Raw genomic sequence first — 114,054 nt, forward strand, 5'->3', positions numbered from 1 at the left:
ACTGCCAGCAAACCGATAGCGACCAGAGCGAAAATGTTGATATCGCCCGTACGTGCAGACTCGAAAGACTGCCCGATTGCTCTCGGAAGACCGGCGACGATACCTGCGAAAATCAACATCGAGATACCGTTGCCTACACCGCGCTCCGTGATTTGCTCACCCAGCCACATCATGAACATCGCACCCGCCACAAACGTGGAGACAGCGACGAAATGGAAGCCAAAGTCAGCAGAAAACGCTACACCCTGACCGGCCAGGCCGATGGACATGCCAACAGCCTGGACCAGCGCCAGGATAACGGTGCCGTAGCGGGTGTACTGGCTGATCTTGCGACGGCCAGCTTCACCTTCCTTCTTCAACTGCTCCAGCTGCGGGCTGACGGCGGTCATCAGCTGCATGATGATCGATGCCGAAATGTACGGCATGATCCCCAGTGCAAAGATGCTCATCCGTTCCAGCGCGCCGCCGGAAAACATGTTGAACAAGCTAAGAATGGTCCCCTCATTCTGTCGAAACAGTTCCGCCAGCCGGTCCGGGTTGATGCCTGGAACTGGGATGTGTGCGCCTATCCGATAGACGATGATCGCCAGAAACAGAAAACGCAGACGAGCCCAAAGTTCAGACATCCCGCCTTTACCGAGCGAAGAGAGAGCACCTTGCTTAGCCATTTATTCCTCGAACTTGCCGCCAGCTGCTTCGATAGCCGCACGCGCACCTTTGGTGGCTGCGATACCCTTGATGGTGACCGCGCGAGTAACTTCGCCGGACAGCATGATTTTCACACGCTGTACGTTTTGGTTAATCACGTTGGCATCCTTCAAGGATTGCACGGTGACAACGTCGCCTTCCACTTTGGCCAGCTCGGACAGACGCACTTCTGCGCGGTCCATGGCTTTCAGGGAAACGAAGCCGAATTTCGGCAGACGACGGTGCAGCGGCTGTTGACCGCCTTCAAAGCCTGGAGCGATGGTGCCACCGGAGCGGGAGGTCTGACCTTTGTGGCCACGGCCACCGGTCTTGCCCAAACCACTACCGATACCACGACCCGGACGATGCTTCTCGCGACGGGAACCCGGCGCTGGACTCAGATCATTGAGTTTCATCGATTAACCCTCGACGCGCAGCATGTAGTAAGCCTTGTTGATCATCCCGCGATTCTCGGGAGTATCCAGGACTTCTACAGTGTGACCGATGCGGCGCAGACCCAGACCCTTAACACACAGTTTGTGGTTAGGGAGACGGCCGGCGGTGCTTTTGATCAGCGTTACTTTGACGGTAGCCATGATCAGCGGATCTCCTCGACGCTCTTGCCGCGCTTGGCAGCAATGGATTCAGGAGATTGCATAGCCTTCAGACCCTTGAAAGTGGCATGAACCACGTTCACTGGGTTGGTCGAGCCGTAGCACTTGGCCAGGACGTTCTGAACGCCAGCAACTTCCAGGACAGCACGCATCGCGCCACCGGCGATGATACCGGTACCGTCGGAAGCAGGCTGCATGTACACCTTCGAAGCGCCATGGGCGGACTTGGTGGCGTACTGCAGAGTGGTGCCGTTCAGGTCTACCTGAATCATGTTGCGACGGGCAGCTTCCATGGCTTTCTGGATCGCAGCAGGTACTTCGCGCGATTTGCCACGGCCGAAACCAACGCGACCCTTGCCATCACCTACCACGGTCAACGCGGTGAAGGTGAAGATACGGCCGCCTTTTACGGTTTTGGCTACGCGGTTAACTTGAACCAGCTTCTCGATGTAGCCTTCGTCGCGCTTTTGATCGTTATTTGACATAACTTAGAACTCCAGTCCGCCTTCACGAGCACCATCTGCCAGCGCTTTAACGCGGCCGTGGTACTTGAAGCCAGAACGGTCAAAGGCAACTTGAGATACACCGGCGGCTTTCGCGCGCTCAGCTACCAGCTTGCCAACCTTAGTGGCCGCGTCGATGTTGCCAGTGGCGCCATCACGCAGGTCTTTGTCCAAAGTCGAGGCGCTGGCCAGGACTTTGCTGCCGTCGGCCGAAATGACCTGGGCATAGATGTGCTGCGAGGAGCGGAACACGCAGAGACGCACGACTTCGAGTTCGTGCATTTTCAGGCGTGCTTTGCGAGCGCGACGCAGTCGAGTAACTTTTTTGTCGGTCATTTGCTATGCCCTACTTCTTCTTGGCTTCTTTACGACGGACGACTTCGTCCGCGTAACGCACACCCTTGCCTTTGTACGGCTCTGGTGGACGGAAGTCGCGGATTTCAGCGGCCACCTGACCTACCAGCTGCTTGTCGATACCCTTGATCAGGATGTCGGTCTGGCTAGGGGTCTCAGCGGTGATGCCCTCAGGCAGTTCATAATCCACTGGGTGCGAGAAGCCGAGCGCCAGGTTCAGCACGGTGCCCTTGGCTTGCGCCTTGTAACCAACACCGACCAGCTGGAGCTTGCGCTCGAAGCCTTGGCTTACGCCCTGGACCATGTTGTTCACGAGTGCACGGGTAGTGCCGGCCATTGCGCGAGTTTGTTGGTCGCCGTTGCGAGCAGCGAAACGCAGCTCACCAGCTTCTTCAACAACTTCAACGGACGAGTGAACGTTCAGTTCGAGAGTGCCCTTGGCACCCTTCACCGAAAGCTGTTGGCCGACGAATTTGACTTCGACACCGGCTGGCAGCTTAACGGGGTTCTTAGCGACGCGAGACATGCTTATCCCCCCTTAGAACACTGTGCAGAGTACTTCGCCGCCGACACCGGCAGCGCGCGCAGCACGATCAGTCATCACACCTTTGTTGGTGGAGACGATAGACACGCCCAGACCGCCACGTACTTTCGGCAGTTCTTCGACGGACTTGTACTGACGCAGGCCTGGACGACTTACGCGCTTGACTTCCTCGATGACCGGACGGCCTTCGAAGTATTTCAGCTCGATGGACAGCGAAGGTTTGACTTCACTGCTGACCTGATAACCCGCGATGTAACCTTCGTCTTTCAGAACTTTGGCTACAGCCACCTTCAGGGTCGAGGACGGCATGCTTACGACGGACTTTTCAGCCATCTGGGCATTACGGATTCGAGTTAGCATGTCCGCTAACGGGTCCTGCATACTCATGGGCTAGACGCTCCTGATACAAGAAAAATTAGCCTTTCGGCTACTACAGTCACCTGAACACAACGGGCAAAAAACCCGGGCTCAGGTGAGCCGGTCATTCTAGACACATCCCAGAAACGAAACAAGCCCCATAAGGGGCTTGTTTCGTTGCAAGATCACCGGCGGTCGGAAGATCACTCCCCCGCCGCCAGGGCCCTGCCGGTACGTCTTACCAGCTGGCTTTGACCAGACCTGGAACGTCACCGCGCATTGCTGCTTCACGCAGCTTGTTACGGCCGAGGCCGAACTTGCGGTAAACGCCGTGTGGACGACCGGTGATGCGGCAGCGGTTACGCATGCGCGAGGCGCTTGCGTCACGTGGCTGCTTCTGCAGAGCGATCGAGGCTGCCCAACGTTCTTCTGGAGTTGCATTCAGATTAACGATGGTAGCTTTGAGCTCAGCACGCTTCTTGGCGTATTTAGCAACCGTGAGCTGACGCTTCAGCTCGCGGTTTTTCATGCTCTTCTTGGCCATTTTCCTACTCCAATCAGTTGCGGAACGGGAATTTGAAAGCGCGCAGCAGAGCGCGACCTTCGTCATCCGTACGAGCAGTGGTGGTCAGGGTAATGTCCAGACCGCGCAGAGCATCGATCTTGTCGTAGTCGATTTCCGGGAAGATGATCTGCTCTTTCACGCCCATGCTGTAGTTGCCACGACCGTCGAAGGACTTGGCATTCAGGCCGCGGAAGTCGCGAACCCGAGGCAGGGAGATCGCCAGCAGGCGGTCCAGGAATTCGTACATACGATCACGGCGCAGAGTGACTTTGACGCCGATCGGCCAGCCCTCACGGACTTTGAAGCCCGCGATGGATTTCCGAGCGAAAGTCACAACGGCTTTTTGACCGGTGATCTTCTCGAGGTCAGCTACAGCGTGCTCGATGACTTTCTTGTCGCCGACAGCTTCGCCCAGACCCATGTTCAGGGTGATCTTGGTAACGCGCGGAACTTCCATCACGTTCGCCAGCTTAAGTTCTTCCTTAAGCTTGGGAGCAATTTCCTTCCGGTAAATCTCTTTCAGTCGTGCCATGGTCTTCTACCTAGCAGTGTTCAAGCATCAACCGCTTTTTGGGTCGACTTGAAGACACGAATTTTTTTGCCTTCTTCTACTTTGAAACCAACGCGGTCAGCCTTGTTGGTTTCGCCGTTGAAGATGGCGACGTTGGAAGCGTGCAGTGGCGCTTCTTTCTCGACGATACCGCCTTGTACGCCCGACATAGGGTTAGGCTTGGTATGACGCTTCACCAGGTTGATCCCACCAACGACCAGACGGTCGTCAGCGAGAACCTTGAGCACCTTACCGCGCTTACCTTTGTCTTTGCCGGCGATCACGATGATCTCGTCGTCACGACGAATCTTTTGCATGTCGGATCTCCTTACAGCACTTCTGGGGCGAGCGAGACGATCTTCATGAACTTCTCAGTACGAAGTTCACGGGTCACTGGCCCAAAGATACGGGTGCCGATCGGCTCTTGCTTGTTGTTCAGCAGAACAGCAGCATTGCCATCAAAGCGGATGATGGAGCCGTCAGCACGACGGACACCGTGGCGAGTGCGGACTACAACAGCAGTCATCACCTGGCCTTTCTTCACTTTACCGCGAGGAATTGCTTCCTTGACGGTTACCTTGATGATGTCACCGATACCGGCGTAGCGACGGTGCGAACCGCCGAGCACCTTGATGCACATGACGCGACGAGCGCCGCTGTTATCGGCCACATCGAGCATGGATTGAGTCTGAATCATAAAATTTCTCCGACCCCTAGCCCTTAGACTTCAACAGCGCGTTCGAGAACTTCAACCAGTGCCCAGGACTTGGTCTTGGCCAGCGGACGAGTCTCGCGGATGGAGACCTTGTCGCCGATGTGGCACTGGTTGGTTTCGTCGTGCGCGTGCAGCTTAGTCGAACGCTTAACGTATTTACCGTAGATCGGGTGCTTTACGCGACGCTCGATCAGTACGGTGATGGTTTTGTCCATCTTGTCGCTGACGACACGGCCAGTCAGCGTACGGACGGTTTTTTCAGCTTCAGCCATGATCACTTACCTGCCTGCTGGTTGAGCACAGTTTTCACGCGAGCGATGTCACGCTTAACTTGCGAGAGCAGGTGCGACTGCCCCAACTGGCCAGTTGCCTTCTGCATACGCAGATTGAACTGGTCGCGCAGCAAGCCGAGCAGTTGCTCGTTCAGCTGCTGTGCTGATTTTTCACGAAGTTCATTCGCTTTCATCACATCACCGTCCGCTTAACAAAGGAGGTGGCGAGAGGCAGCTTTGCAGCCGCCAAGGCGAATGCCTCACGCGCCAGCTCTTCAGAAACACCCTCGATCTCGTACAGGACCTTGCCTGGCTGGATCTGGGCAACCCAGTACTCCACGGAACCCTTACCTTTACCCATCCGCACTTCGAGAGGCTTCTTGGAGATCGGCTTGTCCGGGAATACACGGATCCAGATCTTGCCGCCACGTTTTACGTGACGGGTCAGGGCACGACGTGCCGATTCGATCTGGCGAGCGGTGAGACGACCGCGAGCAACAGCTTTCAGAGCAAACTCGCCGAAGCTGACTTTGCTACCGCGCAGTGCCAGACCACGGTTGTGGCCAGTCATCTGCTTGCGGAATTTTGTACGCTTTGGTTGCAACATTTGGCGTACCCCTTACTTAGCAGCTTTTTTACGAGGCGCTGGTGCTTGTGGTTTCAGTTCTTCTTGGCGACCACCAATAACTTCGCCTTTGAAAATCCAAACCTTCACACCGATCACACCGTAAGTGGTGTGAGCTTCGTAAGTGGCATAGTCGATGTCGGCACGCAGGGTGTGCAGTGGCACACGACCTTCGCGATACCATTCAGTACGTGCGATTTCAGCACCGCCGAGACGACCGCTCACCTGGATCTTGATGCCCTTGGCACCAATACGCATGGCGTTCTGTACGGCGCGCTTCATGGCGCGACGGAACATCACACGACGCTCCAGCTGCTGAGCTACGCTCTGAGCTACCAGCATACCGTCGAGTTCCGGCTTGCGGATCTCTTCGATATTGATGTGCACAGGCACACCCATTTGCTTGGTCAGGTCCTGACGCAGTTTCTCAACATCTTCACCTTTCTTCCCGATAACGATACCTGGACGAGCGGTGTGGATGGTGATGCGTGCAGTTTGAGCCGGACGATGGATATCGATACGGCTAACGGACGCGCTTTTTAGTTTGTCTTGGAGGTACTCACGCACATTCAGATCTGCGAGCAAATAGTCCGCATAAGTCCGACCGTCTGCGTACCAGACGGAGGTGTGCTCCTTGACGATTCCCAGGCGAATGCCAGTGGGATGTACTTTCTGACCCATCTGATCGACTCCGTTACTTGTCCGCAACCTTGACAGTGATATGGCAAGACCGCTTGACGATGCGATCAGCGCGGCCTTTGGCACGCGGCATGATGCGCTTCAGCGAACGCCCTTCGTTGACGAAAACGGTGGAGACCTTCAGGTCATCAACGTCTGCGCCTTCGTTATGCTCGGCGTTGGCTACGGCCGACTCGAGGACTTTCTTCATGATTTCAGCGGCTTTTTTGCTGCTGAAGGCCAACAGGTTGAGCGCTTCGCCCACCTTCTTCCCGCGGATCTGGTCGGCGACCAAGCGGGCTTTCTGGGCGGAGATGCGAGCGCCCGACAACTTAGCGGCTACTTCCATTTCCTTACCCCTTAACGCTTGGCTTTCTTGTCAGCCACGTGCCCGCGGTAGGTGCGGGTACCGGCGAACTCGCCCAGTTTATGGCCGACCATGTCTTCGTTCACGAGAACTGGGACGTGTTGGCGACCGTTGTGTACCGCGATGGTCAGACCGACCATTTGTGGCAGGATCATCGAACGGCGCGACCAGGTCTTAACTGGTTTGCGATCGTTCTTTTCCGCCGCCACTTCGATCTTCTTCAGTAGGTGAAGATCGATAAAAGGACCTTTTTTCAGAGAACGTGGCACTGTCGTATCCCTCTATTTACTTGCGACGACGGACGATCATTTTGTCGGTACGCTTATTACCACGAGTCTTCGCGCCCTTAGTCGGGAAGCCCCATGGCGATACCGGATGACGACCACCGGAGGTACGACCTTCACCACCACCATGTGGGTGGTCAACCGGGTTCATGGCAACACCACGAACGGTTGGGCGAACGCCACGCCAGCGTTTGGCACCAGCTTTACCCAGCGAACGCAGGCTGTGCTCGGAGTTCGAGACTTCGCCCAGGGTCGCACGGCACTCAGCCAGGACTTTACGCATTTCACCAGAGCGCAGACGCAGGGTCACATAGACACCTTCGCGAGCGATCAGCTGAGCCGAAGCACCAGCGGAACGAGCGATCTGTGCACCTTTGCCCGGCTTCAGTTCGATGCCGTGAATGGTGCTACCCACTGGAATGTTGCGCAGTTGCAGGGAGTTGCCTGGCTTGATTGGAGCCAGAGCACCTGCGATCAGCTGGTCGCCAGCACTCACGCCTTTAGGGGCGATGATGTAGCGGCGCTCGCCGTCTGCGTAGCAGAGCAGTGCGATGTGAGCAGTACGGTTCGGGTCGTATTCGATACGCTCGACAGTGGCGACGATGCCGTCCTTGTCGTTGCGACGGAAGTCGACCATACGGTAATGCTGCTTATGACCACCACCTACGTGACGCGTAGTGATGCGGCCATTGTTGTTACGACCACCAGACTTCGATTTCTTCTCGAGCAGCGGTGCGTGAGGAGCGCCTTTATGCAGCTCCTTGTTGACCACCTTGACCACGAAACGGCGGCCAGGGGAAGTCGGTTTGCATTTAACGATTGCCATGATGCACCCCTTCCTTACTCAGCACTGCTGCTGAAATCGAGATCTTGGCCGGGTTGAAGGGAGATGATCGCCTTCTTCCAGTCATTACGCTTGCCCAGACCGCGAGCGGTACGCTTGGTCTTACCCAGAACGTTCAGGGTAGTCACGCTTTCCACTTTCACGCTGAACAGGCTTTCGACGGCCTTCTTGATTTCCAGCTTGGTTGCGTCGGTAGCAACCTTGAAAACGAACTGGCCTTTCTTGTCAGCCAGAACCGTGGCCTTCTCGGAAACGTGCGGGCCAAGTAGAACTTTAAATACGCGTTCCTGGTTCATCCCAGCAGCTCCTCGAATTTCTTCACGGCCGACACGGTGATCAACACCTTGTCGTATGCGATCAGACTGACCGGATCGGAACCCTGTACGTCACGTACGTCGACGTGCGGCAGGTTGCGAGCAGCCAGGTACAGATTCTGATCAACAGCATCAGAAACGATCAGTACGTCGCTCAGACCCATGCCGTTCAGTTTGTTCAGCAGGTCTTTGGTTTTCGGTGCTTCAACAGCGAAGTCCTGAACCACGACCAGACGGTCGGTACGCACCAGCTCGGCGAGGATGGAACGCATTGCTGCGCGGTACATCTTCTTGTTGAGCTTCTGCGAGTGGTCTTGAGGACGAGCTGCGAAAGTGGTACCGCCGCCACGCCAGATTGGGCTACGGATAGTACCGGCACGAGCGCGGCCAGTGCCTTTCTGACGCCATGGGCGCTTGCCGCCACCAGCAACGTCGGAACGGGTTTTCTGCTGCTTGGTGCCCTGACGGCCGCCGGCCATGTAGGCCACGACTGCTTGGTGTACCAGCGTCTCGTTGAATTCGCCGCCGAAAGTCAGTTCGGAAACTTCGATCGCTTGAGCGTCATTTACATTTAGTTGCATGTCAGCTTCCCCTTAACCGCGAGCCTTGGCAGCCGGACGCACAACCAGATTGCCGCCAGTAGCGCCAGGAACGGCACCCTTGACCAGCAACAGATTGCGTTCAGCGTCGACGCGCACTACTTCGAGGGACTGAACGGTCACGCGCTCGGCGCCCATGTGACCGGACATTTTTTTGCCCTTGAATACACGACCAGGAGTCTGGCACTGGCCGATAGAGCCCGGGACGCGGTGGGAAACGGAGTTACCGTGGGTATTGTCTTGACCGCGGAAATTCCAACGCTTGATGGTACCGGCAAAGCCTTTACCTTTCGACTGACCGGTAACGTCTACCATTTGGCCAGCAGCGAAGATTTCTGCATTGATCAAGTCGCCAGCCTGGTACTCGCCTTCTTCAAGACGGAATTCCCAGACACCGCGACCAGCGGCAACGTTCGCTTTAGCGAAGTGACCTGCTTGAGCAGCAGTCACACGCGAAGCGCGACGCTCGCCAACAGTGACTTGCACTGCGCGATAGCCATCAGTTTCTTCGGTTTTGAACTGGGTGACGCGATTCGGCTCGATCTCAATGACCGTGACCGGAATGGAGACACCTTCTTCGGTGAAAATACGGGTCATACCGCATTTACGACCGACTACACCAATAGTCATGTTGTAAACCTCATGAGTGTACGGGGCTTTCACCCGCTATGGCCGCCCATTTCAGAGCGTTACACGACTAAGACCCGAGTCTTAGCCGAGGCTGATCTGCACTTCCACGCCTGCCGCAAGATCGAGCTTCATAAGAGCATCAACGGTTTTATCCGTTGGCTGGACGATGTCCAGTACGCGCTTATGAGTACGGATCTCGTACTGGTCACGCGCGTCTTTGTTGACGTGCGGGGAGACCAGAACGGTGAACCGCTCTTTACGGGTAGGCAGTGGAATTGGACCACGCACTTGAGCACCAGTACGTTTCGCGGTTTCCACGATTTCCTGGGTGGATTGGTCGATCAGGCGATGGTCAAAAGCCTTCAACCTGATACGGATTTGCTGATTTTGCATTGGATTTCAGACTCCAGGCTGCTATTCCCACCGGGCGCACTACGCCCGTTAAAAGGAGGCGTGATTCTATAGACACCCCCACTGAGTGTCAACCCAATAAAAAAGCCCCCGCAAAAGCGGGGGCCTTTCTAAACGATCAACGATTACTCGATGATTTTGGCTACGACGCCGGCGCCGACGGTACGACCGCCTTCACGGATAGCGAAGCGCAGACCGTCTTCCATCGCGATGGTCTTGATCAGAGTGACAGTCATCTGGATGTTGTCACCTGGCATTACCATTTCAACGCCTTCTGGCAGCTCGCAGTTACCAGTCACGTCAGTAGTACGGAAGTAGAACTGTGGACGGTAGCCTTTGAAGAACGGAGTGTGACGGCCGCCTTCTTCCTTGCTCAGAACATAGACTTCTGCGGTGAACTTGGTGTGCGGCTTGACCGAACCTGGCTTGACCAGAACCTGGCCACGCTCAACGTCGTCACGCTTGGTGCCGCGCAGCAGCACGCCGCAGTTCTCGCCAGCACGACCTTCGTCCAGCAGCTTGCGGAACATCTCAACACCGGTGCAGGTAGTGGTGGTGGTGTCACGCAGACCAACGATTTCCAGGGCGTCTTGAACGCGGACGATGCCACGCTCGATACGACCGGTAACAACGGTACCACGACCCGAGATCGAGAATACGTCTTCGATTGGCATCAGGAACGGCTTGTCGATAGCGCGCTCAGGCTCTGGGATGTAGGTATCCAGAGTCTCAACCAGCTTCTTGACAGCGGTGGTGCCCATTTCGTTGTCGTCTTTGCCTTCCAGCGCCATACGAGCCGAACCGATGATGATCGGGGTATCGTCGCCTGGGAAGTCGTAGGTGGACAGCAGGTCGCGAACTTCCATCTCGACCAGCTCCAGCAGCTCAGCGTCGTCTACCAGGTCAGCCTTGTTCAGGAAGACCACGATGTACGGAACGCCAACCTGACGGGACAGCAGGATGTGCTCACGGGTTTGTGGCATCGGACCATCGGCAGCCGAGCAAACCAGGATCGCGCCGTCCATCTGGGCAGCACCGGTGATCATGTTCTTCACGTAGTCAGCGTGACCTGGGCAGTCGACGTGAGCGTAGTGACGAATGGTCGAGTTGTACTCAACGTGAGCGGTGTTGATGGTGATACCGCGAGCTTTCTCTTCTGGAGCGCTGTCGATCTTGTCGAATTCAACGACTGCGGAACCGAAAACTTCGGAGCAGACGCGAGTCAGAGCTGCGGTCAGAGTGGTTTTACCGTGGTCAACGTGACCGATGGTGCCAACGTTGACGTGCGGAAGGGAACGATCAAATTTTTCTTTAGCCACGACAATTAACTCCTAGCCTAAAGGACTGAATCAGCCTTGTTTTTTAACGAGCGCTTCGACGATGTTCGACGGAGCCTCAGCGTATTTGGAGAATTCCATGGAGTAGCTCGCGCGACCCTGGGACATGGAACGAACGTCGGTCGCATAACCGAACATCTCTCCGAGCGGAACTTCAGCACGGACAACCTTGCCGGACACCGAATCTTCCATACCCTGGATCAGACCACGACGACGGTTCAGGTCACCCATCACGTCACCCATGTAGTCCTCAGGGGTCACAACTTCTACCTTCATGATCGGCTCAAGCACCTTACCGCCGCCTTTGGCTGCGAGTTGCTTGGTCGCCATGGAGGCCGCCACCTTGAACGCCATCTCGTTAGAGTCGACGTCGTGGTAGGAACCATCAAACACGGTTGCCTTCAGGCCGATCAGCGGATAGCCGGCAACGATGCCGTTCTTCATCTGCTCTTCGATACCCTTCTGGATCGCCGGGATGTATTCCTTCGGAACCACACCACCCACAACCTCGTTGGTGAAAACCAGGCCTTCGGTGATGTTGCCGTGTGCGTCCACGTCTGGCTGCGAGAAGCGGATCCAGCAGTGACCGAACTGACCGCGACCACCGGACTGACGAACGAACTTGCCTTCGATTTCGACGTTGTCTTTGGTGATCTGCTCGCGATAGGAAACCTGCGGCTTACCGATGTTGGCTTCGACGTTGAATTCGCGCTTCATGCGGTCAACGAGGATGTCCAGGTGAAGCTCGCCCATACCCGAGATGATGGTCTGGCCGGTTTCTTCGTCGGTCTTGACGCGGAACGACGGGTCTTCCTGAGCCAGCTTGCCCAGTGCGATACCCATCTTTTCCTGGTCCTGCTTGGTTTTCGGCTCGACAGCTACCGAAATCACAGGCTCAGGGAAGTCCATACGCTCGAGGATGATCGGCTTGTCGGCGTTGCACAGGGTGTCACCAGTGGTGACGTCCTTCATGCCGATCAGAGCAGCGATGTCGCCGGCCAGTACTTCCTTGATTTCTTCACGCTGGTTGGCGTGCATCTGCACCATACGACCAACGCGCTCTTTCTTGCCCTTGACCGAGTTGATCACGGAGTCGCCGGACTGCAGCATACCCGAGTAAACACGGACAAAAGTCAGAGTACCAACGAACGGGTCGGTGGCAATCTTGAACGCCAGAGCCGAGAACGGCTCGTTGTCGTCGGCATGACGCTCGTCGTAGTCGGCGTCGACCAGCTCTTCCTTTGGCTTCTCGATCAGGTCAGGGTGGATACCCTTGATCGCAGGAATCTCGGTAGGAGCAGGCAGGAAGTCGATAACGGCGTCGAGAACCAGGGGAACGCCCTTGTTCTTGAACGACGAACCACAGACAGCCGGAACGATCTCGCTGGCCAGGGTACGCGCGCGCAGACCGGCCTTGATTTCTTCGACGGTCAGCTCTTCGCCTTCCAGGTACTTGTTCATCAGCTCTTCGCTGGACTCGGCAGCCGCTTCAACCATGTTGGAGCGCCACTCTTGAGCCAGCTCCAGCATATCGGCAGGAATTTCTTCCTCGCGATAGGTGGTGCCTTTGTCGTCTTCGTTCCAGTAGATAGCCTTCATCTTGATCAGATCGACCTGACCCTGGAAGTTCTCTTCCGAACCGATGGCCAGCTGAACAGGAACCGGGGTGTGACCCAGACGGTTCTTGATCTGACCTACGACGCGCAGGAAGTTGGCACCGGCACGGTCCATCTTGTTCACGTATACAACACGTGGAACGCCGTACTTGTTGGCTTGACGCCATACGGTTTCGGACTGTGGCTCAACGCCGGAGGTACCGCAGAACACAACGACAGCGCCGTCGAGTACACGCAGCGAACGCTCAACTTCAATGGTGAAGTCAACGTGGCCGGGGGTATCGATGACGTTTACGCGGTAGTTGTCATACTGACCCTTGGAGCCTTTCCAGAAGGTAGTGACAGCAGCGGAGGTAATGGTGATACCCCGCTCCTGCTCCTGCACCATCCAGTCGGTGGTCGCGGCGCCATCATGCACCTCGCCCAGTTTGTGGCTCAGGCCTGTGTAGAACAGGATCCGCTCGGTAGTAGTGGTCTTGCCCGCGTCAACGTGCGCGCAAATACCAATGTTACGGTAGCGGTTGATTGGTGTAGTACGAGCCATAGAGCCCTCGCAAAAATAGTGATGCCTGAATTAGAAGCGGTAGTGCGAGAACGCTTTGTTGGCTTCGGCCATACGGTGTACGTCTTCACGCTTCTTGACTGCAGCACCTTTGCCTTCAGCAGCATCCAGCAATTCGCCGGCCAGGCGCAGGGCCATAGACTTCTCGCCGCGCTTGCGCGCGTAGTCTACCAACCAGCGCATTGCCAGGGCGTTACGACGGGACGGACGAACTTCGACCGGAACCTGGTAAGTAGCACCGCCAACACGGCGCGACTTCACTTCGACCAGCGGAGCGATGGCGTCGAGAGCTTTCTCGAAGATTTCCAGGGGATCGCTGTTCTTGCGTTCTTTGACCTTGTCCAGCGCACCGTAAACGATACGCTCGGCAACGGCCTTCTTGCCGCTTTCCATCACGTGGTTCATGAACTTGGCGAGAATCTGCGATCCGTATTTTGGATCGTCCAGAATCTCACGCTTGGCTGCTACACGACGTCTTGGCATTGATAAGCCCTCAAACGGTCTTCAGGTTAGCTCGGGACAGGGAACCCAGAGGTTGCGTGCCCGACCTTACTCTTATCGACTCAATAAAATTGATAACTGCAAATTGCTGCAAACGGCCGATTACTTCGGACGCTTGGTACCGTACTTCGAACGACCTTGGTTACGACCTTTGACGCCGGAGGTATCCAGGGAGCCGCGAACGGTGTGGTAACGAACACCTGGCAAGTCTTTTACACGACCGCCGCGGATCAGTACCACGCTGTGCTCTTGCAGGTTGTGGCCTTCACCACCGATGTACGAGGAAACCTCGAAACCGTTGGTCAGACGCACACGGCATACTTTACGCAGTGCCGAGTTAGGTTTTTTCGGCGTGGTGGTGTACACACGGGTGCACACGCCACGACGTTGCGGGCAGTTCTGCAGCGCAGGAACGTCGGATTTCTCGACGATACGCTTACGCGGCTGACGTACCAGCTGGTTGATAGTTGCCATCTACTAGCTCCACTGTTGTCTTGCGACGCTATTGTCTTGCAAGAAAAGCAAAATGGCAGGACGAAGTCCCACCAAATTTAGGGGTACAAGAGTCTAAAGAGGATCTTGCCCCTCGTCAAGGCAAGGCCCCGACATCCCCCACCCTCCCCTTCGCAACAGATTATGTCGCGAAGGTCGGGTGAGGGCCGCCAGGGCCCTACGCTTTAGTTGCCGCTGGAGTTCAGCGCTTCGGTCAGTGCAGCTTCCACTTCACTGGCGCTAACACGCAACGGCTTGTCGGCATCACGGCGACGCTTGCGCTCGCTGTGGTAGGCCAGACCGGTACCGGCCGGGATCAGACGACCCACGACCACGTTTTCTTTCAGGCCGCGCAGGTAGTCGCGCTTGCCGGTTACCGCCGCTTCGGTCAGTACGCGGGTGGTTTCCTGGAAGGAAGCCGCCGAGATGAACGATTCGGTGGACAGCGAGGCCTTGGTGATACCCAGCAGTACACGAGTGAACTTGGAGACAAACTTGTCTTCCGCGCCAAGGCGCTCGTTCTCTACCAGTACCTGGGTCAGTTCCATCTGGTCGCCCTTGATGAAGCTGGAGTCACCCGACTCGGCAATCTCGACCTTACGCAGCATCTGACGCAGGATGGTCTCGATGTGCTTGTCGTTGATCTTCACGCCTTGCAGACGGTAAACGTCCTGGATCTCGTTGACGATGTACTTGGCCAGCGCGCTAACACCCAGCAGACGCAGAATGTCGTGCGGATCGCTAGGACCGTCCGAGATCACTTCGCCGCGGTTCACTTGTTCGCCTTCGAAGACGTTCAGGTGACGCCACTTCGGAATCAGCTCTTCGTACGGATCGCTGCCATCGTTCGGGGTGATGACCAGACGGCGCTTGCCCTTGGTCTCTTTACCGAAGGCGATGGTACCGCTGACTTCAGCCAGAATCGAGGCTTCTTTCGGACGGCGCGCTTCGAACAGGTCGGCAACGCGCGGCAGACCACCGGTGATGTCACGGGTCTTGGACGTTTCTTGCGGGATACGCGCGATAACGTCACCAACACCGATCTGTGCACCGTCAGCCACACCGACCAGGGCGTTGGCTGGCAGGAAGTACTGAGCCGGTACGTCGGTACCTGGCAACAGCAGATCCTTGCCGCTGGCGTCGACCATCTTGATTGCAGGACGGATTTCCTTGCCTGCAGCCGGACGGTCTTTGACGTCCAGAACCTCGATGTTGGTCAGGCCGGTCAATTCGTCGGTCTGACGCTTGATCGTGATGCCTTCTTCCATGCCCACGAAGGTCACGGTACCTTTCATTTCGGTAACGATCGGGTGGGTGTGCGGGTCCCACTTGGCGACGATGGCGCCAGCGTCGACCTTGTCGCCTTCCTTCACCGAAATCACGGCGCCGTAAGGCAGCTTGTAACGCTCGCGCTCACGACCGAACTCGTCGGCAATCGCCAACTCGCCGGAACGCGATACGGCAACCAGGTTGCCGTCGGCACGCTCAACCTGCTTGAGGTTGTGCAGACGAACCATACCGCCGTTCTTCACCTGGACGCTGTCGGCAGCCGAGGTACGGCTTGCAGCACCACCGATGTGGAACGTACGCATGGTCAGCTGGGTACCCGGCTCACCGATCGACTGTGCAGCGATAACGCCGACAGCTTCACCGATGTTCACCTGGTGACCGCGAGCCAGGTCGCGACCGTAGCACTTGGCGCAGATGCCGTAGCGGGTTTCGCAGCTGATCGGCGAACGCACGATCACTTCGTCGATGCTGTTCAGCTCGATGAACTCGACCCACTTCTCGTCGACCAGGGTACCGGCCGGAACGATGACGTCGTCGGTGCCAGGCTTGAACACGTCACGGGCGATTACACGACCCAGTACGCGCTCACCCAGCGGCTCTACAACGTCGCCGCCTTCGATGTGCGGGGTCATGACCAGACCCTGCTCGGTGCCACAGTCGATCTCGGTAACCACCAGATCCTGCGCCACGTCTACCAGACGACGGGTCAGGTAACCGGAGTTCGCGGTTTTCAACGCGGTATCCGCAAGACCCTTACGCGCACCGTGAGTCGAGATGAAGTACTGCAGTACGCTCAGACCTTCGCGGAAGTTCGCGGTGATCGGCGTCTCGATGATCGAGCCGTCCGGCTTGGCCATCAGACCACGCATACCGGCCAACTGACGAATCTGAGCTGCCGAACCCCGGGCACCGGAGTCAGCCATCATGTACATCGAGTTGAAGGACTCCTGCTCGACTTCGTTGCCTTCGCGGTCGATGACCTTCTCTTTCGAGAGGTTGGCCATCATCGCCTTGGACACTTCGTCGTTCGCCTTGGACCACAGGTCGATGACCTTGTTGTACTTCTCGCCCTGGGTTACCAGGCCGGAGGCGTACTGGCTCTCGATCTCTTTCACTTCGTCGGTGGCAGCACCGATGATGCGGGCTTTTTCATCCGGGATAACGAAGTCGTTAACACCGATGGAAACGCCGGAGATGGTCGAGTAGGCAAAACCGGTGTACATCAGCTGGTCAGCGAAGATGACGGTCTCTTTCAGACCAACCACGCGGTAGCACTGGTTGATCAGCTTGGAGATCGCCTTTTTCTTCATCGGCTGGTTGACCACGTCGTACGACAGACCTGGCGGTACAACCTGGAACAGCAGCGCACGGCCGACAGTGGTGTCGACGATGCGGGTGTTCTTGACGCTGCCGCCATCACGATCGTTCACGGTTTCGTTGATACGAACCTTGATCTTGGCGTGCAGGGCCGCTTCGCCGGCGCGGAATACGCGGTCGACTTCCTGCAGGTCGGCGAATACGCGACCTTCGCCCTTGGCATTGATGGCTTCGCGGGTCATGTAGTACAGACCCAGTACAACGTCCTGCGAAGGAACGATGATCGGCTCACCGTTGGCTGGCGACAGGATGTTGTTGGTCGACATCATCAGCGCGCGCGCTTCGAGCTGGGCTTCCAGCGTCAGCGGCACGTGCACGGCCATCTGGTCACCGTCGAAGTCGGCGTTGTACGCGGCACAGACCAGCGGGTGCAGCTGGATGGCCTTGCCTTCGATCAGTACCGGCTCGAACGCCTGGATACCCAGACGGTGAAGGGTCGGTGCACGGTTGAGCAGTACGGGGTGTTCGCGAATCACTTCGGCAAGAACATCCCACACCTCTGGCAACTCGCGCTCGACCATCTTCTTGGCAGCCTTGATGGTGGTCGCCAGACCACGCATTTCCAGCTTGCCGAAAATGAACGGCTTGAACAGCTCGAGGGCCATTTTCTTCGGCAGACCGCACTGGTGCAGACGCAGGGTCGGACCTACGGTAATTACCGAACGACCCGAGTAGTCAACGCGCTTACCGAGCAGGTTCTGACGGAAACGACCTTGCTTACCCTTGATCATGTCGGCCAGGGATTTCAGAGGACGCTTGTTCGATCCGGTGATGGCGCGGCCGCGACGGCCGTTGTCGAGCAGTGCGTCGACCGCTTCCTGCAGCATGCGCTTTTCGTTGCGCACGATGATGTCAGGCGCAGACAGGTCGAGCAGGCGCTTCAGACGGTTGTTACGGTTGATCACCCGACGGTAAAGGTCGTTCAGGTCGGAGGTCGCGAAACGACCGCCATCCAGCGGAACCAGTGGACGCAGGTCTGGCGGCAGAACCGGCAGAACGGTCAGGACCATCCACTCAGGCAGGTTGCCCGAGCCCTGGAAGGCCTCCATCAGCTTCAGTCGCTTGGACAGCTTCTTGATCTTGGTTTCCGAGTTGGTCTGCGGAATCTCTTCGCGCAGGCGGCCAATCTCGTGTTCCAGGTCGATAGCGTGCAGCAGTTCGCGGACGGCCTCGGCACCCATGCGGGCGTCGAAGTCATCGCCGAACTCTTCCAGCGCTTCGAAGTACTGCTCGTCGTTCAGCAGCTGGCCTTTTTCCAGGGTGGTCATGCCCGGGTCGATAACGACATAGCTCTCGAAATAGAGAACGCGCTCGATATCACGCAGGGTCATGTCCATCAGCAGGCCGATACGCGACGGCAGCGACTTCAGGAACCAGATGTGGGCAACAGGCGAGGCCAGCTCGATGTGCGCCATGCGCTCACGACGAACTTTTGCCAGCGCGACTTCAACACCGCACTTCTCGCAGATCACGCCACGGTGCTTCAGGCGCTTGTACTTTCCGCACAGGCACTCGTAGTCCTTGACTGGGCCAAAGATCTTGGCGCAGAACAGGCCGTCACGCTCAGGCTTGAACGTACGGTAGTTGATGGTTTCCGGCTTTTTTACTTCACCGAACGACCACGAACGGATCATCTCAGGCGAGGCCAATCCGATACGGATGGCGTCGAACTCTTCGACTTGACCCTGGTTTTTCAGCAAATTCAGTAGGTCTTTCAAGGCCTTTCCTCCTGGCGGAGCAGGGAGCGGGCTTTTCAGCCGCGCTCCCGATTCGCGTCACGTGTTATTCGGTTTCCAGATCGATATCGATACCGAGCGAACGAATCTCTTTGATCAACACGTTGAAGGACTCGGGCATGCCCGGCTCCATACGGTGATCGCCGTCCACGATGTTCTTGTACATCTTGGTCCGACCGTTCACATCGTCCGACTTCACTGTGAGCATTTCTTGCAGGGTGTATGCCGCGCCGTATGCTTCCAGCGCCCACACTTCCATCTCCCCGAAACGCTGACCACCGAACTGCGCCTTACCACCCAGCGGCTGCTGGGTAACCAGGCTGTAAGAACCAGTGGAACGCGCGTGCATCTTGTCGTCCACCAAGTGGTTCAGCTTGAGCATGTACATGTAACCAACGGTCACTGGACGCTCGAACTTGTTGCCGGTACGACCGTCGAACAGCTGCATCTGACCGCTTTCCGGCATATCTGCCAGTTTCAGCATGGCCTTGATTTCGCTTTCCTTGGCACCGTCGAAGACTGGAGTGGCCATTGGCACACCGCCTTTGAGGTTCTTCGCCAGGTCGAGGATTTCCTGGTCGGAGAAGTCTTCCAGGCTTTCCTGACGACCACCGATCTCGTTGTAGATCTCGGTGAGGAACTTGCGCAGCTCGATGACCTTGCGCTGCTCTTCGAGCATGCGGTTGATCTTCTCGCCCAGGCCCTTGGCCGCCAGGCCCAGGTGGGTTTCGAGGATCTGACCGACGTTCATACGCGAAGGTACACCCAACGGGTTGAGTACCACGTCCACCGGCGTACCGTTGGCGTCGTGCGGCATGTCTTCGACCGGCATGATCACGGAGACCACACCCTTGTTACCGTGACGACCGGCCATCTTGTCGCCCGGCTGGATGCGACGACGGATTGCCAGGTAGACCTTGACGATCTTCAGTACGCCCGGTGCCAGGTCATCGCCCTGCTGCAGCTTGCGCTTCTTGTCTTCGAACTTGTCGTCCAGCAGACGGCGACGATCAACGATGTAGGCCTGGGCCTTCTCGAGTTGCTCGTTCAGCGCGTCTTCGGCCATGCGCAGTTTGAACCACTGGCCGTGCTCCAGACCGTCCAGCACTTCGTTGGAGATGACCGAACCTTTCTTCAGGCCGGCACCACCTTCGACGACCTGACCGTTCAGGGCGCTGCGCAGACGTTCGAAGGTTGCGCCTTCAACGATGCGGAACTCTTCGTTCAGGTCCTTGCGGATCTCGTCCAGCTGCATCTTCTCGATGGACAGCGCACGGCTGTCGCGCTCGACGCCATCGCGAGTGAAGACCTGTACGTCGATGACAGTACCCTTGGTGCCGGTCGGCACACGCAGGGAGGTGTCTTTGACGTCGCTGGCCTTCTCGCCGAAGATCGCACGCAGCAGTTTTTCTTCTGGCGTCAGCTGGGTCTCGCCTTTTGGCGTGACCTTGCCGACCAGAATGTCGCCAGCGCCGACTTCAGCACCCACGTAGACGATACCGGCTTCGTCCAGCTTGTTCAGCGCAGCCTCACCCACGTTCGGGATGTCCGCGGTGATTTCCTCTGGGCCAAGCTTGGTGTCACGGGCCACACAGGTCAGTTCCTGGATGTGGATCGTGGTGAAGCGATCTTCCTGAACCACACGCTCGGACAGGCAGATGGAGTCTTCGAAGTTGAAGCCGTTCCACGCCATGAACGCGATGCGCATGTTCTGACCCAGAGCCAGCTCACCCATGTCGGTGGACGGGCCGTCGGCCATGATGTCGCTACGCTGAACCACATCACCCTTGCTCACCAGCGGACGCTGGTTGATGCAGGTGTTCTGGTTCGAGCGGGTGTACTTGGTCAGGTTGTAGATGTCGACACCAGCTTCGCCGGTTTCAACTTCGTCATCTGCAACACGCACCACGATACGGCTGGCGTCGACGGAATCGATCACACCACCACGACGAGCCACGACGCAAACGCCGGAGTCACGCGCAACGTTGCGCTCCATGCCGGTACCTACCAGCGGCTTGTCGGCACGCAGAGTCGGTACAGCCTGACGCTGCATGTTCGAACCCATCAACGCACGGTTGGCGTCGTCGTGCTCGAGGAACGGAATCAGCGACGCGGCAACAGAAACTACCTGCTTTGGCGAGACGTCCATCAGGGTGACGTCTTCCGGCGCCTTGACGGTGAATTCGTTCAGGTGACGGACCGCTACCAGCTCGTCGATCAGCTGCTTCTTCGCATCCATCGTGGCCGAAGCCTGTGCGATGACGTGATCAGCTTCTTCGATCGCCGACAGGAACACGATGTCGTCGGTAACCACACCCTCTTTCACCACGCGGTACGGGCTCTCGAGGAAGCCGTACTGGTTGGTGCGGGCATAGGCCGCCAGGGAGTTGATCAGACCGATGTTCGGACCTTCAGGGGTCTCGATCGGGCACACACGGCCGTAGTGGGTCGGGTGTACGTCACGGACTTCGAAGCCTGCGCGCTCACGGGTCAGACCACCAGGGCCGAGTGCCGAGACACGACGCTTGTGGGTGATCTCGGACAGCGGGTTGTTCTGGTCCATGAACTGGGACAGCTGGCTCGAACCGAAGAACTCCTTCACCGCCGCCGCTACCGGCTTGGCGTTGATCAGGTCTTGCGGCATCAGGCCTTCGCTTTCAGCCATCGACAGACGTTCTTTGACCGCGCGCTCTACACGCACCAGGCCAACGCGGAACTGGTTCTCGGCCATTTCGCCGACACAGCGCACGCGACGGTTACCCAGGTGGTCGATGTCGTCGACGATGCCTTTGCCGTTACGGATGTCGACCAGGGTCTTGAGGACCTCGACGATATCTTCCTTGCTCAGCACGCCCGAACCTTCGATCTCGGTACGACCGATACGACGGTTGAACTTCATGCGACCAACGGCCGACAGGTCGTAACGCTCGGCGCTGAAGAACAGGTTGTTGAACAGGGTCTCTGCGGCATCCTTGGTTGGCGGCTCGCCAGGACGCATCATGCGATAGATCTCGACCAGCGCTTCCAGTTGGTTGCTGGTGGAGTCGATCTTCAGGGTATCCGAGATGAACGGACCGCAGTCGATGTCGTTCGTGTACAGGGTCTCGATGCGAACGACCTGAGCCTTGGCGATCTTCACCAGTGCTTCGGTGGTCAGCTCGGTGTTGCATTCGGCCAGGATTTCACCGGTAGCCGGGTGCACGATCGCCTTGGCGGTGGTGCGGCCCAGAACGTATTCCAGCGGCACGTCCAGGGATTTGACACCAGCCTTTTCCAGCTGGTTGATGTGGCGAGCGGTAATACGACGACCCTGCTCGACAATCACCTTGCCGCTGTCGTCATGGATGTCCATGACCGCGATTTCACCACGCAGGCGCTGTGGCACCAGTTCCAGGCTGAGCTTTTCGCCCGCCACGTGGAATACGTTGGTGGTGTAGAACGCGTTCAGCACTTCTTCGGTGGTGTAGCCCAGCGCGCGCAGCAGTACGGAAGCCGGCAGCTTGCGACGACGGTCGATACGGACGAATACACAGTCTTTCGGATCGAATTCGAAGTCCAGCCACGAGCCGCGGTAAGGAATGATCCGCGCCGAGTACAGCAGCTTGCCCGAGCTGTGCGTCTTGCCACGGTCGTGGTCGAAGAACACGCCTGGCGAGCGGTGCAGCTGGGAAACGATAACACGCTCGGTACCGTTGATTACGAAGGTACCGTTTTCAGTCATCAGGGGGATTTCACCCATGTAGACTTCTTGCTCTTTGATGTCCTTGATCGCTTTGTTCGACGATTCTTTGTCGAAAATGATCAGGCGGACTTTCACGCGCAGCGGTACCGCGTAGGTTACCCCACGCAGTACGCATTCTTTGACATCAAAGGCCGGTTCGCCCAGACGATAGCCAACGTACTCCAGGGCAGCATTGCCGGAGTAGCTGATGATCGGGAAAACCGATTTGAAGGCCGCATGCAGGCCCACGTCGCGGAACTGATCTTTAGTCGCTCCCGCCTGCAAGAATTCACGATACGAATCCAGCTGGATGGCCAGGAGGTAAGGCACATCCATGACGTCCGGCAACTTGCTAAAGTCCTTGCGGATACGTTTTTTCTCAGTGTATGAGTAAGCCATCAGCGTTCCCCAGCTTGGTCACCTGCTTGTTTGGCTTCTCCCGACGGGAGCAGCCAGAAAATCGTGCAAACCCCATGGTTTGCGCCACCGTCATCGGTGGTTACCGCTCGTCATCGGCGCCGACCTGATCGGCTGCCAATAACGGAAAAAGGCCGGTGGCAAAAGCCACCAGCCATCAGCCTTTCGCTTGTCGCTCGGGCTGGAGACGCACAGTCGAAATTACTTCAGTTCGACGGTAGCGCCTGCTGCTTCCAGGTCAGCCTTGGCTTTGTCAGCGGCTTCTTTCGAAACGCCTTCAGCAACGACTTGAGGAGCGGTATCAACCTTTTCCTTGGCTTCTTTCAGGCCCAGGCCGGTCAGTTCACGAACAGCCTTGATCACGTTTACTTTCTTGTCGCCAGCGGCAACCAGAACAACGTTGAACTCGGTTTGTTCTTCAACAACGGCAGCGGCAGCAGCTGGGCCAGCAGCGGCAACAGCAGCGGTAACACCGAAGGTTTCTTCCATTGCTTTGATCAGCTCAACAACTTCCAGAACGGTTTTCTGGCCGATTGCTTCGATGATTTGCTCGTTAGTCAGAGACATGACTTAAATCCTGTATTGGGGTGACAGCCTACGCAGCCATCAAATTAAACGTATGATTTCGAAAGGGCTTGCGGTGCCTTAGGCAGCAGCAGCTTCTTTCTGGTCGCGAACGGCTGCCAGAGTACGAGCCAGCTTGCTGGTCGCGCCTTGGATCACGCTCATCAGCTTCGCAATGGCCTCGTCGCGGGTCGGCAGGGAAGCCAACACGTCGATCTGGTTTGCGGCAAGGAACTTGCCGTCGAACGCAGCTGCCTTGATCTCGAACTTGCTCTGACCCTTGGCGAACTCAGCGAACAGACGAGCAGCAGCGCCCGGGTGTTCGTTGGAGAACGCGATCAGGGTAGGGCCGGTGAACACGTCGTTGAGGACACTGAATTCAGTGTCGGCAACAGCGCGCTTGAGCAGGGTGTTACGTACAACACGTACGTAAACGCCAGCTTCACGAGCCTCTTTACGGAGTCCGGTCATTGCGCCTACAGTCACACCACGGGCATCAGCCACGACAGCGGACAGAGCGACTTTGGCAGCCTCGTTGACTTCAGCGACGATGGCCTTCTTGTCTTCGAGTTTAATTGCCACGGGTAAAACTCCTGCTTGTTACCGTTTCATCCAGCCGAAGCCGAATGTCGTTTTGGTGTCTGACTCGGTAAGGAATCAGGGGCACCATCTGCGTAGGCTTGAGGTTTAAGGCTTGCGCCGCCTACGGTCTTGGATAGCCCCCGCCAGGCAGGGACCCCAATTTTTGCTGACGGGCGCAACTGCTCGCGCCCATCGCGGTCTTACGCGTTCAGGGAACCTTGATCGATTACCAGACCTGGGCCCATGGTGGTGCTCAGGGTAACGCGCTTGACGTAGATACCTTTCGAGGAAGCTGGCTTGATACGCTTCAGATCAGCGATCAGGGCTTCAACGTTTTCCTTCAGCTTGACGGCTTCAAAGCCGATCTTGCCAACGGAAGTGTGGATGATGCCGTTTTTGTCGGTACGGTAGCGAACCTGACCAGCCTTGGCGTTTTTGACCGCGGTGGCTACGTCTGGAGTTACGGTGCCAACTTTAGGGTTAGGCATCAGGCCGCGAGGACCCAGAACCTGACCCAGCTGACCTACAACACGCATTGCGTCCGGGGAGGCAATAACGACGTCATAGTTCAGGTCGCCGCCTTTCATTTCGGCAGCCAGATCGTCCATGCCTACACGGTCAGCGCCGGCAGCCAGAGCGGCCTCGGCAGCTGGACCCTGGGTGAACACGGCAACACGTACGGTCTTGCCAGTGCCGTGTGGCAGCACGGTAGCGCTACGAACGACCTGGTCGGATTTACGTGGGTCAACGCCCAGGTTAACGGCTACGTCGAAGGACTCGCTGAACTTCACGGTAGACAGTTCGGCCAGCAGCACTGCTGCTTCTTCGAAGTTGTAGACTTTGCCCGCTTCGATTTTCGAAGCGATAGCCTTTTGGCGCTTGGTCAGCTTAGCCATTACACACCCTCCACGTTGAGGCCCATGCTGCGAGCGGAACCGGCGATGGTACGCACGGCCGCTTCCATGTCAGCAGCGGTCAGATCAGCATTTTTGGTTTTTGCGATCTCTTCCAGCTGAGCACGGGTCACAGTACCGACTTTGACGGTGTTCGGACGCGCAGAACCGCTGGTCAGGCCAGCTGCTTTCTTCAGCAGAACCGAAGCAGGGGTGCTTTTGGTTTCGAAAGTGAAGCTACGGTCACTGTATACAGTGATGATCACAGGAGTCGGCAGGCCGGCTTCTTGACCCTGGGTACGGGCGTTGAAGGCCTTGCAGAATTCCATGATGTTCACACCGTGTTGACCCAGTGCTGGGCCGACGGGTGGACTTGGGTTGGCCTGGCCGGCCTTTACTTGCAGCTTGATGTAAGCCTGAATCTTCTTAGCCATGAGCTACTCCAATATCGGGTACAAGCGCCAGAAGGCTCCCCGGATTACTTGCGTTTTATCCCAGTGACGACAAAACCCCGCAGCACATAGGGCTGCGGGGTATGGGATGCGTCGTTCTGCTAGACCTTTTCGACCTGGCTGAACTCAAGCTCCACCGGAGTAGAGCGACCGAAGATGAGCACCGCTACCTGGAGCCGGCTCTTCTCGTAGTTAACCTCTTCGACCGTGCCGTTGAAATCAGCAAACGGACCGTCTACAACACGAACCACTTCACCTGGCTCGAACAGCGTTTTCGGCTTCGGCTTGTCGCTGCCATCGGCAACGCGACGCAGAATGGCCTCGGCTTCTTTATCGGTGATGGGTGCAGGCTTGTCTGCGGTACCACCAATGAAGCCCATGACACGAGGGGTGTCCTTGACCAAGTGCCAAGTCCCTTCGTTCATGTCCATCTGAACCAGCACGTAGCCCGGGAAGAACTTACGCTCGCTTTTGCGCTTCTGGCCATTGCGCATTTCAACCACTTCTTCAGTGGGGACCAGAATCTCGCCGAAGCCATCTTCCATGCCAGCCAGCTTTACGCGCTCGATGAGCGAGCGCATCACATGCTTCTCGTAACCCGAGTAAGCATGCACAACATACCAACGCTTAGCCACAGGACACCCTTAGCCAACAATCAAGGAAATCAACCAGCCGAGCAGGGAATCGAGCCCCCACAACAGCAGCGCCATGACCAGGACAACAGCCACCACAATAAGGGTGGTCTGCATGGTCTCTTGGCGGGTTGGCCATACGACTTTACGAATCTCGGTGCGAGCTTCCTTTGCCAGCGCAAAGAACGACCTGCCCTTTGCAGTCTGCAAGGCAACAAAGCCAGCAACAGCAGCAAGAGCGAGGAGTGCAATAACGCGATACAGAATCGGCGAAGCGGAGTAATATTGATTTCCGACCACGCCTACCACCACCAAAGCGACAACAGCCAGCCACTTGAGCAGATCAAAACGAGAGTCTTGGGCTTCAGACTTGGGAGTCATCTAGGAGGATCCTGTGAAAAGAAAGCCAGACACACAAGGTGAATCTGGCAGGTCAGGAGGGAATCGAACCCCCAACCTACGGTTTTGGAGACCGTCGCTCTGCCAATTGAGCTACTGACCTAAAAGCTTATCAGGCCGACCATTATGCCGGCCTGATCGAGAGAAATCAACTACTTATTCAATAACCTTTGCCACTACACCCGCACCGACGGTACGACCGCCCTCACGGATAGCGAAGCGCAGACCGTCTTCCATCGCGATGGTCTTGATCAGAGTGACAGTCATCTGGATGTTGTCACCTGGCATTACCATTTCAACGCCTTCTGGCAGCTCGCAGCTACCAGTCACGTCAGTAGTACGGAAGTAGAACTGTGGACGGTAGCCTTTGAAGAACGGAGTGTGACGGCCGCCTTCTTCCTTGCTCAGAACATAGACTTCTGCGGTGAACTTGGTGTGCGGCTTGACCGAACCTGGCTTGACCAGAACCTGGCCACGCTCAACGTCGTCACGCTTGGTGCCGCGCAGCAGCACGCCGCAGTTCTCGCCAGCACGACCTTCGTCCAGCAGCTTGCGGAACATCTCAACACCGGTGCAGGTAGTGGTGGTGGTGTCACGCAGACCAACGATTTCCAGGGCGTCTTGAACGCGGACGATGCCACGCTCGATACGACCGGTAACAACGGTACCACGACCCGAGATCGAGAATACGTCTTCGATTGGCATCAGGAACGGCTTGTCGATAGCGCGCTCAGGCTCTGGGATGTAGGTATCCAGAGTCTCAACCAGCTTCTTGACAGCGGTGGTGCCCATTTCGTTGTCGTCTTTGCCTTCCAGCGCCATACGAGCCGAACCGATGATGATCGGGGTATCGTCGCCTGGGAAGTCGTAGGTGGACAGCAGGTCGCGAACTTCCATCTCGACCAGCTCCAGCAGCTCAGCGTCGTCTACCAGGTCAGCCTTGTTCAGGAAGACCACGATGTACGGAACGCCAACCTGACGGGACAGCAGGATGTGCTCACGGGTTTGCGGCATCGGACCATCAGCGGCCGAGCAAACCAGGATAGCGCCATCCATCTGAGCAGCACCGGTAATCATGTTTTTTACATAGTCGGCGTGACCCGGGCAGTCAACGTGCGCATAGTGACGAATGTTCGAGTCATACTCGACGTGCGCAGTATTGATGGTGATGCCACGTGCTTTTTCTTCCGGGGCGCTGTCGATCTTGTCGAAGTCAACCTTGGCAGAACCGAAAACCTCGGAGCAAACGCGAGTCAGCGCGGCGGTCAACGTCGTCTTACCATGGTCAACGTGACCAATGGTGCCGACGTTCACGTGCGGCTTGTTACGTTCGAACTTTTCCTTAGCCATCGAGACTGTCCCCCGGTAGAAGTAATAAGCAGATCAAACCGACCATTAAAACAAAGGCAGATATTTTCATATCTGCCTTGTCATATGGAGCTCTTGAGCGGATTTGAACCGCTGACCTCACCCTTACCAAGGGTGTGCTCTACCAACTGAGCTACAAGAGCGTAACACTGTGCAACAACAGCAAACCTGGAGCGGGTAGCGGGAATCGAACCCGCATCATCAGCTTGGAAGGCTGAGGTTCTACCACTAAACTATACCCGCGGAGCTTGCAGCTCTCGCTAAACTGGTGGAGGGAGAAGGATTCGAACCTTCGAAGTCGTAGACGTCAGATTTACAGTCTGATCCCTTTGGCCGCTCGGGAACCCCTCCAATGTGGCCGGCATTTTCTACTCTTGCCGTCCTGCTGTCAAGCTTTTTCTCATTAAAATCTTGAGGTTAGCTACTTTGACAACTGCTTCACTGCGTTACCACCTAGTGGTCATCGCTGTGGAGCGGGCGCCATTCTATGCAAACTATTCGATAGTTGCAACGCCTTCGCACAACATTATTTTATCTTTTAAGTCTTTGAAATCATGGGAAAGTCCGGCGAGCACCGTTGCGTCCAGCAAGCGACGGCTTTCAGGCGCTATCTGCAGCCACCACCCCTGACTGTCGGGCAGCCTCCCCACTACCTTGCGCGCCCGGATATCCAGGCTGATCAGACGCTGACGAAGGCTATCCAGTAGCTCGGGGCTAGCCAATGCCCCAAGGTAGAGACACTCATCGTCCTTCTGCGATGGCGCCTCGCGAGACTCGCTGAGTAGACGAATACCCTGCTGACTTCCCTTGTAGAGCGACAGCGATGTCACCTCTTTCGCCCTCAACGGTGCCTCCTGCTGGTGCCAGACGTAGTAGACGACATTGAGGACCAGCAATAACAGAAACAACCAGCGCATACACACCTCACTCCAGCGGACAGGCCATCGCCAGGCCTACGAACACCAGGTCGGGAACGATTCGGGCTTGCGGTACCACCTGGTGCAACAGGCCTGCGTCGCCACCGGTAATGAACAGGGTAAAATCCTCACCCCACAATGAGCGCGCCTGCTCGAGCTGAGTCAACACAAATCCATGCAGCATGAGCGTACAGCCGCGCTCTACCGCCTCGACGGTAGAGCGCCCAGGCTGCAGACTCGACAATGCACGCTCGGCGGACTCGTCGTCATAGCGGATACGCCGGGTATGGGTACGCAATTGATTGCGCATCAATGGCATCCCAGGGCAGATGAAACCTCCCAGGTGTTCCCCCTGCGCCGATACGAAATCCGATGTGACAGCAGTCCCCAGATCGATGACCACGCATGCCCTTCTGGCCAGATGGTACCCGCCAAGCAAAGCCAGCCACCGATCGAGCCCAAGACGCTCGTAATCGTCATAGCCATTGGTAACCCCGGCCAATGCAGTTGCCGAGCGCGCGCGCACTATCGACAGCCCGAACGCCTTCACCAGGGCATCACCAAGATGATCGGTCTCTTCTTCTGTACGCACACTGACCAGGCGGCAACGGGCCGGGGTATCGCCCGCAAGCGCCTCAACAGCCTCGATCAGCGCCTGGTTGGTATCGACGATGCCGCCGCCAACAACCGATGCGTCGGTGCGGATAACCCGCCACTTGATAAAACTGTTACCGCAATCGAGCTCAAGAATCATCGCGTAACCTCAAACTGAGCTCACCACCACTAAAGCTCTTCTCAACACCTTCGACCTGAAGACGCAGCGCGCCCTGACGATCGATACCGAGCACAACGCCGTCGACCCTGGTGACGCCGGCTATCAACGATACTGCACACCCCTGCCACAGGTGCCCTTGCTCCCACTCCGCCTGCAAGTCGGTAAAACCCGACTGACGATGTCGCTCCAGGTAAACCTGCAGATTCTCATTGAGCAGCGCAACCAGCTGGTTGCGATCAACCTGCTGCCCTGTTTCGAGCCGGACGGATGTCCATGCCTGATCGACCTCGCTGTTGGTCTGCATATTCACGTTCACACCAATACCCAGCACCACATGACAGACATCAGCGGGATCCCCCACAAGCTCAAGAAGAATACCTGCGATCTTGCGACCGTTGGCCAGCACATCATTTGGCCACTTCAAGCCCGCAGCATTCACTCCGACGGACTGAAGGGTACGCATGACCGCCAAACCCACCACAAGGCTCAGGCCTTCCAGTTGCCGCATGCCACCGTCGATACGCAGCACCAGGCTGTAATAGAGATTCTGCGCAAAGGGGCTTGACCAGTTTCTGCCACGGCGACCGCGCCCTGCGCTCTGATGCTCAGCCAGAACCAGAAAGGGTGCCTGGCGACCGGCACTGATCGCGCGCAACGCTTCGGCATTTGTCGAGTCAATCTCTTCATGGATGTGCATTGGCCAGAGCCGGCCGGTGCCGGCACTCTCGATGGCGCTGACGTCCAACAGCGACAAAGGCGCAGCCAGCTTGTAGCCCCGCCCTCGCACCTTGTACACCGGCAGATTCAATTCAGCCTCGAGATGCTGCAATTGCTTCCACACGGCGCTGCGGCTGATGCCCAGGGCAGCACCCAAGGCCTCGCCGGAATGGAATCGACCATCCTTGAGGAGTTTCAACAACTTCAGCATGCCAATCTCGACTCACAATGAGGCACGCATGATAGCTATGCGCTGAAGGATTGCATACCTGTTGTAGGACGCGTCCTTACGGAGAAATAGCTGCGTGATCGCAGCTTTTTCGGCCCACAAAGACAAAACCCCTACCTGCAGATGCAGATAGGGGTTTCGGAATTTAATCTTGACGATGACCTACTCTCACATGGGGAAACCCCACACTACCATCGGCGATGCATCGTTTCACTACTGAGTTCGGGATGGGATCAGGTGGTTCCAATGCTCTATGGTCGTCAAGAGATTCTGTTGCCAGAAGGTCTTGTTCAGACACTCCAGCGAATCGGGTATGTGATGTTTGTGAGCTACAAATCTTCGGCTTACTGTGTCTTCACAACACCGCAATCTGGCCTTTCGACGCAAATTGCTTGGGTGTTATATGGTCAAGCCTCACGGGCAATTAGTATTGGTTAGCTCAACGCCTCACAGCGCTTACACACCCAACCTATCAACGTCGTAGTCTTCGACGGCCCTTCAGGGAGCTCAAGGCTCCAGTGAGATCTCATCTTGAGGCAAGTTTCCCGCTTAGATGCTTTCAGCGGTTATCTCTTCCGAACATAGCTACCCGGCAATGCCACTGGCGTGACAACCGGAACACCAGAGGTTCGTCCACTCCGGTCCTCTCGTACTAGGAGCAGCCCCTCTCAAATCTCAAACGTCCACGGCAGATAGGGACCGAACTGTCTCACGACGTTCTAAACCCAGCTCGCGTACCACTTTAAATGGCGAACAGCCATACCCTTGGGACCGGCTTCAGCCCCAGGATGTGATGAGCCGACATCGAGGTGCCAAACACCGCCGTCGATATGAACTCTTGGGCGGTATCAGCCTGTTATCCCCGGAGTACCTTTTATCCGTTGAGCGATGGCCCTTCCATACAGAACCACCGGATCACTAAGACCTACTTTCGTACCTGCTCGACGTGTCTGTCTCGCAGTCAAGCGCGCTTTTGCCTTTATACTCTACGACCGATTTCCGACCGGTCTGAGCGCACCTTCGTACTCCTCCGTTACTCTTTAGGAGGAGACCGCCCCAGTCAAACTACCCACCATACACTGTCCTCGATCCGGATAACGGACCTGAGTTAGAACCTCAAAGTTGCCAGGGTGGTATTTCAAGGATGGCTCCACGCAGACTGGCGTCCACGCTTCAAAGCCTCCCACCTATCCTACACAAGCAAATTCAAAGTCCAGTGCAAAGCTATAGTAAAGGTTCACGGGGTCTTTCCGTCTAGCCGCGGATACACTGCATCTTCACAGCGATTTCAATTTCACTGAGTCTCGGGTGGAGACAGCGCCGCCATCGTTACGCCATTCGTGCAGGTCGGAACTTACCCGACAAGGAATTTCGCTACCTTAGGACCGTTATAGTTACGGCCGCCGTTTACCGGGGCTTCGATCAAGAGCTTCGCGTTAGCTAACCCCATCAATTAACCTTCCGGCACCGGGCAGGCGTCACACCCTATACGTCCACTTTCGTGTTTGCAGAGTGCTGTGTTTTTAATAAACAGTCGCAGCGGCCTGGTATCTTCGACCGGCATGAGCTTACGGAGCAAGTCCTTCACCCTCACCGGCGCACCTTCTCCCGAAGTTACGGTGCCATTTTGCCTAGTTCCTTCACCCGAGTTCTCTCAAGCGCCTTGGTATTCTCTACCCAACCACCTGTGTCGGTTTGGGGTACGGTTCCTGGTTACCTGAAGCTTAGAAGCTTTTCTTGGAAGCATGGCATCAACCACTTCGTCGCCTAATGGCAACTCGTCATCAGCTCTCGGCCTTAAGATCCCGGATTTACCTAAGATCTCAGCCTACCACCTTAAACTTGGACAACCAACGCCAAGCTGGCCTAGCCTTCTCCGTCCCTCCATCGCAATAACCAGAAGTACAGGAATATTAACCTGTTTTCCATCGACTACGCTTTTCAGCCTCGCCTTAGGGACCGACTAACCCTGCGTCGATTAACGTTGCGCAGGAAACCTTGGTCTTTCGGCGTGGGAGTTTTTCACTCCCATTGTCGTTACTCATGTCAGCATTCGCACTTCTGATACCTCCAGCAAGCTTCTCAACTCACCTTCACAGGCTTACAGAACGCTCCTCTACCGCATCACCTAAGTGATACCCGTAGCTTCGGTGTATGGTTTGAGCCCCGTTACATCTTCCGCGCAGGCCGACTCGACTAGTGAGCTATTACGCTTTCTTTAAAGGGTGGCTGCTTCTAAGCCAACCTCCTAGCTGTCTAAGCCTTCCCACATCGTTTCCCACTTAACCATAACTTTGGGACCTTAGCTGACGGTCTGGGTTGTTTCCCTTTTCACGACGGACGTTAGCACCCGCCGTGTGTCTCCCATGCTCGGCACTTGTAGGTATTCGGAGTTTGCATCGGTTTGGTAAGTCGGGATGACCCCCTAGCCGAAACAGTGCTCTACCCCCTACAGTGATACATGAGGCGCTACCTAAATAGCTTTCGAGGAGAACCAGCTATCTCCGAGCTTGATTAGCCTTTCACTCCGATCCACAGGTCATCCGCTAACTTTTCAACGGTAGTCGGTTCGGTCCTCCAGTCAGTGTTACCTAACCTTCAACCTGCCCATGGATAGATCGCCCGGTTTCGGGTCTATACCCAGCGACTAAACGCCCTATTAAGACTCGCTTTCGCTACGCCTCCCCTATTCGGTTAAGCTCGCCACTGAATATAAGTCGCTGACCCATTATACAAAAGGTACGCAGTCACCTAACAAAGTAGGCTCCCACTGCTTGTACGCATACGGTTTCAGGATCTATTTCACTCCCCTCTCCGGGGTTCTTTTCGCCTTTCCCTCACGGTACTGGTTCACTATCGGTCAGTCAGTAGTATTTAGCCTTGGAGGATGGTCCCCCCATATTCAGACAAAGTTTCTCGTGCTCCGTCCTACTCGATTTCATGACTAAGAGATTTTCGCGTACAGGGCTATCACCCACTATGGCCGCACTTTCCAGAGCGTTCCGCTAATCTCAAAGCCACTTAAGGGCTAGTCCCCGTTCGCTCGCCACTACTAAGGGAATCTCGGTTGATTTCTTTTCCTCAGGGTACTTAGATGTTTCAGTTCCCCTGGTTCGCCTCTTGCACCTATGTATTCAGTACAAGATACCTGACTTATGCCAGGTGGGTTCCCCCATTCAGAGATCTCCGGATCAAAGTCTGTTTGCCGACTCCCCGAAGCTTATCGCAGGCTACCACGTCTTTCATCGCCTCTGACTGCCAAGGCATCCACCGTATGCGCTTCTTCACTTGACCATATAACCCCAAGCAATCTGGTTATACTGTGAAGACAACATTCGCCGAAAACTTGTAATTACTCACAAATTTTACCTTAGCCTGAACACACACCAGTGAAAGTGCTGTCCAGTCTATCTTTCTATCACATACCCAAATTTTTAAAGAACGATTCTGATAAAGTTCAGAAATCAATATTCGAGGCGAATATTCATTTCTAAGCTTTGACAAACTGGCAAGCGGGGTGGTGGAGCCAAGCGGGATCGAACCGCTGACCTCCTGCGTGCAAGGCAGGCGCTCTCCCAGCTGAGCTATGGCCCCAGCAAATTGGTGGGTCTGGGCAGATTCGAACTGCCGACCTCACCCTTATCAGGGGTGCGCTCTAACCAACTGAGCTACAGACCCAATCGAAGGTTGCTAACCTAATCGTCTTCTTCAATGAATCAAGCAATTCGTGTGGGAGCTTATGAGACAGCTGATGTCGTCGATTAAGGAGGTGATCCAGCCGCAGGTTCCCCTACGGCTACCTTGTTACGACTTCACCCCAGTCATGAATCACACCGTGGTAACCGTCCTCCCGAAGGTTAGACTAGCTACTTCTGGTGCAACCCACTCCCATGGTGTGACGGGCGGTGTGTACAAGGCCCGGGAACGTATTCACCGCGACATTCTGATTCGCGATTACTAGCGATTCCGACTTCACGCAGTCGAGTTGCAGACTGCGATCCGGACTACGATCGGTTTTGTGAGATTAGCTCCACCTCGCGGCTTGGCGACCCTCTGTACCGACCATTGTAGCACGTGTGTAGCCCAGGCCGTAAGGGCCATGATGACTTGACGTCATCCCCACCTTCCTCCGGTTTGTCACCGGCAGTCTCCTTAGAGTGCCCACCATAACGTGCTGGTAACTAAGGACAAGGGTTGCGCTCGTTACGGGACTTAACCCAACATCTCACGACACGAGCTGACGACAGCCATGCAGCACCTGTCTCAATGTTCCCGAAGGCACCAATCCATCTCTGGAAAGTTCATTGGATGTCAAGGCCTGGTAAGGTTCTTCGCGTTGCTTCGAATTAAACCACATGCTCCACCGCTTGTGCGGGCCCCCGTCAATTCATTTGAGTTTTAACCTTGCGGCCGTACTCCCCAGGCGGTCAACTTAATGCGTTAGCTGCGCCACTAAAATCTCAAGGATTCCAACGGCTAGTTGACATCGTTTACGGCGTGGACTACCAGGGTATCTAATCCTGTTTGCTCCCCACGCTTTCGCACCTCAGTGTCAGTATGAGCCCAGGTGGTCGCCTTCGCCACTGGTGTTCCTTCCTATATCTACGCATTTCACCGCTACACAGGAAATTCCACCACCCTCTGCCCTACTCTAGCTCGCCAGTTTTGGATGCAGTTCCCAGGTTGAGCCCGGGGATTTCACATCCAACTTAACGAACCACCTACGCGCGCTTTACGCCCAGTAATTCCGATTAACGCTTGCACCCTCTGTATTACCGCGGCTGCTGGCACAGAGTTAGCCGGTGCTTATTCTGTCGGTAACGTCAAAACAGCAAGGTATTCGCTTACTGCCCTTCCTCCCAACTTAAAGTGCTTTACAATCCGAAGACCTTCTTCACACACGCGGCATGGCTGGATCAGGCTTTCGCCCATTGTCCAATATTCCCCACTGCTGCCTCCCGTAGGAGTCTGGACCGTGTCTCAGTTCCAGTGTGACTGATCATCCTCTCAGACCAGTTACGGATCGTAGCCTTGGTGAGCCATTACCTCACCAACTAGCTAATCCGACCTAGGCTCATCTGATAGCGCAAGGCCCGAAGGTCCCCTGCTTTCTCCCGTAGGACGTATGCGGTATTAGCGTTCCTTTCGAAACGTTGTCCCCCACTACCAGGCAGATTCCTAGGTATTACTCACCCGTCCGCCGCTGAATCGAAGAGCAAGCTCTTCTCATCCGCTCGACTTGCATGTGTTAGGCCTGCCGCCAGCGTTCAATCTGAGCCATGATCAAACTCTTCAGTTCAATACTGCTTGGGTTTTGAGAAAACCCTAAACTTGGCTCAGCATTCTCAAATGACTTACTTTCAAATCTTTCGATTTTCGTGCAGTCACTTGTGATGCTGATAATCTTTCTGACTATCAGTCTGAGCTCACAAGCACCCACACGAATTGCTTGATTCAGTTGTTAAAGAGCGGTTGGCCAAGAACTTTTCGTCTCAACCGAGGCGCGCATTCTACGCTTTCCTCAGAGTCTGTCAAGCGTTTATTTTGAAGTTTTTCGTTTCACTTCAAACACTTGACTCGCTTCGATCTCTCGTAGCGGGAGGCGAATTCTACAGCGTTACAACCTGCTGTCAACCACCTTTTTCACCGCTGCCGATCTTTCGATCGAAGCACCTCCAGCCCGACCTGAAACGTCCAACTCATTGATATTCAAGGAGTTTTTCGTTCCGACTGCGCCGGAAGTGGGGCGAATTATAGAGAGATTAAATCGTGCGTCAAGGGCTAATTTGAAACTTTCGCAAAACAAAGCAAACCAGCCCTTCTCTATATAGGAAGGGCGGCTTACGCCGCCCTCTCTTTATTCAGCCTTCAGACTGATACGTGCAAACGCCTTCTTGCCTGCCTGACACACATGGGTGGAGCCCAGCTCGAAGACGAAGCCACGATCAACGACTTCACCATCGACCTTGACGCTTCCTGCCGCCAGCAGATCACGGGCTGCCGCCGAGTTCTTGACCAGGCCCGCCTTGTTCAGCACAGCAGAAATCGGCATGGCCTCGGCAGCCAGCACGTCGATCTGCGGCAGGTCCTCCGGCAACTCGCCATCCTTCATGCGATTACCCGCTGCGCGGTGGGCATTGGCCGCAGCCTCCTCACCATGGAAGCGGGCCACGATCTCTTCAGCCAGCTTGATCTTGATATCCCGCGGGTTGGCACCAGCAGCCACTTCAGCACGGAACCCATCGATCTCTTCCATGGAGCGAAAGCTCAGCAGCTCGAAGTAACGCCACATCAACGTATCAGGGATCGACACCAGCTTGCTGTACATCACCCCTGGTGCTTCCTGGATACCTACATAGTTACCCAGCGACTTGGACATCTTCTTCACGCCATCCAGCCCTTCGAGCAATGGCATGGTGACGATGTTCTGCGCCTCTTGGCCGTAGCCACGCTGCAGCTCGCGCCCCATCAGCAGGTTGAACTTCTGGTCGGTACCGCCCAGCTCGACATCGGCCTTCAGCGCCACCGAGTCATAGCCCTGCACAAGCGGATAGAGGAACTCGTGAATCGCGATCGGCTGGTTGCTGGTATAGCGCTTGTCGAAGTCGTCGCGCTCGAGCATGCGCGCCACGGTGTACTGTGAAGCCAGGCGAATGAAGTCGGCCGGGGTCAGCGCGTCCATCCAGGTAGAGTTGAACGCGACCTCGGTCTTGGCCGGATCAAGAATCTTGAACACCTGCTGCTTGTAGGTCTCGGCGTTCTCCAGCACCTGCTCGCGGGTCAGCGGCGGGCGCGTGGCGCTCTTGCCGCTCGGGTCACCGATCATGCCGGTGAAGTCGCCGATCAGGAAGATCACCTGATGCCCCAGTTCCTGGAACTGGCGCAGCTTGTTAATAAGGACGGTGTGCCCCAGGTGCAGATCCGGCGCAGTCGGGTCGAAACCCGCCTTGATCCGCAGCGGTTGCCCGCGCTTGAGCTTCTCGACCAGTTCGGCCTCGACCAGTACCTCTTCCGCACCACGCTTGATCAGCGCTAGCTGCTCTTCAACCGACTTCATAACAGACCCGCAAGGCTCAGATTCAAAGGGCCCCAACCATACAAGATCAGCCATCAAATACAAGTTTTTGCCCCGGATGTGACCGCACACCCGACTGATGACGTCTGCGCGCTTGCGCTGAAGGGGATTTGGTTATATTTTATACAGTTATTTCATCTTCATCATGTCATTCATCTTTTCCAATCCATCTTTTTCAAAGTCAATCTACCTATGACCAACGAACCGACTAAAGCGCCTCCGCTTTATCCGAAGAGCCACCTGTTGGCCGCCAGCGGTATCGCCGCCCTGCTCAGCCTGGCCTTGCTGGTGTTCCCCTCCAGCGAGGTCGAAGCCAAGAAAACCACCCTTAACCTCGAGCTGGAATCCCCTGCCGAGCAGCTGAAGCAACAGGAAACCACCCAGGCCGACGTCCGCGAAGAAACCACCGCCTCGCCGTTCGCCCAGATTGACACTGCCCCCGCGCCCACCGAAGAAACCGCCAAGACCGAACCCACCCCAACTGCCGAACCCGCCAAGGATCCAAGCCACCGCGAAGTCACCGTGGCCCGTGGCGACACCCTGTCGACACTGTTCGCCAAGGTCGGCCTGCCGGCCAATGTGGTGCACGAGGTGCTTGCCAGCAACAAGCAGGCCAAGCAATTCAGCCAGCTCAAGCATGGCCAGGTACTGGAAATCGAACTGGACAAGGACGGCCAACTGGCCAGCCTGCACAGCAAGGTCAGCGATCTTGAGACCATCCGCCTGACCAAGGGCGACAAGGGCTATGCCTTCAACCGTGAAATCACCAAGCCTGTGGTTCGCTCGGCCTACGTGCACGGCGTCATCAAGAGTTCGCTGTCGGCTTCCGCGCAGCGTGCCGGCCTGAACCATTCGCTGACCATGGACATGGCCCGCATCTTCGGCTACGACATCGACTTCGCCCAGGACATCCGCCAGGGTGACGAATTCGACGTGATCTACGAACAGAAAGTGGTCAATGGCAAGGTGGTCGGCAACGGCAACATCCTGTCGGCACGCTTCACCAACCGCGGCAAGAGCTTCACTGCGGTGCGCTATACCAACAAGCAGGGCAACACCAGCTACTACACCGCCGACGGCAATAGCATGCGCAAGGCGTTCATTCGTACCCCGGTGGACTTCGCCCGCATCAGCTCGCGCTTCTCGGCAGGTCGCAAGCACCCTATCCTGAACAAGATCCGCGCCCACAAGGGCGTCGACTATGCAGCGCCGCGCGGCACGCCGATCAAGGCCGCCGGTGACGGCAAGGTACTGCTGGCCGGTCGTCGTGGAGGCTACGGCAACACCGTGATCATCAAGCACGGCAATACCTACCAGACCCTGTACGGGCACATGCAGGGCTTCGCCAAGGGCATCAAGACCGGCGGCACGGTCAAGCAGGGCCAGGTGATCGGCTACATCGGCACCACGGGGCTGTCCACCGGGCCGCACCTGCACTACGAGTTCCAGGTCAATGGCGTGCACGTCGACCCGCTCGGACAGAAGCTGCCAATGGCCGATCCGATCGCCAAGGCTGAACGCCAGCGCTTCCTGCAGCAAAGCCAGCCGCTGATGGCGCGCATGGAACAAGAGAAGGCCACCATGCTGGCCTCGGCCAAGCGCTAAGCCATGGCCCTGTATCTGGGAGTGATGTCCGGCACCAGCCTCGATGGCCTGGACATCGCCCTGATCAGACAGGAGCAGCGTCTCACGCTGCTCGCCACCCATTACATTCCGATGCCCCAGGCGCTGCGCGACGACTTGCTCGCGCTGTGCGCCAGCGGCCCCGACGAAATTGCCCGCGCCGCCCTGGCCGAGGCTGCCTGGGTGAGACTGGCCGCCGAGGGCATTCAGCAATTGCTGGCCGAACAGCACCTGCAGCCTGCAGATATCCGCGCTATTGGCAGCCACGGACAGACCATTCGCCACGAGCCTGCCCAGGGCTTCACCGTGCAGATCGGCAACCCGGCGCTGCTGGCAGAGCTGACCGGGATTACAGTGGTCAGCGATTTTCGCCGCCGCGACGTGGCTGCCGGCGGCCAGGGGGCCCCCTTGGTGCCGGCCTTTCACGAAGCGCTGTTCGACAATCAGGGCGAGCGCCTGGCAGTACTCAACGTCGGCGGCTTCAGCAACCTGAGCCTGATCGAAACCGGCAAGCCGGTCAGCGGCTTCGACTGTGGCCCGGGCAACGTACTGCTGGATGCCTGGATCAACGAAAAACAAGGTCACGGCTATGATGCCAACGGCGCCTGGGCGGCCACAGGCCACGTCATCCCCGGGCTGCTCGCCAGCCTGCTCAGCGATCCGTTCTTTGCCGGCACCGGTCCCAAGAGTACCGGCCGCGAGGTGTTCAACCTGACATGGCTGCGCAAGCACCTGGCCGGCCAGCCTCCCGGCAGCGATGCCGACGTGCAGGCCACCCTGCTCGAACTTACCGCCCATAGCATCGTCAGCTCGCTGCAGGCGGCGCAGACAGCCACCCAGGCGCTGTTGGTCTGTGGCGGCGGCGCCCACAACGGCACACTGATGAAGCGTCTGGCCTGCCTGCTGCCCAACGCCCGGGTCAGCAGCACTGCCATCAACGGCGTCGATCCAGACTGGGTGGAAGCCATGGCGTTCGCCTGGCTGGCACACTGCTGCCTGGAGGGCATCGCCGCCAACCGCCCCAGTGTTACTGGCGCCAAGGGCCTGCGCGTCCTGGGCGCGATCTACCCCGCCTGAACGCACACAGCAAAACGCCGCGCAGAGGCGCGGCGTCAGCAGTACTGCCTGTAACTCAGATCGAGAACGAAGAGCCGCAACCGCAGGTGGTGGTGGCGTTCGGGTTCTTGATGACGAAACGCGAACCTTCCAGACCTTCCTGGTAGTCCACTTCCGCGCCCGCCAGGTACTGGAAGCTCATCGGGTCGACCACCAGGGCAACACCCTCGCGCTCGACGATGGTGTCGTCTTCAGCCACATCTTCGTCGAAGGTGAAGCCGTACTGGAAGCCCGAGCAACCGCCACCGGTCACGAACACGCGCAATTTGAGGCGATCATTGCCCTCTTCATCGACCAGGGTCTTCACCTTGTGCGCGGCACCCTGCGTGAATTGCAAAATCGTGGGGGTGAAGGATTCGACGCTCATGCTGACTTTCTCCCGGCGCTGTTGCCGCCTTAATGCGTGATGACGCGCATTATCCGCTTCTCCGAGAAAATCGGTCAACAATAGAAGCAGCGGCAGGCCGCAAGCGACAAGCGGCAAATGCCGCCCTATGCCCGATTGCAGCCTGCCAGTTGCGCCTTAAGGCATCAGCCCGGCGTGGGACAGGCCCATACGCTCGTCCAGACCGAACAGAATGTTCAGGTTCTGTACCGCCTGGCCCGAGGCCCCCTTCACGAGGTTGTCGATTACCGACAACACCACCACCAGATCACCCCCTTGCGGGCGATGCACGGCAATGCGGCATACGTTGGCCCCGCGCACACTGCGGGTTTCCGGGTGGCTGCCGGCTGGCATCACGTCGACGAACGGCTCATTGGCGTAGCGTTTTTCGAACAGCGCCTGCAGGTCGACCGAGGTGTCGGCGACGGTGGCATACAAGGTCGAATGAATACCGCGGATCATCGGCGTCAGGTGAGGCACGAACGTCAGGCGGACATCACCACCGGCTGCCCGGCGCAGGCCCTGACGGATCTCGGGCAGATGGCGGTGGCCTTTCACCGCGTAGGCCTTCATGCTTTCACCGGCTTCACAGAACAGCGAGCCAACGCTGGCACCGCGGCCCGCACCACTGACCCCAGACTTGCAGTCGGCAATCAGGCGCGAGGCATCAGCAATGCCCGCTTCCAGCAACGGCAGGAACCCCAGCTGGGTCGCGGTGGGGTAGCAACCCGGCACGGCGATCAGGCGGGCGCTGCGGATCTGCTCGCGATTCACCTCCGGCAGGCCATACACCGCATCCTTGAGCAGCTCTGGCGCGCCGTGGGGCTGGCCGTACCACTGCGCCCACTCATCGGCGTCCTGCAGTCGGAAGTCGGCCGACAGGTCGATGACCTTGGTGCCGGCTGCCAGCAACTCGCCGGCCAGTGCATGGGCCACGCCGTGCGGGGTGGCGAAGAACACCACGTCACAGGCCGCCAGGGTCTTGGTGTCCGGCACGCTGAAAGCCAGGTTGTCGTAGTGGCCACGCAGGTTCGGGTACATCTCGGCCACCGGCAGGCCCGCTTCGGAACGCGAGGTGATGACTGCCACTTCAGCCTGTGGATGCTGTGCCAACAGACGCAGCAGCTCGACACCGGTGTAACCCGTGCCGCCGACGATACCGACCTTGACCATATACCTGCCCCTTTCAACGAACCGACTGGAAAACCACGGATAATATGGGCCCACAGCCTTGGTAACAACCGTTCGGGTGACGCCTGCACACACAAGCCACTACTATCTGACGACCGTGAACCTGAAGGACTACCTAAAAATGCTGTTTCTCTGGATCAAAGCCCTGCACATCGTCAGTGTCGTCTGCTGGTTTGCCGGCCTGTTCTACCTCCCTCGCCTGTTCGTCTATCACGCCCAGAGCCAGGACACCATCAGCCAGGAACGCTTCGTCACCATGGAGCGCAAGCTGTACCGCGGCATCATGGGCCCGGCAATGATCGCGACTTTCGTGTTCGGCATCTGGCTGCTCAGCCTCAACCCCGACTTCCTCAAGCAGGGCTGGATGCACGCCAAGCTGACCCTGATCATTCTGCTGACCGGCTACCATCACATGTGCGGCGCCAACGTGAAGCGCTTCGCGCGCGGCGAAAACACCCGCAGCCATGTGTACTTCCGCTGGTTCAATGAAGTGCCTGTGGTCATCCTGTTGCTCATCGTCATCCTGGTCGTGGTCAAACCGTTCTGATCCTCCACTCCGAGAGCCCGCCATGTCATTGCCCGCCCTGCTTGAACAACGCCTGCGCCTGCCCGTGGTGGTAGCGCCGATGTTCCTGATTTCCAATCCACAGCTGGTCCTGGCCTGCTGCAGCAATGGCGTGGTGGGCAGCTTCCCGGCGCTCAACCAGCGTGACAGTGCCGGCTTCAGGGCCTGGCTGGAGCAGATAGAGGCGGGCCTGGCCGGCCTCGACAACCCCGCGCCCTATGCGGTGAACCTCATCGTGCACCCCAGCAACCCGCGCCTGCAGGCCGATCTTGCGATCTGCATCGAGCACCGCGTGCCCATCGTCATCACCAGCCTGGGTGCGGCAAAGGAAGTGGTCGATGCCGTCCACGGCTATGGCGGCCTGGTGTTCCATGACGTGACCACCCGGCGCCATGCCGAGAAAGCCGCCGAGGCCGGCGTAGACGGCCTGATCGCCGTGGCGGCGGGAGCCGGTGGTCACGCCGGTACGTGGAGTCCTTTTGCCCTGATTGCCGAAATTCGCCAGTTCTTCGACAAGACGCTGCTGCTGGCAGGCTGCCTGAACAGCGGTCACGAAGTTCTGGCCGCGCAACTGCTGGGCGCGGATCTCGCGTACATGGGCACCCACTTCATTGGCAGTACCGAAAGCCAGGCGCCTGACGCCTACAAACAAATGCTGCTGGATGCCAAGGCAGCCGATATCATCCACACCGCCGCAGTGTCCGGGGTGCCGGCCAGCTTCATGCGTCAGAGCCTGGAAAATGCCGGGTTCGACCTCAACGCTCTGGGCAAGTCGGGCGAAAGCCGGCTCAAGCCACTGGATGACGAGGCCAAGGCCTGGAAGACCGTATGGTCCGCCGGCCAGGGCGTCGGCGCCATCGACAGCCTGGGCACGGTTGATCAACTGATCGCTCGACTCGACCACGAATACCGCCAGGCCCAGGCCGCGGCGATCCAGCTGGGCCAGCACCGGCCTGACTGAACCACTCTCAACGGCAAAGGAAGCCCGATGCGCGACACCTACATCAACCCCCTTCAACTGAACAACGAAAAGCTCAGGGTCATGAGCGTGCGCGGCCGCATTGGCAGGGTGCGGCTACTGGCCTGGAGCCTGGTGCTGATTGGCGCAGTGTTCGGGACGGTGCTACTGGTCGCACTGATGTCCTCGCTCTCCAAAGACCTGGCCGCCGCCATCGTGCCGATGTTGCTGGCCGCCAAGATCTTCAGCCTGGTGTTCATCGCCCGGCGCATGAACGACCTGGGCTTCAATGGCTGGTACAGCCTGTTGACCCTGATCCCCTACTACATCGGCAACCTGGTTTTCCTGGCCCTGCTGTTGATTCCCGGCAACCCCGCCAGTAATCGTTACGGGCCGCCACCGCCCCCCAACACCAAGGCGGTTATCGTGGTGGCCTCGCTGTGGATACCGTTCATGGCGTGGGGTATCTACATGACTGCCCTCAACGGCTGACCGCAGCCTTTACCTGCTCCAGTCTGTAAACTAGGCGCCAGCCGCACCGCCCCCTGCCGATTGGAGAACTGCATGACCCGTTACGCCATGATCACCGGCGCCTCCAGTGGCCTGGGCCTGGCATTGGCCGAGGCCCTCGCGCGCCGGGGGCGCAACCTGATACTGGTGGCCCGGCAGCGCGACCTGCTGGAAAGCATCGCCCTGGAACTGACCCAGCGCTTCGGCGTGGAAGTGCTGCTGCGCGCCTGCGACCTGGGCGAGCCATTGCGCCTGTCCGGCTTTCTGCTGGAGCTCGAGGAAGGCGACAGACAGATCGACCTGCTGGTCAACTGCGCCGGCATCCGCACCTACGGGCACTTCCTGGCCCAGGAATGGGGCGACGAGCAGGACATCATCGAGGTCAACATCCTCGCCCTCACCCGCCTGTGCCATGCGCTGGGCAACGCGATGGCGGTGCAGGGTGGCGGGCAGATCCTCAATGTCGCGTCGCTGGCCGCCTTCGCCCCCGGCCCCTGGATGACCACCTATGCGGCGAGCAAGGCTTATGTGCTGCATTTTTCCGAAGGCCTGCGCGAGGAACTCAAGCAGACCGGTATCAAGGTTTCGGTGTTATGCCCCGGCCCGGTTCGATCGCCGCTGCGGCGCATCCCCCGGCTGGACAACGGCAACCGCTGCATGAGCCCCGAGGAAGTGGCCCTGTACACGGTGCGCGCACTGGAAAAGAACCGCGCACTGATCATCCCCGGTCGGCGCAACCGCTGGCTGGCCGCCAGCCCGCGTTGGCTGTCGCGCTGGCTTGCGCGCAAGCTGGCCGGCGCAATCAACCGGGCCTACTGCCCACGCTGAAGCGAATCGGCACTGGGCGAGCAAGCGGCGCCTGAGTACACTCAAGCCCGAACCCCACCATGGAGCAAGCGTTGTGGAAACTCTGTTCACCAAGATCATCAACCGGGAGATTCCGGCCAGGATCATCTACGAGGACGACCAGGTTCTGGCCTTCCACGATATCGCCCCCCAGGCGCCGGTGCACTTTCTGGTCATCCCGAAAAAGCCGATCCGCACCCTCAACGACCTCACCGAAGAAGACAAGGGTCTGGCCGGTCATATCCTGTTCACCGCCCAGCGACTGGCCAAGGAACTGGGTTGCGAGGACGGTTTCCGCGTGGTGATGAACTGCAACGAGCAGGGTGGGCAGACCGTCTACCACATCCACATGCACGTGCTCGGCCAGCGCCAGATGACCTGGCCCCCGGGCTGATCCAACGCAAGCCCTGTCATCTGGATTGGGTTAAACTGTCGGGCACATTCTTGCGGAGGTGCCCGATGGCTACCGAACGTCACTATTCGCCGCTCGACCGCTTGTTGCTGCAGGCCGATACCGCCATGCGCACCTTGCTCCCCTTCAGCGGCCAACCGTCCCGCCCGTCGCCTGCGATCATCCAGCCAGACGCCGACCTGAGCGACGACCAGACCCGCCACGTCGCCGGCCTGATGCGCATCAACCACACCGGTGAAGTCTGTGCCCAGGCGCTGTACCAGGGCCAGGCCCTGACTGCCAAGCTGCCGCAGGTACGCAAGGCGATGGAACATGCCGCCGAGGAAGAAATCGACCACCTGGCCTGGTGCGAGCAACGCATCCGCCAACTGGGCAGCCACCCGAGCGTTCTCAACCCGCTGTTCTATGGCATGTCGTTCGGCATCGGCGCTGTCGCCGGCCTGATCAGCGACAAGGTCAGCCTCGGTTTCGTCGCGGCCACCGAGCACCAGGTGTGCAAGCACCTGGACGAGCACCTGGAACAGATCCCGGCCGAGGACGAAAAGTCCCGCGCAATCCTCGAACAGATGCGCGTCGATGAAGAGCAGCACGCCGAGTCGGCACTGGATGCCGGCGGCTTTCGCTTCCCCGCACCGGTCAAGTTCGGCATGAGCCTGATGGCCAAGGTCATGACCAAGAGCACCTATCGAATCTGATGGAACACTTCGATGCCAGGGACCTGGCCCGCGCCGTCGATGCCGGCGTACTGAACCCGGGCCAGGACAAGGCCCTGCTTGAATTCCTCAAGCGCCAGCCCGCACAACGGCCCAGCTTCCAGCTGGCCCATGTCGCGTTCTACTTCGGCGCCCTGCTGATCATGGGGGCCATGGGCTGGCTGCTGAGCGAGGCCTGGATGCGCATCGGCGACAGCGCACTGTTGCTGATCGCGCTGGCCTACATGGCCGTGTTGACCGGCGGTGGCCTGGCACTTCAGCGCCGCGGCCAGCGTATTCCTGCCGGTCTGCTGGCAGCGGTGGCGGTCAGCATCGTACCGCTGGCGGTGTTCGCCCTCGAGCGCCTTACCGGCTTCTGGCCCCTAGACGATACCCAGACTCACTACCACAGCTACTACACCTACGTGCAGGGCGGCTGGCTGCTGATGGAAGCGGCCACCGTGATCGCCGGCCTGCTGATGCTGCGCCTGATCCCCTTCCCGCTCATCGTGATGCCCATCGCCGTGGCGCTGTGGTTCATGTCGATGGACCTGACCGAGTGGATCTACGGCGAGCCGTTCAACTGGGCGCAACGCCAGAAGGTTTCGCTATGGTTCGGCCTCGGTCTGTTGCTGGTGTTCCTCGGCATCGATGGCCGAACCCGCGAGGACTATGCGTTCTGGGGTTATCTGGCCGGGCTGCTGGCCTTCTGGGGCGGGCTGACCTCGATGGACAGTGACAGCGAGTTCGGCAAGGCGCTGTACTGCCTGATCAACCTGGGGCTGATGGCGGTCGCCGTGCTGCTGCGCCGGCCATTGTTCATGGTGTTCGGGGCCATGGGCGTTTCGGCCTACCTTGGCTACCTGTCGTATGACGTATTCGCCGACTCGCTGCTGTTCCCGGTAGTGCTGAGCATGATCGGCCTGGGGGTCATCGGCCTTGGCCTGCTCTACCAGAAGCATCGCGAACGTCTGAGTACAAACCTTCGCGCACTGCTGCCGAACGGCCTGCTCGACCTGTTGCCGGGGCTTCGTCGATGAGGGTGCGCCTGCTGCTGATTCGAGCGCTGCAAAGCATGGGGTTGGTGCTGGTGGGCTACCTGTTCATCTTGGCGATGACCGCAAGCCTGCGCGAAACGCCCTTCAGCATGTCGCTGCCCTATCTGGGCGATTCCGACAACAGCGCGCTGGATCTGGCGCTGTTCTGTGTACCCGGAATGCTGCTGTTCGTGTTGCTGGGCAGCATCATCCGCCGGCGCCGCGTATTGGGCGGCGTGTTTGCTGCCATTGCGGCCGTCAGTGCCTGGCTGCTGTGCGAGCTGTTCTCCACCGCGTTCGGCAATACCTGGAGCACAAGCGAAGTACTCGGGCTGCTGGTGCTGAACCTGCACTGGTGGTTGCTGGCGCTGGTACCGGGGCTGATGCTGCTGTTTGCGCTGGAGCGCTTCGCCAGCAAGGCTGGCTCCTACAAGGGAAGCGGCATCCGCCTGTAGCAGCCCGCGTTACCGGCGAATGGCCACGCGACGATCAACCCAGCTCGACAATCTCGTAGGCGTGGGTGATCTCGACCCCGGCGCGCCCCAGCATGATCGATGCCGAGCAGTACTTCTCGGCCGACAACTCCACCGCGCGCTTGACCTGGGCCTCCTTCAGGCCGCGGCCCTTGACCACAAAGCGCAGATGAATCTTTGTGAACACCTTGGGGTCCTCGTCGGCCCGCTCGGCCTCGAGAAACGCCTCGCAGCTCTCTACCGCCTGGCGCGATTTCTTCAGAATGCTCACCACGTCGAAATTGCTGCAGCCACCCAGGCCCAGCAGGAGCATCTCCATCGGCCGCACGCCCAGGTTGCGCCCACCACTCTCGGGTGGACCATCCATGACCACTACATGGCCACTGCCCGATTCGCCAAGAAACATGGCTTCGCCTGCCCACTGGATACGCGCCTTCATCACCCGGATTCCCTTGCTTTGAAAAAAGGCTGTCAGCTTAGACCTTGCGCGCACGTGCGAAAAGGCTAAGCGTTCGAGTAAATATGCCGATACACCTACAGGCGTCTGATAAGCTGGCGCCAAACTGCTGGCACCCGCGCCCAGCGGTCGACAAGAATGCCCACGCGTCGCGTCTTTCCAGGATTCAGCCATGGTTGCAACAACCCTTCCAGCCAAGATCAAGAACATCGACAAGTTGCTCGCCCACTGCCAGCGTCGCCGCTTTGCAGCCAAGAACAACATCATCTGCGCTGGTGATCGGGCCGATACCCTGTCGTTCATCGTCAAGGGCTCGGTGACCATCCTGATCGAGGACGAGGAAGGCCGCGAGATGATCATCGCCTACCTCAACAGTGGCGATTTTTTCGGTGAGCTGGGCCTGTTCGAACCTATCGGCAAGGAACACCAGCGCAGCGCCTGGGTACGCGCCAAGACCGAATGTGAAGTGGCTGAAATCAGCTACGAGAAATTCCGTGAACTGGCCCGCCAGGACCAGGACATCCTTTACGCCCTGGGCAGCCAGATGGCCCAGCGCCTGCGCAACACCACGCAGAAGGTCGGCGACCTGGCGTTTTTCGACGTGACCGGTCGGGTGGCCCGCTGCCTGCTGGAGCTGTGCAAGCAGCCCGATGCCATGACCCACCCCGACGGCATGCAGATCAAGATCACCCGCCAGGAAATCGGCCGCATCGTCGGCTGCTCGCGAGAGATGGTCGGCCGCGTGCTCAAGGACCTCGAAGAACGTAACCTGGTGCATGTCAAAGGCAAGACCATGGTGGTCTTCGGCACCCGTTAATCGCGCTCGATCGCCGCGATCACCTGCGAGTAGGCCTGCTCCAGGCGCGCCAGCAGCGGGGCCTGGGGCACCACTTCATGCAGGGCGATATGACTGTCGGCGCGGCAGCGCTGCTCAAGCTCGCAGCATTCATTGAAGCGATTGACTGCCGCCACCATCGACTCGCGCTCGTTGTCCAGCAGCAAGGCGCCATGCACCAGCACCACCGGGCGCTTGCCGCCCAGGCCCTGACGCCAGCGCTGCGCCGTGCCGACCAGCTTGCGACCATTGAGGTTGACGTTGTAGCGCCCATCGCAGAACGCCCCCTCGATCTCCCCCACCGACGCCAGCCCGCCCCATTCGCGCAGCACCTCGCAAAGCGGCAGGCACAGCCGCTCGTAGGCCTTCTCGATACGACCGTGATCACCCTCGCTGCGCGGCGCCACATACACCAACGCGATATTGATTGTCGCAGCCGACTGCGGCACTGGCTCACCGCCGGTCTCGCGCAGCAGCACCGGCCAGCCGGCAACGGCCAATTCGGTGCAGGCGGCCTCGAAACCTTCCAGCCGGCTCATGCGCCGCGGCATCACCAGCGCGCGGTCCGTCGGCTGCCAGAACAGCAGGCCATGTTGCTTTTCGCCCTTGCACACAGCCGCCAGCAGGTCCTGCTCGGCCTGCAGGCCCGCCTCCACCGTCACCGCAACAGCTTGTTCAGTCATCACACCCACCTTGTCGATACAAAAAAGCCGGCAACGCCGGCTTCAGTGTGGATCAGTCCAGGCCTTGCGCCGGGTTGTGCACCACGCGCTCGGGGAAGAACAGGCGCTGCAGTTCCAGCCCCGGGTGCTCGGCACGCATGAACGCTTCGCCCACCAGGAACGAGTAGACCTCGTTGATCTCCATCAGCTCGACGTCTGCCCGATTGAAAATGCCACTTTCGGTGATTGCCAGGCGATCACGCGGGATGCGCGGCAGCAGGTCGAGGGTGGTTTCCAGGCTCACCTCGAAGGTGTGCAGGTTGCGGTTGTTCACGCCCACCAGCGGTGTATCCAGGGTTTTCAGCGCACGCTCCAGCTCGTCGCCGTCGTGCACTTCGACCAATACATCCAGCCCTACGCTCTTCGCCGTGGCCGCCAGCTCGGCCATCTTCACGTCATCCAGCGCCGAGACGATCAGCAGCACGCAATCGGCACCCAGCGCACGGGCCTCGACGATCTGATAAGGATCGATCATGAAGTCCTTGCGGATCACCGGCAACGTGCACGCGGCGCGCGCCTGCTGCAGGTATGCATCGGCGCCCTGGAAGTAATCGATATCGGTAAGCACCGACAGGCAGGTGGCCCCGCCCTTTTCATAACTGACGGCAATGTCGGCCGGCACGAAGTCTTCGCGAATCACGCCCTTGCTCGGCGATGCCTTCTTGATCTCGGCGATCACTGCCGGCTGCTTGCGCTTTGCCTGCTCGATCAGCGCATTGGCGAACCCGCGCGGCGCATCGGCGACGGCCGCCAGGCGCTCGAGTTCAGCCAGGCTGACGCGGGCACTGCGCTCGGCCACTTCCTGAACCTTGCGCGCCAGGATGTTTTCCAGAACCGTCGGTACGCTCACTCTTCATTCTCCTGCTTGAATACCGCGGTAAAGGCGCCCAGCTCTTCGAGCTTTTCTCGCGCCAGCCCGGTGTGCAGTGCATCATGGGCCAGCTCGACGCCTTGCTTGAGGCTCATGGCATGGTCGGCGGCATACAGCGCAGCGCCGGCATTGAGCACGATCATTTCTGCCGCCTTCTGACCGTTTTCGGTCTTGCGGCGCCCCAGGGCATCGCGAATCAACTCCAGCGACGCGGCCGGGCTGTCTACCGCCAGGCCGTGCAGGCTCTGGCTCTTCATGCCCAGGTCTTCGGGCTCTACCCAGTACTCGGTGATTTCGCCGTTCTTCAGTTCCGCAACGAAGGTCGGTGCGGCCAGGCTGAATTCGTCCAGGCCGTCCTTGGAGTGCACCACCAGCACATGCTTGCTGCCCAGGCGTTGCAGCACCTCGGCCAGCGGCCGGCACAATGCCTGGGTGAACACGCCGACCACCTGGTGCCTGACCCCGGCCGGATTCGTAAGCGGGCCGAGCATGTTGAACAGCGTGCGCAGCCCCAGGTCACGACGCGGGGCGGCGGCATATTTCATCGCCTTGTGGTGGGTCTGGGCGAACATGAAGCCGATACCGACGCTGTCGATGCAACGCGCGACCTGCACTGGCGTCAGGTTCAGGTAGATACCGGCGGCCTCGAGCAGGTCGGCGCTGCCGCTCTTGCCCGATACCGCACGGTTGCCGTGCTTGGCCACGGTGCAGCCGGCAGCGGCCACGACAAATGCCGAGGCGGTGGAAACGTTGAAGATATTGGCGCCGTCGCCACCGGTACCTACCACATCGACCACCTGGTCCAGGGTCTGCAGTTGTACCTGGTCGGCGAGCTCGCGCATCACCGATACCGCACCGACGATCTCGTCGATGCTTTCGCTCTTCATGCGCATGCCCATCATGAAAGCGCCGATCTGCGCCTCGCTGCACTGGCCAGTCATGATCTCGCGCATCACATCGCGCATTTCCTCGGTGCTCAGGTCCAGGTGACCGACGATGCGGCCCAGCGCGCTCTTGATATCCATGGTGTCAAATCCTTAGCGGCGGCCGCCGGTCTGCTTGAGGAAGTTGGCGAACAGCTCGTGGCCCTGCTCGGTGAGTATCGACTCGGGGTGGAACTGCACCCCTTCGATGTTCAGTGTCTTGTGACGCAGGCCCATGATCTCGTCGACCGAGCCGTCGTCCAGGGTGGTCCAGGCAGTCACTTCCAGGCACTCGGGCAGCGTTTCGCGCTTGACCACCAGGGAATGGTAGCGGGTCACCGTCAACGGGTTGTTCAAGCCTGCGAACACACCCTGGTCGATGTGCGACACGGGGCTGGTCTTGCCGTGCATCACCTGGCGCGCCCGTACCACATCACCGCCAAAGGCCTGGCCGATGGACTGGTGGCCCAGGCACACGCCCAGGATCGGCAGCTTGCCGGCAAAGTGCAGGATGGCTTGGAGCGATACACCGGCCTCGGTCGGGGTGCACGGGCCAGGGGACACCACAATGCGCTCGGGCTGCAGTGCCTCGATCTGGGCGATGGTCAGTTCGTCATTGCGAATGACCTTGACCTCTGCACCCAGTTCGCCGAAGTACTGCACGACGTTGTAGGTGAAGGAGTCGTAGTTGTCGATCATCAGTAACATCTGGGTCAACCTCTTGAGTCTGGCGACTCTGAATTCTGTGTTGCGCCGCAGCGGCGCCCCTCTCAGCTGAGCGGTGTCTGTTCAGCCAAGGCTACCGCGCGGAACATCGCCCGACGCTTGTTGATGGTTTCTTCCCACTCCAGCGCCGGCACCGAGTCGGCGACGATGCCGCCACCGGCCTGCACATGCAGCTCACCGTCCTTGATCACGGCGGTGCGGATGGCAATGGCGGTGTCCATGTTGCCGTTCCAGGCCAGGTAGCCGACGGCGCCGCCGTACACGCCACGCTTGACCGGCTCCAACTCGTCGATGATTTCCATGGCGCGGATCTTCGGCGCCCCCGACAGGGTACCGGCGGGCAGAATGGCACGCAGCGCGTCCATCGCGCTCAGGCCCTGCTTGAGCTGGCCGGTGACGTTGGACACGATGTGCATCACGTTGGAGTAACGCTCGATCACCATCTTCTCGGTGACCTTGACCGAGCCGGTCTCGGAAACGCGACCGGTGTCGTTGCGGCCCAGGTCGATCAGCATCAGGTGCTCGGCGATCTCCTTGGCGTCCGACAGCAGGTCCTGCTCCAGCGCTCGGTCGGCCTCCTCGTTGGCACCACGCGGCCGGGTGCCGGCGATCGGGCGCACGGTGACCAGGTTGTCTTCGACCCGCACCAGCACTTCCGGCGAGCTGCCCACCACATGGAAGTCGCCGAAGTTGAAGAAGTACATGTACGGCGTGGGGTTGAAGCAGCGCAACGCGCGGTACAGGTCGATGGGCGCGGCCTTGAAGTCGATGGACATGCGCTGCGAGGGCACCACCTGCATGCAGTCGCCGGCCAGGATGTACTCCTTGACGGTATCGACGGCGCGTTCGTAGTCGGCCTGGGTGAAGCTTGAACGAAACTCCGGCTCAGCAGCCAGAGGGCCGCCCAGGGCCAGGCCGCGACGCGGGGCGATCGGCTGGCGCAGTTGTTCGAGCAGTTCTTCAAGACGCGCCAGGCCATTTTCGTAGGCGTTGTCCTGAGCGGGGTCGGCCAGCACGATGGCGTGCATCTTGCCGGCCAGGTTGTCGAACACCACCACGGCGTCCGACACCATCAGCAGGATGTCCGGCACGCCCAGCGGATCGGGATTCGGGCACTTGCCCAGGCGCTTCTCTACATAGCGCACGCAGTCGTAGCCGAAATACCCCACCAGGCCACCGTTGAAGCGCGGCAGGCCGTCGATGGTCGGTACGTTGTAGCGTTCCTTGAACGTCTCGACGAAGGCCAGCGGGTCTTCGACTTCATGCTGTTCGATCTCGAAACCGTCATGGGTGATGCGCACCTGATGGTCATGTACGCGCAACACGGTGCGACATGGCAGGCCGATTATCGAATAACGCCCCCACTTCTCGCCGCCCTGCACCGATTCGAGCAGGTAGGAGTTGGGCTGGTCGGCCAGTTTCAGGTAGATCGACAGCGGCGTGTCGAAGTCGGCCAGGGTTTCGCAGGCCAGGGGAATGCGGTTGTAGCCGGCAGCGGCCAGGCGCAGGAATTCTTCGCGGGTCATGATAGCCTCGTGGCAATGGGGCAATAGGTCGTACAGGCAAACGCGCCGGATCAGGCCGGCCAGAAAAAAGTCAGGCGCGCCAACGCCAACGGGCCAGGGCCTTGATGACTTTCATCCAGAGTTTGCCGGGTGCCACCACGATGGAATCTCTATCAGGGGGGGATTGATCGTCCGACATTAGCTCAGTGGCCGAATCTAAGCAACCAGGCAGCAGCGCGCGCAGGTCATCGATCACCAGCGCGGGCGACTCCTCGCTGATCGGGCGGCCATGGTTGTAGCCGTAGCTGAGCGCCACGCATTGCACCCCTGCCGCCCGGGACGCCAGCACATCACTGCGCGAGTCGCCCACGAACAGCGCCTGGGCCGGCGCCACGTTGGCCATCTGCATCACGAACAGCAATGCGGCGGGGTCGGGTTTCTTCTGCGGCAGGGTGTCGCCGCCGATGATCCAGCGAAAGTATCGCCCGATCTTCATCTGGTCCAGCAAGGGGGCGACGAAGCGCTCCGGCTTGTTGGTGATCAGGGCCATTTCCACGCCCTGCTTGTGCAGCCACTTGAGGGTGTCACGCACGCCGGGGTAGACCACCGTCAATTCATGGTTGTCGGCATAGGCCTGCATGAATAGCTCGAGCCCGCGCGCGGCCTCATCGTCGTCCACCCCGGCATGCTCGATGCTGCCGGCCAGGGCGCGGCGCACCAGCACCTGCACGCCATTACCGACCCATTCGCGCACGGCGGCGACACCGGCGGGCTGGCGCCCCATTTCGAGCAGCATGTGATCCACGGCGGCCGCCAGGTCCGGCACCGAATCGATCAGGGTGCCATCCAGGTCGAACATCACCAGCTTGGGCAGGCCCCCGGGGAACAGCTGCTCGAAGCCGCTCATGGGCGGGCCAGGGCCAGTTCGGCGTGCATCCTGGCGATCACCTCTTTGTAGTCCGGGGCATTGAAGATCGCCGAGCCGGCCACGAAGGTGTCGGCGCCAGCAGCGGCGATTTCACGGATATTGTTGACGTTGACCCCACCGTCGATCTCCAGGCGGATATCACGCCCGCTGGCATCGATCAGCGCGCGGGCTTCGCGCAGCTTGTCGAGGGTGGCCGGAATGAACTTCTGGCCGCCAAAGCCCGGGTTGACGCTCATGAGCAGGATCATGTCGACCTTGTCCATCACGTACTTGAGCGCATCCAGCGAGGCAGCCGGGTTGAACACAAGGCCCGCCTTGCAGCCGCCGTCACGGATCAGCTGCAGCGAGCGATCGACGTGCAGGGTGGCGTCGGGGTGGAAGGTGATGTAGGTGGCGCCGGCTTCGATGAAGTCGCCGATGATGCGGTCCACCGGGGTGACCATCAGGTGTGCGTCGATCGGCGCGGTCACGCCGTACTTGCGCAGGGCGCTGCACACCATCGGACCGATGGTCAGGTTGGGAACGTAGTGGTTGTCCATCACGTCGAAGTGGACGATGTCGGCGCCGGCTTCGAGCACCTTGTCGACTTCTTCGCCCAGGCGGGCAAAGTCGGCTGAGAGGATGGAGGGGGCAATAGCGTAGGGCTGCATGGCGCACCTGTTGGGCAGAATCACGGTGGCGCGCATTGTACCTCAGGCAAACCGTCAGGGGCTGACTGGCATCAAGCCTGGATCAGGATCGGTGGTGCCCACTTCGCCGGCAAGGCCGGCTCCTACAGGAGCCAGCCTTGCCGGCGAAGGGTCATCTGTTTCAGCCCGGCTGTTGGGTACGCAGCTTCTCGCCACGCCCGCGCAGCCATTCCAGGGTCAGCAACAGCACCACCGAGAACGCGATCAGCAAGGTCGCCGCTGCAGCAATGGTCGGGCTCAGGTTCTCGCGGATACCGCTGAACATCTGGCGTGGCAGCGTGGCCTGCTCCGGCCCGGCGAGGAACAGCGTCACCACCACCTCGTCGAACGATGTCGCGAAGGCAAACAGGGCCCCCGAGATCACACCCGGGGCGATCAGCGGCAGGGTAACCCGGCGGAACGTGGTGACCGGCGAGGCGCCCAGGCTGGCCGCAGCCCGTACCAGGTTGTGGTTGAAGCCTTGCAGGGTGGCCGACACCGTGATGATCACGAACGGTACACCCAGCACCGCATGCACCAGAATCAGCGAGGTGAAGCTGTTGCCCAGGCCCAGCGGGGCGAAGAACAGGTAGCTGGCCACACCGATGATCACCACCGGTACTACCATCGGCGAGATCACCAGCGCCATCACCAGCGATTTGCCGGGGAAGTCGCCACGGGTCAGGCCGATCGAGGCCAGGGTGCCGAACACCATCGCCAGCAGCGTCGCGGCCGGGGCCACGATGATGCTGTTCTTGAGGGCGCGCATCCACTCGGCCGAACCGAAGAAGTCTTGGTACCACTGCAGCGAGAAGCCTTGCAGCGGATACACCAGGAAGCTCCCCGAGTTGAACGACAACGGGATGATCACCAGTACCGGCAACACCAGGAACAGCAGCACCAGCCCGCAAAGGATGCGCAAACTGTAGTACCAGACCCGTTCGACGGGCGACATGTAAGGGCTCAGCATGACAACGCTCCTCAGCTCAGACGCAGGCGGCTTGCGCCAACCAGCCAGCTATAGATCAGGTACAACAGCACGGTGGCCAGCAACAGCAACCCGCCCAGCGCGGTGGCCATGCCCCAGTTGATGCTGGTGTTGGTGTAGAAGGCGACAAAGTAGCTGACCATCTGGTCGTTCGGGCTGCCCAGCAGTGCCGGGGTGATGTAGTAGCCGATCGCCAGGATGAACACCAGCAGGCAACCTGCGCCAACGCCGGCATAGGTCTGCGGCAGGTACACCCGCCAGAAGCTGGCGAACGGATGGCAACCCAGGGAGATCGCCGCACGCATGTAGGTCGGGGAAATGCCCTTCATCACGCTGTAGATCGGCAAAATCATGAACGGCAGCAGAATGTGGACCATCGAGATGTACACGCCGGTACGGTTGAACACCAGTTCCATCGGCTTGTCGATCAGCCCCAGCGCCATCAGGCCGCTGTTGATCAGCCCCCCGGACTGGAGCAGCACGATCCACGCCGCCACCCGCACCAGGATCGAGGTCCAGAACGGCAGCAACACCAGGATCATCAGCAGGTTGCTCTGCCGGGTCGGCAGGTTGGCCAGCAGGTAGGCCAGCGGGTACGCCAACGCCAGGCAGATGACGGTGATCACCAGGCCCATCCACAGGGTGCGGGCAAAGATGTCGAGGTAGATGGCCTGGTCCGGGGTGGTCGGCGCCAGCTCGCCCAGGTCATCGATACGGTGGTCCACCGAGGCCAGCAGGTAGAACGGCGTCACGCTGCTGGTGTTGCGGCGGATCGCCTGCCAGTAGGCCGGGTCGCCCCAACGCTCGTCCAGCTCCTGCAACGCATCCTTGTAGGATTGCGGCTCGGTCTTGAACGGCAGGGCCCGGGCAGTCTTGGCCAGCAGGCTGCGGTAGCCGGCCAGCTCCATGTTCAGACGCTTGGAAACATCGCCCAGGGTCTGATTCTTGCGCGATTCGGCGAGGTCTTCGCTGAGGGCCTTGTACACGTCCTCGCCAGGCAGGCTCTTGCCGTCCCATTCAGCCACCGCGGCGACGGTGCGTGGCAAGCCGCCAACCACCTCGGGGTTGCCGACGCTCTTGTACAGCAGCGCGGCGATCGGCACGATGAAAACCAGCAGCAGAAACACTGCCAGCGGTGCGATCAATGCTTTTGCCTTCCAGCGGTTGACGCGTTCAGCACGCGCCAGGCGCTTCTTGAGGTTGGAACCTGCGCCTTCGTTCAGGGGCACTGCGATGGCCATAGCGAACTCCGAAAATCTTGGAAACAAGAGGCGTCAGCACGATGCCGACGCCCCATTGGCACGGCTTACTTGGCCGCCCAGGCGTTGAAGCGTTGTTCCAGCTGCTCGCTGTTGTCAGCCCAGAACACCACGTCGATCTGCACCTGATTGGCGATGTTCTCCGGCGTGGTCGGCATGTCCTTCTTGACCTCATCCGTCAGCAACGCCACGGCCTTGCTGTTGGCCGGACCGTAGGCGATGTTCGAGGAGAACACCTTCTGCTGCTCGGGCTGGATCGAGAAGGCGATGAACTTCTTGGCGTCCTCGAGGTTTTTCGCGCCCTTCGGAATGGCCCAGGCATCGAAGTCGTAGATACCGCCGTTCCATACCACCTTCAGGTTGCTTTCCTTCTGCACCGCAGCGATGCGACCGTTGTAGGCCGAGCTCATCACCACGTCGCCCGAGGCCAGGTACTGCGGCGGCTGTGCACCTGCTTCCCACCACTGGATGTTTGGCTTGAGGGCGTCGAGCTTCTTGAAGGCGCGGTCCTGGCCTTCCTTGGTGCCCAGCACCTTGTAGACGTCTTTAGGTGCCACACCGTCGGCCATCAGCGCGAATTCCAGGGTGTACTTGGCACCCTTGCGCAGGCCGCGCTTGCCCGGGAATTTCTGGGTATCCCAGAAATCCGCCCAGCTGGTGGGCGCAGTCTTGAGTTTGTCGGCGTTGTAGGCCATGACGGTCGACCACACGAAGAAGCCCACGCCACACGGCTGGATGGCGCCGGCCACATAGTCGGACTCATCGCCGAACAGGGCCGGGTCGAGCTGCTCGAACATGCCTTCGTCACAACCGCGGGCCAGTTCCGGCGACTCCACTTCCACCAGGTTCCAGCTCACGCTCTTGGTGTCGACCATGGCCTTGACCTTGGCCATTTCACCGTTGTAGTCGGCGGGGATGATCTTGCCGTTGCCGGCCTTTTCCCACGGCTCGTAGAACGCCTTGACCTGGGCTGCCTTGTTGGCCCCCCCGAATGCGACCACGGTCAGGTCGGCGGCGATGGCCTGGCTTGCTGCAAACAGGCCCAGGGTCAGAGCGGTCAGCTTCAAGTGTTTGTTCATTATTGTTCTCTCCGCGTTGCTGGGATGGGTGAGGCGATCCTCACTGGGCTTCCAGAATAGGATCGAGTGCGCGACCGTGCTCGACCTCCCAGCCCAGTGGCACCACATCGCCCACGGCCAGGGCCGGGTCGAGTTCGGCGATGGGTTGCTTCACGAAGAAGTCCGCCTTGCCGCACACTTCCAGACGCACCCGCACGTGGTCGCCCAGGTAGATGAATTCGGCCACCCGCCCAGAGAAGCGGTTGACGCAGCTTTCGCTGTGACCGTTCAGGCGCACGCGCTCCGGACGGATCGACAGGGTGACCGGCTCGCCCGGCTGGCCGACGTTGACGGCCAGTGCCTCGACCTTCTCGCCACGGGGCAGCGCCACCAGGCAGCGATCGCCGGTCTGGCTGAGCAGACGCCCGTTGATACGGTTGTTCTCGCCGATGAAGTTGGCCACGAAGGTATTCTTCGGCTCTTCATACAGGGTGCGCGGGTCGGCGATCTGCTGGATCTCGCCCTGGTGGAACACGGCCACGCGGTCGGACATGGTCAGCGCTTCGCCCTGGTCGTGGGTCACGTAGACCACGGTCACGCCCAGACGCTGGTGCAGGTGCTTGATTTCCATCTGCATGTGTTCGCGCAGCTGCTTGTCGAGGGCGCCGAGTGGTTCGTCCATCAGTACCAGTTGCGGTTCGAACACCAGGGCGCGAGCCAGCGCAACACGCTGCTGCTGGCCGCCGGAAAGCTGGCCGGGGTAGCGCTGGGCGAAGGTTTCGAGCTGCACCATGTTCAGCACGCGCTTGACCCGCTCGCTGATGTCGGTCTTGCTCAGGTTGCGCACGCTCAGCGGGAAGGCCAGGTTCTCGGCCACGGTCATGTGCGGGAACAACGCATAGTTCTGGAACACCATGCCGATGTCGCGCTTGTGCGGCGGCACGTTGTTGATCGAACGCCCGTCCAGCAGGATCTCGCCGGCGGTAGGGGTTTCGAACCCTGCCAGCATCATCAGGCTGGTGGTCTTGCCCGAGCCCGAGGGGCCGAGCAGGGTCAGGAACTCGCCTTTGCGAATATCCAGATTCAGGTCTTTGACGATCAGCGACTCGCCGTCGTAGCTCTTCTGCACACCACGGAAGCTGACCAGCACTTCGCCGGTTGCAGCGTTCGAATTCACCTCACTCATACCTGCACCTTCTTGTTGGATGACTGCTGTGACCCAAGACTAGAGAAGGCAGAAGGTGGCGCAAATCGGGGGTGCTGAGAGAATGCCATCAGCCGGATGGAAACTTGCGGGTAGGGATTGCCCTACAAGGGTGGCGTTTTCAGACACGTTGATAGCCGTGCTGCCCCCTTCGCTGGCAAGCCAGCCCCCACAAGGTTTGTCGGTACACGCCGAACCTGTGGCAGTTGGCTTGCCAGCGAAGGGATCAACCCGATGTCGTTTTTGGAACACTCACACCAGCTTGTGCTCCATCGCATACTTCACCAGCTCCGCCAGCGAAGTCACATTCAGCTTCTGCATCAGGCGCGCCTTGTGGGTGCTGATGGTCTTGTTGCTCAGCGCCAGCTGCTGGGCAATGTCGTTGACGTTCGCCCCCTGGGCCAACCGTTCGAACACCGAGAACTCGCGCTCCGACAGCATCGAGTGCAGGGGGCGCGAATCCGTCAGCCCCACCTCGAACACCATGCGGTCGGCCAGGTCCGGATCGATGTAGCGCCCGCCCCCCGCCACCCGGCGAATCGCGGTCAGCAGCAGCGCCGGATCACTGTCCTTGGTCGCGTACCCCGCCGCGCCGATCTTCAGCGCCCGCGCCGCCATCTGCGCCTCGTCATGCATCGACAGCACCAGGATCGCCGGCGGCGCGCTCAACGCGCGAATTCGCGGTATCGCCTCCAGCCCGTTCACCCCCGGCATCGAGATATCCAGCAACACCACCTCGCATTCGGTGTGGCGCAAGGCTTCGAGCAACTGCTCGCCATTGCCGGCCTCACCCACCACCTGCATGTCCTTGGCCAGGCCGATCAACTGCTTGATGCCCTCGCGCACGATGGTGTGGTCTTCGGCAACCAATACTCGAATCACTGTCAGCTCCTGTCGTTGTTCAGGGGGATGCGTACGCTCAACGTGGTGCCCTCGCCCGGTTCGCTGTCCAGGCGCATGCTGCCGCCCAGCATGAGCACGCGCTCGCGCATGCCCACCAGGCCGAACGAGGTCGGGCGCTGGTCACTCTGCACGAAACCCACGCCGTCGTCGCTGATGGTCAGGCACAGCATCGCACCGTCCAGGCCCAAGTTGATCTGCACAGTATGCGCGTGGGCGTGGCGCATGACGTTGGTCAGGGCCTCCTGCAGAATGCGGAACAGGCTGGTGGCCTTGGCGTCGCTGAGCGGCGGCAGGTTGTCCGGTACCTCGACCAGGCACGGGATCTGCGTGCGGGCCTCGAAACGCCGGGCCTGCCACTCGATGGCCGAGGCAATGCCGGCATCCAGAATCGGCGGGCGCAAGGCCGTGGCGACGTCGCGCACCAGCTGGAACAGCTGCGCGATCAGGCGCTTCATGCTGCCCAGGCGCTCGTTCAGGCCCGGGTCCAGCCCGGCATAGGCCAGCTCGCACATCGAGGTTTCCAGCTTGAGCACGGTCAGCATCTGCCCGAGCTCATCATGCACCTCGCGGGCGATCCGCGCTTTCTCTTCCTCGCGCACGCTCTCCAGGTGCGCCGACAGTTCGCGCAGCTGCTCCTGGGAGCGCGCCAGTTCCAGCTCGGCGCGCTTGCTCTGGCTGATGTCCCATACCACCCCGTCCCACACCACGCGGCCGTCGCGCAGATTGCGGGTACTGGCCTTGATGTCGGCCCAGCGCTGCTCACCTTGGCGCGTGACGATGCGGCCCTGCCACGACCAATCCTGGTCGGTGGCCAGCGCCTGGTCCTGCACGCGGTGATAGTCGGCGCGGTCTTCGCTGTGCACCAGGTTGCGCAAGCCCATGTCCGGGTGCTGCAGTTCGATGGGCGAGTAGCCGACCAGGGCCTCGCTGCCTTCGCTGATATAGGGGAACTCCAGGTCGCCGATCGCCGGGTTGCGTTCCAGCCGGAACACCAGCCCCGGCACGTTGCCGGCAATGCCCTTGAGCCGCGCCTCGCTCTCGCGCAGCGCCGCCAGGGCACGGCGGCGCTCGGTGACGTCATTGATGAACACCACCAGGTATTCGGCATCGCGAAAGCGCAAGAAGCTCAACGACACATCCACCGGTACCAGGCTGCCATCGGCGCGCAGGCACTGGGTCTCGAAGCGCTGCGCCGCCTCATCGCTGGCCCTTGCACGCTTCCACAGGTCCAGCCAGCGGTCCATGTGCAGGTTGGGCTCGATATCGATCAGCGGGCGATCGTTCAGCGCCCCAGAGGTATAGCCGAGCATGCTTTCGACCGCGCGGTTGGCGTAGCGCACATGGCTGTCCCAATGCACCCACAGGATGCCCACGGTGCTCTGGTCGAGGGAGAACTGGCTCAGGCGCAGCGCCTCTTCGCGGGCCAGGCGCTTGGCGATGTTTTCCCGCGCAGCCAGCAGATTGAGTTCCAACTGCTGTTGCTGGCGCCGCTGCCAGATCACGATGAAGACGCAACTGAAGAACAGCGCCGCGAACAGCAACGCCAGGTTCTGCCAGAACCCCGGTGACTCGCTCAGGCGCGGGTAGCGGGGTTGCAGCCAGCGGTTGTGCAACTGCTCCAGGTCCTTGGCCGGGATGGCCTGCAGGCCGACCTCGATGATGTCGGCCAGCATCGGCCAGTCACGCCGTGAGCCCACCCGCAGCAACTGCGGCAAACCGATGTCGCCCACCACCACCAGATCGCTGAATTCGTTCTCGCGCGACAACCGGCTCAACTGCGCTTCATCCAGCACCGCGTAGCGCACCTGCTCGCTGAGCAACAGCTGCAAGGCCTGGCGCTCGGCCGGCACGCCTTGAAGATTCAGGTTGGAATAGGTCGCGCGCAGATAGTCGGCCAGTGAACTGGGCATGCGCACTGCCACCCGCTCGTTTTCGGCGAGCCGCTCCAGGTCCACTGCCATCGAGCCGTTGCGCGGGCCCACGATCAACTGCGGTACGCGCATGTAGGGGTCGCTGAACAACCAGCGACGCAGGCTGGCCGGGGTCTGGGTCAGCCCTGGCGCCAGGTCGATCTCGCCGCCGGCCAGGGCATGCTCGAGCGCGGCCTGGTCGGGGAAGTTGCGCCACGTCAGGTCCAGGTCCAATGCCCTGCCCAGCCAGTTCATCAGCTCGACGTTGACACCCGACAGCTGCTGCAGGCGCCGGTCGAACTGCGCGAACGGAGCCTGCAACACCAGGCCCACCCGCAAGCTGCGGTGCTGGTCGAGCCATTGCTGTTGCGCCGGGTCCAGGCGTACCGCAGCCGGTACGGATGCCTGCTCCGCGTTCGCCATAAAGGGCCAGCACAAGCAGCCGATAAACAACAGGCAGCGCAAACGCATCATCTTGAATCTCGTCAATGAAGGGACCGCCATCGAACATGGCCGTCGTCGACAAATACCATTAGGCTGCCGGTATCACTCTGGCCTGGATCGATCAATGTTCGTACTCAAACGCACGGCGCTTTCGGCGCTATGCCTGTCCTTGATACTACCTTGTACCGCACAAGTTCTGGCGCAGGAAACGCCGGCCGCCGACGCCGATGCCGCGCCGGCCACGCGCCAGGCGCTGCCCGAGCGCAGCCAGGAAGACGCCCAGGCCCTGGAGCGGCAAGTGCCCAAGGACGAGCAGCAAACCCTGCAGGCCGGCAGCGACAGTTTCCTGGCCCTGTGGAAACCTGCCAACACCCCGGCACCCGAAGGCGTGGTGATCATCGTCCCGGGTGCCGGCGAGAGCGCCGACTGGCCACGCACCGTCGGCCCCCTGCGGCGCAAGTTCCCCGATGCAAAGTGGGCCAGTCTGAGCCTGAGCCTGCCGGATCTGCTGGCCGAGAGCCCGGTGGCCCGCAAGGAAACCCCGGCACCGCCCCCGCAACCGGACAAGGACGTGAAGGGCGCACCGGCCAAGGCCACGCCGGCCGATGCCAATGCCAACATCGCCCAGGCCACCGCAGCAGAAACCGAAAACAGCGAAAGCGCCGAAGCGCCCGCCAGTACCGATCCGGCGGCCAGTGAAAAGGCCGACGCCGAGCGTATCTTCGCCCGCCTGGATGCCGCCGTCGCCTACGCACAGCAGCAGAACGCACGCAGCGTGGTGCTGCTGGGCAGCGGCAGCGGTGCCTATTGGTCAGCCCGTTACATCAGCGAACGGCAACCGCCGCAGGTGCAAAAGCTGGTGATGGTCGCTGCGCAGAACCCGGCCCGCGTCGAACACAGCCTCGACAGCCTGGCCGCCACGCTCAAGCTGCCGACCGCCGACTTCTACTATGCCAACCAGGCCGGCGCCAGGCAGGCGGCCGTGAACCGCCTGCAGGCCAGCAAGCGACTCAAGGACAGCAGCTACCACCAGGTCGCCCTGACGGCCATGCCCGGCAACCAGGCTGCCGAGCAGGAGCAACTGTTCCGCCGCATTCGCGGCTGGCTGAGCCCGCAAGCGGTCGACTAGAAGCCGCGCCGCTTGCGTACCACCGCGTAGGCCTGATGCAGGTCACGGGTACGCTCGGTGGCGTCGCGCACCTGCGCCGGGCTCGCGCCGCTACCCACCAGTTTGTCCGGATGATGCCGGCTGAGCAGGCGCCGGTAGGCTTGCTTGACCTGTACAGGCTCGGTCTCGGGTAACACCCCCAGCAAGCGCAGGGCCTCGGGATAGCTGATGCCCTGATTGCCCAGGGCCGCCCGGTGCGGCTCGTAGTCGCTGGCCAGTGCCTGCACCCGGGTCGTCGACCAGCCCAGCTGCTGCCCCCACTGCATCAGCAGTTCGCGCTCGTGACGCCCTACCCGGCCATCGGCCCAGACCATGCGCCAGCAGGCACGCAGCAAGCCTTCGGCAGCATGGGGTTGCTGCTTGAGGCGACGCAGGTGCGGGTGCAGGCGCTCGCTGCCGCTCTTGCCCCGGTTGAATGCGGCAATCGCGCGCAGACGTGCCGGTTCGCTCATCTCCAGGCGCTGCATTTCCTGACGCGCCTGCTGGATATGTCCGTCGACCACCCGCCCTTCACTCTTGGCCAGGCGCCCAAGCAGCACGAACAGCACTTCGTCGTCGCGCAGCACCGCGCGCCCGCCCAGACGCTCGCGCAGGTGCGCCCAACTGTGCAGTTGCAGACGGCGGTCCATCGCCTGACCGAGCAATGCCCCCAGCAACGCCCCTGGAATGCTGGCGATGGCAAAACCCGCTCCGGCACCAATCACTGTGCTCGGCCACAACATGTCAGCGGCGCTCGGCGAGCAGGCGCTCGACTTCGGCAAGGCGTTCGAGGGTACCGACATCCACCCACTGGCCAGTGAAATGCTCCCCACTGACCAGGCCCTTGGCCATCGCCTGGCGAAACAGCGGTGCCAGCTTGAAGGCGCCGGCCTGGCAACCGTCGAACAGTTCCGGGTGCAGCACGGCGATCCCGCTGTAGGTCAAGGTCGGCGAAACCGCGTCGGCATCCTTGACCTGCCCGGCCTGCAGGCGGAAGTCACCTTTGCCGTGATGGCCCGGGTTGTCCACCAGCACCAGGTGCGCCAGCCCGGACAGCGACGCAGGCAGGCGGCTGAAGTCGTACTCGGTCCAGATGTCGCCGTTGATCAGCGCAAAAGGCGCGTCGCCAAGCAGCGGCAGCGCCTTGTAGATCCCGCCACCGGTTTCCAGTGGTTCGCCTTCGGCGGAATAGCGGATGCTCAGGCCCAGTTGCGCGCCATCGCCCAGGTGCTCTTCGATCTGCTGCCCCAGCCAGGCATGATTGATCACCACCTCGGTGAAGCCCGCCCTCGCCAGGGCGCGCAGGTGATACTCGATCAACGGCACGCCGGCCACCGGCACCAGTGGCTTGGGTGTATGCAGGGTCAGCGGGCGCATGCGCTCGCCCTTGCCTGCGGCCAGAATCATCGCCTTCATGCGCGCGCCCCGCCTGCGGCCTGCAGGCTGTCGATCAGTTCGTCCAGCTCGGCCAGCTCAGGGCGGCGGGCGATCACTTCATCTATATAAGCAAAGAACCGCGGCACATCGGCCAGGTAGCGCGGCTTGCCGTCACGGTGGCAGATGCGCGCGAAGATGCCGATCACCTTGAGGTGGCGCTGCACGCCCATCAGGTCGCTGGCACGCTGGAAGTCCTCGAAATCGGCCTGCACCGGTACGCCCAGAGCCTGCGCCCGCTGCCAGTAGTCCTTGAGCCAGCCCTCTACCCGTGCCTGCGGCCAACTGAGGAAGGCGTCCTTGAACAGACAGGTGATGTCGTAGGTCACCGGGCCGTACACCGCATCCTGGAAATCCAGCACGCCCGGGTTGGGCACACTCTGCATCAGGTTGCGCGGCATGTAGTCACGGTGCACCAGCACCTTGGGCTGGGCCAGGGCGCTGTCGATCAGCAGGGTGCTGATGCGTTGCCAGGCCGCCTGCTGCTCATTATTCATCTGCAGGCCCAGTTCACGGCCCACGTACCACTCTGGGAACAGCTCCAGCTCACGGCGCAGCAGGGCCAGGTCATAACTGGGCAACGGCGCCTGCATCGGCAGTTGCTGGAAGGCCAGCAGCGCCTGGATGGCATCGTCGAACAGGCCATCGGCGTTGTCGCTGGTGATCACATCGAGGTAGGTGTGGTTGCCCAGATCACTCAGCAGCAGGAAGCCGCGCTCGAGATCCTGAGCGTGAATTTGCGGCACATTGACCTCGGCGCTGGCCAATAAATGAGCAATTTCCACAAAAGGCCGGCAGTTTTCCTGCGGCGGCGGGGCATCCATCACAATAAAACTGCGTCCTTCGGCGGCCCAGCGGAAGTAGCGGCGAAAGCTCGCGTCGCTGCTGGCAGCGGTCAGGCAGCCCGCTGGAACCGGACCCCAGCCCTGTTTATGGAAAAGATTTGCCAGCTGTTCGGCCAGCCATACATTCAGGTGTTGCAGGCGTACATCATGTTCGGGCATTACATGGGTCTCCGACGGCCCTAGCCGTCAAGCGGGTCATGCTTTATTATCCAGCATCTTTTTCAGACCATCGAGAGGCGTGCGGCCCCACACGCGGGCAGATGGCACGCAGGAAGCCCGGACTAATAAGATGGCATTGAAATCCCCCGCGTTTCGTAAAAAATTCCCGTTGCTCGTCACCGGCGGTCTGCTGGCGATGCAACCCCTGGCCACGTCGTACGTGGTGGCTGCCGAGCAGTTCGACTGCCAAGTTTCCGCTGCCGGAGGTTGGGACTGCAAGCCCAAGACCAGCACCGCGAACCTGCCACCACGCCCTGTGCATGACGGTGCGGCGGTCAGCTCGGCCGGCGAAACGCCTGCCCAGAGCGCCGACGGCAGTGCCGAAGCGGCGGGCAAGGGCCCAGCACTCGTCACCGAAACCAAGGGGCGCGGCCTGAAGGCACGCAGCGCCGACTACAGCCATCTGGACTGGGTACCACGCGATCAGCTGACCCCTGCCCAGCTCGCCGAAGCCGGCCCGTATTGCTCCGGGGCCTACATCGAGCCAACCCGTCCGGGCATGGATGACACCACGCCCAAGGACGAGGCGCCGACCTTCATCGGTGCCAAGGTATCGCGCTACCAGCAGGAGCAGCAGATCGCCACCCTCGCCGGTGACGTGGTGATGCGCCAGGGCAGCATGCAGGTCGAGGCCGACGAGGCCAATCTGTATCAGGCCGAGAACCGTGGCGAACTGAGCGGCAACGTCAAGATCCGCGACAACGGTTCGCTGGTGGTTGGCGATCACGCCGACATCCAGCTCGACACCGGTGAAGCCAAGGTCGACAACGCCGAGTACGTGATGCACAAGTCGCGTATCCGCGGTAACGCGCTGTACGCCAAGCGTGCCGAAAACGCGATCATTCGCCTCAAGGACGGTACCTACACCACCTGCGAGCCGAACAGCAACGCCTGGCAGCTCAAGGGCAACAACATCACACTGAACCCGGCCACCGGCTTCGGTACCGCGACCAACGTCACCCTGCGGGTCAAGGATGTACCGGTGTTCTACACCCCGTACATCTACTTCCCGATCGATGACCGTCGCCAGTCCGGCTTCCTGCCGCCATCGTTCAGTACCAGCAGCGACACCGGCTTCATGCTGGTCACGCCGTACTACTTCAACCTGGCACCGAACTACGACGCCACCTTGTATCCACGCTACATGGCCAAGCGCGGTCTGTTGATGGAAGGCGAGTTCCGCTACCTGACCAAGTCCAGCGAAGGGCAGTTCGGTGGTGCGTGGCTGAATGACGAGGAGGACGAGCGCAAGCGCCAGTCCGACTACAAGGAAAAACGCTGGCTGATCAACTGGCAGCACAAGGGTGGCCTGGACGAGCGCCTGATGACCGAAGTCGATTACACCGACATCAGCGATCCGTACTATTTCCAGGATCTGGAATCGGATCAGATCGGCGTACAGAGCCAGGACTACATCAACCAGCAAGGTGCGTTGACCTATCGAGGCGACGATTACACTGCGCGGTTGAATGTGCAGGACTACAAGCTGGCGACCATCAGCAAGATCACTCCTTACGGGCGCCTGCCGCAGGTTACGTTCAACGGCAAGCTGCCGTACAACCCTGGTGGCCTGGACTTCGCCTACAAGACCGAGTTCGTACGCTTCGAGCGTGATCTACGTAACGGCAATTTCATTGATAAAAATGGTAACCCAGAACTTCGTTATGACGAACGAGTCAGGGGCTTGGCTCGCTCCAACGGCAATCGAATCAACGCCGTACCTGAGGTCAGCCTTCCGATGGAATGGAGTTATGGCTTTATCAAGCCGTCCGTTAAGTATGCCTACACCCGGTACGACCTTGATCTAGACCAGCAAGGCAAAGACTTTCTGGCTAGTAACCAGAACTTGAACTCGAACACTCGAGAGTCGTTCAGCAGCTCACAAAGTCGTAACGTACCGATCTTCAGTGTCGACAGCGGCCTGTATTTCGACCGTGATACCCAGTGGTTCGGCAACAACTACCGTCAGTCTCTGGAACCACGTCTGTTCTACCTGAACGTGCCATACAGGGATCAGAACGACATCCCGGTATTTGATACCAGCGAAAGCACGTTCAGCTACTCATCCCTGTTCCGTGACAATCGCTTCAGTGGTTCAGACCGCATCGGCGACGAGAACAAGTTGTCGCTGGGCGTAACAAACCGCTGGATTGAAGAAAACGGCTTTGAACGTATGCGCTTCAGCATTGGTCAAGCTATGTACTTCAAGGACCGCAAGGTTCAGTTGCCTGGCATCTACTATAAAAACCGTGATGACGCGCAAGCCAATGTTTCGCCCTACGCGCTGGAACACGAGTATCGCTTTAACCGGGACTGGAGCTTGAGATCCGACTTCAACTGGGACCCGGACAGCCACAGCACACGCTCCGGCAGCACCATGTTCCACTACCAGCCGGAAGACAATGTCAACAAGATCGTCAACCTGGGTTATCGCTATCGTAACGACATAGTGCGTTACAACCAGAGCACCGGCCAATGGCAGGTGGGTGGTGGCGACTACGGCACCCCAGGCCAACCGGGCTACGTCAAGGACTACTACAAGATCCAGCAGCATGACTTCTCCGTCATGTGGCCGATCGTTCCGCAGTGGACCGCAATCGCCCGCTGGCAGCACGACTACAACCGCAACCGCACCCTGGAAGCCATGGGCGGTTTCGAATATGACAACTGCTGCTGGAAGCTGCGCCTGATCAACCGTTACTGGGTCGACTACGACGAGTTCAGTCAGGACGCACCCTCCAACGAAAAAGGCGACCATGGGATCTTCCTGCAGATCGTGCTGAAAGGCCTCGGTGGTGTAGTGGGTAAAAAGGTCGAAACTTTCCTCGACGAAGGCATTCAAGGTTACCGTGCACGTGAAGACCAAGCTTATTGACTGTCTGCGCCCGCTGATGCTGGGCGCTGTATTACTGAGCAGCACCGCGCACGCCGCGGTGCAGACCCTGGACAAGGTGGTGGCCATCGTCGACAACGACGTGGTCATGCAAAGCCAGCTGGACCAGCGCGTGCGCGAGGTCGAACAGACCATCGCCAAGCGCGGCGGCGCCACACCTCCGCCCGGCGTGCTCGACCAGCAGGTGCTGGAGCGCCTGATCGTGGAAAACCTGCAACTGCAGATTGGCGATCGTTCCGGCATCCGCATCACCGACGAAGAACTCAACCAGGCCATGGACACCATTGCCCAGCGCAACGGCATGAACATGAGCCAGTTCCGTGCGGCCCTGGCCCATGACGGCCTGTCGTTCGATGACGCCCGCGAGCAGGTCCGTCGCGAGATGATCATCAGCCGCGTGCGCCAGCGCCGGGTAGCCGAACGCATCCAGGTTTCGGAACAGGAAGTGAAGAACTTCCTCGCCTCGGACCTGGGCAAGATGCAGTTGTCCGAAGAGTTCCGCCTGGCCAACATCCTGATCCCGACCCCGGAAAGCGCCAACTCGGCGGCTATCCAGGCGGCTGGCCAGCAAGCCGCCGCGATCTACCAGCAGCTCAAGCAAGGCGCCGACTTCGCCCAGCTGGCGACTGCCCGTTCGGCCAGCGAGAACGCACTGGAAGGTGGCGAGATGGGCTGGCGCAAGGCCGCCCAGCTGCCACCTCCTTTCGATCGCCTGCTCAGCACCATGGCTGTGGGTGACGTGACCGAGCCTGTACGCACACCAGGTGGCTTCATCATCCTGAAGCTGCAGGAAAAGCGCGGTGGCCAGACACAACTGCGCGACGAAGTGCATGTTCGCCACATCCTGATCAAGCCAAGCGAAGTGCGCAGCGAAGCCGCCACCCAGCAACTGGCGGAAAAGCTCTATGAACGCATCAGCGCCGGCGAAGATTTCGCCGAGCTGGCGAAGAGCTTCTCCGAAGATCCGGGTTCAGCGCTCAATGGCGGCGACCTCAACTGGGTCGATCCGAACGCACTGGTACCCGAGTTCCGCGAAGTCATGGCCAGAACCCCTCAGGGTCAGCTGTCCAAGCCGTTCCAGACCCAATACGGCTGGCACGTACTGGAAGTCCTGGGCCGTCGCTCCACCGACAGCACCGAACAGGCACGCGAGCAGCAAGCCATGAACGTGCTGCGCAACCGCAAGTACGACGAAGAGCTGCAAAGCTGGCTGCGTCAGATCCGCGACGAAGCCTATGTTGAAATCAAGCTTCCTGGCGCCGACCAGGCAGCCCAGTGAAACACCAGCGCTTCGCCCTGACACCCGGCGAGCCGGCCGGCATAGGACCTGACCTGTGCCTGCTGCTCGCCGAGCACGCCCAGCCCCACCCCCTGATCGCCATTACCAGTCGTGACCTGCTCGTCGAGCGGGCCGCGCAACTGGGCGTGGCCGTCACGCTGCTGCCTGTCAGCCCCGACGCCTTCCCGGATGCGCCTGCCCCTGCGGGCAGCCTGTACGTGTGGGACACGCCGCTGGCAAGCCGGGTAGTCGCCGGGCAGCTGGACAAACGCAACGCCGCCTTCGTACTGCAAACCCTGACCCGTGCGGGCCAGGGCTGCCTTGACGGGCACTTTGCCGGGATGATCACCGCGCCCGTGCACAAGGGCGTGATCAACGAAAGCGGCATTGCGTTTTCCGGGCATACCGAATTCCTCGCCGAGCTGACCCACACTGCGCAAGTGGTGATGATGCTTGCCACGCGCGGGCTGCGCGTGGCCCTGGTGACCACGCACCTGCCGCTGCGCGCAGTGGCCGACGCCATCACCGCCGAACGCCTGGAGCGGGTCACGCGGATCCTGCATGCCGACCTGCAGAGCAAGTTCGGCATCGCCCAGCCACGCATCCTGGTGTGCGGGCTCAACCCGCATGCGGGTGAAGGCGGCCACCTGGGCAGCGAAGAAATAGACATCATCGAACCGACATTGGCGCGCCTGCGCAGCGAAGGCATGGACCTGCGCGGCCCGTTGCCTGCCGACACCCTGTTTACCCCCAAATATCTGGAGCACTGCGACGCAGTGCTGGCGATGTACCACGACCAGGGCCTGCCGGTACTCAAGTACAAGGGCTTCGGCGCCGCCTTGAACGTTACCCTGGGCCTGCCGATCATTCGCACATCGGTGGACCACGGCACCGCCCTGGACCTTGCCGGCACCGGCAGGATCGACACCGGCAGCCTGCAGGTAGCACTGGAAACCGCCTACCAGATGGCCGAGACCCATTTATGACCGAGCAATACCAACACAAGGCGCGCAAGCGCTTCGGCCAGAACTTTCTGCACGACGCCGGCGTCATCGACCGTATCCTGCGCTCTATCAGCGCCAAGGCAGGTGAGCGCCTGCTGGAAATCGGTCCGGGCCAGGGCGCCCTGACCCAGGGCCTGCTCAACAGCGGCGGCCAGCTGGATGTGGTGGAACTGGACAAGGACCTGGTACCGATCCTCAACCAGCAGTTCGCCGGCCGTGACAACTTCCGCCTGCACCAGGGCGATGCGCTCAAGTTCGACTTCACCAGCCTGGGCGCTGCGCCACGCAGCCTGCGGGTGGTCGGCAACCTGCCGTACAACATCTCCACCCCACTGATCTTTCACCTGCTGGCCAACGCCGAGCTGATCCGCGACATGCACTTCATGCTGCAGAAGGAAGTGGTCGAGCGCCTGGCCGCCGGCCCGGGCGGTGGCGACTGGGGCCGCCTGTCGATCATGGTGCAGTACCACTGCCGCGTGGAACACCTGTTCAACGTCGGCCCGGGGGCGTTCAACCCACCGCCCAAGGTCGATTCGGCCATCGTGCGCCTGGTACCCCACACCACCCTGCCGCACCCGGCAAAGGATCATCGCCTGCTCGAGCGCATCGTGCGCGAAGCGTTCAACCAGCGCCGCAAGACACTGCGCAACACCTTGAAGGCCCTGCTCAGCAGCGACGAGATCGCCGCCGCCGGTGTCGATGGCAGCCTGCGCCCCGAGCAACTGGACCTGGCCGCCTTCGTGCGCCTGGCCGACAAGCTGGCCGAACAGCCGCAGTAACACCTGATAACGGCCGGTCATGCCCGCATGACTGGCCGGCAACCCCGCCGATAGCCTAGACTGATGCCATTGCCGTATTCGCGTCTGTTGCCAAGGCCCTCTTGAATGTCCGATCCCCGCTATCAGGTCGACGTCGACGTCGTCACCCGCTTCCTCAAAGAACATTCCGATCCCGAAAACGACCGCTTTGCCTTTGCCTACACCATTACCGTGCACAACAACGGTTCGGTGGCGGCCAAGCTGATGTCGCGTCACTGGCTCATCACCAATGGCGATGGCCAGGTGGAAGAGGTCAAGGGCGCCGGGGTGATCGGTCAGCAGCCGCTGATCGAGCCTGGCCAGAGCCACACCTACAGCAGTGGTGCCGTGCTCAGCACCCAGGTGGGCACCATGGAAGGCAGCTATCAGATGTTCGCCGAGGATGGCATCCGTTTCGAGGCCCCGATCAAGGCGTTCCGCCTGGCCGTACCCGGGTCGCTGCACTGATGGCGGTGTATGCCGTCGGCGATCTCCAGGGCTGCCTGCAACCGCTCAAATGCCTGCTCGAGCGGGTGAACTTCAACCCGTCGGTCGACCGCCTGTGGCTGGTCGGCGACCTGGTCAACCGCGGCCCCGAGTCGCTGGAAACCCTGCGCTATCTGTACGCCATGCGCGACTCGCTGGTGTGCGTGCTGGGCAACCACGACCTGCACCTGCTGGCCGCCTGGCACAACATCGAGCGCCTGAAGAAAAGCGACACCCTGCGCGAGATTCTCGACGCCCCGGATGCCGACGAACTGCTCGACTGGCTGCGCCGGCAAAAGCTGCTGCATTACGACGAGCAGCGCGGCGTGGCGATGGTGCATGCCGGCATTCCACCGCAGTGGACCCTGGGCAAGGCGCTGGAGCTGGCTGGCGAGGTCGAAGAAGTGCTACGCGATGACAATCGGCTCAAGCTCTATCTGGACGGCATGTACGGCAACGAGCCGAACAAGTGGAGCAAGAACCTGGGCGGGGTCGAACGCCTGCGGGTCATCACCAATTATTTCACCCGCATGCGCTTCTGCACCGCCGAGGGCAAACTGGACCTCAAGGGCAAGGAAGGCGCCGACACCGCCCCACCCGGCTACAAACCGTGGTTCGCCCACAAGGGCCGTCGCTCGCGTCACGTGAAGATCATCTTTGGACACTGGGCAGCCCTCGAGGGCCGCTGCACCGAGCCAGGCGTGTACGCACTGGATACCGGCTGCGTGTGGGGCGGTGCGATGACCCTGTTCAATGTCGATACCGGCCAGTACCACCGCTGCGAGTGCACCGAAGAAGGCACCGTACGCCCGCTGGCCAGCCCCGTGCAACCGGCTAGAATAGCCGATCAATCCTGAAGGACCCGCCCATGAGCGAATTCAAACGTATCCCTCCAGAGCAGGCTCAGGCGCTGCGTGCGCAAGGCGCCGTGGTGGTCGATATCCGCGACCAGCCCACCTTTGCCAACGGCCACATCACCGGCGCCCGCCACCTGGACAACCAGTCGGTCGCCGATTTCATCCGCGGCGCCGACCTCGACGCCCCTACCGTGGTGGTCTGCTACCACGGCAACTCCAGCCAGAGCGCGGCCGCGTATCTGGTCAGCCAGGGTTTTTCCGACGTTTACAGCCTCGACGGCGGCTTCGAGCTGTGGCGCGCCACCTTCCCGGCAGAAACCGCCCAGGGCTCCGCCGAATAATTTTTTTGTTGGCCTGCAGCCCGCGCCCTGCGCGGGCTCGCGCCAGACCAGACGAACGGTCGTGGCGAACTAATCGCCCAACCGCCCTTGACCTCGCCGATTACCAACTATCCTTAAGCCCAGGCCATCCAAAAAGGGGAGAGCCGGTACACCGGCGTGCGGGTCATCGGTAAGGTTCCAAGGGTGTTCTGGGGGGTATACAGCAGGCGGCAGTGCCGTCTGCATGCCAGCATCAACTGATCGATCCGACGTCGGCTCCACGTATCGAGCGAGGTGACGTCATGAGTATTTTTAGCCACTTCCAACAACGTTTCGAGTCCACCCGTCAGGAAGAGCTCTCGCTGCAGGAGTATCTTGAGCTCTGCAAGCAGGACCGTAGTGCCTATGCGTCGGCGGCCGAACGCCTGTTGATGGCTATTGGTGAGCCGGAACTGGTCGACACGTCGAACAACTCGCGGCTGTCGCGGATCTTCTCCAACAAGGTGATCCGGCGCTACCCCGCCTTCGAAGACTTCCATGGCATGGAAGAATGCATCGACCAGATCGTTTCCTACTTCCGCCATGCCGCACAGGGCCTGGAGGAAAAGAAACAGATCCTCTACCTGCTCGGCCCGGTGGGTGGCGGCAAGTCGTCCCTGGCTGAAAAACTCAAGCAACTGATGGAAAAGGTGCCCTTCTACGCCATCAAGGGCTCGCCGGTGTTCGAGTCCCCGCTGGGGCTGTTCAACGCCACCGAGGACGGCGCCATCCTCGAAGAGGACTTCGGCATCCCGCGCCGCTACCTGAACACCATCATGTCGCCCTGGGCGACCAAGCGCCTGGCCGAGTTCGGCGGCGACATCAGCCAGTTCAAGGTGGTCAAGCTCTACCCCTCGATCCTCAACCAGATCGCCGTGGCCAAGACCGAGCCGGGCGACGAGAACAACCAGGACATCTCGGCGCTGGTGGGCAAGGTCGATATCCGCAAGCTCGAGGAATTCCCGCAGAACGACGCCGACGCCTACAGCTATTCTGGCGCACTGTGCCGGGCCAACCAGGGCCTGATGGAATTCGTCGAGATGTTCAAGGCACCAATCAAGGTCCTGCACCCGCTGCTCACCGCCACCCAGGAGGGCAACTACAACAGCACCGAGGGCCTCGGCGCCATCCCCTACTCCGGGATTCTGCTGGCCCACTCCAACGAATCGGAATGGCACAGCTTTCGCAACAACAAGAACAACGAGGCGTTCATCGACCGGATCTACATCGTCAAGGTGCCGTACTGCCTGCGCGTGAGCGACGAGATCAAGATCTACGACAAGCTGCTGTTCAACAGCTCCCTGGCCAAGGCCCACTGCGCACCCGACACCCTGAAGATGCTGGCCCAGTTCACGGTGCTGTCGCGCCTCAAGGAGCCGGAGAACTCGAACATCTACTCCAAGATGCGTGTGTATGACGGCGAGAACCTCAAGGACACCGATCCGAAGGCCAAGTCGATCCAGGAGTACCGCGACTCGGCCGGTGTCGACGAAGGCATGAACGGTCTGTCGACCCGCTTCGCCTTCAAGATCCTGTCCAAGGTGTTCAACTTCGACCCCCATGAAATCGCGGCCAACCCGGTGCACCTGCTGTACGTGCTGGAGCAGCAGATCGAACAGGAACAGTTCCCGGCCGAGGTGCGCGAGCGCTACCTGCGCTACCTCAAGGAATACCTGGCACCGCGCTACATCGAGTTCATCGGCAAGGAAATCCAGACCGCCTACCTGGAGTCCTACAGCGAATACGGGCAGAACATCTTCGACCGTTATGTGCTGTACGCCGACTTCTGGATTCAGGACCAGGAGTACCGCGACCCCGAAACCGGCGAGATCCTCAACCGCATCGCCCTCAACGAGGAGCTGGAGAAGATCGAGAAACCGGCTGGCATCAGCAATCCGAAGGATTTCCGCAACGAGATCGTCAACTTCGTGCTGCGCGCGCGGGCCAACAACAACGGCAAGAACCCGACCTGGCTGAGCTACGAAAAACTGCGGGTGGTGATCGAGAAGAAAATGTTCTCCAACACCGAAGACCTGCTGCCGGTCATCAGCTTCAACGCCAAGGCAAGCAAGGAGGACCAGCAGAAGCACAACGACTTCGTTACGCGAATGGTCGAACGCGGCTACACGGACAAACAGGTCCGGCTGCTCTCGGAATGGTACCTGCGGGTCAGGAAATCGCAATAAGCAGCAAGCGTCAGGCTGTCAACTGCAAGCCCGGAGTATGCGCCGGGCCTGCAGCGACAGCGCTGTCCATCTTGAAGCTAGAAGCTTGAAGCTTGCAGCTACTGCCTACTCCCGGAGGGGCCTATGAGCTATGTGATCGACCGACGCCTGAACGGCAAGAACAAGAGCACGGTCAACCGCCAGCGCTTTCTGCGGCGTTACCGTGACCACATCAAGAAGGCCGTCGAAGAGGCCGTGAGCCGTCGCTCCATCACCGACATGGAGCATGGCGAGCAGATCAGCATTCCTGGCCGGGATATCGACGAACCGGTACTGCACCATGGACGCGGCGGCAAGCAGACCGTCGTACACCCGGGCAACAAGGAGTTCACCGCCGGCGAGCATATCGCGCGTCCGCAGGGCGGCGGTGGAGGCGGCGGCAAGGGCAAGGCCGGCAATTCCGGCGAAGGCATGGACGAGTTCGTCTTCCAGATCACCCAGGAAGAATTCCTCGAGTTCATGTTCGAAGACCTCGAGCTGCCCAACCTGGTCAAGCGTCACCTGACCGGCACCGACACCTTCAAGACCGTGCGCGCGGGCATCAGCAACGAGGGCAACCCGTCGCGCATCAATATCATCCGCACCCTGCGCTCAGCCCATGCGCGGCGCATTGCACTGTCGGGCAGCAGCCGCGCCAAACTGCGCGCCGCCCAGGAAGAGCTGGCACGCCTGAAGCGCGAAGAGCCGGACAACTTCGGCGATATCCAGGAAATCGAAGGGGAAATAGAACGTCTGAGTGCACGTATCCACCGCGTACCCTTTCTCGACACCTTCGACCTCAAGTACAACCTGCTGGTCAAGCAGCCCAACCCCAGTTCCAAGGCCGTGATGTTCTGTCTGATGGACGTGTCCGGCTCCATGACCCAGGCCACGAAGGACATCGCCAAGCGCTTCTTCATCCTGCTGTACCTGTTCCTGAAGCGAAACTACGACAAGATCGAGGTGGTGTTCATCCGCCATCACACCAGCGCGCGCGAAGTGGATGAGGAAGAGTTCTTCTATTCCCGCGAGACGGGCGGCACCATCGTCTCCAGCGCCCTGAAACTGATGCAGGAAATCATGGCCGAGCGCTATCAGGCCAGCGAATGGAACATCTACGCGGCCCAGGCTTCGGACGGTGACAACTGGAACGACGACTCGCCCATCTGCCGCGAGATCCTCACCAAGCAGATCATGCCGTTCGTGCAGTACTACACTTATGTCGAGATCACCCCTCGCGAGCACCAGGCCTTGTGGTTCGAATACGAACGCATCGGCGAAGCCTTCGCCGATACCTTCGCCCAGCAGCAGCTGGTGTCGGCCGGCGATATCTACCCGGTCTTCCGTGAACTCTTCCAGCGCAGGTTAGCCACATGACCGCCAGAGAGCAGAAGCGCCAACCCCTTTCCACCGGGTCCGAATGGACGTTCGAGCTGATCCAGGCCTACGACCGCGAAATCAGTCGCCTGGCCGAGCGCTACGCCCTGGACACCTACCCCAACCAGATCGAGGTGATTACCGCCGAGCAGATGATGGACGCCTATGCGTCGGTCGGCATGCCGCTGGGCTATCACCACTGGTCATACGGCAAGCATTTCCTGAGCACAGAAAAATCGTACAGTCGCGGCCAGATGGGCCTGGCCTACGAAATCGTGATCAATTCCGACCCCTGCATCGCATACCTGATGGAGGAGAACACCATCTGCATGCAGGCGCTGGTGGTAGCGCACGCGTGTTACGGGCACAACAGCTTCTTCAAGGGCAACTACCTGTTCCGCACCTGGACCGACGCCAGCTCGATCATCGACTATTTGGTGTTCGCCAAGCAGTACATCACCCAGTGCGAGGAGCGCCACGGCATCGACGCGGTGGAAGACCTGCTGGACTCCTGCCATGCCCTGATGAACTACGGCGTCGACCGCTACAAGCGGCCCTACCCGATCTCCGCCGAAGAAGAGCGTCGCCGCCAGAAGGACCGCGAAGAACACCTGCAAAAGCAGATCAACGACCTGTGGCGCACCATTCCCAAGGGCACCGACAAGTACAACGAGAAAGACAACGCGCGCTTCCCGGCCGAACCGCAGGAAAACATCCTGTACTTCATCGAGAAGCACGCCCCGCTGCTCGAACCCTGGCAACGCGAGATCGTGCGCATCGTGCGCAAGATCGCACAGTACTTCTACCCGCAACGCCAGACCCAGGTGATGAACGAAGGCTGGGCGACCTTCTGGCACTACACCCTGATGAACGACCTGTACGACGAGGGCCTCGTGACCGAGGGCTTCATGATGGAGTTTCTGCAGTCGCACACCAGCGTTGTGTTCCAGCCAGGCTTCGACAGCCCCTATTACAGCGGCATCAACCCCTATGCCCTGGGTTTTGCCATGTACCGCGACATCCGGCGCATGTGCGAGCACCCCACAGAGGAAGACCGCCGGTGGTTCCCCGAGATTGCCGGCAGCGACTGGCTGTCGACCATCAAGTTCGCCATGAGCAGCTTCAAGGACGAGAGCTTCATCCTGCAGTACCTGTCGCCCACGGTGATTCGCGACCTCAAGCTGTTCAGCATCCTGGACGACGACCAGAAGGACGACCTGCTGGTACCGGCCATCCACGACGAAGCAGGCTACCGCACCATCCGCGAGATCCTGGCCGCGCAATACAACCTGGGCAACCGCGAACCCAACGTGCAGATCTGGAGTATAGACCGGCGTGGCGATCGCTCGCTGACGCTGCGTCACCAGCAACATGACCGCAAACCGCTGGGCGACTCCACCGACGAGGTGCTCAAGCACCTGCACCGCCTGTGGGGCTTCGACATCCATCTGGAGACCCTGCAAGGCGACCAGGTGATGAAGACCCACCACGTCCCCCCAAAGGGCGAACACGGCGAAGGTGACTACGGACGGCTGGACCTGGCTGTCGTCCACCTGTAGCCGCCCGCGCCAACCTCCGTTGTGGCCAGACAGGGTATCCTGTGGCCTCAACGGAGGTTTTTTCATGCAGATCTATAAAGTCGGTGGTGCCGTGCGCGACCGCCTGCTGGGCAGGCCGGTCACCGATATCGACTGGGTGGTGGTGGGTGCGACGGTCGAGCAGATGCAGGCCCAGGGCTATCGTCCGGTGGGGGCCGACTTCCCCGTCTTCCTTCACCCTCACAGCGGTGAAGAATATGCACTGGCGCGTACGGAGCGCAAAAGCGGGAGCGGCTATGGCGGCTTCACCTTCCATGCCAGCCCCGAGGTCACACTGGAAGAAGACCTGGTGCGGCGCGACCTGACCATCAATGCAATGGCCGAGGACGAACAGGGCCGGATCACCGACCCGTACAAGGGCCAGCAGGATCTCAAAGACCGGATTTTACGCCACGTTTCCCCCGCGTTCGCCGAAGATCCCCTGCGTGTGCTGCGCGTAGCGCGTTTCGCCGCGCGCTATGCCGGGCTGGGTTTCCAGGTAGCCCCCGAAACCCTCGCACTGATGCGCGAGCTGAGCGAGTCGGGTGAACTGCAGGCCCTTACCGCCGAGCGCAGCTGGAAGGAAATCGCCCGCGCCCTGATGGAAGAGCAACCCCAGGTGTTCATTCAGGTGCTGCGTGATTGCGGGGCGCTGAAGCAGTTGATGCCCGAACTCGACGTGCTGTTCGGCGTTCCGCAACCTGCGGCGCATCATCCTGAAATCGACACCGGCGTGCATACCCTGTCGGTGCTGGAGCAGGCGGCCCGTCACAACCAGCCGCTGACGGTACGCTGGGCCTGCCTGCTGCATGACCTGGGCAAAGGCCTGACCCCCGAAGAGGAGTGGCCGCGGCATATCGCCCATGAGCACCGCGGGCTGAAGGCGATCAAGGCGGTCAACCAGCGCTTCAAGGTACCGCGCGACTGCCAGGAACTGGCCTTGCTGGTGGGCGAGTACCATACCCATGGCCACCGGGCCCTGGAGCTGAAGGCATCGACCTTGCTGGAGTTGCTGCAGCGCTTCGACGTGTACCGGCGCCCGCAACGCTTTGAAGAGTTCATCGCCGCGTGCGAGATGGACGCGCGCGGGCGACTGGGGTTGGAGGAGCGTGATTATCCACAGGCCGCCTACCTGCGTGGCGCAGCAGACGCCGCGCGGGCAGTGGCGGTGCAGCCACTGGTAGAGAAGGGCTTCACCGGCCAGGGCCTGGGCGAGGCGATCAAGCGCGAGCGGCTGAATGCGCTCAAGGCCTACAAGGAAAGCGCCAAACCCTGAATCGTTAGGCCGGCAAGGGCGGCGATTCCTGATTGCCGCCCCTGACCGTCAGTCCAGCGGCAGCGCCTTGCCATTCCAGGTGAATGGCACCGGTTCGAGTACCTGGTCGATCTGCGCCTGCTGCCACAACTGGGCCATGCTCTTGCCTGCTCCAGGGTGCACCAGTTCCGGCGCGATCAACGACAATGGCCACAAGACGAACGCATTCTTGAGAATTTCGGCCCTTGGCAACACCAGGCCGTCGAAACTGCCGTGCAGGTCACCATACATCAGCACGTCGATATCCAACGGCAGCCCCTTGCGATCCGGAGCATAACGGCCGTTGTCGGCCTCGATGAACTTCAGGCGACGGTCCAGTTCAAGCAATGGCAGGTCGGTCAGGCCGGTGACCACCAGATTGAAAAACGGCCCGCTCTTGATGCCCACCGCCTGGCTTTCGAACACCGTCGAGCAGCGCATGTCCCTGAGCATCGCAGCCAGCGCATCGAGCCCGGCGCCGAGGTGCCGCTCGCGCTCGATGTTGCTGCCAAGGCCTAGGTATACCGGGGTCAGAGACATCCGCGCTCGATCTCCACGCCCACCCCGCTTGCCGCCGCGATGGCGCCAGGCTTGGTCAGCTTCAGTTGCAGCCAGGGAATCTGGAACTCGTCCATCAGCACCTTGGCCAGGCGTTCGGCGAACGTCTCGACCAGCTCATAGCTGGCCTGTTCGGCAAATGCCTGGATACGTGCCGTGACGCTGGCATAGTCCAGGGCCAGGCTCAGGTCGTCGCCGGCCGCCGCCGGGCGATTGTCCCAGGCGAACCGCAGGTCCAGGCGCAGGCACTGGCGAATACCGCGTTCCCAGTCATAGGCGCCGATCACGGTGTCGACTTCCAGCCCTTCGATGAACACTCTGTCCAAGCACTTCTCTCCACAGCACGACAAGGGCGCCTTGCGCCGCTAGAATCAGGGCGTCCTCGCCCGGAATAGTTAGCATGTTTTGGTTACTGGCGTCGCTCGCCTACCTGCTCGGCTCGCTGTCCTTCGCCATCGTTCTCAGCCGCCTGAGCGGCAGCCCCGACCCGCGTGCCTGCGGCTCAGGCAATGCCGGCGCCACCAACATGCTGCGTCTGGCAGGCCGCAAGCTGGCGATCCTGACCCTGCTTGGCGACCTGTGCAAGGGCCTGTTGCCCGTGCTGATCGCCAGCCTGGTCGGCCTCAACGAGCAGCAGCAGGCCTGGATAGGCCTGTGCGCGGTGGTCGGCCACCTGTTTCCGCTGTACTTCCGCTTTCGCGGCGGCAAGGGCGTGGCCACTGCCGCCGGCGTGCTGCTGGGGCTCTACCCCCCGGCCGCCCTGCTGGCCATCAGCGCATGGCTGCTGACCTTCTACCTGACCCGCACCAGCTCGCTGGCCGCCTTGATCGCAACGCCCCTGGCCCTGCCCCTGCTGGCCTGGCGCGAGCCCGAGGCGCTGCTGCCGATGAGCGTGCTGACCGTGCTCATCGTATGGCGCCATCGCGGCAATCTACGCGACCTTTTTGCCGGGCGCGAACGGCATTTCTGAAGCGTTCACATGAGCGGCGCTCATGCTCACAGCCCCTGCAACTGCTCCATCGGCCAGCGTGCCTGCACGCTGATCGCCAGGGTTTCCCGCTGCCCGGCCGCCAGACGCTGGCACCCGGCATAGGCGATCATCGCGCCGTTGTCGGTGCAGAACTCGGGGCGCGCGTAGTACACATTGCCCTTGAGCCCGGCCAGCATCTCCTCCAGCGAGGCACGCAGGGCCTTGTTGGCACTCACCCCACCTGCGATCACCAGGCGCTTGAGCCCGGCCTGCTTGAGGGCGCGCTTGCACTTGATGGTCAAAGTCTCCACCACCGCCTGCTGGAACGCCAGCGCGATGTCGCAACGGGTCTGCTCGGTGTCGTCCCCGGTACGCTGGCACTGCTGCCAGGTGTTCAGGGCAAAGGTCTTCAGGCCGCTGAAGCTGAAATCCAGGCCCGGACGATCGGTCATCGGCCGCGGGAACACGAACCGACCCGGCACGCCCTGCAGCGCCAGGCGCGCGATCTCCGGGCCACCGGGATAGTTCAGGCCCATCATCTTGGCCGTCTTGTCAAACGCTTCGCCGGCCGCATCGTCGAGGGACTCGCCAAGCAGTTCGTACTGGCCGATGCCATCCACACGTACCAACTGCGTATGGCCGCCCGACACCAGCAAGGCGACGAACGGAAACTCCGGCGGTTGCGCCTCGAGCATCGGTGCCAGCAGGTGGCCCTCCATGTGGTGCACGCCCAGGGCCGGGATGCCCCAGGCAAAGGCCAGCGCCTGGGCGCACGAAGCACCCACCAGCAGCGCCCCGACCAGGCCAGGGCCTGCCGTGTAGGCGATGGCGTCGATCTCGGTGGCCACGCAGTCGGCCTCGGCCAGCACCTGGCGGATCAACGGCAGCATGCGCTTGACGTGATCACGCGAGGCCAGCTCCGGCACAACCCCGCCATACGCGCGGTGCAGGTCGATCTGACTGAACAGTGCATCGGCCAGCAGGCCGCGTTCGCTGTCGTATAATGCGACACCAGTTTCGTCGCAGGATGTTTCCAATCCCAGTACTAGCATGGGTTTGCGCCTTGTTGGGGCTGAATTCGAAGGCGCGCATGATAGTCCTCGCTCCCGGTGCCGACCAGCGGTTTTCGATCAGAGGCTTTGCATTCAGGCCAGCTAAGGGTTAACATCCGCAACCCTTAAAAACCGACGTTCTCCAGTGCACATATTTGCCACGAGTTCGTTGACCCCCGGTAATGAATGAAGGTAGCTCTGGATGCCAGCCGTCAAAGTTAAAGAGAACGAACCCTTCGACGTAGCTCTGCGTCGTTTCAAGCGCTCCTGCGAAAAAGCCGGTGTACTGGCTGAAGTTCGTAGCCGCGAATTTTACGAGAAGCCAACTTCCGAGCGTAAGCGCAAGGCAGCAGCCGCTGTCAAACGCCACGCCAAGAAAGTTCAGCGCGAACAGCGCCGCGCCGTTCGTCTGTACTGATACAGACGTTCGTCGCCAGCTTCTGCCATGCCCGGTGCAAGCCGGGCTGTCGGCAGTTGATGCTGTTTCCTCTGGCCTGGACCTTCGGGTCGAGCGCCTGAGATGCCCAAACTGCTATGCAGCAAGGGCAAGCCTGCCTCACACGTCAGACCTGGCCTAACCGCCAGCAGTGCACGTCACCCCTGACGAGCCTTCACCGGCTGCAGACGAGCACACCCCTTTCCTTTTTTGTGTCACGTCATTCGAGCTTGCATCGAATGCGTCGCTGTTCCCGCAGCATTAGCGATTACACTTGATTGTCGCCTGATGACGAGAGTGCCATGGCCGGGCTGATTCCCCAGAGTTTTATTGACGACCTCCTCAACCGCACCGACATCGTCGACGTGGTGAGTTCGCGTGTAAACCTGAAAAAGTCCGGCAAGAACCACACGGCCTGCTGCCCGTTCCACAAGGAGAAGACCCCCTCCTTCAGCGTCAGCCCCGACAAGCAGTTCTACTACTGCTTCGGTTGCGGCGCCGGCGGCAACGCCTTGGGCTTCATCATGGACCACGACAACCTGGACTTCCCCCAGGCTGTCGAAGAGCTGGCCAAGGCCGCCGGCATGGAAGTGCCGCGCGAAGAGAGCAGCCGCGGGCAAAAGCCCCGCCAGCCCACCGATTCGCCGCTGTACCCGCTGCTCGAGGCCGCTGCCGAGTTCTATCGCCAGGCCCTGAAGAACCACCCGACACGCCGCTCGGCCGTCGAATACCTCAAGGGCCGCGGCCTGTCCGGCGAAATCGCTCGCGACTTCGGCCTGGGCTTCGCGCCGCCGGGCTGGGACAACCTGTTCAAGCACCTGAGCAGCGACGCCCTGCAGCAAAAGGCCATGGTCGACGCCGGCCTGCTGATCGAGAATGCCGAGACCGGCAAGCGCTATGACCGCTTCCGCGACCGCGTGATGTTTCCCATCCGCGACAGCCGTGGCCGGGTCATCGCCTTCGGTGGGCGGGTGCTGGGCGACGACAAGCCCAAGTACCTGAACTCCCCCGAAACCCCTGTGTTCCACAAGGGCCAGGAGCTCTACGGGCTGTACGAGGCACGCAAGTTCAACCGCAACCTCGACGAGATCATCGTGGTCGAGGGCTACATGGACGTCATCGCCCTGGCCCAGCAAGGTTTGCGCAATGCCGTGGCCACCCTTGGCACCGCCACCAGCGAAGACCACCTCAAGCGCCTGTTCCGCGTGGTGCCCAGCGTGCTGTTCTGCTTCGACGGCGACCAGGCCGGCCGCAATGCCGCCTGGCGTGCCCTGGAAGCCACGCTGTCGAGCCTGCAGGACGGGCGCAAGGCGCGCTTTCTGTTCCTGCCCGAAGGCGAAGACCCGGACACCCTGGTGCGTGCCGAGGGCACCGACGCCTTCCGTGCGCGCATCAACCAGCATGCTCAGCCGCTGGCCGATTACTTCTTCCAGCAACTGACCGAAGAAGCCGACCCGCGGTCGCTCGAAGGCAAGGCGCACATGGTGACCCTGGCCGCGCCGTTGATCGACAAAGTGCCCGGTGCCAACCTCAAGGCCCTGATGCGCAACCGCCTGCGCGAAATAACCGGCCTGGACCTGCACCAGGTCGAACAACTGGCCCACAGCGCCCCCAGCGAGGCGCCACCGGCGTACGACCCGGGCATCGACTACGATGCGATTCCCGACTACAGCCCGGATTACAGCGACTTCCACCAGCCCGAGCATTTCCAGCCGCAGCAGCAACAATGGACGCCAAGCCAGGGCGGGCAGAAGAAGTGGGAAGGCAAGCCCTGGGACAAGAAGGGCAAGCCGTGGGACAAGAACGGCAAACGCGACTTCCAGCCACCGCCGCGGGTGCCGACGTCGGTGGAACCGCCGACCTTGAGCGCCCTGCGCACCCTCATGCACCACCCACAACTGGCCAAGAAGGTCGAGGATGCCAGCCATTTCGCCGCTGAAGAGCATGTGTATGCCCAGTTGCTGGTGGCGTTGCTCGAAGCCTTGCAAAAGAATCCTGAGCTACGCTCCTTACAGCTGATCGCGCGTTGGCACGGCACCGAACAGGGCCGATTGTTGCGCGCATTGGCAGAAAAGGAATGGCTGATCGATGCCGACAACCTTGAACAACAGTTTTTCGACACCATAACTAGCTTGTCCGCTCGCCAACGCGAGCGCAGCCTGGAACATCTGCTCAGGAAAGCACGTCAAAGTGAGTTGAGCGCAGACGAGAAAAATCAGCTGCGTGACCTGTTAAGCCGGAATGTTCCCGCACAAACCCCGACCTCAACTGGCGCGTGAGGTCCTAGCTCGGGTATAATCCTCGGCTTGTTTTTTGCCCGCCAAGACCTTCAGTGGATAGGGTGTTATGTCCGGAAAAGCGCAACAGCAGTCTCGCATCAAAGAGTTGATCACCCGCGGTCGTGAGCAGGGCTACCTGACTTACGCGGAGGTCAACGACCACCTGCCAGAGGATATTTCAGATCCGGAGCAGGTGGAAGACATCATCCGCATGATCAACGACATGGGGATCAACGTATTCGAGAGTGCTCCGGATGCGGATGCCCTTTTGTTGGCCGAGGCCGATACCGACGAAGCCGCCGCCGAAGAAGCTGCCGCAGCGTTGGCGGCCGTGGAGACCGATATCGGTCGCACGACAGACCCGGTGCGCATGTACATGCGTGAAATGGGTACCGTCGAGCTTCTGACCCGCGAAGGCGAAATCGAAATCGCCAAGCGTATCGAAGAAGGTATCCGTGAAGTGATGGGCGCCATTGCGCACTTCCCGGGCACCGTCGACTACATCCTCGGCGAATACGACCGCGTCACCACCGAAGGTGGCCGTCTGTCCGACGTGCTCAGTGGCTACATCGACCCGGATGACGGCATCGCGCCGCCGGCCGAAGTACCGCCGCCTGTCGATCCAAAAGCCCCGGCCAAGGCCGATGCGGACGACGACGAGGAAGAAGAGAAGGAAGGCGCCAGCGATGAAGAGGACGAGGTCGAAAGCGGCCCCGATCCGGTCGTCGCCCAGCAGCGTTTCGGCGCTGTCGCCGACCAGCTGGAAGCAACCGCCAAGGTCCTGAAGAAGCACGGTCGCCACAGCAAGCAAGGCATTGCCGAACTGCTGCAACTGGCCGAGCTGTTCATGCCGATCAAGCTGGTACCCAAGCAGTTCGAAGTACTGGTGGAGCGCGTGCGCAGCGCCCTGGAGCGCCTGCGCGCCCAGGAACGCGCCATCATGCAATTGTGTGTGCGTGATGCCCGCATGCCACGTGCCGACTTCCTGCGTCTGTTCCCGAGCAACGAAGTGGACACCACCTGGAGCGGCGATCTGTCCAAGCGCAGCGCCAAGTGGGCCGAAGCACTGGGCCGCCTGGACGCCGATATCGTGCGTTGCCAGCAAAAGCTGATCGACCTGCAGGAAGAGACCGGCCTGACGATCGCCGAGATCAAGGACATCAACCGTCGCATGTCGATCGGTGAGGCCAAGGCCCGCCGCGCGAAGAAAGAGATGGTCGAAGCCAACTTGCGTCTGGTGATCTCCATCGCCAAGAAGTACACCAACCGTGGCCTGCAATTCCTCGACCTGATCCAGGAAGGCAACATCGGCTTGATGAAAGCGGTGGACAAGTTCGAATACCGTCGTGGCTACAAGTTCTCGACCTATGCCACCTGGTGGATCCGTCAGGCGATCACTCGCTCGATCGCCGACCAGGCCCGCACCATCCGTATTCCGGTGCACATGATCGAGACGATCAACAAGCTCAACCGCATTTCCCGGCAGATGCTGCAGGAAATGGGTCGTGAACCGACCCCGGAAGAGCTGGGTGAGCGCATGGAGATGCCTGAGGACAAGATCCGCAAGGTACTGAAGATCGCCAAAGAGCCGATCTCCATGGAAACCCCGATCGGTGACGACGAAGATTCGCACCTGGGTGACTTCATCGAGGACTCGACCATGCAGTCGCCAATCGATGTGGCCACGGTCGAAAGCCTGAAGGAAGCGACCCGGGACGTGCTCTCCGGCCTGACCGCACGTGAAGCCAAGGTGCTGCGCATGCGTTTCGGTATCGACATGAACACCGACCACACGCTCGAAGAGGTAGGCAAGCAGTTTGACGTGACCCGCGAGCGGATCCGTCAGATCGAGGCCAAGGCGTTGCGCAAGCTGCGCCACCCGACGCGAAGCGAGCATCTGCGCTCCTTCCTCGACGAGTAATGACGAACCCCGGCAAATGCCGGGGTTTTTCTTTTTCAGGCCCTGACGTTTTAACCCCTGCGTTCTTCGCCCTTCGGCCAAACCCCCGTCTACACTCGAATCTATCCACTTGAGTGACGAGGCCGCTATGCCCAGACTGCCGGCCCTCGTGCTGCCCCTCCTGCTGATGTGGAGTGCAGCGGCCGGCGCCTTGACCCTGAACGACGAAGAGAAAGCCTGGCTCAGTGCGCATCCGCAGCTGCGCCTGGGCGTCGACGCATCCTGGCCACCCTTCGAATACCGTGACCAGGACGGCAAGTACCAGGGATTGGCCGCCGACTACATTGCGTTGATCCAGGAGCGCCTGGGTGTTGTGTTCACGCCGATCGAGCCGAGCAGTTGGTCGGCCGTGCTCGAACAGGCCCGGCAGGGCCAGCTGGACCTGCTGCCCGGCATCATGTCCACCCCCGAACGCCAGGGCTACCTGGCCTTCACCCGCCCTTATCTCGACTTCCCCATCGTGATCCTGGCCCACGAAGGCGGGCCCAGGCCACGTGACCTCAAGGAGCTGTACGGCCTGAAAGTCGCCGTGGTGGAGAACTACGCCCCACACGAACTGCTGCGTACCCACCACCCCGACCTCAACCTGGTGGCGCTGCCCAATGTCAGCTCGGCGCTTCAGGCCCTGGCCACCGACGAAGTCGATGCCGTGGTCGGCGACCTCGCCTCCAGCGTCTGGAGCCTGCGCCAGCTAAAGCTCGAAGGGCTCTACGTCAGCGGCGAAACCCCTTACCGCTACCAGCTGGCCATGGCGGCCCCGCGCCAACAGAAGATGCTGATCGGCATCCTCGACAAGGTGATTGCCGACATGAGCCCGGCCGAGCTCAGTCATATCCAGGAGCGCTGGGTCGGCAAAGTGCTGGAAAACAGCAACCGCTGGCGCGACCTGCTGCTCTACGGCCTGCCCGGCATCCTGCTCCTGGTGGCGATACTGGCGGCGGTGATGCGCGTCAACCGCCGGCTAAGCTCGGAAATTTCCCGGCGCATAGCCCTGGAACAGGAGCTGCGCAGCAGCGAGTACCACTACCGCGGCCTGGTCGAGAGCCTCTCGGCGATTGCCTGGGAAGCCGATGCCAACAACTTCACCTACAGCTATGTCTCGCCCCACGCCGAAGACCTGCTCGGCTACCCAATCAGCCAATGGCTCAAGCCCGGCTTCTGGCGCGACATCCTGCACCCGGACGACGCCCTCTGGGCACAGGCCTACTGCGACAGCGAAACCGCCGCCGGCCGGGACCACAGCCTGGACTACCGGGTGATCCGCGCCGATGGCAGGGTGCTGTGGGTACGCGACATCGTCAGCCTGATCGAGCATGGGCACACCCCGGTGATGCGCGGGCTGATGATCGACATCAGCGAAACCAAGAACACCGAGCAGGCCCTGCGTCTGTCGGAGCAGAAGTTCGCCTCGGTGTTCCAGCAATGCCCCGACATCCTGCTGATCGCCCGGGTCAGCGATGGCTGCCTGCTGGAGGTCAACGAAGCCTTCGAGGACCAGATCGGCCTGAGCCAGGACCAGGTGATCGGCCGCACCGCCGCCGAGCTCAACCTGTGGGGCATCGAAGACCAGGGGCCAGCCCCGCTGCAGCGCCTGCAGGGCGGCAATATCCGCAACCTCGAAATGCCTTTTCGGCGCAGCAACGGCCAGCTGTTCACCGGGCTCACCTCGGCGGAGATATTCGACCTGGACAGCACCCCGGCGCTGGTGGTGGCGGTGCGCGACATCAGCCAGCTCAAACAGACCCAGGAGCAACTGCAGACCTCCGAAGAAAAGTTCGCCAAGGCCTTCCACGCCTCGCCTGACGGCCTGCTGCTGTCGCGCCAGAGCGACGGGCTGCTGATCGAGGTCAACGACGGGTTCTGCCGCATCACCGGCTTCGATAGCCAGGTACTGGACCACAGCACCCTGGAGCTGGGCATCTGGGTAGACCTCAACGAGCGCCGGCAACTGCTCGAGCTGCTGAACCGAAACGGCTTCGTACGCGACTTCAGCTGCCACATCCGCCGCGCCGACGGGCAGATCCGCCTGTGCGAGGTCTCGGCGCGGCCGCTGCCGATTGCCGGCGTGGACTGCATGCTGACCATCGCCCGCGACATCACCGAGCGCCATCTGATGCAGGAAAAACTGCAACTGGCGGCCACTGTGTTCGAAAACACGGCCGAAGGCGTACTGATCACCGACATCGACCAGCACATCAGTGCGGTCAACCGCGCGTTCAGCGAAATCACCGGCTACAGCGAGTTCGAAGCGCTGGGCCAGACCCCGCGCCTGCTCGCCTCGGGCCAGCACGACAGCGCCTTCTACGCCGCCCTGTGGCATCAGCTGACCGCCGAGGGCCACTGGCAGGGCGAAATCCAGAACCGGCGCAAGAGCGGCGAGCTCTACCCTGCGTGGCTGACCATCAGCGCCGTGCGCAATCACGAGCGTGAGATCACCCACTTCGTCGCCGTGTTCGCCGACATCTCCAGCCTCAAGCATGCCCAGGCCGAGCTCGACTACCAGGCCCACCATGACCCCCTCACCGGCCTGCCCAACCGCACCCTGTTCGAAAGCCGGCTGCAGGCCGCACTCAGCAGCCCACAGCCTTCGGGTCGCCAGGGCGCGGTACTGTTCCTCGACCTGGACCGCTTCAAGCACATCAACGACAGCCTCGGCCACCCGGTCGGCGACCTGCTGCTCAAGGCAATCGCGCAGCGCCTGAAAGAACAGGTGCGCGACAACGACACCGTGGCACGCCTGGGCGGGGACGAATTCATCATCCTGCTGCCCGGCCTGCACCAGCCAAGCGATGCCGAGCATATCGCCAACAAGCTACTGGCCTGCTTTGGCGCACCGTTCCAGGCCGGCGAACACGAGTTCTTCACCAGTGCCAGTATCGGCACCAGCCTGTACCCCCAGGACGGCACCGACGTGGCCTCGTTGATCCGCAACGCCGATGCGGCCATGTACCGCTCCAAGGCCAAGGGGCGCAACCGGGTCGAGAGCTACACCCGCGACCTGACCGCCCAGGCCGCCGAGCGCATCGCGCTGGAGCACGAACTGCGCCGCGCCATCGAGCGCAAGGAACTGAGCCTGAGCTACCAGCCCAAGTTCAGCCTCAAGACCCAGAGCCTGGTGGGCGCCGAGGCACTGATTCGCTGGCGCCACCCGACCTTCGGCGACGTACCGCCGGAGCACTTCATCTCGCTGGCTGAAGAAAACGGCATGATTCTGCAGCTGGGCGACTGGGTGCTGGAGCAGGCGTGCCGGCAGATGCAAGCGTGGAAGCACAGCTACCTTGCGTTCGGGCCGCTGTCGGTCAACCTGGCGGGCGCGCAGTTGCGTCAGCCGTTGCTGGTACAGCGCATCGAGCAATTGCTGCGCACTCACCAGCTCAAGGCGGGTGACCTGCAGCTGGAGATCACCGAGAACTTCATCATGAGCCAGGCCGAGGAGGCGCTGGCCATCCTGCACCAGCTCAAGCGCATCGGTGTACAACTGGCCATCGACGACTTCGGCACCGGCTACTCCTCGCTCAGTTACCTCAAACGCCTGCCTCTGGACATCCTCAAGATCGACCAGTCGTTCATCCGCGGCCTGCCGGATGACCCGCACGATGCGGCAATTGCGCGGGCGATCATTGCGCTGGGGCGCAGCATGCAGTTGACCATCATCGCCGAGGGCGTGGAGAACCAGGCGCAGCAGCAATTTCTGGCGGCCGAGGGTTGCGAACAGATCCAGGGCTACATCGTCAGCCTGCCGCTGGCGGCGCCTGAATTCGCCGCGACCTTTCTACGCCGGGCAGTTTCGGATCTTTCGGATAGCACAGCCTCGAAACCCTCGCTATAATCCGCGACCACTGGGGCCTATAGCTCAGTTGGTTAGAGCAGAGGACTCATAATCCTTTGGTCCACGGTTCAAGTCCGTGTGGGCCCACCATACTCAAAGCCGCGCATTGCGCGGCTTTTGCGTTTTTGGCGGGATCGCCTCAGATACGCAGTGCTCATTTGCAACTCGTAAACCCGAGTGCGAGCCGGGTCCTTTCCTCATCCGTTTTTGTGGGGCCGGCATCGCCTACGCCGCCCGGCCTGACTTTTGCTCGACGACTATTCGCACACAATCTACTCGTCAGCCGGCTCGAAGCGCTCGCCGCGAAACACCCGACGTGGATTGCCACGCTCGATGCGGTGATGGAACAACCGCCGCTCCGCGCGCAGTTCGCTGTCGACCTGCTCTGCCTGTTGCGCCAGGCGTTGCCCGATGAGCAGCAGCGCCAAGCGTTTGTTGGCGTGCTGGCTACGCTCGCTCTGTACCTTGACGCTGACGCCGCTGGCCAGGTGCGTGGCGCGCACTGCCGAGTCGGTGGTGTTGACATGCTGACCACCCGGCCCGGACGAACGCAAGGTCTCGAAGTGGATCTCGCTCGCCAATTCCGGTGCCGGTGGCGCAAACCGTGCGCCCCCAAAGAACCAGTTCTTGCGCGCATGCCCCGGCCGGTACGGACTGCTGCACGTCCATTGCAGCGAGCCCGTCCAGTGATCCGCCAGGCGCTCGGCCTGCTCGCCATCCAGTGCCAGCAACACCGAGCGCAAGGTACCGCGCCGCGGCCCCGGCTCTTCTTCGAGTATCCGTACCGCCACGGCCTGGGCATCCGCTTCGGCCTGCAGCCTGAGCAATGCCTTGGCCACTGCCAGGGCACATTCTTCCGGCCCCTGAGCCGCCGAGAGTTGCAGCAGGATCATCAGCAGCACCCTCCGCGCGTCTTGTAGGTCAGCACCGGTTTCAGTCGTGCCAGCACGCGAACCAACCCCGCTTCACGCAAGGCACCCACCACCGAGCCGATAGCCTTGTAGGCCTCCGGCGCTTCCTCGTAGATCAGCGCCCGGTCGGCGCAGATCACGCGGCTGCCTAGTGCCGTACGACTCAGTTGCTCGACGCTGTAGCGCGAGGCGAGGCGGTCCTTGCACTCGCTGCGCATCCATTTGCGTCCGGCGCCATGGGCCAGGGACAACAGGCTGCGCTCGTCGGCGATCGGCTGTACCAAGTAGCTGTAGTCGCCGCGCGAACCAGGGATCACCACCGCCCCCTGATCCGACGGTGTGGCGCCTTTGCGATGCAGCCAACCATCGAGCCCGTCGACCTGCGCTGGCGACACCAGGTTGTGGTTGATGTCGAGCAGTACATCGCCATCGGCACGCAAGCGGTCGAGCATGCGCCGGGCAATTAACTGACGGTTGGCTTCGGCAAAACGCAGCGCGCCGTCGTGCCGGCCCAGGTAATGAGTGCTGGCCTCGCTGCCCGCCTCCAGTCCGTGATGACCGAACAGGTCGACCTGCTCACGCAAGATCGCCTCGCCCAAACCACGCGAGCCGCTGTGCACCAGCAACAGCAGGTGTTTGCGCTCGATGCCCAAGGCTGCCAGGGCCGCATCGTCGTAGCTTTCATCAAGTTGCTGCAGCTCGGCGAAGTGGTTACCACCACCAATGGTGCCTAGAGAACGCTCGTGCCCCGTGGCAGGCAAACCGAAGCTGGCGACGGCCTCCTGCCACGTCTCGTCGAGCGGCAGGTCGAGGTTGCCAAGGCGTTTCTCCAGCTTGTCCAGATGCAGCTTGGCGGTCGGGATGTCCGTGCGCCACAGCGCCATGCCACAGCCGATGTCATTGCCGACCAGCGCCGGGTACAAACGCCCCACGGAAAAGAATGCCGCGCCGACCGGATAGCCACGCCCAGGATGCAGGTCCGGCATGCCGGCCACCCGATGCATGCCCCCTAGGCGAGCGGTGGTTTCGAGTTGTTGGATCGCTTTTCCTTCGATCCAGGTGTCGTCCGCGGCGACCAATACGGCGCCGTCGGACAAATTGCGAATGCAAGTGCCCATAGTCCAATCCTGATGGGTTGAAACAAAAAGATGTTCGGATTGGCAGGCCAGAGGCCGGGCGTTGCGGTACCGCTAACGAGTAGCGGCGAATGCGTTCAAGCCAGGCGCGACCTGCAAAGGGTGATCAACTGTTGCATGATGTACCTCCTTTGCTGTCGGGTGAGAGAAGGCGGGCATCTTAGGTGTGTAATTGCCACCCTGCAACAACCTTGATCACATTTTTACCAGGAGAACAACGTCATGGCCGAAAAACCTGACCGCTCCGCGGTACAAAAAACATACCCTGGCGGTACAGTGCCCAGCTTCCAACCATTTCGCCAATTACGCTAAACACTAGTCCGTGTGGGCCCACCATACTCAAAGCCGCGCATTGCGCGGCTTTTGCGTTTTTGGCCCTCAGAACTTCACAATCACGTCCCCAAACTGGCCGCATACACCCCCGGCGTCTTCCCATAGTGGCGCTGAAACAACCCGATGAACGCCGACACCGAGTCATATCCCAGTTCATTCGCCAGCCGAGTCACGCTCATGCCCTGCGCCAGCAACGGCAATGCGGCCAGCAAGCGCAGGCGCTGGCGCCATTCACGGAATGAAAGCTGGGTCTGCGCCTGAAACAGGCGCACCAGGGTGCGCCGCGATGCCCCCACCTGCTGCGCCCATTGCTCGATGGTACGGTTGTCCCCAGGCTCGGCCTGCAGTGCATCGGTGATCCGGCGCAGGCGCGGGTCGCTGGGCAGCGGCAGGCTGAACGGTGCTTCGGCCAGCCCCTGCAACTCGTCCACCAGCACCTGCAGCAGGCGCGCCTGCGGCCCGTCGTCAGGGTAGTCGGCGGGAAAGTGGCTGACCCGTTCGATCAGCTCGCGCACCAGCGGCGTCACCTGCAGTACCGCGCAGTCACGGCGAGCGCCCGGCAGCACCGCGGCATCCAGGTACAGCCCGCGAAACGCCAGCGCCTGCTCACTGAACGCCGTGTGCTGCACCCCTGGCGGAATCCACAACGCGCACTGCGGCGGCAGCAGATAGCTGTGGCGCTCGGTCAGCACCTGCATGATCCCGGCGCTGGCATAGGTGAACTGCACCCAGTCATGGCTGTGCATCTGCACTTCATAACCTGCCGGTATGCCGAACATGCGCCGCTGCACCGGGCGCGAAAGCGCCAGCGGTACGGGCGGCACCTGCGGTATCTGTCCCGCTTGCGGCATCAGCTGTCCCCTTTGCTCAAGTGAGCCAAAAGTGCCGATGGTAGCCTGCGCCGCGACCCGTTGCACAACCTGATCGGAGACTTGTCGATGAGCACCCATGTACGTCAAAACCGCCTGACCATTCCCGCCATCCAGCAGCGCAAGGGCGCCGGCAGCCTGGTGGTGCTGACCGCCTACAGCCTGCCCATGGCCCGCTGGGTGGATGCCCATGCCGACCTGATCATCGTCGGCGATTCGGTGGGCATGGTGCTGTACGGCATGCCCAGCACCCTGGGCGTGACCCTGGACATGATGATTGCCCATGGCCAGGCGGTGATGCGCGGGGCAGAGCGCGCCTGCGTGGTGGTCGACCTGCCGTTCGGCTGCTATCAGGCCTCGCCGAAGCAGGCATTTGTCAGCGCCGCCCGGGTGCTGCGCGAAACCGGTGCACAGGGCATCAAGCTCGAAGGTGGCGCCGAAATGGCCCACACCGTCGAATTTCTGGTGCGCCGTGGCATTCCGGTGATGGCGCACGTGGGCCTGATGCCGCAGCAGGTCAACAGCATGGGCGGCTTCAAGGCCCAGGGGCGGGATGAACAAAGCGCAACCAAGGTGCGCGACGATGCCTTGGCCATGCAGGCGGCGGGTGCGTTCTCGGTGGTGCTCGAGGGCATCGCCGAGCCGCTGGCCCGCAGCCTGAGCGAAGCGTTGCACATCCCCACCATCGGCATTGGCGCATCCCCTGCGTGCGATGGGCAGGTGCTGGTGACCGAGGACCTGCTGGGCCTGTTCGGCGAGTACCAGCCGCGCTTCGTCAAACGCTATGCCGAGCTGCAACCGCAGATCGAACACGCACTGGAGCACTACGCCCGCGAGGTGCGCAGCGGCGAGTTCCCGGGGCTGGAGCACTGCTTCAAGGCCGCGCCCTGATAGCACCGGCGTGGACAGTGGGTCGATTAGCTGCCTTAATCGGCCCACTTCCCAAGCGAAAGAAACGATCCCTGTCCATGCCCACCCGCCCTGTCGCCCTCGATGAAATCGACCGTCAACTGATCGCCGCCCTGCAGATCAACGCCCGCGAAAGCGTGGCCATGCTTGCCCGGCAACTGGGCATTGCCCGCACCACCGTGACCTCGCGCCTGGCGCGCCTGGAGAAAACCAACGTCATCAGCGGTTACGGCGTGCGCCTTGGCCAACGTGTGATCGACGGCGGCCTGCAGGCCTATGTGGGCATCACCGTGCGCCCCCGCTCGGGCAAGGAGGTGGTACGCCGCCTGAGCGCCATGGGGCAGATCCAGCAGTTGTGTGCGGTCAGTGGCGAGTTCGACTATGTGGCGTGGCTGCGCAGCGATTCGCCCGAACAACTGGACCAGTTGCTCGACCAGATCGGCAGTGTCGAGGGCGTGGAGAAAACCACCACCTCGATCATCCTCAGCAGCAAGGTGGACCGCGGCCAACCGGTTTGACACGGGTTAGCGGGGAACAGATAGGGCCCTTCGCTGGCAAGCATGCTAACGGTGCTCGCAAACCTGTAGGAGCCGGCCTTGCCGGCGAAGGCATCACTCTGCTCAAGCATCCCGTCACAATGACAAAAATCCCCACAAAACGACGACACTCTGCATCTTAATAACCAACACCCTCCCCTCGTAGAATGACCGCCAGCATTTCCTATACTCAAGCTCCGCTCCCCGCGCAGCCCTGGCAAGGTCTCCCATGAACAAGAACAATCGCCACCCCGCCGACGGCAAAAAACCGGTCACCATCTTCGGCCCGGACTTCCCCTTCGCCTTCGACGACTGGATCGAGCACCCGGCCGGCCTGGGCAGCATTCCCGCCGAGCGCCACGGTGAGGAGGTGGCCATCGTCGGTGCCGGCATCGCCGGCCTGGTGGCCGCCTACGAGCTGATGAAGCTGGGCCTCAAGCCGGTGGTGTACGAGGCGTCGAAAATGGGCGGGCGCCTGCGCTCGCAGACCTTCTCCGGCGCCGAAGGCATCGTCGCCGAGCTGGGTGGCATGCGCTTCCCGGTGTCTTCCACGGCCTTCTATCACTACGTCGACAAGCTGGGCCTGGAGACCAGACCCTTCCCCAACCCGCTGACCCCCGCCTCCGGCAGCACGGTGATCGACCTCGAGGGCCAGACCCACTACGCCGAAAAACTCAGCGACCTGCCGGCACTGTTCCAGGAAGTCGCCGACGCCTGGGCCGATGCGCTGGAGGATGGTGCACGCTTCGGCGACATCCAGCAGGCAATCCGCGATCGCGACGTGCCGCGCCTGAAGGCGCTGTGGAACACCCTGGTGCCGCTGTGGGACGACCGCACCTTCTACGACTTCGTCGCCACCTCCAAGGCCTTCGCCAAGCTCAGCTTCCTGCACCGCGAAGTGTTCGGCCAGGTCGGCTTTGGCACCGGCGGCTGGGACTCCGACTTCCCCAACTCGATGCTCGAGATCTTCCGCGTGGTGATGACCAACTGCGACGATCACCAGCACCTGGTGGTGGGCGGTGTCGAGCAGGTGCCCCTGGGCATCTGGCGGCATGTGCCGCAACGCTGCGCCCACTGGCCGCAAGGCACCAGCCTCAGCTCATTGCACCGTGGCACGCCACATTCAGGGGTGAAAAGCATCGCCCGCGCCGACGATGGGCGCCTGGCCGTCACCGACACCTGGGGCGTCACCCGCCATTACGCCGCGGTGCTCACCACCTGTCAGAGCTGGCTGCTGACCACCCAGATCGAGTGCGAGGAGTCGCTGTTCTCGCAGAAGATGTGGATGGCCCTGGACCGCACCCGCTACATGCAGTCGTCCAAGACCTTCGTGATGGTCGACCGCCCGTTCTGGAAGGACAAGGACCCGCAGACCGGCCGCGACCTGATGAGCATGACCCTCACCGACCGCCTCACCCGCGGCACCTACCTGTTCGACAACGGCGACGACAGGCCGGGGGTGATCTGCCTGTCGTACTCGTGGATGAGCGATGCGCTCAAGATGCTGCCGCACCCGGTGGAAAAACGCGTGAAACTTGCGCTGGACGCCCTGAAGAAGATCTACCCCAAGGTCGATATCGCCGGGCACATCATCGGCGACCCGATCACTGTGTCGTGGGAAGCCGACCCGCATTTCCTGGGGGCGTTCAAGGGCGCCCTGCCCGGCCATTATCGTTACAATCAGCGCATGTACGCGCACTTCATGCAGCAGGACCTGCCTGCCGAGCAGCGCGGCATCTTTATCGCAGGCGACGACGTCTCCTGGACCCCGGCCTGGGTCGAAGGCGCGGTGCAGACTTCGCTCAACGCGGTATGGGGCATCATGAACCACTTCGGTGGCCGCACCCACGCCGACAACCCCGGCCCTGGCGATGTATTCAACGAGATCGGCCCGATCGCCCTGGCCGACTGAAAGGAGAGACCCATGCGCATAGCCCTGTACCAGGGCCAGCCCCACCCGATGGACGTGGCCGGCAACCTCGAGCGCCTGCACCAGCAGGCGCAGCTGGCGGCGGCACGCGGCGCCGAACTGCTGGTGTGCCCCGAGATGTTCCTCAGCGGCTACAACATCGGCAGCGAAGCGGTCGCACGCCTGGCCGAGCCGCAGGACGGCGCATCGGCCATGGCCGTGGTGGAAATTGCCCAGGCCAACCGCATCGCCATCGTCTACGGCTACCCCGAGCTTGGCGAGGACGGCCAGGTGTACAACAGCGTGCAGTTGATCGACGCCCACGGCAGCAGCCTGGCCAACTACCGCAAGACCCACCTGTTCGGCGGGCTGGACCGCGCCATGTTCAGCCCCGGCCCCGACCATTTCCCGGTGGTCACGCTCAATGGCTGGCAGCTGGGCCTGTTGATCTGCTACGACATCGAGTTCCCGGAAAACGCCCGCCGCCTGGCCCTGGCCGGGGCCGAGCTGATCGTGGTGCCGACAGCCAACATGCAGCCCTACGATTTCATCTGCCAGTTCACCGTGCGCGTACGCGCCCAGGAGAACCAGTGCTACCTGGTGTATGCCAACTACTGCGGCGCCGAGGAGCAGATCCACTATTGCGGCCAAAGCAGCATCATCGGCCCGGACGGCAGCCTGCTGGCCATGGCCGGGCATGAGCCCACGCTGCTGGTGGCCGACCTCGAGCTGCAACGGGTGCACGAAGGCCGCGCCAGCACACCGTACCTGCACGACCTGCGTGTGGAACTCCACGGCGGCCCGCGCAAGCACTGATTTATCCGCTAGCATGACGGTTCGCACGTTACCGGAGCCGTCATGTCCTGCGCCCACCTCACCCTGCCCAACGGCCTGCACGTCACCCTGCGCCATGCACCGCGGCTCAAGCGCTGTGCAGCGGCAGTGCGGGTACGCGCCGGCAGCCACGATGCTCCCAACGCCTGGCCGGGGCTGGCGCACTTTCTCGAACACCTGTTCTTTCTCGGCAACCCGCGCTTTGCCATCGACGACGCCCTGATGCGCTACGTGCAGCGCCAGGGCGGCCAGGTCAATGCCAGCACGCGGGAGCGCACCACCGACTTCTTCTTCGAAGTGCCGGCTGCCGCCTTCGAGGGGGGCATCGAGCGCTTGTGTGAAATGCTCGCCAACCCCCAGGCCGACCGTGCGCAACAGCTGCGCGAGCGCGAAGTGATCCATGCCGAGTTCATTGCCTGGGCGCGCAACCCCGAAGCGCAGCGTCAGCACGCACTGCTGCAGAGCGTGTCGGCGCAGCATCCGCTGAGCGGTTTTCACGCTGGCAACCGCTACAGCCTGCCGGTACCCGACGCGGCCTTCCAGAGCGCCCTGCAAGCTTTTCACCAACGCTACTACCAGGCCGGGCAGATGACCCTGAGCCTGGTCGGCCCACAGCCGCTGGCCACCCTTGAAGCCCTGGCCATGCAGTACGGCGCCGTCTTCGCACCCGGGCAGCCCATCGAACAAGGCCCGGCACCGGCGCTGCAGCTTCGCGCTGCGCGGGTTGAACAGCTGCCCGGGCAACGGGATGTGCTGCTCGGCTATGAACGGCTGCCCGCCGGCGCTGCCCAGGCGATCGCCTTTCTCGACACCTGGCTTTCGGACACCCGCCCGGGCGGGCTGCTGGCCGCTTTGCGCGAACGGCGCTGGCTGGAGGATTTCAGTTTTTCGGCATTGCATCAGTTCGCCGCACAGGCACTGCTGCACGCGCGCTTCAAGCTCAATGACGCGGCACCTGCCGAGCAGGTCGAAGACCTGTTCCGGGACTGGCTGAGCTTCTTGCGCGATGCCGACCTGACGGCGCTGAACAGCGAATATGCACGTATCCAGCAGTCACGCGCGCTGGCCGCCGGCGCCCTGGAACTGGCACGCCGCGACAGCAGCGGCCAGCCATTCAGTGCACTCGACGCCCAGGGCCTGGCGGCACTGCAAGGCCTGCTCGAACCCTTCACCGAGCAAGCCCGCCAGCCCTGGCGACTGCCACCTGCCGAGCCCTTGCTGGCCGTCGGGTTCAGCGATGTACCCGCCACGCCGACACCCGCCGGGGTTATCCACAGCCCGGCGCTGCCGGCCGTGCGGCAGTACGGCGTGATCTACCTGCGCTGGCAGGTGCGCTCGGCGTTGCGCGCGCGGCTGTGGCGCGTACTCGAAGGTGCCCTGCGCCCACTGGTCGAGCGCGCCGCCCGCGCCTCGGTGGAGCTGCAATGGAGCGAGTGCGAGCACCTCTGGCAACTGCGCTGCGCCGGGTCACCGCCCGCCATTGTCGCAGTCGTCGAGCAGGCATTGGCGCTGCTGCGCCTGCCTGCCGCCCAGGACTGGAGCGCAGGCTCAGGCACCCAGCCGGCGCTGATCCCGATCCGCCTGCTGCTAAAGCAGTTGCCGGGCTATATCGTCGGGCGTGACCCGGGGCCATTGCCGACCTGCCTGATCGCCCAGCCCGAGCTGGATGCGCTCTGGCAGCATGCCCGCTGGCAGGGCATGACCTGCGGCTTCACCGAAGCGGTGCAGCCGGCGCTGAATGCGCTGCTGGCCCAGGTACCGGGACAGCCGGGCATGGCCGAGCCGATAACCGGCGATGCCACAGGGCCCTGGCAGCATGTGCCGCTGCCCGAAGGCGAGCACGCACTGCTGGTGTTCTGCCCCGCCCCGCCCGGCAGCGAGGCGGTGTACCGGCTGCTGGCACATCGACTGCAAGGGCCCTTCTACCAGCGCCTGCGGGTGGAGCTGCAACTGGGCTATGCAGTGTTCAGCGCATTGCGCCAGGTGCAGGGCCATACCGGCCTGCTGCTGGGCGTGCAGTCGCCCAAGGCCGACCCGGCACAGATTCTCGAGCACATGCGCTGCGTGGTCGCAGGCTTCACCCATGACCTGACCGATGATGCCGAGGCGCGTCAGGCCCTGGCGGCGCAGTTCCACGAACCGGACATGGGCAATGCCGACGTCGCCGAATGGGCCTGGCAGGCCCGGCTGGCCGGCAGCGACGCCCCCAGCCTGGACACGCTGCGACAACAGCTGCTGGCCGTCACCGCACAGCAGCTCGAACACGCCGCCCGGCACCTGTTCGACAACGCCCTGTACCTGGCCAGCGCCGCACAGGGCGGATTGTTACCGGCAACGCAACAGCCTTTCTCGCAGGTTTAACCAAACTGTCCATTAATTTTAGTAAGATGGCGCTACCCGGGCCGTTGTAACCCCTTGTTTCAAAGGGGGGCCTAAATATGTAGCCACCCGCCCCCAGACCTATCCGGAAGGAGTACTCCCATGTGGACCAAACCTGCTTACACTGACCTGCGTATTGGCTTTGAAGTGACCATGTATTTCGCAAGTCGCTGAGTCTGCTTGCGGTACAACGCCTCGGTCAGCCGGGGCGTTTTCATTTTTGGACGCAGCAGGAGTGGCCATGTACATCCAGATTCTAGGTTCCGCCGCCGGCGGCGGTTTCCCGCAGTGGAACTGCAACTGCGACAACTGCAAGGGCTTTCGCGACGGCACCTTGCGCGCCAGCGCACGCACCCAGTCCTCGATCGCACTGTCCGACGACGGGGTGCACTGGGTGCTGTGCAACGCCTCGCCGGACATCCGCGCGCAACTGCAAGGCTTCGCCCCCATGCAGCCGGCCCGCGCCCTGCGCGACACCGGGATCAACGCGATCATCCTGCTCGACAGCCAGATCGACCACACCACCGGCCTGCTCAGCCTGCGCGAAGGTTGCCCGCACCAGGTGTGGTGCACCGACATGGTCCACCAGGACCTGAGCACCGGCTTCCCTCTGTTCACCATGCTCAGCCACTGGAACGGTGGCCTGCAGTGGAACCGCATCGAGCTCGAAGGCAGCTTCGTGATCCAGGCGTGCCCGAACCTGCGCTTTACCCCGTTCCCGCTGCGCAGCGCCGCGCCGCCCTACTCCCCGCACCGCTTCGACCCGCACCCGGGCGACAACCTGGGGCTGATGGTCGAAGACCTGCGCACCGGCGGCAAGCTGTTCTACGCCCCGGGCCTTGGCCAGTTCGACGACAAGCTGCTGCAACTGATGCACGACGCCGATTGCCTGCTGGTCGACGGCACGCTGTGGGAGGATGATGAGATGCAGCGCCGCGGTGTCGGTACCCGCACGGGCCGCGAGATGGGTCACCTGGCACAGAATGGCCCCGGCGGCATGCTCGAGGTACTCGAAGGCTTCCCCGACCAGCGCAAGGTACTTATCCACATCAACAACACCAACCCGATTCTCGATGAAGACTCCGCCGAGCGCGCCGAACTGGCCCGCCGCAACGTCGAAGTGGCCTTCGACGGCATGAGCATCGAGCTGTAGGAGCCCCCATGAGCGAAGCCGTACCGCTTTCCCCCGCCGCGTTCGAGCAGGCCTTGCGCGCCAAGGGCGCCTACTACCACATCCATCACCCCTACCACGTGGCCATGTATGAAGGCCGCGCCAGCCGCGAGCAGATCCAGGGCTGGGTCGCCAACCGCTTCTACTACCAGGTCAACATCCCGATGAAGGATGCGGCGATCCTGGCCAACTGCCCGGACCGCGAGATCCGCCGTGAGTGGATCCAGCGCCTGCTCGACCACGACGGCGCCCCCGGCGAAGACGGCGGCATCGAAGCCTGGCTGCGCCTGGGCCAGGCCGTGGGCCTGGACCCCGACCAGCTACGCTCGCAGGAGCTGGTGCTGCCCGGCGTGCGCTTCGCGGTCGACGCCTACGTCAACTTCGCCCGCCGTGCCAGCTGGCAGGAAGCGGCCAGCAGCTCGCTGACCGAACTGTTCGCCCCGCAGATCCACCAGTCACGCCTGGACAGCTGGCCACAGCACTATCCCTGGATCGACCCGGCCGGCTACGAGTACTTCCGCACCCGCCTGGGCCAGGCCCGGCGCGATGTGGAGCATGGCCTGAGCATCACCCTGCAGCACTACACCACGGTGCAGGGTCAACAACGCATGCTGGAGATTCTTCAGTTCAAGCTCGATATTCTGTGGAGCATGCTCGACGCCATGAGCATGGCCTATGAACTGAACCGCCCGCCCTACCACAGCGTCACCAGCGAGCGGGTGTGGCACAAGGGGATCACCTTATGAGTTTCGACCGTTCGAAGACGCCGCACTGGCGCCCCGGCTACCGCTTCCAGTACGAACCGGCGCAGAAGGGCCATGTGCTGCTCTACCCCGAAGGCATGATCAAGCTCAACGAAAGCGCCGCGCTGATCGGCGGGCTGATCGACGGCAAGCGCGATGTGGCCGCGATCATTGCCGAGCTGGACGTTCAATTCCCCGGTGTACCCGAACTCGGTGACGACATCGAGCAATTCATGGAGGTCGCCCGTGAGCAACACTGGATCGTCCTTGAGTGAGGTACCGGCCAAGCCCGCAGTCGGCCTGCCGCTGTGGCTGCTGGCCGAGCTGACCTACCGCTGCCCGCTGCAATGCCCGTACTGCTCCAACCCGCTGGACTTCGCCGAGCAGGGCAAGGAGTTGAGCACCGAGCAGTGGTTCAAGGTGATGGCCGAGGCGCGTGAAATGGGCGCCGCGCAGCTGGGCTTTTCCGGCGGCGAGCCACTGGTGCGCCAGGACCTGGCCGAGCTGATCGGCGAGGGGCGCCGCCTGGGCTACTACACCAACCTGATCACCTCCGGCATCGGCCTGACCGAACAGAAGATCGCCGACTTCAAGCGCGCCGGGCTGGACCACATCCAGATCAGCTTCCAGGCCAGCGACGAACAGGTCAACAACCTGCTGGCCGGCTCGAAGAAAGCCTTCGCGCAGAAGCTGGAGATGGCCCGCGCGGTCAAGGCCCACGGCTACCCGATGGTGCTGAACTTCGTCACCCACCGGCACAACATCGACAAGATCGACCGCATCATCGAGCTGTGCATCGCCCTGGAAGCCGACTTCGTCGAGCTCGCCACGTGCCAGTTCTACGGCTGGGCCAAGCTCAACCGCGCCGGCCTGCTGCCCACCCGCGCGCAGCTGGAGCGCGCCGAACGCATCACCAACGAATACCGCGAGAAACTGCAGGCTGCGGGCAACCCGTGCAAGCTGATCTTCGTCACCCCCGACTACTATGAAGAACGGCCCAAGGGCTGCATGAACGGCTGGGGCAGCATCTTCCTCACCGTCACCCCGGACGGCACCGCACTGCCGTGCCATGGCGCACGCCAGTTGCCGGTACAATTCCCCAACGTGCGCGAACACAGCATGCAGCACATATGGTATGACTCGTTCGGCTTCAACCGTTTTCGCGGCTACGACTGGATGCCCGAGCCGTGCCGCTCCTGCGACGAGAAAGAAAAGGACTTCGGCGGCTGCCGCTGCCAGGCCTTCATGCTGACCGGCGACGCCAGCAATGCCGACCCGGTTTGCGCCAAATCGGCGGACCACGGGATCATCCTCGCTGCTCGGGAGGAGGCCGAAACCGCCACCCAGACCATCGACCAGATGACCTTCCGCAATGATCGAAACTCCCGTCTCATCGCCCGCGGCTGAGCGTTTCAGCGCACAACAGGCGGTTGCCGCCGGCACCGACTACGCCGAACTCAAGCGCAGCCCGCTGGGGCTGTTCTGGAACGAGTTTCGCCCCCAGGACGGCGGTTGCCGCATCTGGCAGTGGCGTGACGGCCAGGCCCGCTGCCTGACCCCCGACGGCTTCAGCGTGCGCAGCCGCGTCTACGAGTATGGCGGCGGCGGTTTCTGCCTGAGCGACGACGGGCTGGTGTTCGTCAACGAAGCCGACCAGCAGCTCTACAGCCAGGGGCTCGAGGGCGGGCAGCCGCAGCCGCTGACCCACGGCCAGTGCCGCTACGGTGACCTGCGCTGGGGCGCCGGCCAGGTGCTGGCGGTTGAAGAAGACGCCGATGTGCACCGGCTGGTATCGATCGCCGCCGGCACCCGCACGGTACTGGCCGAAGGCGCCGACTTCTATGCCGCTCCCACCCTCAGCGCCGACGGCCAGCGCCTGGCCTGGATCGAATGGAGCCGCCCGCACCAACCCTGGACTGCCACCCGCCTGCTGTGCGCCGAACGCCGCGATGCACACACCTGGGAAGCGCCGCGCTGCATCGCCGGCAGCGAGGCGCAACCGGAATCGCTGCAGCAGCCGCGCTTCGATGCCGACGGTCGCCTGTACTGCCTGTCGGATCGTGACGGCTACTGGCAACCCTGGGGCGAAACCCCGCAGGGCTGGGCAGCACTGCCGGCCGAGCGTGCCGACCATGCTGGCGCACCGTGGCAACTGGGCGCCAGCACCTGGCTGCCCCTGGACGGCGGCGGGTATCTGGCGAGCTGGTTCGAGGGCGGCTTCAGCCGCCTGGGCGTGCATCATGCCGATGGCACCCTGGAAGACTTCAGTGACGTCTACACCCGCTTTCGCTGCCTGGAGATCGACGACCGGTACCTGTATGCCATCGCCGCCTCTGCCATCAGCACGCCCGCCGTCATCGCCATCGACCGCCACAGCCATGCCGTTCAGGTGCTGGCCGGCGGTGCGATGCCCTTGCCCAGCGAACAGGTCAGCCAGCCGCGCAGCATCACCTACCCCAGCGGCGATGCCCAGGCGCACGCCTTCTTCTACCCGGCCATGAATGGTGTCGAGGCGCCGCCGCTGGTGGTGTTCGTGCATGGCGGACCGACCTCGGCGTGCTTCCCGGTGCTCGACCCGCGCATCCAGTACTGGACCCAGCGCGGCTTTGCAGTGGCCGACCTCAACTACCGTGGCAGCAGCGGCTATGGCCGCGCCTATCGCCAGGCCCTGCACCTGCGCTGGGGCGAAATGGACGTGCAGGATGCCTGCGCGGTGGTCGACTTCCTGGTAGGGCAAGGGTTGATCGACCCGACGCAGGCGTTCATCCGCGGGGGCAGCGCCGGGGGCTACACCACGCTGTGTGCGCTGGCGTTCCAGAATGTGTTCCGTGGCGGGGCGAGCCTGTACGGGGTCAGCGACCCGCTGGCGCTGACGCGCGCCACGCACAAGTTCGAAGGCGATTACCTGGACTGGCTGATCGGCGACCCGCAGCAGGATGTGCAGCGTTATCAGGCGCGCACGCCACTGCTGCATGCCGCGCAGATCAAGGTGCCGGTGATTTTCTTCCAGGGCGAACTGGATGCGGTGGTGGTACCGGAGCAGACCCGTTCGATGCTGGCGGCGCTGAAGGCCAACGGGGTGCGTGCCGAAGGGCATTTCTACCCGACCGAGCGGCACGGGTTCCGGACGGCAGCGAACCTGGCGCATGCGCTGGAAGAAGAGTGGAAGTTCTACCGGGAGGTTCTGTCACGGCCATTGCCATTGTAGGAGCCAGCCTTGCTGGCGAATGTCCCAGCGCGGTCTGAACCGTACAGGCCCATTCGCCGGCAACGCCGGCTCCTACAGGCGATGGCCGCGACGCGGTCTAGCGCTTGGCGATGATGTACACCGCGTGCACGATCCCCGGAATGTAACCGCACAAGGTGAGCAGGATGTTCAGCCAGAAGGCGCCACCAAAACCCACCTGCAGGAACACGCCCAGCGGCGGCAACAGAATGGCGAAGATAATTCGGATCAGGTCCATCGGGCAGCTCCTTGTCTAAAGTCCTAACTACAGACTGCAAGCACCCCCCACTGGTTCAAATAGCCATCCCCCATAAAAAAACGCCCCAGGCCAAAAGGATCAGGCCCGGGGCGATGCGCAGGAACGCGAGACGGTTCGTTGAATTCGGTACGGCGCTACCGGGTCAGGCACGCCGCTGGTTGAGTTGCGCCGTGTGCACACGGGCAAAGGCACGCGCCAGGCGCAGCAGCATTTCGTCGATGTTGCCGCGGCTGACGGTCAGCGCCGGCGAAAAGCGCAGCACATTGGCCTGCGCCGCATTGAGCAGCAGCCCTTCCTGCAGCGCCGCCTTGACCAGGGCTGCGGCCGAGTCGTCGCTCAGCTCCAGGCCCCACAGCAAGCCCTGGCCGCGCACCTCGCCCTGGCCATAACGCCCCGCCAGGTGGCTCAGGCCATCACGCAGGTGCCGCCCCGACGCCTGCACCTGCTCCATGAAGCCCGGCTCCAGCACGGCATCGAGAATCGCCAGGCCCGCCGCACTCATCAGTGCATTGCCATGGTGACTGCCTTCCAGCTCGCCGGCCTCGGCGCAGCAGGCCGTACCCCGCGCCAGCAGGGCGGCCAGCGGCACACCGCCGCCCAGGCCCTTGCCCAGGGTGATGATGTCGGCGCGCACGCCGTAGGTCTGCTCGGCCAGCAGCGCGCCGCAACGGCCCACGCCGGTCTGCACCTCATCCAGGATCAGCAGGATGCCCAGTTCGCGGCACAGGCGCTCGACACCCTTGAGGTACTGCTGGGTGGCCGGGATCACCCCGGCCTCGCCCTGGATCGGCTCGAGCATGATCGCCACGGTACGCGAGTCCACTGCTGCATGCAGCGCGGCCAGATCGTTGAACGGCACCTTGCTGAAACCCGGCAGGCCGGGCTCGCAGCGGTTGCACGCCGACGGGTCGGAGGCCGACAGCGCCCCCAGGCTGCGCCCGTGGCAGCTCTGGCGCGCAGTGATGATGTGGTAGGCGCCATTGCGATGCAGCTGGCCCCACTTGCGCGCCAGCTTGATCGCACCTTCGCAGGCTTCGGCACCACTGTTGAGCAGGTAGGCCTGATCGCTGCCGGTGCTCTGGCACAGGCGGTTGACCAGGCTCAACAGGCCACGGTTATGAAAGCCGGCGCCGGGGTTTATCAATGCCTGGGCCTGGCTGCTCAGTGCCTGCACCAGCGCCTTGGGGCTGTGCCCGAGGCTGTTCACCGCGCAACCCTGGGTGAAATCCAGATAGGCGCGGCCTTCGTTGTCCCACAGCCACGAACCCTGGCCGCGCACGAACACCTGTGGCGCACGCTCGGTGGCCGGCATCAGGCATTCCCGCGACAGCTGCTCGGCCTGGGCCAGTGCCACCGGCGCCGGTGCCTGCTCGGCAGCGCGCGCCGCCTGGCGACGCAGATTGAACAGGTTCATGCGCGCAGCCCTTCCAGCGGCAGGCCAAGCAGGCGCGCGGTCCAGTCCTCGACCTGGCCGCTGCGCAGGCGCTTGATCGCGATGTCGCGCCAGCGTGACGAGAGGGCCGGACAATCCACCAGCTTTTTCAAACCCGCATGCTCCAGAGGTTCACGGTAAAAAGTATGCAGTGCCCAGGCCACGGTCAGGCCCGGGTAGCTGCGTTGTATCAGTTCGAATGGCTCGTCGGCGCTGACGAAGCCAGGCTTGAGCACCCGGTAGAACCAGCCGCAGCGCAGCGCGTCCTGCGCCTGTTGCGGCAGGTTCGGCAAACCCCAGCGATGGCTCAGGCGGTAGCACGGCGAGCGCGGCTGGCTGACCTGCAGCAGTGCCCCGCCCCAGCGGAACATGTCGCCCAGGCAGACGTGCTCTTCGGTAAGGCCGCGGGTCGAGAGGTTTTCGCCAAAACCCGGCGCGCACCAGTCGATCTGTGGATAACGTCGCCGCCACCAGGCGTAGTGCTCGGCCGGATAGTGGTGCAAGGCCCGCTCGGGGCCGGTATGGAAGCGCGGGTCGCCGTGTTCGTCGCTGCCCAACCCCTGTGGCCATAACCACAGCCTTCTTGCAACCTGTTCCTTATCGATATCGGTGAGTAACCCATAACCGACATTTTTTGCCTTGCCTATGTAAACGCCATCCACATACACGGTATTCATCGCGCCTTCTGGCCCTGTAAACCTTGTGAATACGGGATAGACTAGGCTTCTCGCGGGCCTTCGGCCATTTCGTTTTTCGAGCTTTTTTGATAAGTATTGCTTATGGATTTTCGCCAACTGCGTTATTTCGTCGCGGTGTACGAAGAAGGCCATGTGGGCCGGGCCGCCGAACGCCTCTCACTGTCGCAGCCAGCGCTGTCGCAGCAGATCCGCCAGCTCGAGCACAGCCTCGATGTGAGCCTGTTCGAACGGGGCAACAAGCGGCTGCTGCCGACCCTGGCCGCACACACCCTGTACAACCACGCCCTGCCCCTGCTCGACGGCCTGCAGCGCGCCCGCGAGGCGTTGCGCAACTTCCGCGGGCAGGCCTTGCGGACCCTGGCCATCGGCGTGCTGCAGACGGTACGGCCGAGCCTGGTGCCGCAACTGCTCGACCGCCTGCGCAAGGCGCAACCACACCTGGTGGTGCAGATCTACGAACTGTCGGGGCTGGAGATCGAACGGCGCCTGCTCAACGGCACCCTGGACATCGGCATCAGCTACCTGCCGCCGCGCCAGCCGGGCCTTCACGGCCTGCTGCTGTACGAAGACGAGTTGCAACTGGTGATCCCGCACACGCACCCGCTGCGCGAATTCAAGAAGGTCTCGCTCAAGCAGGCCGCCGAACTGCCCATGCTGATGCTGGGCGAAGAGTTCCAGGTACGCCAGATCTGGCAGGCGCAACTGGCCAACCTCGGGCGCCGCCCGCAGGTGCAGGCCGAGATGAACAACATGGGCGGGATTCTCGACAGCCTGGCGCATACCTCGCTGGCAACCGTGTTGCCGGGGCGTGCGCGCGACGCCACGGACGATCCAGAGCTGCTCTGGAAGCCGCTGAGCGAGCCGCGGGTGCCATTGAAGGTAGGCCTGGTGTTTCGCGATGCGCAGCGCCAGCAGGCGTCGGTGGAGCTGCTGCGCAATCTGCTGGAGGAAGAGATCGACCCTCGCCAGATCGGCGGTTCACCTCTGGATGTGCTCGGCTAGAAAAAACCCGGGCAAAAGAAAACCCCGCCGAAGCGGGGTTTTGCAGACTGTTTCCCTGACATCCTTTTCGTCCCGCCGTCCTGGCAGGAAATCCTTCCGTGTCCCTGTTATGTACTGTGCGCATCCTGCGCGACGTCCATGAGGTGAAGATTAGCTGTGGATCCAATCTTACGGAAGAGGCCAAACGTCACCACGTCATGTAAGCAAATGCTTACATGACGCCGTCAGATCAAAACTGTTCCGCGTCGAGCAGGTACAACGACTCGCTGCCCGCCTTCACCGAAGCGCTGAGCGAATGAATACGCGGCAGCAGGCGGGCGAAGTAGAAGCGCGCGGTGCCCAGCTTGCTGGCGTAGAAGTCGTCCTCACCCTGTTTGGCCAGGGCCGTGCGGGCCATCAGTGCCCACATGTAGGCATAGGCGGTGTAGCCGAAGGCGTGCAGGTACTCCACCGACGCCGCGCCGATTTCGTTGGGGTTCGCCTTGGCGCGGTCGAGCACCCAGGCGGTCAGTTCGTCGAGGCTGTCCAGCGCCGTCTCCAGCGGTTTGACGAACTCGCCCAGCGCCGTGTCGGCGGTGGCGATGAAATGGCGGATCTCGTCGGCGAACAGCTTGTAGAACGCCCCGCCGCTGCCCACCACCTTGCGGCCCATCAGGTCCAGGGCCTGGATGCCGTTGGTGCCTTCGTAGATCTGGGTGATGCGCACGTCGCGCACCAGTTGCTCCTGGCCCCACTCGCGAATGTAGCCATGGCCGCCAAACACCTGCTGGCCATGCACGGTCACTTCCAGGCCCAGGTCGGTGAGAAACGCCTTGGACACCGGCGTCAGCAGCGCCACCAGGTCTTCGGCGCGCTTGCGGGCCTCGCGGTCTTCGCTGAACTTGGCGGTATCGAGCTGCATCGCAACATAGGTGGAGAAAGCCCGGCCGCCTTCGTTCAGTGCCTTCATGGTCAGCAGCATGCGCCGCACGTCGGGGTGCACGATGATCGGGTCGGCAGTCTTGTCCTTGGCCTGCGGCCCGGTAGGTGCACGGCTCTGCAGGCGGTCGCGGGCGTATTCGATGGCGTTCTGGTAGGAACGCTCGGCCGATGCCAGGCCCTGGATGCCGACCCCCAGGCGCTCGTAGTTCATCATGGTGAACATCGCTGCCAAGCCCTTGTTCGGCTCGCCGACCAGGTAGCCCACGGCGCTGTCGAAGTTCATCACGCAGGTGGCCGAGGCCTGGATGCCCATCTTGTGCTCGATGGAGCCACAGGTGGCCGGGTTGCGCTCGCCCAGGCTGCCATCGGGGTTGACCAGGAACTTGGGCACCAGGAACAGCGAGATGCCCTTGGGCCCGGCCGGGGCGTCAGGCAGCTTGGCCAGCACCAGGTGGATGATGTTCTCGGTCAGGTCGTGTTCGCCGCCGGTGATGAAGATCTTGGTGCCGGTGACCTTGTAGCTGCCGTCGGCCTGCGGCTCGGCGCGGGTACGGATGATGCCAAGGTCGGTGCCGGCGTGGGGCTCGGTCAGGCACATGGAGCCGGCCCAGACCCCGGCGTACATGTTGGGCAGGTACCGCGTCTTGAGCTCTTCGCTGGCATGGGCGTTGATCGACAGGCAGGCACCGGCGGTCAGCATCGGGTACAGGCCGAAGGCCAGGCTCGAGGAGTTGACCATTTCTTCGACCTGGGCAGAGATCACCTTGGGCATGCCCATGCCGCCATAGGCAGGGTCGCCGCCCACGCCCACCCAGCCGCCATCGGCGTAGGTGCGGTAGGCATCGATGAAGCCGGCCGGGGTGCGCACGGCGCCGTTGTCCCAATGGCAGCCCTCTTCGTCGGCGCTGCGGCTCAGCGGAGCGATGCGCTGGCTGGTGACCTTGCCGGCTTCCTCGAGCACCGCCAGTGCGGTTTCTTCGTCGACCGCCTCGGCCAGCCCGGGCAGTTGTGCCCACAGCCGGGATACTTCGAAGACTTCGTTGAGGACGAAGCGCATATCGCGCAGGGGCGCTTTATAGTCAGCCATGGCAACCTCTCACACCTTGAGTCGGGACGGCCCCGCAGGGCCGCTACACAGTTGCGAGCCAGTGTAACCTAACAACTTTTGTGACACATAGGGTCATCTGGCGACCGCATAGTCACTTCTGGTCACGCCGTGCGCACCGCTCCACGCTTGCTCTGGTGGCCGTAGGTCATGGTGCAGTTACGCCCCGCTCCCTTGGCACTGTACAGCGCCTGGTCGGCCGACTTGAGCACCTCATCGGGGCTGCGGTGCTCGGGCAGGCGTTCGGCGGCACCGATGCTGATGGTCACCGACACGCTGCTGGCCCCGGCCGCCCCACGGCGTTGTCGCCCCTGCTGGTCGTCCTGGGGGCGGCTGTCCTGGTTGCGCAGCTGGATATTGTAGTTGGCGATCACCTCGCGCACCGCCTCCAGGTGCGGCAGGCATTCCTCGATGGTCTTGGCCGCGAACACCAGGGCGAACTCCTCGCCGCCATAGCGGTAGGCGCGGCCCCCGCCGGTGACCTTGGACAGTTTGCTGGCCACCAGGCGCAGCACCTGGTCGCCCACGTCGTGCCCGTGGGTATCGTTGAATTTCTTGAAGTGGTCGACGTCGGTCATCGCCAGCACATAGTTGCGCCCCAGACGCTGCATGCGCTCGTTGAGCGCGCGGCGCCCCGGCAGGCCGGTGAGCTCGTCGCGAAACGCCATCTGGTAGGCCTCGTGGGAGACCGCGGCGGCGATCATCAGCATCACCTGGCTGCACATGATGTTCAGGGTGAAGGGCAGGATGAAGGTCTGCGGCAGCATCCAGAAGATCCCCATCAGACCGATCACCTGCGCCGCATGCAGCGGGCGCGGTTCGCGCAGGTACTGCACCACCAGCAGGATGAAGGCGAGCAGAAACACCGGGTAGGCCAGCTGGATCAGGCTCATCCACTGACCGTGCAGCGCCGGCCAGCGGATTTCCGCGAGCCAGTTGAGCAGCGCCTGCGGGTAGCTCTGCTCCAGCCCCAGCGCCGTGCTGCCGACCGCCAGCAGCACGGCAAAGCGCGCCACCATGTCCTGGAACAGGTGCGTGCGTTCCTGCCAGGCGCCGTACAGCGCAAACAGGATGGGCAGCAACAGGCACACCAGGTGGAACACCACGGCGGCGTCCTGGCGTACCACGCCATTGTCGCGGTAGTAGTCGGTCTGGGTGTCGAGCAGGAAGTAGGCGATATACACCGTGACCATCAGGAACAGTTCACGCTGACGGCGGTAGACCGTGCAGTAGGCCCCGCCCAGCAGCAGCACCAGGGTTGGCAGCACGTTGAACAGCGAGGTGAAGAAGACGTTGAGGTCTCTGACATAAGCAGCGGCGAGCCCAGACACCAGCAGGAACAGTGACGGCAGAAAATGGCTCAGTCGTACAGCGGATAAACGAAACAAGGGAATCTCCGACCCGGCAGATCAAGTAATGGCATTGTGCCTTTAATGTGTCGGCAGCGCACATGAATAGATGAATATGCCGGCAGCACTTGTAACGGCAGGGTAGGAGCAGGGCTTAGCACGTATTCGTTTCAGGTTCTGACTAGCGCATAAAAAAACCCGCCGGTAAGGGCGGGCTTTCTTGCTTCAGGCGATGACTCAGTACGAGAGGCCGAAGTGCTCTTCGTTCATGTCCATCAGGTTGCTCGCGCCCGACAGCATGGTTTCCACATGCGTGCGGGTCCGCGGCAGGATGCGCTGGAAGTAGAAGCGAGCGGTCTGCAGCTTGGCGGTGTAGAACGCCTCTTCGCTGGTGCCGGCAGCCAGTTTCTCGGCGGCCAGGCGCGCCATGTCGGCCCAGAAGTAGGCCAGGCAGGCGTAACCGGAGTACATCAGGTAGTCCACCGAGGCGGCACCGACTTCTTCGCGGTCCTTCATAGCGGCCATGCCGACCTTCATGGTCAGTTCGCCCCACTCCTTGTTCAACTTGGCCAATGGCGCGACGAACTCGCTGATGGCCTCGTTGCCTTCGTTGTTCTGGACGAACTTGTGCACGATCTTGGTGAAGCCCTTGAGCGCCTCGCCCTGGGTCATCAGCACCTTGCGGCCCAGCAGGTCCAGCGC

110 protein-coding genes, 7 tRNA genes and 3 rRNA genes (2 of these 120 running past the window's edge) are annotated in these 114,054 nt (G+C 61.3%); 41 read left to right on the forward strand and 79 right to left on the reverse strand.

What is annotated here, in order from left to right:
- The 48 genes from secY to tyrS all read right to left on the reverse strand — a co-directional run.
- Positions 1-668 carry the 5' portion of a preprotein translocase subunit SecY gene (gene secY / locus N0B28_RS23510; protein ID WP_043861925.1) on the reverse strand. The gene continues 664 nt to the left of window position 1, outside the view, so 668 of the gene's 1,332 nt are visible here — the first part of the coding sequence; its start codon is at positions 666-668; the stop codon falls past the left edge of the window.
- The gene (rplO, locus tag N0B28_RS23515) at positions 669-1,103 is read right to left on the reverse strand and encodes a 50S ribosomal protein L15 (RefSeq protein WP_010220318.1); all 435 of its coding nucleotides are present in this window, start codon (positions 1,101-1,103) and stop codon (positions 669-671) included.
- 3 nt (positions 1,104-1,106) lie between these two features.
- Positions 1,107-1,283: a 50S ribosomal protein L30 gene (gene rpmD, locus N0B28_RS23520; protein ID WP_010220317.1), complete on the reverse strand. Its 177-nt coding sequence runs from the start codon at positions 1,281-1,283 to the stop codon at positions 1,107-1,109.
- A gap of 2 nt (positions 1,284-1,285) precedes the next feature.
- Positions 1,286-1,786: a 30S ribosomal protein S5 gene (gene rpsE / locus N0B28_RS23525; RefSeq protein WP_043861926.1), complete on the reverse strand. Its 501-nt coding sequence runs from the start codon at positions 1,784-1,786 to the stop codon at positions 1,286-1,288.
- 3 nt (positions 1,787-1,789) lie between these two features.
- A complete protein-coding gene (gene rplR / locus N0B28_RS23530) occupies positions 1,790-2,140 on the reverse strand; it encodes a 50S ribosomal protein L18 (RefSeq protein ID WP_043861927.1) in 351 nt (116 codons plus the stop codon).
- 10 nt (positions 2,141-2,150) lie between these two features.
- A complete protein-coding gene (rplF, locus tag N0B28_RS23535) occupies positions 2,151-2,684 on the reverse strand; it encodes a 50S ribosomal protein L6 (protein WP_043861928.1) in 534 nt (177 codons plus the stop codon).
- A gap of 12 nt (positions 2,685-2,696) precedes the next feature.
- Positions 2,697-3,089 (reverse strand): 30S ribosomal protein S8, encoded by a 393-nt coding sequence (gene rpsH, locus N0B28_RS23540; protein WP_010220313.1) that lies wholly within the window; start codon positions 3,087-3,089, stop codon positions 2,697-2,699.
- 208 nt (positions 3,090-3,297) lie between these two features.
- On the reverse strand, positions 3,298-3,603 hold the full coding sequence (rpsN, locus tag N0B28_RS23545; RefSeq protein WP_043861929.1) for a 30S ribosomal protein S14: 306 nt from the start codon (positions 3,601-3,603) through the stop codon (positions 3,298-3,300).
- 13 nt (positions 3,604-3,616) lie between these two features.
- Entirely contained in the window at positions 3,617-4,156 is a 540-nt protein-coding gene (gene rplE, locus N0B28_RS23550) for a 50S ribosomal protein L5 (protein WP_043861930.1), read from the reverse strand.
- Between the two features lie 20 nt (positions 4,157-4,176).
- Complete coding sequence (rplX, locus tag N0B28_RS23555; protein ID WP_008374158.1) at positions 4,177-4,491, reverse strand: 50S ribosomal protein L24; 315 nt, start codon at positions 4,489-4,491, stop codon at positions 4,177-4,179.
- Positions 4,492-4,502: 11 nt separating this feature from the next.
- Positions 4,503-4,871, reverse strand: coding sequence for a 50S ribosomal protein L14 (gene rplN, locus N0B28_RS23560; RefSeq protein WP_002555479.1), 369 nt, complete (start codon positions 4,869-4,871; stop codon positions 4,503-4,505).
- A gap of 23 nt (positions 4,872-4,894) precedes the next feature.
- Positions 4,895-5,161, reverse strand: a complete 267-nt coding sequence (rpsQ, locus tag N0B28_RS23565; RefSeq protein WP_008374160.1) for a 30S ribosomal protein S17 — start codon at positions 5,159-5,161, stop codon at positions 4,895-4,897.
- Positions 5,162-5,163: 2 nt separating this feature from the next.
- Entirely contained in the window at positions 5,164-5,355 is a 192-nt protein-coding gene (rpmC, locus tag N0B28_RS23570) for a 50S ribosomal protein L29 (protein ID WP_002555481.1), read from the reverse strand.
- Entirely contained in the window at positions 5,355-5,768 is a 414-nt protein-coding gene (gene rplP / locus N0B28_RS23575) for a 50S ribosomal protein L16 (protein ID WP_003255479.1), read from the reverse strand. The genes rpmC and rplP overlap by 1 nt, the downstream gene beginning before the upstream one ends.
- A 12-nt stretch (positions 5,769-5,780) precedes the next feature.
- The gene (gene rpsC, locus N0B28_RS23580; protein ID WP_010220308.1) at positions 5,781-6,467 is read right to left on the reverse strand and encodes a 30S ribosomal protein S3; all 687 of its coding nucleotides are present in this window, start codon (positions 6,465-6,467) and stop codon (positions 5,781-5,783) included.
- Between the two features lie 13 nt (positions 6,468-6,480).
- Positions 6,481-6,813, reverse strand: coding sequence for a 50S ribosomal protein L22 (gene rplV / locus N0B28_RS23585; RefSeq protein ID WP_003103908.1), 333 nt, complete (start codon positions 6,811-6,813; stop codon positions 6,481-6,483).
- An 11-nt stretch (positions 6,814-6,824) separates the two neighbouring features.
- A complete protein-coding gene (rpsS, locus tag N0B28_RS23590; RefSeq protein ID WP_002555486.1) occupies positions 6,825-7,100 on the reverse strand; it encodes a 30S ribosomal protein S19 in 276 nt (91 codons plus the stop codon).
- 16 nt (positions 7,101-7,116) lie between these two features.
- Entirely contained in the window at positions 7,117-7,941 is an 825-nt protein-coding gene (gene rplB / locus N0B28_RS23595) for a 50S ribosomal protein L2 (protein ID WP_078481646.1), read from the reverse strand.
- A gap of 14 nt (positions 7,942-7,955) precedes the next feature.
- Entirely contained in the window at positions 7,956-8,255 is a 300-nt protein-coding gene (gene rplW / locus N0B28_RS23600; RefSeq protein WP_009397515.1) for a 50S ribosomal protein L23, read from the reverse strand.
- Positions 8,252-8,854 (reverse strand): 50S ribosomal protein L4, encoded by a 603-nt coding sequence (rplD, locus tag N0B28_RS23605; RefSeq protein WP_010220305.1) that lies wholly within the window; start codon positions 8,852-8,854, stop codon positions 8,252-8,254. Before rplD ends, rplW begins: the two co-directional genes overlap by 4 nt.
- Positions 8,855-8,866: 12 nt before the next feature.
- Positions 8,867-9,502 (reverse strand): 50S ribosomal protein L3, encoded by a 636-nt coding sequence (gene rplC / locus N0B28_RS23610; RefSeq protein ID WP_043861931.1) that lies wholly within the window; start codon positions 9,500-9,502, stop codon positions 8,867-8,869.
- Positions 9,503-9,583: 81 nt separating this feature from the next.
- Positions 9,584-9,895: a 30S ribosomal protein S10 gene (gene rpsJ, locus N0B28_RS23615; RefSeq protein ID WP_003186070.1), complete on the reverse strand. Its 312-nt coding sequence runs from the start codon at positions 9,893-9,895 to the stop codon at positions 9,584-9,586.
- 143 nt (positions 9,896-10,038) lie between these two features.
- On the reverse strand, positions 10,039-11,232 hold the full coding sequence (tuf, locus tag N0B28_RS23620; RefSeq protein WP_043861932.1) for an elongation factor Tu: 1,194 nt from the start codon (positions 11,230-11,232) through the stop codon (positions 10,039-10,041).
- 30 nt (positions 11,233-11,262) lie between these two features.
- Positions 11,263-13,410 (reverse strand): elongation factor G, encoded by a 2,148-nt coding sequence (gene fusA, locus N0B28_RS23625; protein WP_043861933.1) that lies wholly within the window; start codon positions 13,408-13,410, stop codon positions 11,263-11,265.
- A gap of 30 nt (positions 13,411-13,440) precedes the next feature.
- A complete protein-coding gene (rpsG, locus tag N0B28_RS23630) occupies positions 13,441-13,911 on the reverse strand; it encodes a 30S ribosomal protein S7 (RefSeq protein ID WP_008089143.1) in 471 nt (156 codons plus the stop codon).
- Positions 13,912-14,031: 120 nt separating this feature from the next.
- On the reverse strand, positions 14,032-14,403 hold the full coding sequence (rpsL, locus tag N0B28_RS23635; protein ID WP_003186084.1) for a 30S ribosomal protein S12: 372 nt from the start codon (positions 14,401-14,403) through the stop codon (positions 14,032-14,034).
- 203 nt (positions 14,404-14,606) lie between these two features.
- A complete protein-coding gene (rpoC, locus tag N0B28_RS23640; RefSeq protein ID WP_054916698.1) occupies positions 14,607-18,806 on the reverse strand; it encodes a DNA-directed RNA polymerase subunit beta' in 4,200 nt (1,399 codons plus the stop codon).
- A gap of 64 nt (positions 18,807-18,870) precedes the next feature.
- Positions 18,871-22,944 carry a DNA-directed RNA polymerase subunit beta gene (gene rpoB / locus N0B28_RS23645; RefSeq protein ID WP_043861935.1) on the reverse strand — a complete coding sequence of 1,358 codons (4,074 nt, stop codon included), beginning with the start codon at positions 22,942-22,944 and terminating at the stop codon, positions 18,871-18,873.
- Positions 22,945-23,163: 219 nt separating this feature from the next.
- Positions 23,164-23,529: a 50S ribosomal protein L7/L12 gene (gene rplL / locus N0B28_RS23650; RefSeq protein WP_043861936.1), complete on the reverse strand. Its 366-nt coding sequence runs from the start codon at positions 23,527-23,529 to the stop codon at positions 23,164-23,166.
- A gap of 78 nt (positions 23,530-23,607) precedes the next feature.
- Entirely contained in the window at positions 23,608-24,108 is a 501-nt protein-coding gene (gene rplJ, locus N0B28_RS23655; RefSeq protein ID WP_043861937.1) for a 50S ribosomal protein L10, read from the reverse strand.
- Positions 24,109-24,308: 200 nt separating this feature from the next.
- A complete protein-coding gene (rplA, locus tag N0B28_RS23660; protein WP_043861938.1) occupies positions 24,309-25,004 on the reverse strand; it encodes a 50S ribosomal protein L1 in 696 nt (231 codons plus the stop codon).
- On the reverse strand, positions 25,004-25,435 hold the full coding sequence (gene rplK, locus N0B28_RS23665; protein WP_028944937.1) for a 50S ribosomal protein L11: 432 nt from the start codon (positions 25,433-25,435) through the stop codon (positions 25,004-25,006). The genes rplA and rplK overlap by 1 nt, the downstream gene beginning before the upstream one ends.
- A 119-nt stretch (positions 25,436-25,554) precedes the next feature.
- A complete protein-coding gene (nusG, locus tag N0B28_RS23670; RefSeq protein ID WP_043861939.1) occupies positions 25,555-26,088 on the reverse strand; it encodes a transcription termination/antitermination protein NusG in 534 nt (177 codons plus the stop codon).
- Positions 26,089-26,097: 9 nt separating this feature from the next.
- Complete coding sequence (secE, locus tag N0B28_RS23675; RefSeq protein WP_043861940.1) at positions 26,098-26,466, reverse strand: preprotein translocase subunit SecE; 369 nt, start codon at positions 26,464-26,466, stop codon at positions 26,098-26,100.
- 45 nt (positions 26,467-26,511) lie between these two features.
- Positions 26,512-26,587: transfer RNA gene (locus tag N0B28_RS23680), tRNA-Trp, on the reverse strand.
- Positions 26,588-26,640: 53 nt separating this feature from the next.
- Positions 26,641-27,834 (reverse strand): elongation factor Tu, encoded by a 1,194-nt coding sequence (gene tuf / locus N0B28_RS23685; RefSeq protein ID WP_275729163.1) that lies wholly within the window; start codon positions 27,832-27,834, stop codon positions 26,641-26,643.
- Between the two features lie 85 nt (positions 27,835-27,919).
- A tRNA-Thr gene (locus N0B28_RS23690) sits at positions 27,920-27,995 on the reverse strand.
- Between the two features lie 26 nt (positions 27,996-28,021).
- A tRNA-Gly gene (locus N0B28_RS23695) sits at positions 28,022-28,095 on the reverse strand.
- Positions 28,096-28,118: 23 nt separating this feature from the next.
- Positions 28,119-28,203 (reverse strand) — tRNA-Tyr (locus N0B28_RS23700).
- A 143-nt stretch (positions 28,204-28,346) separates the two neighbouring features.
- Positions 28,347-28,769, reverse strand: coding sequence for a hypothetical protein (locus tag N0B28_RS23705; protein WP_116052330.1), 423 nt, complete (start codon positions 28,767-28,769; stop codon positions 28,347-28,349).
- 7 nt (positions 28,770-28,776) lie between these two features.
- Positions 28,777-29,523, reverse strand: a complete 747-nt coding sequence (locus tag N0B28_RS23710) for a pantothenate kinase (RefSeq protein ID WP_043861943.1) — start codon at positions 29,521-29,523, stop codon at positions 28,777-28,779.
- On the reverse strand, positions 29,513-30,472 hold the full coding sequence (birA, locus tag N0B28_RS23715; protein ID WP_058541103.1) for a bifunctional biotin--[acetyl-CoA-carboxylase] ligase/biotin operon repressor BirA: 960 nt from the start codon (positions 30,470-30,472) through the stop codon (positions 29,513-29,515). Before birA ends, N0B28_RS23710 begins: the two co-directional genes overlap by 11 nt.
- A gap of 167 nt (positions 30,473-30,639) precedes the next feature.
- A 5S ribosomal RNA gene (gene rrf, locus N0B28_RS23720) occupies positions 30,640-30,755 on the reverse strand.
- A gap of 138 nt (positions 30,756-30,893) precedes the next feature.
- Positions 30,894-33,784: ribosomal RNA gene (locus N0B28_RS23725) — 23S ribosomal RNA — on the reverse strand.
- Positions 33,785-34,008: 224 nt separating this feature from the next.
- Positions 34,009-34,084, reverse strand: a tRNA-Ala gene (locus N0B28_RS23730).
- 7 nt (positions 34,085-34,091) lie between these two features.
- A tRNA-Ile gene (locus N0B28_RS23735) sits at positions 34,092-34,168 on the reverse strand.
- An 84-nt stretch (positions 34,169-34,252) separates the two neighbouring features.
- Positions 34,253-35,789: ribosomal RNA gene (locus N0B28_RS23740) — 16S ribosomal RNA — on the reverse strand.
- The 16S, 23S and 5S rRNA genes sit together here with 2 tRNA genes alongside, the layout of an rRNA operon.
- 558 nt (positions 35,790-36,347) lie before the next feature.
- Entirely contained in the window at positions 36,348-37,547 is a 1,200-nt protein-coding gene (tyrS, locus tag N0B28_RS23745) for a tyrosine--tRNA ligase (protein ID WP_054915947.1), read from the reverse strand.
- A 210-nt stretch (positions 37,548-37,757) separates the two neighbouring features.
- On the opposite strand from tyrS, the gene N0B28_RS23750 reads away from it, so the two are divergent.
- Entirely contained in the window at positions 37,758-39,170 is a 1,413-nt protein-coding gene (locus tag N0B28_RS23750) for a peptidoglycan DD-metalloendopeptidase family protein (RefSeq protein ID WP_043859836.1), read from the forward strand.
- 3 nt (positions 39,171-39,173) lie between these two features.
- Complete coding sequence (locus N0B28_RS23755) at positions 39,174-40,265, forward strand: anhydro-N-acetylmuramic acid kinase (RefSeq protein ID WP_058541848.1); 1,092 nt, start codon at positions 39,174-39,176, stop codon at positions 40,263-40,265.
- A 55-nt stretch (positions 40,266-40,320) separates the two neighbouring features.
- On the opposite strand, the gene erpA is transcribed toward N0B28_RS23755, so the two are convergent.
- Positions 40,321-40,671: an iron-sulfur cluster insertion protein ErpA gene (erpA, locus tag N0B28_RS23760; RefSeq protein WP_043859834.1), complete on the reverse strand. Its 351-nt coding sequence runs from the start codon at positions 40,669-40,671 to the stop codon at positions 40,321-40,323.
- A 156-nt stretch (positions 40,672-40,827) separates the two neighbouring features.
- A complete protein-coding gene (argC, locus tag N0B28_RS23765; protein WP_058541847.1) occupies positions 40,828-41,862 on the reverse strand; it encodes an N-acetyl-gamma-glutamyl-phosphate reductase in 1,035 nt (344 codons plus the stop codon).
- 139 nt (positions 41,863-42,001) lie between these two features.
- Here argC and hemJ point away from each other — a divergent pair, with 139 nt between their 5' ends.
- The 8 genes from hemJ to N0B28_RS23805 all read left to right on the forward strand — a co-directional run bounded on the left by hemJ (position 42,002) and on the right by N0B28_RS23805 (position 47,355).
- Positions 42,002-42,427: a protoporphyrinogen oxidase HemJ gene (hemJ, locus tag N0B28_RS23770; RefSeq protein ID WP_043859832.1), complete on the forward strand. Its 426-nt coding sequence runs from the start codon at positions 42,002-42,004 to the stop codon at positions 42,425-42,427.
- Between the two features lie 22 nt (positions 42,428-42,449).
- A complete protein-coding gene (locus N0B28_RS23775) occupies positions 42,450-43,406 on the forward strand; it encodes a nitronate monooxygenase family protein (RefSeq protein ID WP_123753463.1) in 957 nt (318 codons plus the stop codon).
- A gap of 27 nt (positions 43,407-43,433) precedes the next feature.
- Complete coding sequence (locus N0B28_RS23780) at positions 43,434-43,895, forward strand: DUF805 domain-containing protein (protein ID WP_052504188.1); 462 nt, start codon at positions 43,434-43,436, stop codon at positions 43,893-43,895.
- Positions 43,896-43,967: 72 nt separating this feature from the next.
- Positions 43,968-44,741 (forward strand): SDR family oxidoreductase, encoded by a 774-nt coding sequence (locus N0B28_RS23785; protein WP_043859830.1) that lies wholly within the window; start codon positions 43,968-43,970, stop codon positions 44,739-44,741.
- Between the two features lie 73 nt (positions 44,742-44,814).
- A complete protein-coding gene (locus N0B28_RS23790; RefSeq protein ID WP_043859829.1) occupies positions 44,815-45,153 on the forward strand; it encodes a histidine triad nucleotide-binding protein in 339 nt (112 codons plus the stop codon).
- 65 nt (positions 45,154-45,218) lie between these two features.
- A complete protein-coding gene (gene coq7 / locus N0B28_RS23795) occupies positions 45,219-45,866 on the forward strand; it encodes a 2-polyprenyl-3-methyl-6-methoxy-1,4-benzoquinone monooxygenase (RefSeq protein WP_054915949.1) in 648 nt (215 codons plus the stop codon).
- Complete coding sequence (locus N0B28_RS23800) at positions 45,863-46,903, forward strand: DUF2157 domain-containing protein (protein ID WP_275732107.1); 1,041 nt, start codon at positions 45,863-45,865, stop codon at positions 46,901-46,903. Before coq7 ends, N0B28_RS23800 begins: the two co-directional genes overlap by 4 nt.
- Positions 46,900-47,355 carry a hypothetical protein gene (locus N0B28_RS23805; RefSeq protein WP_088514308.1) on the forward strand — a complete coding sequence of 152 codons (456 nt, stop codon included), beginning with the start codon at positions 46,900-46,902 and terminating at the stop codon, positions 47,353-47,355. Before N0B28_RS23800 ends, N0B28_RS23805 begins: the two co-directional genes overlap by 4 nt.
- 34 nt (positions 47,356-47,389) lie before the next feature.
- Here N0B28_RS23805 and N0B28_RS23810 read toward each other — a convergent pair whose 3' ends face one another.
- Positions 47,390-47,812, reverse strand: a complete 423-nt coding sequence (locus N0B28_RS23810) for an OsmC family protein (RefSeq protein ID WP_043859826.1) — start codon at positions 47,810-47,812, stop codon at positions 47,390-47,392.
- 190 nt (positions 47,813-48,002) lie between these two features.
- Here N0B28_RS23810 and crp point away from each other — a divergent pair, with 190 nt between their 5' ends.
- Positions 48,003-48,647, forward strand: a complete 645-nt coding sequence (crp, locus tag N0B28_RS23815) for a cAMP-activated global transcriptional regulator CRP (RefSeq protein WP_043859825.1) — start codon at positions 48,003-48,005, stop codon at positions 48,645-48,647.
- On the opposite strand, the gene N0B28_RS23820 is transcribed toward crp, so the two are convergent.
- The 13 genes from N0B28_RS23820 to N0B28_RS23880 form a co-directional block, all read right to left on the reverse strand.
- Positions 48,644-49,348: a lipoate--protein ligase family protein gene (locus N0B28_RS23820; protein WP_058541841.1), complete on the reverse strand. Its 705-nt coding sequence runs from the start codon at positions 49,346-49,348 to the stop codon at positions 48,644-48,646. The genes crp and N0B28_RS23820 overlap by 4 nt on opposite strands.
- Positions 49,349-49,400: 52 nt before the next feature.
- The gene (gene trpC / locus N0B28_RS23825) at positions 49,401-50,237 is read right to left on the reverse strand and encodes an indole-3-glycerol phosphate synthase TrpC (RefSeq protein ID WP_054915953.1); all 837 of its coding nucleotides are present in this window, start codon (positions 50,235-50,237) and stop codon (positions 49,401-49,403) included.
- Positions 50,234-51,283: an anthranilate phosphoribosyltransferase gene (trpD, locus tag N0B28_RS23830; RefSeq protein ID WP_043863772.1), complete on the reverse strand. Its 1,050-nt coding sequence runs from the start codon at positions 51,281-51,283 to the stop codon at positions 50,234-50,236. Before trpD ends, trpC begins: the two co-directional genes overlap by 4 nt.
- Before the next feature lie 12 nt (positions 51,284-51,295).
- Positions 51,296-51,889, reverse strand: coding sequence for an aminodeoxychorismate/anthranilate synthase component II (locus N0B28_RS23835; protein WP_043863771.1), 594 nt, complete (start codon positions 51,887-51,889; stop codon positions 51,296-51,298).
- A gap of 62 nt (positions 51,890-51,951) precedes the next feature.
- The gene (gene trpE / locus N0B28_RS23840; protein ID WP_275729187.1) at positions 51,952-53,433 is read right to left on the reverse strand and encodes an anthranilate synthase component I; all 1,482 of its coding nucleotides are present in this window, start codon (positions 53,431-53,433) and stop codon (positions 51,952-51,954) included.
- A gap of 70 nt (positions 53,434-53,503) precedes the next feature.
- Complete coding sequence (locus N0B28_RS23845) at positions 53,504-54,319, reverse strand: phosphoglycolate phosphatase (protein ID WP_043863769.1); 816 nt, start codon at positions 54,317-54,319, stop codon at positions 53,504-53,506.
- On the reverse strand, positions 54,316-54,990 hold the full coding sequence (rpe, locus tag N0B28_RS23850; RefSeq protein ID WP_043863783.1) for a ribulose-phosphate 3-epimerase: 675 nt from the start codon (positions 54,988-54,990) through the stop codon (positions 54,316-54,318). Before rpe ends, N0B28_RS23845 begins: the two co-directional genes overlap by 4 nt.
- Before the next feature lie 160 nt (positions 54,991-55,150).
- A complete protein-coding gene (locus N0B28_RS23855; RefSeq protein ID WP_043863768.1) occupies positions 55,151-55,978 on the reverse strand; it encodes an ABC transporter permease in 828 nt (275 codons plus the stop codon).
- Between the two features lie 11 nt (positions 55,979-55,989).
- Positions 55,990-57,237 carry an ABC transporter permease gene (locus N0B28_RS23860; protein WP_043863767.1) on the reverse strand — a complete coding sequence of 416 codons (1,248 nt, stop codon included), beginning with the start codon at positions 57,235-57,237 and terminating at the stop codon, positions 55,990-55,992.
- A gap of 65 nt (positions 57,238-57,302) precedes the next feature.
- Positions 57,303-58,334 (reverse strand): ABC transporter substrate-binding protein, encoded by a 1,032-nt coding sequence (locus tag N0B28_RS23865; protein WP_054915954.1) that lies wholly within the window; start codon positions 58,332-58,334, stop codon positions 57,303-57,305.
- A gap of 40 nt (positions 58,335-58,374) precedes the next feature.
- Positions 58,375-59,499, reverse strand: coding sequence for an ABC transporter ATP-binding protein (locus N0B28_RS23870; protein WP_043863765.1), 1,125 nt, complete (start codon positions 59,497-59,499; stop codon positions 58,375-58,377).
- 270 nt (positions 59,500-59,769) lie between these two features.
- Positions 59,770-60,399 carry a response regulator transcription factor gene (locus N0B28_RS23875; protein ID WP_043863764.1) on the reverse strand — a complete coding sequence of 210 codons (630 nt, stop codon included), beginning with the start codon at positions 60,397-60,399 and terminating at the stop codon, positions 59,770-59,772.
- A 2-nt stretch (positions 60,400-60,401) separates the two neighbouring features.
- Positions 60,402-62,804 (reverse strand): sensor histidine kinase, encoded by a 2,403-nt coding sequence (locus tag N0B28_RS23880; protein WP_104572878.1) that lies wholly within the window; start codon positions 62,802-62,804, stop codon positions 60,402-60,404.
- Between the two features lie 94 nt (positions 62,805-62,898).
- Here N0B28_RS23880 and N0B28_RS23885 point away from each other — a divergent pair, with 94 nt between their 5' ends.
- Positions 62,899-63,903, forward strand: coding sequence for an alpha/beta hydrolase family protein (locus N0B28_RS23885; protein ID WP_058541837.1), 1,005 nt, complete (start codon positions 62,899-62,901; stop codon positions 63,901-63,903).
- Here the strand turns inward: N0B28_RS23885 and N0B28_RS23890 are convergent.
- Genes N0B28_RS23890 through N0B28_RS23900 form a run of 3 tightly spaced genes read right to left on the reverse strand, consistent with a single transcriptional unit; the run spans position 63,900 to position 66,359 of the window.
- On the reverse strand, positions 63,900-64,664 hold the full coding sequence (locus N0B28_RS23890) for a TerB family tellurite resistance protein (protein WP_043863761.1): 765 nt from the start codon (positions 64,662-64,664) through the stop codon (positions 63,900-63,902). The genes N0B28_RS23885 and N0B28_RS23890 overlap by 4 nt on opposite strands.
- A 1-nt stretch (position 64,665) precedes the next feature.
- Positions 64,666-65,337: an N-acetylmuramate alpha-1-phosphate uridylyltransferase MurU gene (murU, locus tag N0B28_RS23895; protein ID WP_043863760.1), complete on the reverse strand. Its 672-nt coding sequence runs from the start codon at positions 65,335-65,337 to the stop codon at positions 64,666-64,668.
- Positions 65,334-66,359 (reverse strand): phosphotransferase, encoded by a 1,026-nt coding sequence (locus tag N0B28_RS23900; RefSeq protein WP_054915958.1) that lies wholly within the window; start codon positions 66,357-66,359, stop codon positions 65,334-65,336. Before N0B28_RS23900 ends, murU begins: the two co-directional genes overlap by 4 nt.
- A gap of 130 nt (positions 66,360-66,489) precedes the next feature.
- Here N0B28_RS23900 and N0B28_RS23905 point away from each other — a divergent pair, with 130 nt between their 5' ends.
- The 11 genes from N0B28_RS23905 to N0B28_RS23955 all read left to right on the forward strand — a co-directional run bounded on the left by N0B28_RS23905 (position 66,490) and on the right by N0B28_RS23955 (position 80,528).
- A complete protein-coding gene (locus N0B28_RS23905) occupies positions 66,490-69,294 on the forward strand; it encodes an LPS-assembly protein LptD (RefSeq protein ID WP_100634761.1) in 2,805 nt (934 codons plus the stop codon).
- Complete coding sequence (locus N0B28_RS23910; RefSeq protein WP_100634834.1) at positions 69,275-70,591, forward strand: peptidylprolyl isomerase; 1,317 nt, start codon at positions 69,275-69,277, stop codon at positions 70,589-70,591. Before N0B28_RS23905 ends, N0B28_RS23910 begins: the two co-directional genes overlap by 20 nt.
- A complete protein-coding gene (gene pdxA / locus N0B28_RS23915) occupies positions 70,588-71,577 on the forward strand; it encodes a 4-hydroxythreonine-4-phosphate dehydrogenase PdxA (protein WP_054915959.1) in 990 nt (329 codons plus the stop codon). Before N0B28_RS23910 ends, pdxA begins: the two co-directional genes overlap by 4 nt.
- A complete protein-coding gene (gene rsmA, locus N0B28_RS23920; protein WP_043863755.1) occupies positions 71,574-72,374 on the forward strand; it encodes a 16S rRNA (adenine(1518)-N(6)/adenine(1519)-N(6))-dimethyltransferase RsmA in 801 nt (266 codons plus the stop codon). The genes pdxA and rsmA overlap by 4 nt, the downstream gene beginning before the upstream one ends.
- 105 nt (positions 72,375-72,479) lie before the next feature.
- Entirely contained in the window at positions 72,480-72,860 is a 381-nt protein-coding gene (apaG, locus tag N0B28_RS23925) for a Co2+/Mg2+ efflux protein ApaG (protein WP_043863754.1), read from the forward strand.
- Positions 72,860-73,735: a symmetrical bis(5'-nucleosyl)-tetraphosphatase gene (locus N0B28_RS23930; protein ID WP_054915960.1), complete on the forward strand. Its 876-nt coding sequence runs from the start codon at positions 72,860-72,862 to the stop codon at positions 73,733-73,735. The genes apaG and N0B28_RS23930 overlap by 1 nt, the downstream gene beginning before the upstream one ends.
- 11 nt (positions 73,736-73,746) lie before the next feature.
- Positions 73,747-74,076: a thiosulfate sulfurtransferase GlpE gene (gene glpE / locus N0B28_RS23935; protein ID WP_043863752.1), complete on the forward strand. Its 330-nt coding sequence runs from the start codon at positions 73,747-73,749 to the stop codon at positions 74,074-74,076.
- Between the two features lie 281 nt (positions 74,077-74,357).
- A complete protein-coding gene (locus N0B28_RS23940) occupies positions 74,358-76,280 on the forward strand; it encodes a PrkA family serine protein kinase (RefSeq protein WP_043863751.1) in 1,923 nt (640 codons plus the stop codon).
- 123 nt (positions 76,281-76,403) lie between these two features.
- Positions 76,404-77,675 carry a YeaH/YhbH family protein gene (locus N0B28_RS23945; protein WP_043863750.1) on the forward strand — a complete coding sequence of 424 codons (1,272 nt, stop codon included), beginning with the start codon at positions 76,404-76,406 and terminating at the stop codon, positions 77,673-77,675.
- Positions 77,672-79,234 carry a SpoVR family protein gene (locus tag N0B28_RS23950; RefSeq protein WP_043863749.1) on the forward strand — a complete coding sequence of 521 codons (1,563 nt, stop codon included), beginning with the start codon at positions 77,672-77,674 and terminating at the stop codon, positions 79,232-79,234. The genes N0B28_RS23945 and N0B28_RS23950 overlap by 4 nt, the downstream gene beginning before the upstream one ends.
- Positions 79,235-79,298: 64 nt before the next feature.
- The gene (locus N0B28_RS23955; protein WP_275729214.1) at positions 79,299-80,528 is read left to right on the forward strand and encodes a multifunctional CCA addition/repair protein; all 1,230 of its coding nucleotides are present in this window, start codon (positions 79,299-79,301) and stop codon (positions 80,526-80,528) included.
- A 48-nt stretch (positions 80,529-80,576) separates the two neighbouring features.
- Here the strand turns inward: N0B28_RS23955 and folK are convergent, their stop codons facing one another.
- Together folK and folB are read right to left on the reverse strand one after the other, a co-directional pair.
- Positions 80,577-81,086 (reverse strand): 2-amino-4-hydroxy-6-hydroxymethyldihydropteridine diphosphokinase, encoded by a 510-nt coding sequence (gene folK, locus N0B28_RS23960; RefSeq protein ID WP_043863747.1) that lies wholly within the window; start codon positions 81,084-81,086, stop codon positions 80,577-80,579.
- Positions 81,077-81,430: a dihydroneopterin aldolase gene (gene folB / locus N0B28_RS23965; protein ID WP_043863746.1), complete on the reverse strand. Its 354-nt coding sequence runs from the start codon at positions 81,428-81,430 to the stop codon at positions 81,077-81,079. The genes folK and folB overlap by 10 nt, the downstream gene beginning before the upstream one ends.
- Positions 81,431-81,504: 74 nt before the next feature.
- Between folB and plsY the strand changes: the two genes are divergently transcribed.
- Positions 81,505-82,074 carry a glycerol-3-phosphate 1-O-acyltransferase PlsY gene (plsY, locus tag N0B28_RS23970; RefSeq protein ID WP_043863745.1) on the forward strand — a complete coding sequence of 190 codons (570 nt, stop codon included), beginning with the start codon at positions 81,505-81,507 and terminating at the stop codon, positions 82,072-82,074.
- A 26-nt stretch (positions 82,075-82,100) separates the two neighbouring features.
- Here plsY and tsaD read toward each other — a convergent pair whose 3' ends face one another.
- Positions 82,101-83,126 (reverse strand): tRNA (adenosine(37)-N6)-threonylcarbamoyltransferase complex transferase subunit TsaD, encoded by a 1,026-nt coding sequence (gene tsaD / locus N0B28_RS23975; protein WP_054915962.1) that lies wholly within the window; start codon positions 83,124-83,126, stop codon positions 82,101-82,103.
- A 202-nt stretch (positions 83,127-83,328) separates the two neighbouring features.
- Between tsaD and rpsU the strand changes: the two genes are divergently transcribed.
- From rpsU to N0B28_RS24000, 5 genes are all read left to right on the forward strand, one after another.
- A complete protein-coding gene (gene rpsU / locus N0B28_RS23980; RefSeq protein ID WP_002551877.1) occupies positions 83,329-83,544 on the forward strand; it encodes a 30S ribosomal protein S21 in 216 nt (71 codons plus the stop codon).
- Positions 83,545-83,864: 320 nt separating this feature from the next.
- Complete coding sequence (dnaG, locus tag N0B28_RS23985; protein WP_275729221.1) at positions 83,865-85,841, forward strand: DNA primase; 1,977 nt, start codon at positions 83,865-83,867, stop codon at positions 85,839-85,841.
- Between the two features lie 67 nt (positions 85,842-85,908).
- Positions 85,909-87,762 carry an RNA polymerase sigma factor RpoD gene (gene rpoD, locus N0B28_RS23990; protein ID WP_043863742.1) on the forward strand — a complete coding sequence of 618 codons (1,854 nt, stop codon included), beginning with the start codon at positions 85,909-85,911 and terminating at the stop codon, positions 87,760-87,762.
- Positions 87,763-87,889: 127 nt separating this feature from the next.
- On the forward strand, positions 87,890-91,630 hold the full coding sequence (locus N0B28_RS23995; RefSeq protein ID WP_043863741.1) for a bifunctional diguanylate cyclase/phosphodiesterase: 3,741 nt from the start codon (positions 87,890-87,892) through the stop codon (positions 91,628-91,630).
- Between the two features lie 13 nt (positions 91,631-91,643).
- Positions 91,644-91,720 (forward strand) — tRNA-Ile (locus N0B28_RS24000).
- A 182-nt stretch (positions 91,721-91,902) separates the two neighbouring features.
- On the opposite strand, the gene prfH is transcribed toward N0B28_RS24000, so the two are convergent.
- From prfH to N0B28_RS24015, 3 genes are all read right to left on the reverse strand, one after another.
- A complete protein-coding gene (gene prfH / locus N0B28_RS24005; RefSeq protein ID WP_043863775.1) occupies positions 91,903-92,523 on the reverse strand; it encodes a peptide chain release factor H in 621 nt (206 codons plus the stop codon).
- Positions 92,523-93,659 carry an RNA ligase RtcB family protein gene (locus N0B28_RS24010; protein ID WP_078480873.1) on the reverse strand — a complete coding sequence of 379 codons (1,137 nt, stop codon included), beginning with the start codon at positions 93,657-93,659 and terminating at the stop codon, positions 92,523-92,525. The genes prfH and N0B28_RS24010 overlap by 1 nt, the downstream gene beginning before the upstream one ends.
- 410 nt (positions 93,660-94,069) lie before the next feature.
- Positions 94,070-94,861, reverse strand: coding sequence for a helix-turn-helix transcriptional regulator (locus N0B28_RS24015; RefSeq protein ID WP_116052342.1), 792 nt, complete (start codon positions 94,859-94,861; stop codon positions 94,070-94,072).
- A gap of 87 nt (positions 94,862-94,948) precedes the next feature.
- Between N0B28_RS24015 and panB the strand changes: the two genes are divergently transcribed.
- The 11 genes from panB (at position 94,949) to N0B28_RS24070 (ending at position 106,568) form a co-directional block, all read left to right on the forward strand.
- Positions 94,949-95,770 carry a 3-methyl-2-oxobutanoate hydroxymethyltransferase gene (gene panB, locus N0B28_RS24020; protein WP_275729229.1) on the forward strand — a complete coding sequence of 274 codons (822 nt, stop codon included), beginning with the start codon at positions 94,949-94,951 and terminating at the stop codon, positions 95,768-95,770.
- Positions 95,771-95,847: 77 nt separating this feature from the next.
- Positions 95,848-96,306: an Lrp/AsnC family transcriptional regulator gene (locus N0B28_RS24025; RefSeq protein ID WP_054915967.1), complete on the forward strand. Its 459-nt coding sequence runs from the start codon at positions 95,848-95,850 to the stop codon at positions 96,304-96,306.
- 247 nt (positions 96,307-96,553) lie between these two features.
- A complete protein-coding gene (locus tag N0B28_RS24030) occupies positions 96,554-98,236 on the forward strand; it encodes an NAD(P)/FAD-dependent oxidoreductase (RefSeq protein ID WP_043863697.1) in 1,683 nt (560 codons plus the stop codon).
- A gap of 12 nt (positions 98,237-98,248) precedes the next feature.
- Entirely contained in the window at positions 98,249-99,049 is an 801-nt protein-coding gene (locus N0B28_RS24035; protein ID WP_043863696.1) for a carbon-nitrogen hydrolase family protein, read from the forward strand.
- Positions 99,050-99,091: 42 nt separating this feature from the next.
- A complete protein-coding gene (gene pqqF / locus N0B28_RS24040; RefSeq protein WP_275729235.1) occupies positions 99,092-101,428 on the forward strand; it encodes a pyrroloquinoline quinone biosynthesis protein PqqF in 2,337 nt (778 codons plus the stop codon).
- A 120-nt stretch (positions 101,429-101,548) separates the two neighbouring features.
- Positions 101,549-101,620, forward strand: coding sequence for a pyrroloquinoline quinone precursor peptide PqqA (pqqA, locus tag N0B28_RS24045; protein WP_008365141.1), 72 nt, complete (start codon positions 101,549-101,551; stop codon positions 101,618-101,620).
- Between the two features lie 67 nt (positions 101,621-101,687).
- On the forward strand, positions 101,688-102,599 hold the full coding sequence (gene pqqB, locus N0B28_RS24050; protein WP_078480867.1) for a pyrroloquinoline quinone biosynthesis protein PqqB: 912 nt from the start codon (positions 101,688-101,690) through the stop codon (positions 102,597-102,599).
- An 8-nt stretch (positions 102,600-102,607) separates the two neighbouring features.
- Positions 102,608-103,363 carry a pyrroloquinoline-quinone synthase PqqC gene (pqqC, locus tag N0B28_RS24055; RefSeq protein ID WP_054915971.1) on the forward strand — a complete coding sequence of 252 codons (756 nt, stop codon included), beginning with the start codon at positions 102,608-102,610 and terminating at the stop codon, positions 103,361-103,363.
- Complete coding sequence (gene pqqD / locus N0B28_RS24060; RefSeq protein WP_043863692.1) at positions 103,360-103,635, forward strand: pyrroloquinoline quinone biosynthesis peptide chaperone PqqD; 276 nt, start codon at positions 103,360-103,362, stop codon at positions 103,633-103,635. Before pqqC ends, pqqD begins: the two co-directional genes overlap by 4 nt.
- Entirely contained in the window at positions 103,607-104,767 is a 1,161-nt protein-coding gene (gene pqqE / locus N0B28_RS24065; RefSeq protein ID WP_043863691.1) for a pyrroloquinoline quinone biosynthesis protein PqqE, read from the forward strand. Before pqqD ends, pqqE begins: the two co-directional genes overlap by 29 nt.
- Positions 104,733-106,568 (forward strand): S9 family peptidase, encoded by a 1,836-nt coding sequence (locus tag N0B28_RS24070; protein WP_275729241.1) that lies wholly within the window; start codon positions 104,733-104,735, stop codon positions 106,566-106,568. Before pqqE ends, N0B28_RS24070 begins: the two co-directional genes overlap by 35 nt.
- A 97-nt stretch (positions 106,569-106,665) precedes the next feature.
- On the opposite strand, the gene N0B28_RS24075 is transcribed toward N0B28_RS24070, so the two are convergent.
- The 3 genes from N0B28_RS24075 to N0B28_RS24085 all read right to left on the reverse strand — a co-directional run bounded on the left by N0B28_RS24075 (position 106,666) and on the right by N0B28_RS24085 (position 108,954).
- Entirely contained in the window at positions 106,666-106,824 is a 159-nt protein-coding gene (locus N0B28_RS24075) for a YqaE/Pmp3 family membrane protein (RefSeq protein ID WP_011063854.1), read from the reverse strand.
- A 163-nt stretch (positions 106,825-106,987) separates the two neighbouring features.
- Complete coding sequence (locus tag N0B28_RS24080; protein ID WP_043863689.1) at positions 106,988-108,259, reverse strand: aminotransferase class III-fold pyridoxal phosphate-dependent enzyme; 1,272 nt, start codon at positions 108,257-108,259, stop codon at positions 106,988-106,990.
- Positions 108,256-108,954, reverse strand: coding sequence for an MOSC domain-containing protein (locus tag N0B28_RS24085; RefSeq protein ID WP_043863688.1), 699 nt, complete (start codon positions 108,952-108,954; stop codon positions 108,256-108,258). The genes N0B28_RS24080 and N0B28_RS24085 overlap by 4 nt, the downstream gene beginning before the upstream one ends.
- Positions 108,955-109,056: 102 nt before the next feature.
- On the opposite strand from N0B28_RS24085, the gene N0B28_RS24090 reads away from it, so the two are divergent.
- A complete protein-coding gene (locus N0B28_RS24090; protein WP_043863687.1) occupies positions 109,057-109,977 on the forward strand; it encodes a LysR substrate-binding domain-containing protein in 921 nt (306 codons plus the stop codon).
- Positions 109,978-110,206: 229 nt separating this feature from the next.
- Here the strand turns inward: N0B28_RS24090 and N0B28_RS24095 are convergent, their stop codons facing one another.
- The 3 genes from N0B28_RS24095 to N0B28_RS24105 form a co-directional block, all read right to left on the reverse strand.
- Positions 110,207-111,985: an acyl-CoA dehydrogenase C-terminal domain-containing protein gene (locus tag N0B28_RS24095; protein WP_100634783.1), complete on the reverse strand. Its 1,779-nt coding sequence runs from the start codon at positions 111,983-111,985 to the stop codon at positions 110,207-110,209.
- A 122-nt stretch (positions 111,986-112,107) separates the two neighbouring features.
- Positions 112,108-113,391, reverse strand: coding sequence for a GGDEF domain-containing protein (locus N0B28_RS24100; protein ID WP_043863685.1), 1,284 nt, complete (start codon positions 113,389-113,391; stop codon positions 112,108-112,110).
- A gap of 198 nt (positions 113,392-113,589) precedes the next feature.
- Positions 113,590-114,054, reverse strand: the final stretch of a protein-coding gene (locus N0B28_RS24105; RefSeq protein ID WP_043863684.1) for a phenylacyl-CoA dehydrogenase. 1,341 nt of this gene lie beyond the right edge of the window; 465 of the gene's 1,806 nt are visible here — the last part of the coding sequence; the start codon falls outside the window, past its right edge; the stop codon is at positions 113,590-113,592.

Origin of the sequence: Pseudomonas sp. SD17-1 (genome assembly GCF_029201585.1) — a bacterium.
Taxonomy (GTDB): Bacteria; Pseudomonadota; Gammaproteobacteria; order Pseudomonadales; family Pseudomonadaceae; genus Aquipseudomonas; species Aquipseudomonas palmensis.

Excerpts from the sequence above, each read along its gene's own strand:
- trpD (WP_043863772.1), bottom strand. The coding sequence starts at position 51,283 with ATGGATATCAAGAGCGCGCTGGGCCGCATCGTCGGTCACCTGGACCTG.
- rplV (WP_003103908.1), bottom strand. The coding sequence starts at position 6,813 with ATGGAAGTAGCCGCTAAGTTGTCGGGCGCTCGCATCTCCGCCCAGAAA.
- N0B28_RS24030 (WP_043863697.1), top strand. The coding sequence starts at position 96,554 with ATGAACAAGAACAATCGCCACCCCGCCGACGGCAAAAAACCGGTCACC.
- panB (WP_275729229.1), top strand. The coding sequence starts at position 94,949 with ATGAGCACCCATGTACGTCAAAACCGCCTGACCATTCCCGCCATCCAG.
- rpoD (WP_043863742.1), top strand. The coding sequence starts at position 85,909 with ATGTCCGGAAAAGCGCAACAGCAGTCTCGCATCAAAGAGTTGATCACC.
- rplO (WP_010220318.1), bottom strand. The coding sequence starts at position 1,103 with ATGAAACTCAATGATCTGAGTCCAGCGCCGGGTTCCCGTCGCGAGAAG.
- N0B28_RS23995 (WP_043863741.1), top strand. The coding sequence starts at position 87,890 with ATGCCCAGACTGCCGGCCCTCGTGCTGCCCCTCCTGCTGATGTGGAGT.
- N0B28_RS23905 (WP_100634761.1), top strand. The coding sequence starts at position 66,490 with ATGGCATTGAAATCCCCCGCGTTTCGTAAAAAATTCCCGTTGCTCGTC.
- N0B28_RS23710 (WP_043861943.1), bottom strand. The coding sequence starts at position 29,523 with ATGATTCTTGAGCTCGATTGCGGTAACAGTTTTATCAAGTGGCGGGTT.
- rplD (WP_010220305.1), bottom strand. The coding sequence starts at position 8,854 with ATGCAACTAAATGTAAATGACGCTCAAGCGATCGAAGTTTCCGAACTG.
- birA (WP_058541103.1), bottom strand. The coding sequence starts at position 30,472 with ATGCTGAAGTTGTTGAAACTCCTCAAGGATGGTCGATTCCATTCCGGC.
- murU (WP_043863760.1), bottom strand. The coding sequence starts at position 65,337 with ATGAAGGCGATGATTCTGGCCGCAGGCAAGGGCGAGCGCATGCGCCCG.
- N0B28_RS24015 (WP_116052342.1), bottom strand. The coding sequence starts at position 94,861 with ATGCCGCAAGCGGGACAGATACCGCAGGTGCCGCCCGTACCGCTGGCG.
- rplL (WP_043861936.1), bottom strand. The coding sequence starts at position 23,529 with ATGTCTCTGACTAACGAGCAAATCATCGAAGCAATCGGCCAGAAAACC.
- erpA (WP_043859834.1), bottom strand. The coding sequence starts at position 40,671 with ATGAGCGTCGAATCCTTCACCCCCACGATTTTGCAATTCACGCAGGGT.
- folK (WP_043863747.1), bottom strand. The coding sequence starts at position 81,086 with ATGTCTCTGACCCCGGTATACCTAGGCCTTGGCAGCAACATCGAGCGC.
- rplW (WP_009397515.1), bottom strand. The coding sequence starts at position 8,255 with ATGAACCAGGAACGCGTATTTAAAGTTCTACTTGGCCCGCACGTTTCC.
- pqqC (WP_054915971.1), top strand. The coding sequence starts at position 102,608 with ATGAGCGAAGCCGTACCGCTTTCCCCCGCCGCGTTCGAGCAGGCCTTG.
- N0B28_RS23880 (WP_104572878.1), bottom strand. The coding sequence starts at position 62,804 with ATGATGCGTTTGCGCTGCCTGTTGTTTATCGGCTGCTTGTGCTGGCCC.
- rpsE (WP_043861926.1), bottom strand. The coding sequence starts at position 1,786 with ATGTCAAATAACGATCAAAAGCGCGACGAAGGCTACATCGAGAAGCTG.
- N0B28_RS23755 (WP_058541848.1), top strand. The coding sequence starts at position 39,174 with ATGGCCCTGTATCTGGGAGTGATGTCCGGCACCAGCCTCGATGGCCTG.
- fusA (WP_043861933.1), bottom strand. The coding sequence starts at position 13,410 with ATGGCTCGTACTACACCAATCAACCGCTACCGTAACATTGGTATTTGC.
- N0B28_RS23890 (WP_043863761.1), bottom strand. The coding sequence starts at position 64,664 with ATGTTGTGGCCGAGCACAGTGATTGGTGCCGGAGCGGGTTTTGCCATC.
- rpsG (WP_008089143.1), bottom strand. The coding sequence starts at position 13,911 with ATGCCAAGACGTCGTGTAGCAGCCAAGCGTGAGATTCTGGACGATCCA.
- N0B28_RS23930 (WP_054915960.1), top strand. The coding sequence starts at position 72,860 with ATGGCGGTGTATGCCGTCGGCGATCTCCAGGGCTGCCTGCAACCGCTC.
- N0B28_RS23945 (WP_043863750.1), top strand. The coding sequence starts at position 76,404 with ATGAGCTATGTGATCGACCGACGCCTGAACGGCAAGAACAAGAGCACG.
- N0B28_RS24025 (WP_054915967.1), top strand. The coding sequence starts at position 95,848 with ATGCCCACCCGCCCTGTCGCCCTCGATGAAATCGACCGTCAACTGATC.
- N0B28_RS24085 (WP_043863688.1), bottom strand. The coding sequence starts at position 108,954 with ATGAATACCGTGTATGTGGATGGCGTTTACATAGGCAAGGCAAAAAAT.
- N0B28_RS23900 (WP_054915958.1), bottom strand. The coding sequence starts at position 66,359 with ATGCCCGAACATGATGTACGCCTGCAACACCTGAATGTATGGCTGGCC.
- rpsH (WP_010220313.1), bottom strand. The coding sequence starts at position 3,089 with ATGAGTATGCAGGACCCGTTAGCGGACATGCTAACTCGAATCCGTAAT.
- rpmD (WP_010220317.1), bottom strand. The coding sequence starts at position 1,283 with ATGGCTACCGTCAAAGTAACGCTGATCAAAAGCACCGCCGGCCGTCTC.
- secE (WP_043861940.1), bottom strand. The coding sequence starts at position 26,466 with ATGACTCCCAAGTCTGAAGCCCAAGACTCTCGTTTTGATCTGCTCAAG.
- rpsL (WP_003186084.1), bottom strand. The coding sequence starts at position 14,403 with ATGGCAACTATCAACCAGCTGGTACGTCAGCCGCGTAAGCGTATCGTC.
- N0B28_RS23845 (WP_043863769.1), bottom strand. The coding sequence starts at position 54,319 with ATGAGCGGCTTCGAGCAGCTGTTCCCCGGGGGCCTGCCCAAGCTGGTG.
- N0B28_RS24075 (WP_011063854.1), bottom strand. The coding sequence starts at position 106,824 with ATGGACCTGATCCGAATTATCTTCGCCATTCTGTTGCCGCCGCTGGGC.
- N0B28_RS23865 (WP_054915954.1), bottom strand. The coding sequence starts at position 58,334 with ATGAACAAACACTTGAAGCTGACCGCTCTGACCCTGGGCCTGTTTGCA.
- N0B28_RS23820 (WP_058541841.1), bottom strand. The coding sequence starts at position 49,348 with ATGACTGAACAAGCTGTTGCGGTGACGGTGGAGGCGGGCCTGCAGGCC.
- crp (WP_043859825.1), top strand. The coding sequence starts at position 48,003 with ATGGTTGCAACAACCCTTCCAGCCAAGATCAAGAACATCGACAAGTTG.
- prfH (WP_043863775.1), bottom strand. The coding sequence starts at position 92,523 with ATGATCCTGCTGCAACTCTCGGCGGCTCAGGGGCCGGAAGAATGTGCC.
- rpmC (WP_002555481.1), bottom strand. The coding sequence starts at position 5,355 with ATGAAAGCGAATGAACTTCGTGAAAAATCAGCACAGCAGCTGAACGAG.
- N0B28_RS23785 (WP_043859830.1), top strand. The coding sequence starts at position 43,968 with ATGACCCGTTACGCCATGATCACCGGCGCCTCCAGTGGCCTGGGCCTG.
- N0B28_RS24090 (WP_043863687.1), top strand. The coding sequence starts at position 109,057 with ATGGATTTTCGCCAACTGCGTTATTTCGTCGCGGTGTACGAAGAAGGC.
- N0B28_RS23940 (WP_043863751.1), top strand. The coding sequence starts at position 74,358 with ATGAGTATTTTTAGCCACTTCCAACAACGTTTCGAGTCCACCCGTCAG.
- rplB (WP_078481646.1), bottom strand. The coding sequence starts at position 7,941 with ATGGCAATCGTTAAATGCAAACCGACTTCCCCTGGCCGCCGTTTCGTG.
- rplC (WP_043861931.1), bottom strand. The coding sequence starts at position 9,502 with ATGACTATTGGTGTAGTCGGTCGTAAATGCGGTATGACCCGTATTTTC.
- tuf (WP_275729163.1), bottom strand. The coding sequence starts at position 27,834 with ATGGCTAAGGAAAAGTTCGAACGTAACAAGCCGCACGTGAACGTCGGC.
- plsY (WP_043863745.1), top strand. The coding sequence starts at position 81,505 with ATGTTTTGGTTACTGGCGTCGCTCGCCTACCTGCTCGGCTCGCTGTCC.
- coq7 (WP_054915949.1), top strand. The coding sequence starts at position 45,219 with ATGGCTACCGAACGTCACTATTCGCCGCTCGACCGCTTGTTGCTGCAG.
- rplN (WP_002555479.1), bottom strand. The coding sequence starts at position 4,871 with ATGATTCAGACTCAATCCATGCTCGATGTGGCCGATAACAGCGGCGCT.
- N0B28_RS24070 (WP_275729241.1), top strand. The coding sequence starts at position 104,733 with ATGATCGAAACTCCCGTCTCATCGCCCGCGGCTGAGCGTTTCAGCGCA.
- rplE (WP_043861930.1), bottom strand. The coding sequence starts at position 4,156 with ATGGCACGACTGAAAGAGATTTACCGGAAGGAAATTGCTCCCAAGCTT.
- tyrS (WP_054915947.1), bottom strand. The coding sequence starts at position 37,547 with ATGAAGTCGGTTGAAGAGCAGCTAGCGCTGATCAAGCGTGGTGCGGAA.
- N0B28_RS24010 (WP_078480873.1), bottom strand. The coding sequence starts at position 93,659 with ATGGGCACTTGCATTCGCAATTTGTCCGACGGCGCCGTATTGGTCGCC.
- rpsC (WP_010220308.1), bottom strand. The coding sequence starts at position 6,467 with ATGGGTCAGAAAGTACATCCCACTGGCATTCGCCTGGGAATCGTCAAG.
- N0B28_RS23750 (WP_043859836.1), top strand. The coding sequence starts at position 37,758 with ATGACCAACGAACCGACTAAAGCGCCTCCGCTTTATCCGAAGAGCCAC.
- pqqB (WP_078480867.1), top strand. The coding sequence starts at position 101,688 with ATGTACATCCAGATTCTAGGTTCCGCCGCCGGCGGCGGTTTCCCGCAG.
- N0B28_RS23780 (WP_052504188.1), top strand. The coding sequence starts at position 43,434 with ATGCGCGACACCTACATCAACCCCCTTCAACTGAACAACGAAAAGCTC.
- N0B28_RS23955 (WP_275729214.1), top strand. The coding sequence starts at position 79,299 with ATGCAGATCTATAAAGTCGGTGGTGCCGTGCGCGACCGCCTGCTGGGC.
- rpsU (WP_002551877.1), top strand. The coding sequence starts at position 83,329 with ATGCCAGCCGTCAAAGTTAAAGAGAACGAACCCTTCGACGTAGCTCTG.
- N0B28_RS23775 (WP_123753463.1), top strand. The coding sequence starts at position 42,450 with ATGTCATTGCCCGCCCTGCTTGAACAACGCCTGCGCCTGCCCGTGGTG.
- N0B28_RS24035 (WP_043863696.1), top strand. The coding sequence starts at position 98,249 with ATGCGCATAGCCCTGTACCAGGGCCAGCCCCACCCGATGGACGTGGCC.
- rplF (WP_043861928.1), bottom strand. The coding sequence starts at position 2,684 with ATGTCTCGCGTCGCTAAGAACCCCGTTAAGCTGCCAGCCGGTGTCGAA.
- rpe (WP_043863783.1), bottom strand. The coding sequence starts at position 54,990 with ATGCAGCCCTACGCTATTGCCCCCTCCATCCTCTCAGCCGACTTTGCC.
- N0B28_RS23805 (WP_088514308.1), top strand. The coding sequence starts at position 46,900 with ATGAGGGTGCGCCTGCTGCTGATTCGAGCGCTGCAAAGCATGGGGTTG.
- N0B28_RS23870 (WP_043863765.1), bottom strand. The coding sequence starts at position 59,499 with ATGAGTGAGGTGAATTCGAACGCTGCAACCGGCGAAGTGCTGGTCAGC.
- rplP (WP_003255479.1), bottom strand. The coding sequence starts at position 5,768 with ATGTTGCAACCAAAGCGTACAAAATTCCGCAAGCAGATGACTGGCCAC.
- tsaD (WP_054915962.1), bottom strand. The coding sequence starts at position 83,126 with ATGCTAGTACTGGGATTGGAAACATCCTGCGACGAAACTGGTGTCGCA.
- argC (WP_058541847.1), bottom strand. The coding sequence starts at position 41,862 with ATGGTCAAGGTCGGTATCGTCGGCGGCACGGGTTACACCGGTGTCGAG.
- trpE (WP_275729187.1), bottom strand. The coding sequence starts at position 53,433 with ATGACCCGCGAAGAATTCCTGCGCCTGGCCGCTGCCGGCTACAACCGC.
- rplK (WP_028944937.1), bottom strand. The coding sequence starts at position 25,435 with ATGGCTAAGAAGATTCAGGCTTACATCAAGCTGCAAGTAAAGGCCGGC.
- rpsQ (WP_008374160.1), bottom strand. The coding sequence starts at position 5,161 with ATGGCTGAAGCTGAAAAAACCGTCCGTACGCTGACTGGCCGTGTCGTC.
- N0B28_RS23860 (WP_043863767.1), bottom strand. The coding sequence starts at position 57,237 with ATGGCCATCGCAGTGCCCCTGAACGAAGGCGCAGGTTCCAACCTCAAG.
- rplR (WP_043861927.1), bottom strand. The coding sequence starts at position 2,140 with ATGACCGACAAAAAAGTTACTCGACTGCGTCGCGCTCGCAAAGCACGC.
- rpoB (WP_043861935.1), bottom strand. The coding sequence starts at position 22,944 with ATGGCTTACTCATACACTGAGAAAAAACGTATCCGCAAGGACTTTAGC.
- N0B28_RS23885 (WP_058541837.1), top strand. The coding sequence starts at position 62,899 with ATGTTCGTACTCAAACGCACGGCGCTTTCGGCGCTATGCCTGTCCTTG.
- N0B28_RS23950 (WP_043863749.1), top strand. The coding sequence starts at position 77,672 with ATGACCGCCAGAGAGCAGAAGCGCCAACCCCTTTCCACCGGGTCCGAA.
- N0B28_RS23705 (WP_116052330.1), bottom strand. The coding sequence starts at position 28,769 with ATGCGCTGGTTGTTTCTGTTATTGCTGGTCCTCAATGTCGTCTACTAC.
- N0B28_RS24080 (WP_043863689.1), bottom strand. The coding sequence starts at position 108,259 with ATGAACCTGTTCAATCTGCGTCGCCAGGCGGCGCGCGCTGCCGAGCAG.
- rpsJ (WP_003186070.1), bottom strand. The coding sequence starts at position 9,895 with ATGCAAAATCAGCAAATCCGTATCAGGTTGAAGGCTTTTGACCATCGC.
- glpE (WP_043863752.1), top strand. The coding sequence starts at position 73,747 with ATGAGCGAATTCAAACGTATCCCTCCAGAGCAGGCTCAGGCGCTGCGT.
- dnaG (WP_275729221.1), top strand. The coding sequence starts at position 83,865 with ATGGCCGGGCTGATTCCCCAGAGTTTTATTGACGACCTCCTCAACCGC.
- apaG (WP_043863754.1), top strand. The coding sequence starts at position 72,480 with ATGTCCGATCCCCGCTATCAGGTCGACGTCGACGTCGTCACCCGCTTC.
- pqqD (WP_043863692.1), top strand. The coding sequence starts at position 103,360 with ATGAGTTTCGACCGTTCGAAGACGCCGCACTGGCGCCCCGGCTACCGC.
- rpsN (WP_043861929.1), bottom strand. The coding sequence starts at position 3,603 with ATGGCCAAGAAGAGCATGAAAAACCGCGAGCTGAAGCGTCAGCTCACG.
- N0B28_RS23810 (WP_043859826.1), bottom strand. The coding sequence starts at position 47,812 with ATGAAGGCGCGTATCCAGTGGGCAGGCGAAGCCATGTTTCTTGGCGAA.
- hemJ (WP_043859832.1), top strand. The coding sequence starts at position 42,002 with ATGCTGTTTCTCTGGATCAAAGCCCTGCACATCGTCAGTGTCGTCTGC.
- rplX (WP_008374158.1), bottom strand. The coding sequence starts at position 4,491 with ATGCAAAAGATTCGTCGTGACGACGAGATCATCGTGATCGCCGGCAAA.
- rplA (WP_043861938.1), bottom strand. The coding sequence starts at position 25,004 with ATGGCTAAGCTGACCAAGCGCCAAAAGGCTATCGCTTCGAAAATCGAA.
- rsmA (WP_043863755.1), top strand. The coding sequence starts at position 71,574 with ATGACCGAGCAATACCAACACAAGGCGCGCAAGCGCTTCGGCCAGAAC.
- N0B28_RS23835 (WP_043863771.1), bottom strand. The coding sequence starts at position 51,889 with ATGTTACTGATGATCGACAACTACGACTCCTTCACCTACAACGTCGTG.
- N0B28_RS24095 (WP_100634783.1), bottom strand. The coding sequence starts at position 111,985 with ATGGCTGACTATAAAGCGCCCCTGCGCGATATGCGCTTCGTCCTCAAC.
- N0B28_RS23855 (WP_043863768.1), bottom strand. The coding sequence starts at position 55,978 with ATGCTGAGCCCTTACATGTCGCCCGTCGAACGGGTCTGGTACTACAGT.
- pqqF (WP_275729235.1), top strand. The coding sequence starts at position 99,092 with ATGTCCTGCGCCCACCTCACCCTGCCCAACGGCCTGCACGTCACCCTG.